Below are 115343 nucleotides of genomic sequence, written 5' to 3' on the forward strand. Positions count from 1 at the left end.
TCGTTATATCGAAGAAGTTTCAAAATCTCCATATATTTCGCCTTAAGCCCTCTAAAGCTATTGAGCTTTCGCTTTTCAGCATACACACCCTCAACTTTATCCATATATGGCTGTATATCTTTATCAGCTACATCGTGGAACTTAAAAGAGAATCTATACCAGCACGCCGAGTTTCCCAACTCATCTTCATTTAAAAGTCCTGTAAGCACTTTCACACCCGGGTCGAGAGCTATCGTTTCTTTTCCTTTGTATTCTTTATCGGCGATAGCATTGATATGTGAATACTCCTTATCCACCTGCATACGAGAAGCGATATAGTTCTCTATGAGTTTCACATTCACACATTGCTTCACATCAGCCCCTAATACTGTGCCTAAGGCACACAGCACACCAAACACAAGTTTTTTCATTGTTACTCCTTTTTATAAAATAAAATGTCTTACCACATCGGCGAGTATGTAAAAATTTTAAGATTCTCTTAAACTTAAACACTTTTACGCCAAGTAACGGGCAAACAAAAAACAATTTTTATTCCATAAAAATTTTACTTAATCTAATTTTTTTAGAATCAGGGCAATGATTTTTTCACTTTTATATATATTTTGAGATTTTTTGAGGTGTTTTTGCTAGGATAGGTGTGAGCAAATGTATCGCCTAGTTACGAAGAATCTTTGCAAAAAATCTAAAACACAATACATATTTAGATTTTTTTGTTATTATGTGCTTGCAAAAAATCTAAAACACAATATGAGTTTGGCGATTTTTACATATTTCATAAGCAATTCTTAAAGGAGAATCCAAATGGCGACAAAATCTTTTCTTTTCACAAGCGAGTCCGTTACAGAGGGGCACCCAGACAAAATGGCTGACCAAATCAGCGATGCGGTGCTAGACTACATAATAGCACGGGATAAAAAGGCGCGTGTGGCGTGCGAAACGCTACTAAGCAATGGCTTTTGCGTGATTGCAGGTGAGCTAAAAACGAGCATTTACGCACCTATGCAAGACATCGCGCGTGAAGTAGTGCAAGACATCGGCTACACAGACGCGCTATATGGCTTTGACTACAAGTCCTGTGCGGTGCTAAATGGCATAGGCGAGCAAAGCCCTGATATAAATCAAGGCGTGGATAGAGAAGATGGCGAAATCGGTGCTGGCGACCAAGGGCTTATGTTTGGCTATGCGTGTAGGGAGACACCTAGCCTTATGCCACTGCCTATTTGGCTCTCACACCGCTTGACAGAGGGTTTGGCAGCCAAGCGCAAGGATGGCACTCTGCCGTTCTTGCGCCCTGATGGCAAATCCCAAGTAACAGTGCGCTATGAAAATGGCGTCCCAAAGGCTATCGATACGATTGTCATCTCCACCCAACATAGCCCAGAAACTGCGCAAAGCCACCTAAAAGACGCTGTGATTGAGGAAATCGTCCAAAAAGTCCTACCACGCGAATATCTAAGCGATAATATCCGCTACTTTGTCAATCCCACAGGCAAATTTGTCATAGGCGGACCGCAAGGCGATGCGGGGCTTACAGGGCGAAAAATCATCGTAGATACTTATGGCGGGAGCTGTCCGCACGGAGGCGGTGCATTTAGCGGTAAAGACCCTAGCAAAGTCGATAGAAGCGCGGCGTATGCGGCGCGCTATGTGGCGAAAAATCTCGTGGCAAGTGGCGTGTGCGACAAAGCGGTGGTGCAGCTAGCCTACGCTATCGGCGTGGTAGAGCCTGTATCGATTTTGGTAGATACGCAAGGCACGGGCAAGGTGGAAGATTCTGTGCTAACAGAATGCGTGAAAAACACCTTTCGCCTCACGCCAAAAGGCATCATCGAATCGCTTGACTTGCTCCGACCAATCTATCGTAAAACTGCGGCGTATGGACACTTTGGACGCGAACTAAGCGAATTTAGCTGGGAAAAAACCGACAAAATCGAAGCAATAAGGGATTTTTGTAAGATTAAATAAGGATTTAACTAAAAATGGAGGCGTAAAAAATGGAAGCAAGACCTACGGATATTTTGGGATTTTTAGGTAAATCACAAAACTTTCAATTTGTAGTCCCTGTATATCAGCGAATGTATAGCTGGGATATTAGGCATTGCGAAAAGCTATGGGAAGATATATTGAGAGTGGGCGCAAATGATAATGTGCTTATGCACTTCATTGGCTCGATAATGTATATCGGTGATAAACACTCTCAAACCGCGATAAATCAGCTCTCTGTCATCGATGGACAACAACGGCTTACGACTTTGAGTTTGCTTCTTATCGCGCTTAGCAATGCTATTGGGGAAAATGATGAGATTTTAGAAAAATTTTCAAAAACAAAAATCCGCAATCGCTACCTAATAAATCCCGATGAGAGAGAGCAAAAACGCTACAAACTCATTCTCTCTCAAACTGATAAAGACACGCTAATTTCTCTCATAGATGATAAACCACAGCCAAAAGAAATCTCTATAAAAATATTAGAGAATTTTGAATTTTTTAAAGAGAAATTAGAGAATGAGAATTTAGAAATCGTATGCAAGGGCATAAACAAACTCTCCATTATTGATATTTCGCTAGATAGAGAAAAAGATGAGGCACAGCTTATCTTTGAGAGTATGAACTCCACAGGAAAAGATTTAACACAAACAGATTTGATGCGCAACTATATCTTAATGGATTTGCCACCACAAAAGCAATCTCATCTTTATGAAACGCATTGGCGAGAAATGGAGCGTGGATTTGGACAGCAATATTATGGAGAGAAGTTTGACTTTTTTGTGAGAGATTATTTGACAATTAAAAACAACGGCAAAGTGCCAAATTTAAAGAAAATCTATGATTCATTTAAGCAATATCACCAAGATAATAATTTAGAAGTGGAAAATCTACTTATTGAATTGCAAAAATACGCGAAATATTATTGCAATATGGCTCTTAAACAAGAAAACGACAAAGAGCTATTAAGCGTGTTTGATGAGCTATCCAAGCTAGAAGCTGATGTCGTATATCCATTTTTGCTTAGGCTGTATGATGATTATATAAACAAGATTTTGGAAAAAAGTGATTTTTTGCATATTGTCAAATTGACAGGGAGTTTTATTTTTAGACGCGCAGTGTGTGGGATTCCCACCAATGGACTAAATAAAATCTTTGCGACTTTTGGGAATTTTATCAACCCGCAAAAATATATTGAGAGTGTGTTGGCGAGATTTTGCCTAGTAGCCTTTCCAAGCGATGAATCTTTTAGGGAAAATCTAATAAGCAAAGAACTTTATAACAAGTTTAAGCGGACAAATTATCTACTCTCAAAGCTAGAAAACTTCGGTAGAAAAGAAAAAGTAGATATAAACGAATACACCATAGAACACATTATGCCTCAAAATATAGATACCAGCGTTGCTTGGCAAAAAGAGCTAGGGGATAACTATGTCGAGATTCACGAAAAATACTTGCATTGTTTAGGCAATCTCACTCTAACAGGCTATAACTCGGAGTATTCTAATAAATCCTTTAGAGAAAAGCGGGATATGAAAGGCGGATTCAAACAAAGTCCCTTGAAATTAAATGAGGGGTTAGGGAATTTAGAATCTTTTGGGGAACAAGAGGTTCTAAAAAGAGCTAATGCGTTGGCAGATATGGCGGTGCAGATTTGGGAGTATCCAAAAATCGATAAAGAGATTTTGCAAAACTATAAAAATAAAAAGGAAAAAAGATTAGAATCTTACACACTTGAAAATCATAAATACTTAAATCAAAATGGCAAAAGTAGGAAGCTATTTGATGAGTTACGAAGTGGGATTTTATCACTTGATGAGGGAGTGCAAGAGGAGATTTTAAAACTCTATATCGCTTATAAATTCGATACAAATTTTGTGGATATTATCCCACAAGCTGAACGACTAAAACTAAGCATAAATATCTATAAACAAGATTTAGATGACCCAAAAGATTTAGCAATAGACATAGCGAGTAATCCAAAAGGGCAATGGGGAAATGGCAAGGTGGAGGTAATTTTAGATTCTATGGAAAAATTGCCGTATTGTTTAGGGCTGATACGACAGGCATTAGAAGCGCAACAATAGATTTGATTTTGTTAGATTGGGCTTTTGAAAGCGAGTTAGAATTTTAAATTCTCAAAGACAAATTTTAAATACAATTTAACTTAATAATTTACAAAATTTTGTCAAAAAGTTATTCTAAAATGTATTATAATACATTTTTAAGTTTTTATAATTTAAGGGGACATAAATGCTAATTGAATTTAGAGTAAAAAATTTTCACTCTATACAAGATGAGCAAGTGTTTAGCCTTGTGGCAAGTAGTCAAAAGCAACACGCAAATAACACCTTTCAAATCAAAAATGAAAAATTAACTTTATTAAAAAGTGTTGCGATTTATGGGGCAAATGCAGCAGGTAAGTCTAATCTCATCAAGGCTTTTGCCGTAATGAATGAGATCGTGATAAAAAGTGCGATAGCCCAAAGAAATGAGAAGTTACCAATCTTGCCTTTTTTGCTCGGGCAAAATAAAAACGAGCCAACAGAATTTGAAATGTCTTTTTTGACACAGGGCGTTAGATACAGATATGGTTTTAGTGCCACAAATGATAGAGTGCTTAAAGAGTGGCTTTTTGCCTATCCAAATGGCAGAATGCAACAATTTTTTTTAAGAACCTATGATGAAAAAAGTGGCGAATACATTTATGAGGATAGAAATCTAACAGGCGAAAAAAAGCTGTGGGAAAAATCCACGCGCGAAAATGCCCTTTTTTTATCTACCGCCATTCAGCTCAATAATCAGCAGTTAAAGCCTATTTTTGATTGGTTTTTTTTCCTTAATATCAGCACAAATTCGGGCGATTTTGCAAATTCTTTTAACATTACCATTGATACCTTTCAAAAGCAACCAAAAGAGCTAATCGACTATCTAAAAGCCGTAGATTTAGATATTGAGAATTTAAAAATTGAAAAGCAAGATTTTGAGCAAGAAGCACCATCAAATATCCCAAAAGAAATGAGAGAACAATTTAAGCAATTTAGCAAGGTTACGCGATTTAGGGTTAAAACTACCCATACAAATCAGCAAGGCAAACATATTGATTTTAACATAGAGTTAGAATCAGAAGGCACGCAAAAGTTTTTTACTTTTTTGGGACCCGTTTTAGAAACTTTGCGTAGCGGGCGAATTTTAATTATCGATGAATTGCACAATCATTTACACCCATCAATGACACGCTTTATCATTGAGCTTTTTCATAATGACAAAATCAACACCAAAAACGCCCAGCTTATCTTTACCACGCACGAAACTTCTGTGTTAAATAAAGATATTTTTAGAAAAGACCAAATCTATTTTTGCGAAAAACAAAACAAAGCCACCAAAATTTACTCTATGAGCGATTTTAAGGGATTACGCGAACATATCGACTATGAAAAATCATATCTGTTAGGAAGATTTGGAGCTTTGCCACGACTAAAAAGCATTAATGGCTAAAATGGGAACAGATGATTTGCATAAAAAATCGCTTATCAAGCGACCACAGCGCAATTTAAAACCCAACAAAGTTATTTTAATCGTATGCGAGGGTGAAAAAACAGAGAAAAATTATTTTCAAAAATTAAAAGAATTTTTAAGTCTTATAAGCGTTAGTATTGAGATTTTGCCAAGCCCACACCCAACGCCTATGCAAGTCATAAACTATGCAGAACAAAAAGCAAAAGAAATAGGCGAATATGATGAAGTTTATTGCGTGATTGATAGAGATACACACAGCGATTTTGATGAGGCATTAGCCAAAGCAAAGAGCATAAAATTGCAAGACGCTATTTTTGAAATTATCGTTTCAGACCCTTGTTTTGAGTTTTGGATATTGTTACATTTTGCAAAAATCACGCCAAATTTTCGTGCAACTAAAAGCCCTTGCAAAGAATTACAAAAACACAAAGATTTTAAGAAAAACTTGCCACATTACACAAAAGACTATGATTTTAAAGACATTATCGCTAGTCATTTACCAACTGCGATTAAAAATGCAAACGAAATAAATAATGTAAATCTACCAACAAGACAAACGCCATATACCGAAGTTGTTAATCTTGTAGAGAGATTGCAAACATTGGCAAAGCAATGATGATAATTTCATAAAACAAAAACACCAAAAGGTATCATACAATCGCTTGACTTGCTCCGCCCAATCTATCGCAAAACCGCAGCGTATGGACACTTTGGACGCGAACTGGGCGAATTTAGCTGGGAAAAAACCGATAAAATCGAAGCAATAAGGGATTTTTGTAAGATTAAATAGCGCATTAGGGTAGGGCACAAGCCCTACAAAAATAATGATAAAACTTGTGTTGAGCTTAAGAATCTAAGTTATAAATTTCTAAGTGGCTTTTAAAGATTCTCATATCATTTGTCCCAAAGGCTTGCAATAGTTTGTTTGCAAGGAATTTCGCTCTGTCTTCGTAGAGATAAATTTTAAACACACCATATTCTTGTCTGCCACTGACTTGTTCTTGCGGGCTTTGGAGCATTAGTGTAGAGGCGTATTTAGAGGCTTGATGATAGTAGAAGTCATCAAAGCCGTCCTCTAGTAGCATATCCACGATAGAATCTTTTAAATTATCCTTAAAGTAAATTTCTAACATAATTTCCATATCTCACCTCATACGCCAAATTTTTTCACAAAGAATCGGAAAAGCGGAGGCAACATCACTAATGTCAAAAATGATGAGGTAACCAATCCACCTAAAACCACAATCGCTAGTGGCTTTTGCACCTCACTTCCCACACCGCTTGAGAGGAGCATTGGCACAAGTCCAAGCCCAGCAATGCACGCCGTCATAAGCACAGGGCGCAATCGCCTCTTTGCTCCAATCACCACAGCTTCATCTACGCTTAACCCTTGCTTGAGTAATTGTAAGAAATATCCCACCATTACCACGCCATTAAGCACGGCGATTCCAAATAGGGCGATAAATCCTACGCTTGCTGGCACAGAAATATATTCCCCAGAGATAAAGAGTGCCACAAGCCCACCTGTAACGGCAAATGGAATATTAAGCAAGATAAGTAATGCCAGCGGAATGGACTTAAAGGTGAAAAAGAGGATAAAGAAAATTGCTAAAATGCTCAATGGAATAACGGTTGAGAGACGCTTTGAGGCGCGTTGTTGATTCTCAAATTGCCCGCCATATACGATTGAGTAGCCATCTTGGAGCTGGACTTGCTCGGCAATTTTTTGCTGTGCCTCTTGCACGAATCCGCCTAAGTCCCTATCACGCACATTTGAACGCACGACATTATACCTTTGTGCCCCCTCTCGCTGTATCTGCACTGGACCATCGATTTCTTCAATCTCTGCAATCGAGCTAATTGGGGTTGGTGAGCCGTTAATAGAGCTCATTTCAAGGCTTTTTAACCGCGTAACATCAGTGGCAAGCTCTCTGTCTTGTCTAATGATAACGGGGATTCTCGCGTTGCCTTGTGGGATATACTCTACCATTACGCCCTCTAGCGCGCTTCTCATAAATTTTGCAAATTCATCGCTAGTAATCCCCATATTTGCCATAATAGCGTTATAAGGCGTGATATGGAGGTAATTTATGCCTTGATTGAAAGTTGTAAAAGTTTCTTCTGAGCCATCGATATTTTTAAGTATGTCTAGAATCTGCGCACTTAGTCTATTAAGCTCATCTATCTCATATCCAAAGATTTTAATCGCCAAATCCCCACGCACACCTGTGAGCATTTCAGAGATTCTCATATCGATAGGTTGCATAATCGCTAAATTCATACCCTTAATATCATCAAGCACTTCACGGATTTTATCGATATTTTCTTCCATATTTTTTGATTCCCATTCATCTTGGGGTTTAAAAGATATGAACGCATCGCTTTGATTTGGTCCTGCTGGGTCTAGCCCCACTTCATCTGCGCCAATCCTTGTAACCACACTCTTAATATCAGGCACACGCGAGAGGAGCTCTCTTTGTAGGATTAACATTAGCTTTTTGTTTTCTTCTAATGAGATAGATGGTGGTCCCTCGACATTGATAACTATATCGCCCTCATTTAGTGTAGGCATAAACGCACTCCCTATGAATGGGAATAAACTAAGACTAAGGAACAAAAATGCGATTGCGCTAAAAAATACGGTTTTAAAGCGAGTAAGCGAAAAATGCAAAATGGGGTCATACATTCTATGGAGGAATTGTGTGAGTTTGGTTTCTTTATGTTCGCTTACTTTAAGCACAAACGAGCTAATCACAGGGATAACCGTCATTGAAAGGATTAGACTTCCTAGCAGGGCAAAAACTATCGTTTGTGCTAGTGGGATAAAAAATTTCCCCTCCAAGCCCTCAAGTGTGAGAAGCGGGGTAAAAAATATGATAATGATTAAAATACCACTAAACACAGAGACAGAAATTTCACTACAAGAGCGATAAATGGTGTGGAGTTTGGGTGAATTTTTACTTAAGCTTAGTCGCTCAAAGGCATTTTCTACCACCACCACAGCGGAATCCACCAAGATTCCAATAGCAATGGCAAGTCCTCCTAGGCTCATAAGGTTTGCCGAGATTCCATACTCTTTCATCAGCACAAATGCCACAGAGATACTCAAAGGTAAGATGACACTCACAGCCACCGCTGCACGCACATCGCCGAGGAATAAAAATAGCGTAACGATAATAAGCACAATAGCTTCAGCCAAAACTTTTACGACATTATTTACCGCTTTTTGCGTAAGCTCCGAGCGGTCATAGAATATGCGTAGCTCCACACCATCTGGTAAATTTGGCTTTAAGGCTTCCATTTTTATTTTAATCTCATCAATCGCATCGCGCGCATTCGCACCTTTAAGCGAGAGCACAAGTCCCTGTGTGGTCTCGCCTACACCATCAATGACTACGAGCCCAAGTCGCGTAAGTGAAGATTCTATAACGCGACAAAAATTTCCAATTTTCACAAAGCCATATTTAGTAACAATGGGGATTTCTCGGATTTGTTCCACACTCAGTGAGGCAGTTTGGATTTTTACTAAAAATGTCTGTCCATCTCTATCCACGCGTCCCGCACCCTCATTTTTGAGGTTGGCACTTAGAGCGTCTTCGAGATTAGAAATACTCAAACCAAATCGAGCCATATCATCAAAGTCTGGCACTACGGCAATCGCACGCGCATATCCACCAAGTCTATTGACATCAGCTACGCCCTTTGTGTTGCGCAACATAGGGCGAATGGTGAAATCTAGGAGCTGTCGCTTCTCTATCTCGCTAATATCCCCCTCAATAGTAAACATAAACATATCGCTCAATGGCGTTACGATAGGGGCAAGCCCGCCACTTACTTCTTTTGGTAAATCAGCCATTGCCATTGTGAGCTTTTCATTTACCATATTACGCGCGAGGTAAATATCCGTCCCGTCATTAAAATCAATGGTAATATCCGCTATGCCGTATTTAGAGAGTGAGCGCAGGTTTTTTTGATTAGGTAATCCAAGTAGCTCTAATTCTAATGGGCGCACTACGCGGTTTTCCACCTCTTCTGGTGCCATACCGGGTGCTTTTAAGATGATTTTTACTTGTGTGGAGGAAATATCTGGGAACGCATCAATAGGAATGGTTACAAAGCTATATGAGCCAAAAAAAAGCAGTGCCAACGCACAAATGACGACCATTAGTCGCTGGCGCAATGAAAATTCTAATATTTTGGTAAGCATTGGTTAATCCGCGCTTCCAAGTCCGCTCATAATGCCTTGCAGGACAATGATTGAGCCTGTGGCAACTTGCGTGTTATTTTTTATCGCTCCCTTAGGGACTACAAAGGCACTATCGTGCTCTTCTTGGATTTTGATTTTTGTAGGTTGGAATCCATTTTTTGTCCTCACAAAGGTAACAAAATCATTCCCCACTTTAATCACCGCAGATGATGGGACAAGTATCGTGCCTTTAGGAAGTGCACCATCAATATAGACATTTATCATTTCCCCCACTTTGAAATCTTTTGCAGTGATTTTAGCGGTGGCTAAAATAGTGTTGGTATTTTTATCAATTACCACAGACATAGATTCAATATGTCCTATTTTTCGTCCCTTGTTATCAAAGAGATTGTCGCCCTTTGCCACGGTTTGAGCGAGGTGAGCTGGTATGCGAATGCGCCCTAAAAGTGTGCTTTGCTCTAGTGAAATTCTCACATAGGGCGTAAAGGCATTGATTTTTTGCCCGCTTTGATAAGGAGCGACAGAGAGCACACCACTTGCCTTTGCCACGATTGGGAATCCATACTCACCCTGCTTGCCAGATTTCATAAAAGATTCACTCACGCCTAATAAATCAAGTTTAGCAAAAGTTTCGTTGTATTTGAGTTGGAGTTCGTTCATTGTGAGGTAGCTTAGTTGATATTCGCGCTTAGAAATAACCCCACTTTTATACAGCATTTTGTCTTTTTGTTCGTTTTCTTGGGCGATTTTTAACCTCTCTCGTGTGTTGGTAAAGTCAAAAAATAGCGTGCTTAACTCATTTGAGCTAATATCACAAATCAAATCCCCCTTATTTACACGCTCCCCTTCGCGTTTATACACATTTACCACCACGGTTTCAAAGCTCGAACTCTGTGCGACAGAGGTCTTATCATCAAAATCAATAAGTGCGTTAAATGGAATCCCCTTATCTCCGTGCTCTCTATCTGTGAGCGTGATGAGTGATATGCCATTTGTTTTCATCGCTGATTCACTCATAACTACTTCATCATATCCCCACAAAGACACGACAAGCGCACACACAAAAACAATCTTTTTCATTTTTACTCCTTTGGCGTAAGGTTATATAGCGGTAGATTAAGCACTTGGGCTAACGATTCTTCAAGCATTGCCAAAGTGTTAATATACTCTTTTTTCATTTCGATAGTATAAATCATAGAATCCAAATGGTTGTTTCTAATGGTTAAATATTCAAATACGCTTGTTTTCCCAGCTTCATAGCCAATTTTGTTGATTTGAGAGAGTTCGCGTTTGTTATCTTCATCATTTTTTGCCAGCGTTATAGCCTTGCGTTTGGAATCTAACTGCTCAAGGTAGGAATATGCAGTGTTTTGCAATGTATTTTCTAAGATTTCGCGCTCACGCATTGAGCCACTTTGTAACGCAAGATACATTGATTTTTGATTACCATATCTAGTGGTAAGTGGGATAGGGATTTTTACTTTTACGCCTATGCCATTATTTGATTCCCCAACGATTGTCCCCACGCCTACTTCGATAGCATCTAGCCTTGAGCGCGAAGCTGCTTTTGCCATATTTTCAAAATCCTTAATATCAAGTGTTACTATATCCATATATAGAGAGTTTTGTATGCTGGATTCTATGTTTAAACTCGTGGAATCTAAATAATCAAAATTTAGCCCACTCACTTCAATATCCTCAACCTCACGGCTTAGTCCAAGTGCTACTCTAAGTGAGTTAAGCGAGTTTAAAACAAGTCTTTTGCTATTTTCAAACATTACTTGCACGCCTAGATAATCGCTCCTAAAAAATAGGTATTGCGATTTTGAGATTCTCCCTGCGTCATAGCGCACCTTAGCTATATCAAGTTGCTCTTTTGCATTATTTAACCTATTTTTATAGACATCAAACTGCTCTTTTTGCGCGAGGTATTCTAAATACATACGCTTAAGCCCGATAATAGTGAGTATTTTAGAGAGTTCATAACTTTTGCTTTGACGCTCATAGCGAGTTTTATACATTTGCCTTAAAATACTTGAGACCCAAGGAAGTCGCGGAGCAATCATCACATATATTTCGCTTTCTTGTTCTTTGCCACCAGCTGGAGATTTTGTTTGTTGTGAAGTGAAGTCAAGGTATGGTGAGTTCCACGACCTAGCGAACTTCCCCTCATATATGAGACTTTGTTTTTGTGCTTGGGATTTGGCAAGGATAGTGGAGTTGTGTTCGGCGGCTTGTATAAAGTCCTCAATGCTTAGTGTAACTCTATTTTTCTGCTCTTGTTTTTCTGCGCTTAGCACTAAGGTTTGGCTTGCTAACACGATACACCAAAATACGCCCCAAAGACATTTGCCTATCGACCCCACTCTCACCTCCGTTGATTTATAAAGATTTTCTAAAATCCCTAAAAATTTGCATTCCCTAAGAATCCTAGCATTTTATGAGCCAAAAAAGGTAAATGCAAACACACCTAAATAAATCCCTCGCTTCTAAAATAGGATAAAACTTCCTTATACACGCCTTTTTTGAAGTGTGTAATATAGGCAAAAAGTTCTTTGTATGAGACGAATTTGTATTCATTAAATTCTGGTTCTTGTGTTTGGAGATTGATTTTTGCTCCACTTTGTAAGCATACAAGGAAGTATTTTTGAATCTGTCCATCGTAAGGATACATTTTTTTGCTAATGCTTTCAGGGAAATCGTATTTCACCCAATCGTTGTGCTGGGCTAGGATTTTTACTTCATCTGTGCCAATTTCTTCTTTTAGCTCTCGTAATAATGCTTGTTCGGGTGTTTCTCCCTCATCAATTCCACCTTGTGGGAACTGCCACGCACCTTTTAAATCACTTCTATGGGCGATGAAAAATTCGCACTCACTTGGATATTTTGGCGAGAGAATGACTGCAGCGACATTTGGACGATATTTTTTTTCTTTGTTTTCTTGCATTGTTCCCCCTTGTTTTTAAGATATTATAATGTATTTTTATTTACAATTTGTTATTTTAACGCTTCTCGCTAAGCCATAGTGTAATTTCATCAGCAAGGAGGAAATCTCTGGCTACCGCCATATTTTTTATCCCATTTTTTTGTATATATATTTGATTAGATTCTACGAGGATTTGGAGATTTTGTGGATTGAGCATTTGGCAATCCACTCCCACCTCACAACGCAATCCAAGCATAATTTCTTCAAAGTCTAAATCCTGTTTGCTTAAAATTTCTTTTTCCCTAAAATGTGGATTGTTGATATATTCTTGGAGTGTGGTATTTGCTTTGTAACGCACATTTTCAATCCTCCCAACCGCTCCACACCCACAGCCTACATACTCTTTGCCCTGCCAATAAGCAAGATTGTGCTTGCAGGTGTAGCCATCTTTTGCGTAGTTTGAGACTTCATATTGTCTAAACCCTTGCGTAAAAAATCGCTCTTTGAGTATTTGTGCTTGAGTTACGCAATCTTGGCTAAGATTCTCTTTTGGTGGTGATTTAAGCGCAAATCGCGAGCCCTCATCAATGCTTAGGCAATATGCTGAAATATGCGTTAATGGGAGCTTTGCGAGATTATCACATTCGCTTTGTATGAGTGCTTCATCATCAAGTGGTGTGCCAAAGATAATATCGCAATTTATGTTTTTAAACCCGCTTTTTTGCGCATTTTCAAATGCTTGAAAAATATCTTTAATGCAATGTTCGCGCTCTAAAAATGCAAGTTTTTTTGCATTGAAACTTTGCACACCTATGCTTAAGCGATTTGCTCCCATTGCGATTAAATCCTCACACCAAGAACGCGTGATGAGATTGACATTCCCCTCTATGCTAATCTCGCATTGCGAATCTAAAAAATCCTTAAAGCAGGCAAAAACCTTTTGATAAAATGTGGAATCTAGCACATTTGGCGTGCCTCCACCGATAAAGACACTTTGAAGTGTTGTATTTGGCTCGCGCTCTTTAAGTGTATTGAGTGAGGCTGTGATGTCTTTGCAAAGCGCATTTATATAAGGCGTGTAAGATTCTTGTTTGCTGACAAAAGAATTAAACGCGCAGTAGCCACATTTAGAGTTACAAAATGGAATGTGAATGTAGAGTTGCAAGTTTCCCCTTTTTTGCTAAAATTTTGCTAATGAAATGTTGCGTAAGTTTTGCAAATCATCACAAAAAGTGTAGCATTTTAGAATCTATGAAGCATAAAGTAAGCCGATGAAAAAAATCTTTTGTTTTGTTGCGTGTGTGATTTCTTATACGGTTGGTGTAGATTCTACGCACGCTATCGCGCTTTTTGGCACGCCAAAATATCCAAAAAACTTCACCCATTTTGAATACGCTAATCCTAATGCAAAACAAGGTGGCACTTTGCGAAGTCATCAAGTGGGGAGTTTTAACTCGCTTAATCCATTTGTGCAAAAGGGCAACGCAGAGGGCAATATTTTAGCCTTAGTGTATGATACACTTGGCGTGGGTAGCCTTGATGAGGCGGCTACGGAGTATGGATTGATTGCAAAGGAGTTTATTATAGATTCTAAGGGATTTTACTTAGAATGCCATTTGAATGAAAACGCACGCTTTAGCGATGGTGTGAAAATAACCGCCCAAGATGTGAAATTTAGCTTTGAGACATTAACAACGCTTGGTAAAATCGAATATCAGCGGTATTACGCAGATGTAGAGCGTGTGGAGATTCTCTCTACTTTTAAAGTGCGCTTTTATTTTAAAAACAACCAAAACTCCGAATTACCCCTTATTTTAGCGCAACTTCCTATTTTGCCAAAGCATATTTTTATGCAGGGAGAGAAAAATACTTTTGGGGAAAATCCCTTGCAAAATCCTGTGGGAAGTGGAGCATACAGCGTGGAATCTTATGATGTAGGGCGCAAAATTGTTTTTAAAAAAAATCCACATTATTGGGCGAAAAATCACCCTGCACGAAAGGGATTTTTTAACTTTGAAAACATTATAATCGAGTATTACAAAGAGCCCGTAATCGCGCAACAAGCGTTTTTAGCTGGAGAGTATGATTGGCGCGTGGAGAGTAGCGCGAAAGTGTGGGCGAAAGATTATCAAAGCAACAAAGAGAATCTCCTCTCAAAAATAGTCATTCCAAACAAACTTCCAAGCACATTTCAAGGATTTTTCTTTAACACCAAAAATGAATTTTTTGCCAATCCCCTCGTGCGTGAGGCGATTTTTTATGCGTTTGACTTTGAGTGGAGTAATGTCAATTTGTTTTTTAATCAATATGAACGCACAATTAACATTTTTGATAATTCGCGTTTTGCTTCTAGTGGGATTCCTAAGGGATTAGAGCGACATATTTTAAGTCAATTAAAACTCAATGATACGCGCATTTTAGGACAGCATTTTATTGTCCCGCGCACGGATTTTGCCCTGCCTGCAAATATACAATCTGGCTGGATAAATTGGCTTGGGGTAAAGCATTTGGATAATGCAAAGGTTATGGGGCAAGACAAAAGAGAGAATCTTAAATACGCAAGCGCACTTTTAGCCAAAGCTGGATTTAGATTCCAAAATGGTTATCTTGTGGATTCTCAAGGCAAGCGGTTGGCGTTTGAGATTCTTATCAATTATGACGGGTTTGAGCGTATTTGTCTGCCATTTATGAAAAATCTCCAAAAACTTGGCATTGAAGTCAAACTTACCAAAGTCGATGATACGCAATACACTAATCGCTTGCGAAATTTTGAATATGATATGGTGGTTGAGCTTGTGGGGCAGAGCTTAAATCCGGGCAACGAGCAGAGGTTTTATTGGGGGAGTGAAGCAGCGCGAAATGCTGGAGGGCGAAACTACGCACGCATTGAGGATAACAATGTCGATAGACTTATCGAGGGGCTTATCAACGCAAAGAGCGAAGAAGAGAAAATAGCTTATGGCAGGGCGTTAGATAGAATCTTGTTATGGGGATTTTACACGATTCCGCATTTTCACGCTAAGGGCTATCGCGTGGCGTATTGGAATGACAAAATCGCTATGCCAGCAATCGCACCAATATACGGATTTGACCCATATTTATGGTGGGCGAAATGAATACAAACATCCATAAAAACGACAAAAACATCAATGCAAACGATATAAAAGCCCCACAAATAGCAATTTTTGGCGGGAGCTTTGACCCATTTCATAATGGGCATTTAGCGATAGTTGAGCAGTTTTTAGGACATTTTTGTGTCCAACATCTTTTTTTGCTTCCCACATTTTGCTCGCCTTTTAAGAATCAAAGTGCATTGAGCCCACAAACACGACTAGCGATGTGTGAGCGCATAGCCACGCACATTAACGCGCAAAACAACACACAGATTCTCAAAGTATGTGATTTTGAAATCACGCAAAACAGGGTAACTTATAGCATTGAGAGTGTGAAGTTTCTCTCTCAAACGCAAGGCGTGCAAAAGCTGTATTTTTTGCTCGGGTTTGATAGTTTTGTCTCTTTGGGGCAGTGGAGAGAGATTGATGAGCTTGCTAGGCGCGTAGAATTTGTGGTATTTGGCAGAGATGGTGCGAGTGAATCGGACTTTACACACGCTTTGGAGGAACTTTGTGTGCGATTAGATTCTCCAAATCCACAAAGCACGCAACCAAGTCCAAAGCATTCAAAGATTTTGCGCGCGCATTTTTTGCCTCTAAGCCACCATATCGCCTCCTCATCACTTAGGGAGGATTTGGTGCGATTTGGGGTGGAGCGCATTATGGGGCAAATTCCGCCACCACTGCATAGCTTACTACGAGAATCTGCTATAATAGCGCGATAATTTGATTACACAAGGATAAAAATTGGAAGTAAAAGATAAAGTGCAAGACATTATCACGCTCTTAGAGGAGAAAAAGGGCGAGGACATTTATGTCGGGGATATGCGCGAGAGGGAATACTTAGTAGAGTTTGTCATCATCGTTACGGCTATGGCTGGCAAGCATTCCTATGCGTTGCTTGATTATCTTAAAAGTGAGCTAAAGGAGAGGGGTGTGGTGTTTTACGCCACTGATGAGGAGAGTGAGGATTGGCTTATCGCGGATTTGGGCGATGTAATGGTGCATATCTTTACGCATAATCACCGCGCGAAGTTTAATTTAGAGGAATTTTTATCAACTTTACCAAAGCGCGTGTAATGTAACTGCTACTCCATCAAAAACTTGTATTCATAGATTTTTGGTTCGATTTTTTGGGCGAGGTTTGCAAGGGCTACATTTAGGCTAGACATAAGCGCGTTAAAATACTCATCTTTGCTTGTGGCGTTTAGCTTGCCTTTTTTGTTTTTGCCATTTTCGCCCTCTTTTTCGCTTATTTTGCGTCCTTTGAAAAACTCTTTTATATCATAGAGGCTTGCATTTGGATTGTAAGGTGCGTAGGGGTTTGCTAGGCTTTGTGGAGATTTTTTATCACTTGCAGTTGCGTGATAATATCGCCAAATCTCTCGCCCTGCGTTAAATACGGCTTGCGCTTCCTTGCTAAATGCTAGTGGCTTTGTGGGGATAAAGTCGCGCGATTGCTTATAAAGGTTTAAAGAATCTTGTGATTTTTGGGAATCTATTTTGATTTTGCCATTGATAAAGCGCACTATAAAGTCGCTAGCAAACGCGCTTTTTGCTCCGACTTCTTTTTCGCTAAATGGGATAAAATGGTTTATAAATCCGCTATTGTTGTCATACTGAGCTTGCGAAGCAAGCGAAGTATCTCTATTGTTTTTGTTTTGAGATATTTCGCTTCGCTCAATATGACAAGAAATGCGATTTTGGGAGTGAAAAAGCGCGAAAGCAAGGCAATCGTTGTGAAATTCTGTGTCCTGTTGCCATTTTTTATTTGGATACAAAAATTGGTCTCTGTCATTTATCCACGAGGCTTTTATCGCTTGACGCACCGCGAAATATACGCAACCAACAGCAAAATTTTTCGCGCTCATAACCCAAAAATTAAAATGCTCAATTCCCTTTTTCTGCGAAATATACATTTGGTTGTTGTGCTGAAAATCTGGTGATGGATTACATAAATATCCTAAAAATTTATCTTTATTAGATTCCGCGCTTTTATTGTCAAATTGTTTTATCCATTTATTGATGCTCTCCTTTGGATTTGCTTGCAATTTCTTTTTGCCTATTTTTTTATTGCTGTCATTAAAAATATCCACTTTTATTTTTTTGATTTCTTTTTTATCGCCTAGATTCCACACCAAAAAGCCGATAGGGAATTGCCCTTTGACATTATCAAACGAATAAGCAGGACAAATAAAACCTTTCAAAAATTTTGCTTGAAAGGTTTCTCTAAATTTTATAAAATTTGTAGAATTGACATATTTTAGCGTAGAAAAACTCCCCAAAATGCAGTTTGAAATCTCTTTATAAATTCGCATAAAAAACTGCGCGAAAAGCTCATTATTTGCCTTGCCTAGCTCATCTTTATATCGCTCGCAAATCATATTCTCTCGCGCAACTTTTGCTTTATTTTTTCCCGTTCCTGCGGGAGTTTTGCCCGAAGTTGCCTCCGCATACGGCGGATTGATAAAAATCACTAGCTTTTGTGGCGTATTTTTGATGATATGTTGCAGGGATTTTGGGAGTTTGGATTCTGCGATGATTTTGCCATTTTTATCCACCGTGTCAAACAACTCATCATTGAGAAAATCAAAAGCAAAAATATGCTCCTCGCAGAGATTTGCGCCATTTTGGATTCTCTCTTTCATTATGTCTATGTCGGCTTTATCTATCGTGCTTGCGTAAATTTTGTATTTATCGCTTAGATTTGCAAGCAGATTGCCAGTCCCTGCGGCACAATCCCAAATATAATACTCCTCCTGCCAATCCTCCCCTAAGGCTAACGCTAGATAATCTTGTGCTTTTTGCACCCATATTTGTGGCGTGAAAAATGCTCCCTTGCGCTCGCGTATGTCTTGAGGCACGAGCAAATCACGCCGCTTAATGATATAATCCCAAAACTCCTCTTTAGGCGGTCGCTCATAGATATTCCAAAACTTGCTATGCGCTTTTTGAGAATCTTTGAAAAACACTTCGCTAATATTTAGCCTGCCACTTTTTAGCTTCTCTAAGGCGATACGATAATGGTCTTTATCAAGCAAGATTCTAAGATTTTCATAGATGGCTTTGGTGGTATTATCATAGCTTAGCAAATCGGCTAGATAAAAATCGCTATCTAAAATCTCTGGCTTCTCTGCCTCCCAATCAATGCTAATGCTAGGCTTTACGCACGCTAGCCATTTGGTATAAATAGCAATAAAGTTGTTTTTGGTTATGGGGATTTTGGAGAGATTTTTGTTGCTTAGCGTGAAATTAGTGGCGATGAAATTTTCTAGCTCTGCCCTGTCTTGCCCAAAATCAAAAATAAGGCTTTTTGATTCTAGTAGGCTTTTGATTTTGGCGTGGAGTTGCTTAAATTCTTTGGTGGTGTAATCGCTTGGAGCTACATTCCAATTAAAATCATTTTGGCTAAAAATGCTCATTATTTCGTGGTATTGGATAAAAGCGATTTTCTCACAATCAAACGCACCCAAAAACGCAGGAGGTAGCATATCCTCATACAAATCGGCTTTGCCGATAGTCAAAATCAGCTGGACAAATGAGGCGTAAATATCGCTTTTGCCCTTTTTTGCTTCTGCCCAAAGAAAATGCAAAGATTCTGTGTCGTATCGGTAGCTTATACAAAAATCGATTTTGCCAAAAGGCTCGTAATCAAATGGTGCAAAAAACTCCTTTGCTACGCGCGCTTTGAGTGCTTCTTCGCTAATATCAAGTGGGAAATATGTTTGCATTTGCTAGCCTTTACATTTAAAATCTTGTCATTATAACGAAATTTTTAGCCTAGATTTGTCCTGCTAAATCGTGGCATTCATAGTCCCAAAAGTTTTGCCAAAAAGTCGTGTAAGGATTCTTTGCTTAATTCATCGCTTGCGACATTTACTACGACATCTTCTAGCTTGGCGTAAAAATCGCTTGGTAGATTTTGCGGTGCATTTAGCTTGATAAATGCTTTTGCTAGGTAAATCGCGCTTCGTTTGTTGCCATCTAAAAATGGGTGGAATTTCACACAGCAAAAGATTAAATGAGTGAGTTTATCTAAGAAGCTAGGGTAGAAATCATCATTTTGTATATGCTCTAGCGCGGATTCTAAATAGGCTACACGCGATTTATCAAAGCCATTTAGCCCGCCCATTGTATCCATAATATCATCGTGCAAAGCGATAACATCATCAAGTGAGAGGTATTTCATTTATCTTTTAGCCTCTCAAATACCGCGTAATTTTGAGGTTTTTTTAAATCCTCTAGCATTTCTTTTTGCAATGCTTTAAAATCAAAGCTTTCCTTTTTATCGATTGTGTTGCCCTCTTTTTGTGTGATTGTGGCATTTGCAGTTTTTGCCATTTTGACAAAATCTGGCAAAAATTCTTCTTTGACATTTTCTATAACTAAAGTCATTTGACACTCCTTTAAATTTTAAAATCTTGTCATTATAGCCAAATCTTTAGCCAACCTGCTTTTTAGCGCACTTTCCTACTCAAACTCCCTAAATACCGCGCCTATGTCAAGTCCGTTTATCACTTCGCTCCCGCGTTTTTCTAAGATTCCTTGTGCGCCATCGATTAAATCCCTGCTAGAAATCCCGTGCGTGATAGAAATCTTTGCCTCCAAATACGCGCTCAAATGGTCGCACGCTTTTAAAAATTCCCCGCAAATTGGCTCGTATTCATCAGCGTTAAATCGCGAAAAAAGCTCCTCGCTCGATTTTGCATAATGCGCAAAGCATTCGATTTTGTAGCGATTGGCAAATTCATTTTGCGTGAAATACACAATATCATCTTTGATATTTTCTGGCACTTTTGAGAGGATTTTCTCCTCCACCGCTTCAGCTTCGATTTGCTTTATATACTCATCTAGTCCTAGCACATTGTGCTTTATGGGCGAGATTATGTCGCGGGTTAGCACTTCTGGCAAATCGTGGAAAAGCCCGCAAAGAAAGTGATTTATCCGCATCGCTTTGCACGCGCCTAAATCTAGGCTTAGCAAATACGCACTTAGCGCGACTACGAGCGTGTGTCCTAGCACGGAGGTTTCGGGGATTCTAGGGGTTTGACTCCATCGCTTTTGAAATCGAAGCTGCCCTAGCATAGTGATGAGTTCGCGCACATCTTCATAGAGTGCGATTTGCTGCATTCCCGCTAGGTGATAATGCCCCTCGACTTGCTTGTCGATGATTTTTTTGATATTTTGCACATCATACATTTTGGTGTTAAAGTGATAAATAATGTCAAATTCCCATTTTGACGCGTAATAATGCGCCGCTTGCAAAATCTCACTCTCTAAAGATTTGCCACGACTAATGTGCGCGCTATGCTGGCTAGCAACTTCGCTTGAAATATGTTCGCTAGAAGTGAGATACTCGCCCATATTGTCAAAAAAATTATATGCTCCCAAATCAGATTCTAGATTTGCCAAAGTAAATTTCACTAGCTCTTTGTTGTGCCGAGTGATGAGCTTATGAAACACAGGGGGTTTAATGTCAGTCAAAATCACGCGCTCAAAAAACTCATAGCAAAACTGCAAAATAAGTCGCTCCCAATCGATTGTGGCATTGTGGAAATGCTCCTCATAGCGTGCAAGCAAGTAGGCAATCACCATTTTGTGTGCTTGCTTATCTAGCTCGACAAACTCCACAGGGCAGGCTTGGTCATTCCACCGCCGAATCGATGCGGCGGTAAAGATTTTGCGCAAGAGGGAGGTTTTAAGACGCGGGGATTTTAGGGATTTGGTATTCATTTGCGGGTTTTTATTTTTTATAGTAGTTGCCCTCAATCCCTACACAAGTTTGCTTACACTCGCCCTTTGTGCATTGAGTTTCACATTGCGCAGCTTGATATGAGCCTATGGGCTTTTTCTTCGCACACGCACTAAGGGAAATCCCCAACGCCACGACACCAAATAAAATCATTGCTTTTTTCATTTTGCACTCCTTAAAAGGTAATTTACCTTAGATTCTAGCAAATTTTATTCTTACTTTGTAGAATCTGTGTTTCAACATACCATAAAATCCATTCTAAAAGTAGTATCGTTTATCGTTTGCTTAGATATATATGATTTAATAGAGTAAATTTACACAATAAGGAGTTTGTATGGAAGTGATATATCCCTATCTTGTGATTGTGCATTTGTGTTGCGCTATCATTTTCGTAGGATTTTTATTTACTGATGTGGTCATTTTAGGATATGTGTTTAAGCGATTAGACGAGCAAAAGGCACGCGAGGTAAAAAGTCTTTTAGGAAGCATTGAGACAAAGATAATGCCACCTTGCTTGCTTTTGCTTATTTTAAGTGGTGGGGCTATGCTCTCTAGCTATATTGGCGGGGATAAGGGATATTTTGAAAGTCCATTCCAAACATTGCTTATTATAAAGGCAATTTTTGCGTTGAGTATTTTTGGCTTAGCGGCATTTTCGCTTTCAATGTATTATATCTTTAAGCGTCCAAATCCACTTGGCAAATATACACACCCCATTGTTTTTGGCATTGCTGTAATTGTCGTGTTGTTGGCGAAATTTATGTTTATAGTGTGAGTGAAGTTTAATTAAAAAATGTTAAGTAAGAGTGGAAGTTATTAAGCGCGTTTTACGCATTTAATGGATTTTTGGCTACTTTGTGCCCACGATTACCGAAGTTGCTTTGATGATTGCATAGGCTTCTTTGCCTACACTTAAGCCCAACTCGCTAATAGATTCTAGTGAAACGGTCGCACTAATAGTGTTGCCATCACTAATGTCGATTTTCACAATGGCATTTACTGAACCCTTTTGAATGTCTGTGATTTTGCCTTTAATTTGATTTCTTGCGCTGATATTCATTGCAATCTCCTTTTATGTTAAATTTGTTGCTTTTGTGGGGCAACTTGGAGATTGTAAATTAAGAAAGTTAAATATATTAAAAAACATAAATTGATTTTGCTTGGTTTTTGATGCAGTGTAGGAATCTCGCATTGCGATGATTTCTGCACGATAGATTTTTGCGGTTTGGAAGATTCTCTAAATTATGTGTAATTTAAGAGAATCTGTATTGTATTGTTTATCCAAGTGCTTTGAGTGCGTATTTCTCACCTAGCTCATACGCCTTTTTATTGACTTCTTGCACTTTAGCTGGGACTTTTTCTAGCATTGTGTGGAATACAAGGTCTCTATCCACGCATTTTGTCATTGTTACGGTGATTGCTAATGCCACGACTGATTGCGTTACGACATTTCCCACTTCTTCTTTAGCAATGCTAATGATTGGAATCTCATAGATTCTATATTTTTTCTTATCCTCATCACTTGGATGCACGAGGTTGGATTCTACCACGATGATTCCGCCTTCTTTGACACCACTTTTAAACTGCTCGTAGCTCACTTGTGCGGTTGAGAGCATAAAGTCAATTTCACCCTCATCGGCATAAGGATATAAAATCTCATCGCCATCAAGCAAAATATCCACCTTAGTAGGACCACCACGCACTTGAGAAGTATAAGTAGAAGCCTTCACGCCAAAGCCTTTATCTTTAATCTTTGCCTCCGCGAGAATCTCCCCCGCAAGTAGCACGCCTTGACCGCCCACACCTGTAAAACGAAGTTGATGTTCCATTTTAATGTCCTCCTTGAGCTTGCGCTTTTTTAATGACTTCATCATAAGCCTTGCAGTATTCCATTTTTCCTGTTTCGTGCTTTAACACACCTGTTGGAAATTTGTCTATTTTTTCCTCATCGCTAAGCGTGTCGTATTTATTTTTAGGGACAATGCGAGATTCTATCCACTCAAGCATTTTGGTTGCATCGCCCATTTTGTTTTTACGCCCAAGATTGATGTGGCAGTTACTATGCACTTCAAAGAAGCTAAAGCCCTCGTGTGCGAAGCCCTCAACAAAAAGTTTCTCTAACTTTTTAGGCGTTAAAATGCTCTCTCTCCCTACAAAAGTCGCACCAGCAGACATCGCAAGCTCGCAAGGATTAAACGAATTGTCAATGTTACCGTATTGCGCTGTAACCGTCCAAAAGCCTTTTGGCGTAGTTGGCGAGGTTTGTGAGTTTGTGAGCCCATAGATAAAGTTGTTAATCAACACGAGGTTAATGTCAATATTGCGCCTGCACGCGTGAATGGTGTGATTCCCACCAATCGCCATAGAATCGCCATCACCAGAGATGACAATGACCTTTTTATCAGGGTTTGCAAGTTTAATCCCCGTAGCATACGCTAGTGTCCTGCCGTGTGTAGTATGCACGGTGTTACAATTCACATAAGATGAGAATCTCCCGCTACAACCAATCCCACTGACGATACACACATCGTCCATTTTCCACCCAAGTGAATCAATCGCCCTAATCACAGACTTTAGCACTACTCCATCTCCACAGCCCCAGCACCATAGTGTGGGCATTTTGTCCATTCGTAAGTATTCTTCGTAATTAAATGCCATTTTACAACTCCTGTATTTTTTTGATGATTTCGCTAGGAGATATGCTCCTGCCGTTTGCTTTGCCTAAAAAGGCTACTTTGCGACATAAAATGCGCTCAATTTCTTCGAGGTATTGTCCTTTGTTTAACTCGACTACGAGGATTTTTTGCACTTTTTTACCTAGAGATTCTAGCTGTTTGCGTGGGCTAGGCCAAATTGTGATAGGGCGGAACATTCCCACTTTTTTGCCCTCTTTGCGAAGTTTGTTAATTGCTTCACGCACAGATAATGACACTGAGCCATACGCAATAATCGCTATTTCAGCGTCATTGAGTTCATATTCCTCGCATTCTACGATGTCATCGACATTGTTTTGAATCTTGCTAAAAAGTCTATCGATGAGGTTTTGTGAGAGTTTTTCATCTTCTGTTGGGAATCCTGTTGGTCCGTGATGAAGCCCCGTAATGTGGTAGCGATACCCCTTAAAGAACGGATTAAGCACCGCAGGCTTGCCATCTTGCACTCCATAAGGTTTGTAATCTTTAGGGTCGCCCTTGAATTGCTCTCTATTGACAACTATCTTTTTAACCTCTTCTAAATCAGGGATAAATGCCTTTCCGTGCATATGCCCGATAGTCTCATCAAGGAGTAAAAACACAGGCGTCATATATTTTTCTGCAAGGTTAAACGCCCGCACGGTTTGTGTATAAGCCTCGCTTAGATTCCCAACGGCAATGGCAATGGAGCAAAAATCTCCGTGGCTTGGAGCTTTTGCTTGATTTATATCACCTTGTGAAACGCGTGTAGGCAATCCTGTGGATGGACCACCGCGCATCACATCAACCACTACTAATGGAATCTCAGCCATAAAGCCATAGCCAATTTGCTCGGCTTTAAGTGAAATGCCCGGACCAGAAGTCGCTGTCATCGCCTTTTTACCACTCATCGCTGCTCCCAAAGCTACGGAAATACCAGCGATTTCATCTTCCATTTGGATAAACTTGCCTCCCCTTTTTGGTAAAAGCACACTCATTTCGTGTGCAATCTCTGATGAGGGCGTGATTGGATAGCCCCCAAAAAAACTACAACCCACATCTATTGCAGCTGTTGCTGCTAATTCATTTCCGCCTGTAATGACCTCTCGCATTCTTTCTCCTTACCTTTAATCTACAAGCATAAACTTGTTGTCTTTTACGCGTTGAGCGCGTTCCTTAGCTTCTGCGCTTGGTTTAGCGAATTTAAACTCACCTTTAGCCGCCACAAAAATTGCAAAATCAGGGCAATGCAACTCACATTCATAGCACCCGATACAACTCTCAGGGTGCGCTACCGTGATGATTTTACCTAAAATTCGCTCATCATCTTTACGCATTCCTAGCACACCACTTGGACACAAAGATACGCATATATCGCACGCCTTGCACCTTGTCTCATCTACCCAAACCGGAGTATTTTCCGGAGCTTGTTTTACACCCATTTTTTATCCTTTCCTTCTAAATGTATTTAACAATGTTTGTATATTATTGTATTTTCTTAAAATATAGGTTATTTTTACAAAAAAAGCTAAAAAGTTAAAAAAATAGTTACATTGTGTGTCATTTTTACGAGAGAAATTCGGCGATTTTAGAGAATCTTTGCTATTTTTACACAATCTTAAACAAAATTGCCCTATAATCCAAAATCTGTTTTTAAAATTTAAACTTAAAAAAGGAGATTGCAATGAGTTCTCAATCAAAATCAAACGCATTAAAGGTGTATTACGACAAGGATTGCGATTTAGCCCTTATCCAAAAGAAAAAAGTCGCAATCATCGGCTTTGGCTCGCAAGGACACGCTCACGCGGAAAATCTGCGCGATAGTGGCGTAGAGGTGATAATCGGGCTGTATAAAGGCGGCAAAAGCTGGGAAAAGGCTAAGGCAAAGGGCTTTACCGTGCTAGAAGTGCCTGAAGCGACCAAAAAAGCGGATATTATAATGATTTTAATCCCTGATGAGTTGCAAGCTGATGTCTTTGCCCGCGACATTGCGCCACATTTAAGCGAGGATAAAATCATCGCTTTTGGGCACGGATTTAACATTCACTTCGGGCAAATCACCGCACCAAAAGGCATAGGAATCATAATGGTAGCTCCAAAAGCTCCCGGGCACACGGTGCGAAGCGAATTTGTCGCTGGTGGGGGGATTCCTGATTTAATCGCGGTGGAGCAAGACACCTCAAAAGGCGATGCCAAAGCGATCGCGCTAAGCTATGCGTGCGCTATCGGTGGCGGACGAAGCGGAATCATTGAAACAACATTCAAAGACGAAACCGAGACAGATTTATTTGGCGAGCAAGCTGTGCTATGCGGGGGCGTAACGAGTCTTGTCAAAGCGGGATTTGAGACATTAGTAGAGGCTGGCTACCCTGAAGAAATGGCGTATTTTGAGTGCTTGCACGAGCTAAAACTCATTGTGGATTTAATCTATCAAGGCGGGCTAGCGGATATGCGCTACTCTATCTCAAACACCGCAGAGTATGGCGATATGGTAAGCGGACCACGCGTAATCAACGAGCAATCTAAGCAGGCGATGAAAGAGATTTTGAGCGAAATCCAAAACGGACGCTTTGCTAAAGACTTTATCTTAGAGCGCAAGGCTGGCTATGCGCGAATGAATGCAGAGCGCAAAAACTTGGCAAATCATAGAATCGAGCGTGTGGGTGAAAAACTCCGCGCAATGATGCCTTGGATTGGCAAAGGCAAGCTCATCAATAAAGAGAAAAATTAAGGGTTATTTTGGTTTATTTTGTCTCTTTGGTTTGTTTCTAAAAGCAAAAGAGACAAAAAGTTTATTTGCTCACTAAAGCGCAAGAGCAATGAAGATTTAGAATCTGTTTATCGTTCTTGTTGTAAATGACGCAAGACAAGAAAAATCCCTAAACACACAATACCTAAAATTATCGCATAAAAGCTTGCTTTGTGATATTCTGCGCCTAGCGTGGCATTATAAATTGCTAGTGAAATAGTCTCACTTCTGCCAATGATATTTCCCCGATTAGGAGTGTAATCCCCACTTCACCAATCGAGCGGGCAAACCCTAAAAATAATGAACTAATGAGTGTTTTATAAATACAGGGGAGACTTACAAAAATAAAAGTGTAGATTTTGCCTTTGCCAAGTGTGTAGGCAATGCTTTCTAAATCTCTAATCCTACCACCCAGCACAGATTCTATAGGTTTAACAACAAGCGGTAATCCAGCGATAAAACTCGCCAATACTACTGCTTCAAAACTAAAAAGTAAGTCTAAAAAGCCAAATATGCCATTTTGTCCAAGCAGTAAAAGCAAAAAATATCCAATCGCAATAGGAGGAAACACCAAAGGTAAGGTAACCACAATATCCACAACGCTAGCAATTACATCTTTTGTGTGACTTAAAAATAACCCAAGTCCCACCCCAAAGACAAGATAAAGTAGCACACAAATCGCGCCAACTTTGAGACTCAACCAAAATGGCGCATAGTCAATGCTCTCTAAAAGATTATAATCCATATTTTGCAAAAATTGCTTTTGCTTCTTCGTTTGTGCTTACAAACTCAATAAATGCGCCAAGCTCCTTATTTTTGGATTTTTTTAAAGTCGCAATGCTAATGTTGATAGGCGAATAGAGACCAGAATCTATCTCAATCATTGTGCCTAGCTTGTCTTTAGAAGCTAGATAATCACTAATGTTAATAAAGCCCACTTCCACGCTTCCATCGATAAGATATGTGCTTACTTGTGGCACGGTAGCAAGAAATAGAAGTTTAGATTCCAAATCCTCATAAAGTTTTGCATTTTGGAGAAACTCCACTGCGGCAATGCCATAAATCGCCTTTTTGGCATCAGGCAGAGCGATTTGCTTAAACTTGCTCAAATCCTCTAGCTTTTTTAATCTAGCCTTTTTGCTCCCCACCAGCACAAGTTTGCCCTTGCCTATGGGTGTTGGTGTATTGACTTTAAGTTTAGAGTGTTCAATAAACCGCTCATCACCCAAAATTGCATCAATTTTGCCACTTTGCTTTGCTTGCTCGATAACTTGCTGTAAGTTGCCATAAGTGTGCAAAACTTTTTTGCCACTTCTTCTAGTGGCTTTTTATATCCAGCACCTGCAGCGATAAGCACCTCTGCTTGCGCAACACTAAATCCCAATAAAAACACTAAAATTACCTTGAATTTCATTTGCACTCCTTAAATTATATTAAATTTCATATATTATATCTAAAAATACTATCGCATTCATAACTTTTAGCTAAAATTTGTAGCCTATCTCCATACAAAACTGCCTGCTAAGTTTATAAATAGGCACATTTAAAATATCATAATTTAGCGTGGCATCTTTAGTAAAAATTTAAATGAGATTTTGTGCGTATTGCCTCACCTCGTTATCGACATAAGCTATATCTTCATAACTCATAAGCCCCAATGAGCTTATATTGCTAAATTTTTGCAACGCAGATTCTATTATTTTGACAATGTTGCCAAAAGTGATTTTTTCTTGCAAGAACGCATTAACGGCGATTTCATTGCTTGCATTGAGCACTATGCCTAGCTTTGGTGAGCTTAATAACTCATCTTTTAAGTTCCATAGTGGATAACGCGCTGTGTCAATCCCTCTAAGCGCAATGTTGCAAAACTTCGTCATATCAAATGGTGCAATAAGCCCAAGATTGCGTGCTTTGGTAGAATCTAGCGCATACGCAATGGGGAGTTTCATATCAGCCACGCTTAAATGCGCGCTAAGAGAGCCATCGATAAACTCAACCAATGCGTGGATAAGTGAGCTTTGTTCAATGTAGGCGTCAATTTCTCGCACACCAAAAAGCCAAAATGTTTCAAGCACTTCAAAAAGTTTGTTTGCCATTGTCGCACTATCAATAGTTATCTTTTGCCCCATTTTCCAATTTGGGTGCTTGAGTGCAGATTGCAGGCTTGCATTTGGAAGTTCCATAAGAGGCATATCGCGCAATGCACCGCCACTTGCTGTGATAATAAGTCGTTTAAGTGTTTGAGAATCTTTATCACGCAATAAGTAACTAAGCCCAAAATGCTCGCTATCAATGGGCGTAATAGTATAATCACCAAAAAGCCAGCCCCCACTCACTAGACTTTCTTTATTGGCGAGGGCAAGTTTTTTGCCACATTGCTTTGTTTTAAGGCTTGGGGCTAGCCCAGCAAATCCCACAATGGCGTTTAGCACAAGGTTTGATTGGCTTGATTCTAACATTTCTATAATGCCACTTGTCCCATAAAAAACCTCAATATTATGTTGTTTTATAAGGGTTGTATCAAGTTTGTCCCTATCTTTGGAATCTGCTATACAGATTTTTTGTGGTGTGTATTCTTTGATTTGGGTGTTTAGTAGTGCGATATTACGCCCAGCACTTAGAGATTCTATCTTTATGTCAAAGGATTTTGCCACACTAAGCGCATTCACCCCAATAGAACCTGTGCTACCAAGAATGATAAGGGTTTGTGTAGTGTCGTTGGTTGTTGGCGTCATAGTATTAAGAGAATCTGTGCTCTATACTTCAAATAATGAGAGTAAAAAAAGCATCGTAATACCGCCAAACAGCACAGCATCAAGTCTATCAAGCACACCACCGTGTCCGGGGAATACATTGCCACTATCTTTCATCTCTGCTTCCCGCTTCAAATAACTCTCAAATAAATCACCAAACACACTGCTAATAGCGATAAGAAACGCATATAGCACAGAGAGGAAAAAATGTGGCGTGAATCCTATGAGTAAAAAACTCCCAATAATTCCACCTGTAAAAATACCAACGACTACGCCCTCAATGGTTTTTTTAGGAGAGGTTGGACAAAATGGCGTCTTGCCAAATGCCTTGCCTCCAAAATACGCCGCACTATCTGTGCAAGCCACAATGACAATGAGGGAAACAAGACCAAGCCTATCGTGCTGTGCATAAAGTGCTAAAAGTGCCAAAAATGGGAGTGTAGGGTAAATAAAAGGGCAAAAAACTTTTGGTGTAATACTTTTGGTATAAGCAAGGTAACCCGCATAAATCATTAGCACAATAAGTGCTGGGTAAAATACACCGCTTATATTATCACTTTGTTCAATGTAAAGATACGCTCCAATCCAAATTGCCACGCTAGCAAGGTAAAAATGCAACGCAGATTCTATTTTATATAAGCGAAGTGCCTCACAAATAGATGCGACAAAAAGCGCACCTAAAGTAAGCCAAACAATAAAAATGCTATTTATGGTAAAAATTATCACCAAAGCAAGAATCAAAATGCCAGCCGTAAGCACGCGAGTCTTGTGTTCGGGACTAAATAAAGTGTTAAGAAAGTTTTTTAGCATATTTTTCCTTATAGGCAAAACTACATTTATGTGAGTTATGTGGCGTTAATACCTCGTTAGATTATAGCAAAAAATTTTATGTTTGTAAAAAAGTAAGAAAATTTTGCTAGAATAAGGGATTTTTTAAAAAATACTTCAAATTTAAAGAGGTTGCAAATGGTAGAGAATAAGAAACCTATATCGTTTATGTTGATGTTAGGGTTGTTGCTTTGGGCGGTTTTTGGTTTAGGTGTAGGATTTGGTGCTACAAATAAGGAGCAAAATCGTCTTGATGCGTATAAAAAATTACGCAAGGTCATTAGTGAAATTGAAGATGAATATGTCGATGAAATGCGCATTGATGAAATCGTGGATAAAGCGATTGTAGGGTTATTAAAGAATCTTGATGCACATTCAAGTTTTCTTAACAAAAAGCAATTTGATGATTTAAAAACCCAAACAGATGGTGAGTTTGGCGGACTTGGAATCACACTTGGTATAAAAGATGGTGCGCTTACTATCATTGCTCCTATTGACAATACTCCAGCGTATAAAGCGGGGCTAAAAAGCGGAGATGTGATTTTAAAGATAAATGAAGAAAGCACTCTTGATATGACCATTGATGAGGCGGTGGCTCTAATGCGAGGCAAACCGCGAACAAAGATTGAGCTTACCATCGTGCGTAATGGAGAGAACAAACCACTTGTTTATAGCATTGTCCGCGATATTATCCGCGTAGATTCTGTGAAGGTTAAAAAAATACAAGGCACAAAATATGCCTATGTGCGTGTAAATTCGTTTGATAGAAATGTAACGATGAATGTGCGCAACGGGCTTAAAATGCTGGGTAAAGTTGATGGGATTGTGCTTGATTTACGCTCAAATCCCGGAGGGTTACTCAACCAAGCAGTAGATTTATCAAGGCTTTTTATCAAAAGCGGAGTGATTGTCTCTCAAAAAGGGCGTAAAAAAAGTGAAAATGTTGAGTTTAAAGCAAGCGGGAGCGCATTGTATGCTGATGTGCCACTTGTTGTGCTTATCAACGGAGGAAGTGCGAGCGCAAGTGAGATTGTCGCTGGAGCGTTGCAAGACCATAAAAGAGCTCTTTTAGTCGGCGAGCAGAGCTTTGGTAAAGGAAGCGTGCAGGCTGTGAAGCAAATTGACGCAGGGGAGGCTATTAAACTTACTATTGCAAAGTATTATCTTCCAAGCGGGCGCACGATACAGGCGACAGGATTAGAGCCTGATGTGGTCGTTTATCCGGGCAGTGTGCCAGAGAATGAAAACAACTTCTCTCTTAAAGAAGCAGACTTGAAGCGACATTTAAAGGGTGAATTAGAAAAAATCAAAGACGAAAAGCAAAATGCCAAAACAACAAACACAGAATCCAAAAATACCCAAGATTCAAAAGAAATAAGCAACAAAGATGTAACCCAAGAAGACATTTATAAAGACATTCAGTTAAAAACAGGTATTGATATGCTTCGTGCGTGGGCGGTGCTTAAAAAATAACAAGCAAAATGTAAGGAGTAAAGATGAATAAACAACAAATGCTGTATGAAGGAAAAGGGAAAAAGCTTTTTGCTACGGATAATCCAAATGAAGTCATCACGGAGTTTAAAGATGATTTAACTGCGTATAACGCACAAAAAAAGGGGAGTGAGAAAGGCAAGGGCGCACTAAATTGTAAAATCAGCACGGCACTTTTTGAGCTTTTAGAATCTAAAGGGATTCCCACACATTTTATCAAAATGATTGATGAGAGTAATATGTTATGCAAAAAGGCGCGGATTATCCCTATCGAAGTGGTTGTGCGCAATGTCGCGGCTGGTTCATTATCTAAGCGTTTGGGGATTTTAGAGGGGGAGTGTTTGCCATTTGCGCTTGTGGAGTTTTTTTACAAAGATGATGCGCTTGGCGACCCACTTATCAATGATGAGCATTGCAAACTTCTTAATATCAGCACAAGAGAGGAAAATGAATTTTTGCGAGAACAAGCACGCAAGATAAATGAGATTCTCAAAGATTTTTTTATCGCCAAAGATTTGCGTCTCATTGATTTTAAGCTTGAATTTGGTAGAGATAGTAGCGGAAATATTTTGCTTTGCGATGAGATAAGCCCTGATAATTGTCGATTTTGGGATAGGCAAAGCAACCAAAAACTTGATAAAGATAGATTCCGTGAGGGTATTGGAGAAGTCAAAGTCGCGTATGAGGAAGTTTTACGCCGTATTTTACGCTAGGGGAGAATATGCGTATAAAAGCTATTGTAACATTAAAAAGTGGTGTGTTAGACCCGCAGGCTAAGGCGATTTATCACGCGTTGCACGCACAGGGATTTGAAAGTGTGGAGGGTGTGAAACTCGCACGACAAATCATCCTTACTTTAAAAACCAACGATAAAACCCAAGCATTAAGCGAAGCAAAGCAAATGTGCGAGAGTTTGCTTGCAAATATGGTGATTGAAGAATATTGCGTGCAAGAATGCGATTCACAAGAATAGAACTCATAAAATACAATTTGGAGAATGAGCGATGAAAATGTATGCGGAGAGCAAAAAGAACAACACACATAAGGCATTATAAATGAGTGTGGCAATCTTGCAATTCCCCGGCACAAACTGCGAACAAGATGTCGCCTACGCGTATAAAAGCCTCAAAGAAAATGTAAAAATCATTTGGCATAAATGCGAGAATCTCCCAGATGAGACCACACTTGTAGTTGTTCCCGGTGGTTTTAGCTATGGAGATTATTTGCGTAGTGGCGCGATAGCACGATTTAGTCCTATAATGCGTGCGGTGGAGCGATTTGCTAAAGAAGGTGGTTATGTGCTTGGCATTTGTAATGGCTTTCAGATTCTCTGTGAAGCTGGGTTGTTGCCCGGTGCATTGAAACGCAACGAAAATTTACATTTTATCCATCAATGGCAAGATTTGCGTGTATGTGCTAATGACAATGCGTTTTTGTGTGATTACACGCTAGATAGCGTTATTTCGCTACCTATCGCCCACGCCGATGGCTCATATTATATTGATGAGGTGAGCGCACAGGCATTAGAGCAAAACAATCAAATTTTATTGCGCTATCAAAGCAATATAAATGGCTCTATTGGCTGCATCGCTGGAGTGTGCAATGAGAACAAAAATGTCTTTGGGCTGATGCCTCACCCTGAGCGTGCGATAGAATCTATGCTCGGTGGAGTAGATGGTTTAGCGATGTTAAAGGCATTGTGTGAAAATGCCAATACACTTCATCACATAGGCTAGAATCTAAAAGGGAGAATGCAAATGAGAGAGCAGTTTTTAAGGATTATGTGTTTTGTGCTACTTGTTTGTGGAGTGGCATTGAGTCAAGAAGACGAAGAGAATGAAGTATATGAGCGTCCAAAAATCGTGTATGTGAATGTGGTTTCTGCTCCACAAGAAGATGAAGAGTTTTATGTCGGGCAGGAAGTGCGGGTTACTTATGAGATTTCACTCCTTGCAGGAGCGAAGCTTAGAAGTGCGAAATTTAGTAGTGCATATAGCGGAAAGTTAGAGCTTAGAAATAAGCCAAATTGGGAAAATCTAGGCAACAATACTTTAAGCGCGACTTATGTTTTTAAGATTCTCTCGCGCAATGCTAGTATCCCAGCAATGCTTGTAAATGCCATTAGTGCTGATGAAAGCTATGAGGAGAGTGTGAGTGCAAATCAAATACAAATTAAAACTACTGACTTACGCTCAAACGCGAGATACACGGGCGTGCTTGGGAGTGATTTCAAAGTCTTATGGCATAAAGAAAAGGCAAGCACAAATGAAAATATTGTCATTTTTGAGTTTGAGGTCAAAAGCCCCAATGCAGAAGATTTGTATTTTAAAAATATTAAGAATCAAGGCTTTGATGAGCTAAATACTATTGATGGCGTAGCTCGCGGGATTTATTATGTGTTGTTACCAAAGGAGCAAAGCGAGCTTAACTTTGAATACTTTAACCTTAATACTGCGCGATTTGAGGCGGTGAGATTCCCTATCAATGCTACTGATGAAATAGTAACAACCCAAAGCGAACTCGCCCCAAAGATTGGCTCAGTATTTTTTAAGCGCATAGCACTTGGTTTAATGGCAGCGTTATTTATAGGGCTTTATTTTTGGCGTAATTATAAAGTTTTTGTGTTTCTTGGGGCGATTTTTATCGGTATGATAATTTATGATGTCGTGCTTAATAGCGATTTTGGCACGGTGGAATCAGGGGCGCAACTAAGCATTGTGCCAATGAAAAACTCCACTATTATAAGAGTTATAGAATCTTCCACTCCAGCACAGATATTAGGAGAGAGGGCAGCAGTGATTGATGGAGAAAGTGTGATGTTTTATAAAGTGCTTATCGATGATGAGCAAGTAGGTTGGGTGCGGGGTGAGTATGTCATCAAAAAATAACGACTTATCATTGCTTCAAAAAATATGGGCAACGATTAAAGGGATTTTTGCCACATTGATTATTTTAGGATATTTGCCATTTATTATCGTGCAAATTTACTTTTTGCGACACAAAGACAATGGTAAAAAAGCGCGTTTAAAATGTTGGGTATTTTTCACTCTAAATGGTTTTAAGGTTGAGCGGGTAGGGGAGTTTGATGAGAGTGCGCAACTCATTATGCTTAATCACCAAAGTGTGGGGGATATTATATTTTTAGAGAGTTCTCACCCTAAAAATATTTGTTGGATAGCAAAGAAACAGCTTGGTGAAGTTCCATTTTATGGTTACGCGCTTACGCTCCCTGAAATGATTTTAATAGATAGACAGGATAAAAGTGGCACATTGCATTTGCTCAAAGAAGTAAAGAGTCGTTTAGCACAGGGGCGACCTATTGTCATTTTCCCTGAGGGCACGCGTGGTAGAGGAAATGAAAAACTCTTGCCATTCAAACAGGGTGCGAAAATTATCGCGCAAAAATTCAAGCTAAAGATTCAGCCAATTTTACTCATTAACTCACGCAAAATGTATGATACCTCGCCTGTGCGCTCTTTGAGTGATACTGCTCGTATCGTTATGCTTGATGCTTTTATGCCTGATTTTACTGATGAGAAATGGTATGAGAATCTTGAAAAACTAATGAATGAGGAATATGCTAAACACTACGCACAAATGAACCCATAATATTTAAACCCACAAGCACAAAGCAAAAGCACGCCACGAGGATAATACTTGCTCCGCTTGATAGATTGAGCGCGTAGGATAGTGCCAAACCTATCAAACAAAATACCGCGCTTAAAATGCACGAGAGTAGCATTATCCCGCCCAAAGTCCGTGCAAATCGCTCCGCGATAAAGCAGGGAATCCCAAGCAATGCAAGCACCAAAATAAGCCCCACCACGCGCATAGCCACCACCACGCAAAGCGCGATAACACATACCAAGACTACATACAAAATCCCCGTTTTTACCCCCTTTAGCCCTGCAAACTCGCTATCAAAGCTCATCGATTCAAACTGCCGATAAAGCGCAATCGCAATGCCAACAAACAGCATATCACACACGCCCATAATCGCCAAATCTTCCCCACTAATCGCCAAAATATTGCCAAATAAATAGCTCATCAAATCCCCGCCAAAATCGCTACTTTTATCCACCAAAATAATCCCAAACGCCATACCAAACGCCCAAATCACCGCGATTACATTATCGCTTCTATGCGGATAGGCTTTGCTAAGATATGCCACGATAATGGCTAAAAATAGCGCGAACATCGCCGTGCTAGCAAACATAGCAACGCCACTAAGCCCTAGATAAAATCCAAGTCCGATTCCCCCAAATGCCCCGTGCGTAATGCCTCCTGCTAGTGAAAAGAGCCGATTTATCATTACTAATGAGCCGATAATCCCACACGCCACGCTTACCAAAATCGCGCCAAAAATGGCATTTTGCATAAAGCTAAAAGAGAGAATCTCAAACATTTGTGTCCCTTAAATGTTGCACCTTTTGCGGATTTTGTCGCCACTCTAGCGTGCGATTAAGCGTTGCGACTTTGTTTGCGTATTTACTTGCCAAATCCACATCGTGGCTAATGAGTAAAATCCCCACGCCATTTTTATGCAAGCACTCTAAAAGGCAGAAAATCGCCTCCGCGCTTTGCTTATCCACACTCGCACTTGGCTCATCTAAGATTAGTAGTTTGCACTCCCCCACCAAAGCCCGCGCGATAAAGACTCTCTGTCGTTGCCCTCCGCTTAAATCATTTAGATTTCTATCCCAAAGATTTGCGATTCCCACAAGTGAGAGAGCATTTTGTGCTTTGTCTTTGTCGCGTTTGGGGGCAAAGCCAAAGGTTCTGCTTCCCACAAGTCCCATAGTAATGCAGTCAATGGCGCGAATCGCAAAGTTTGGGTTTGCCTGCGTGATTTGGGGGACATAGCCCATTTGCGTAGTTTTGACATAGCGCGTTATGTGTGGATTTTGCGGGTGCAAAATACCTAAAATTAGCCTTATTAGCGTAGATTTTCCTCCGCCATTTGCCCCCGTAATCGCCAAAAAATCGCCACTAAAAAAGCGCAAGTTTATGTTTTCTAGCACGGGCGGTTGATTTGTGCCATAAGCAAAGTCCAAATTTTCTATCCTAAAAAGCTCCATAACATTACCTCAAAAATTGCGAAATCTCATACCCAAAATCGCGCCATTTTAAAATTTAAATTTTAAAACACGCCAGATTGTATCGCTAATGAATTGACAAACATAAAAATCCCCACACAAAGCATTCCACAAAGCGCGAGGTATTCTAAAAAGCGCGAGATTTTCGCGCTAGCACTTAACCGCACCTTATGCGCAAAAATCGCAGATACAAACACCACCGCACTCATTCCAATCGCAATGCAAAGCGCACTTAAAAGCGCACTAAAAAAGCTCACTTCAAAGCATAGCAACAGCACGAGAATCATACTAGGGCAAGGCACAATCCCCGCTGCGATTATCACACCCCATTTGGCAAAATCAATCTTTGGAAAACGCCTTTGCATAGCATTCAGCGCGTTTGCAAGCGTAGAGCGTGGATTTTGCGCGTTGTTCTTATAAAGCGCGTTTGAATCTAGCGCGTGATTTTGGCAGGACGCACACCCGCAAGTGTGCGCGTGTTTGCCACGCATTTTTCGCACGAGTAAAATTAACGCCACCGCGATGATTATCACACTAGAAATCTGCGTAATAATCGCATTTGCCTCATTTGCGAGGCTTTGCACCACGATTTTTAAGACAAAAAGCCCAAGCCCCACAAGCACAAACGCGCTTACAATATGCACTATCCCTACGCGCAGGGCAAACCCAAACGCCTTTGTATAAGAGCCTTTGTGCGCTAAAAAATACGAGCTAGTCAGCAACTTTGCGTGTCCGGGCGCAGCGGCGTGCAAAATGCCATAAAGCAAACTTAACGCCATTAAACCCAAAATCCCAAATACGCTTTTTTCGCCCGCATTTTCGCCCACTATGTGAGACTTTATGGCGGATAGCATTTTGGCATTGAGCGCGACTATGCCCTGCCACAAAGCACTTAAAAACGCCTTGCTAGAATCTGTAATATTTTGCAGACTAGAATTTGTGGGGAGATTTTGCATAGTTTCAGAATTTAAATCGCTAGATTTTGCTTTTTGAAAATCCTCTAAATCCTCGCTTAAATTCTCATTCAAATCCTCCTCATTTTTTGCCTCAAAAATGATAAGGTTTGCATTTGCATTGCCCACCAAAATCCGCTCCCCTAGCGCAATGTCGCGTGGCAAAAGTTTAAACGCAAAAAAATCCCCATCATCTTGGACTTGCACGGCAAGTCGCTTAGATATGTCAAAATCTAGTGCGACTTCATAGCGATAGATAAGCCTCTCATTGCGCATAAAGATTTCGTAGCGTTGCACGCGAAATTTGACACGCTCTAGATTCTCATTGTTTGGATTTTCTAGCAGGATTTGGGTTAGGTTATTTTTTGGCAGGGCATAGCTTGTAAGCGCGTCTTGTATGAATTTTAGCTCGCTTTTTTCAAGCACATTATTTGCGTTTGTATCATAAGTGTGCAGTAGCGTTTGGGTGAAATCCTCCTCAAATTCCCACTCAAGCGCGATAGAGCTTTGCGCGTTATGCTTGCTAATATTAAGCACGGTTACAAGCACATTTGGGATATAGGCTTGGCACAGCGCACAGGCATAGATTTGCGCTATGCTAAGCGCGACAAAAAGGCAAAATCCAAACAAAACTCGCATTTGCTAAAACCTTGCTAGCCTTACTCTACGCCTTATTTTTGCTCTGCGATTTTTTGTGCTATGTGGAGCATTTGCTTGTCCCACTCATCGCTTAGATGATTGATTTGTGCGACATTTGCGCCTAACTCTTTGGCAAGAGTTTTAGCGGATTTTTGGGCAAATCCAGATTGCACAAAAATCGTGCGGATTTGCTCTTTTTTAGCTAGATGTATTATGGCTTGCAAATCCTTTGCTTTAGGTTCTTTGCCGAGAATCTCCACAGGGATTTGAGTGAGATTATATCGCTTGGCAAAGTAGCTCAAACTTGGGTGATAAATGATAAATTTTTTGTGCTTGCTTTGGGAGAGAATGTTTGAAATTTGGGCGTGTAGCGTGTTTAGTTCTTTTTCAAAATCCGCTAGATTTGTGGCATAAAACTTCGCGTTTTGCGGGTAGAGTTTGCTTAAAGTTTTGGCGATATTTTGGGCGATTGTTTTTACCAAAATCGGGTCAAGCCAAATATGCGGGTCTTTGCGCAAATGCGTGTGCGAATCGTGAGAATGCGTATTAGATTTGTGCGCGTGAGAATCCCCGTGTGAATGCGCGTGCGCTTTGTCGCTAGATTTGTGCGAATCGTGCGCGTGATTATGCTCGTGCGTATCGCTCATCTTTGCTATGCCCTCGCTTATATCCACGATTTTTATGTCTTTAAATTTATCCGCTAAAATCGCTTCGATTTCTAGCCCAATAGTGAAATACACCGCGCTTTTTTGCAGGTTTGCCACCACACTAGGCTTAAAATCTAGCGTGTGCTCATCGCTATTTGGCGGGATTATGAGGTTTATATCCACGCTATTTTTAGCGATTTTTTGGACGAAATAGCCCACAGGCGCGATACTCACCGAGATTATGGGCTTTTGTGCGTTGAAGTCTTTTGCGCTTGCTACATTGAAGCACAATGCTAGCGTGCAAAACGCCACTATGCCTCCACGCAAGATTTTGCTAAATCTATATTTTTTCATCGTTGTTCCTTATGTTGATTTTGCGTTGAAATTTGCGTTTAAATTTTAAAATCTCCACTGCATATACGCTTTGCCAAAAGAGCGATTGAGCGTATGAGGGACTCCATCGTGTGCGTGTTTATCGAGCATATACACAGCCAAGCCACCGATTTCAAAGCCATAAGGAAATTCATATCGCAATCCTAGCGAAAACGCGCTCTGCGTCTTAGCACTGCTTGTGCTATCTCGCCCCATAATTTCTAAGCCAAATCGCCTCTTTGCGCCAAATCGCGCCCCCACAAAGCCATAGTAAGTGTTTGTATGCGCGTCATAAGCGTTTGTCGTGTGGCTACCGCTATGCAATGCACCCGGGCGTATCACGCCAAATCCCTGCCCCTCGTGCGCTTCAAAGCGCGAAGTGGTTTCGATATTTGCTAGCTCAAACACTTTGCTACCAATATGCTGAAATCCTAGCCCAAAGTAGAGCAAATCTTTGTAGAGAAACTCTTGCTCTAAGAGCGCGAAATAAGTATCGCCTCGATTATCCGTATCTAAGTGTCCGTGTCCGTCCTCGTGGTTGTGGTTATGCTCGCCACCTGCTTCGTTATGATTATGTCCTGCGTGGATTCGCGCATAATTTGAATACAAAAACGCTCCGTGTGCGATAGTCTTGCTCCGCCATTTTGTGCCACTTACATTGCCATTAAAATCCCCGCCAAAGCCAATATCTAGCACAAATTTGCTCCCATACACGCTAAAAAAATGCGTCAAATAATACGCGTAAGGCTCGATATGAAAGCGCGTATTTTGGCTTAAGGCGAGGGAGAGATTTACCCCGCCAGCGAAAAGATTTTCTTTTGGGTAGAGGTGTTTATAAAAGTCAAAATCCGAGCTAAATTCGCGTGTAATGTCTGCGTGCTCATTTACCCAGATTCCATAGATTTGGGCAGAATGTGGGGATTTGCCAAATGGGAGCGTTACGCGTCCAAACACGCCCTGCAATGAATGCCCCACCCACTCTAATTCCTGCTCAAATCGCCCCGCTAGCACTTCGACACTTGCGCGGTTAAAATCTTTGATATAGCCCAAATACGCGTTGTTTGCGACAAAATTTGAATTGATATAAGTGTAGGCGTTTGCCCTGTCGTTATAAAAAGGCGAATACGCCACCGCGCCTACGCCCACTTGCAAGCCACTTAAGCCATTATGTGCGTTTGCAAAGGGGGTTGCGCGAAGCAAAATGCGTGAGTAAAGCATTGCGTAGTTGTCTTTGTTTGCGTTGTCGCTTTTGCTCGCAAGGGCAGAGGATTTGCCAAAGATTCCCACTTTTGCGCTTAGATTTGCAAAATCGCTTTGCTTTGAATGCTCGTGCTCGTGGAGTTCGTAAGTATGCAAATAATCACGCTTGGTGGCGTGAGAATCCCCGTGATTTTCGTGCGTGGCGTGCGAATTTGTGTGGGAATTATGCGCGTGCGAATGGCTAGAATCTGCATTAAAATCGTGGGAGTGAGAATGTCCATCTTGCAAGTTATGTGCGTGCGAATACTCGCGTGAGTCGCTGTGAGAATGCGATTTGTGTTGATTATCGCGGATTTTGTCTGCGTTTTGTGCGTTGTTTTGCGTGGTTGGTGTATGTTGATTTTGCGCTGTTTTGTTTGCATTGTCTGCATACAGGGCATTTGCGCTAGTGAGAAACGCGCAAAGACAAAGTGCCTTTAGCGTCAGATTTTGTGTGCGTTGCATTTTGCTTTGTGATATGGTGTGTGTTTGTAAGTCATTAAATGGCGTATCATTACGCGTCTTTGTTTGTGGTTTGAAATCCTGCATTGTAAGTCCTTTTTCACCTTTTTGGTGGTTTTTTAAAATTTAAACGGCGGATTATAACACTTTTTTGCTTAAATGCAACTTAGTTGCTTTATAAAAATAAAGTTGCTTAAGAAATGATAAAATCACAATAGATACAAACAACAATTCTATATAATTGAAGTTTAAGAGAATATCTTGTATGATACGACAAATTTTTTTTAAGGCGGAATGGTATGCAGGAAATAAATTATGCACTTGTAGAAGATAAAAGACCACCTATTTATACTGCTATGAAATATTGGGGCAAAAAGCCTCATAACATTTGGAGAGAATATATTGATATTTACACGCCAAAAAATGGTGTATTTTTGGACGCATTTTGTGGTAGCGCAATGAGCGCGATTGAAAGCCTAAAAGTCAAGCGAAAAACCATAGCATTTGACATAAATCCTTTAAGTTCTTTTTTGCTTGAAATTTATACAAGTCCTTTTGATTTTAAGGCATTTAGAAAAGAAGCAACAACAATTATTGAGCGTGTAAAGAAAAATGAAATTTATCAAAAATTGTGGTGTTATGATGGTGAGTTGCATAATTTTAAATATGAAAATAACACCATTTATGAAATCTGCAAAAGTAATAAATCTATCCTTAAAAAAGTTAGAGATATAGATATTGAAGCCCTAGATTTTGCCAATAGCGTTGATTTAGAGAAATTGGGGATAAATTTTATTGATGAACCATTTTTAGATAGCCATTCTTTTAGTGCAAATTTTATAAAAAATATAGGTGGTGATAATTTTAGATTCATTTGGACAAAGCGTAATTTGATTGTGTTATCCTTAATTTTCAAGGAGATTTTAAAGGTTAGTGATGAAATTATCAAAAAGCAATTATTGTTTGGTTTTATTATGATTACGCATTTGTGTTGCAAGATGAATATTCCAAGACGAGATAGCGCAAATCGAAATTTTAGCACGAGTTGGGGGCGAAGTGCGTATGTATGTTCTAGTAGGCAAATGGAGCAAAATCCACTTTTGCTTTTTGAGAGAAATTGCTTTAATAAACAAAGCGTAAAAAGTGCCTTAAATGCTTCAAATGACTATATTGACAAAAATATCAAAATCAAAAAAGTTAGCAATGCAAGCAAACTAAAAGATAGCACAGCGTTTGACTTAAAATATGGCGTGGTAAATATCTTAAAACTAGATGATTATATCAATGAAAAAAGTATAGATTTTATCATTACAGACCCGCCTTATGGTGGGCTAGTGCAATATTTGGATTTAAGTTATTTGTGGCTTTTATGGCTTAAAAAATTTGACACGAGCTATGCAAGCGTAGATTTTGCTAGTGAAATTACCATAAACAAAAAATGCGATATTAAAGCGTATGAGAGCAGATTTACACAGGCATTAAAACAACTGCATAGAGTGCTAAAAGATAATGGCAAAATGGTGATTACTTTTCATAATAAAGACATAGCCATTTGGAATAGTTTTATGCGCTCATTGCGAAATGCAAATTTTATCATCGAAAAAGTCATACACCAAAAAAATCGTAGAAGCGGAGAGAGTGTAGTAGCAAATCCTTATGGCACTTCTGGGACAGATTTTTATTTGCGATGCGCAAAAAATACTCACACATATAGCAACGATAATTTAATAAATGGAAATTTGGAGCAAAGAATCGTAGATATTGCGATTAAAGCTATTGCTGAGCGAAGTGAGCCTACACCTTATGAGATTTTGTTTGATGCAATTTTAGCTGAAATCACTTCGCAAGGGCTTATATTTAGTGATGATTGCGATGGCGATATAAAAAATGCGCTAAATTCTCAAATCAATAAAATCTTTACCATAACCAAAGATAATGGCTCAAAAGCGGGGAATTTATGGTGGCTAAAAGAACCTAGAAAATATATAAATTACATAGAAATACCATTAAGTCAAAGAGTTGATAAACTTGTGCTATTTATGCTTAGAAACAATGCCTTGATTGCTCTAGATGATATTTTGGCAAGTGTTTATAGGCATTTTCCAAATGGTTTGACGCCCGATGAAAGTAGCATTTTAAAATCACTAAATAAATACGCCACAAAATCTAGCAACGCTTGGATTTATAATCCAAATAGTGATTTTTCCAAAGAAGCTACTACACATACGCTATATATAAGCTATCTGGCAACGATTGGTAAAAAACTAGGCTTTGATATTTTTATAGGCAAGCGCGAGCAACAAGAAACCATAGAAAATAAAAAGCTTATTGATTTTGCCACTTTAAAAACGCTAGATTTTATACACGATGAGTTTGAAAGAAAGCGAGTGTCTATGATAGATATTTTGTTTATAAAAAATAAGCAAATACACTATATTTTTGAAATTGAAAATTCTACAAGTATTATTTCTGCGTTGCATAGGGCAAGTGTTTTAGACAAAAATATTGCAAAATTTATCGTAATTCCAGATTCTAGGATAAACGAACTTTTAGCCAAACAAGAACCTTTAAGCAAGGAGGCATTTATCCAAAATAATTGGAAATATCTTTTGTATAGCGATATAGATAAGCTTACAAAAACTACTAACCCACAAATACAAACTTTTGCTAAAGATATAATATGAAAGATTTATTTACAGATTTAGAGGTAAAAACGCAAAAAGAGGGTAAATACGATAAAAGAAATACCCTTAATGACTTAACAGGCAAAGAGTGGCTAAAACTCACTTCTAGCTTTTGGATAAGTGAAAAATGCAAGCTAGACAAAGAGGCATTAAAACACCCCGCCCCATTTTTAGTAAAAGATATTGAAAAACTCATTAGGCTTTTTACTAAAAAAGATATGGTTGTGTTAGACCCATTTTGTGGTAGCGGAACAACTCTTATCGCAAGTTTTTTGCAAAATCGTTTTGGTATTGGATATGATTTAAGCAAAGAATATTACGAACTTGCGTTGTCGCGTCTAAAAAACCTCAATGCCAAAGAAAAGCAAGATTTTTGTTATGAAATTGGAAATAACATTGCCTTAATACAAAATTTACAAGAATCTAGTGTGGATTATATTGTAACTTCTCCGCCATATTTTAATATTCTTAAAAATAAATCACAAGGTTTAAGGGCGGATAAATCTTATAAAGGTTTTAGAAACGGTGCAAGAAGTGGTGTTGTAGCTTATGACACGGACACAAAAGAGAATTTAGAAAATTGTAAAAATTATGGGGATTTTTTGCTATCTTTGGAGCAAGTATTTATAGAATGCAAAAGAGTGCTAAAAGATAAAAAATATCTATCAATTATAATTAGTGATTTCACGGTTAATAAAATCGAAACAAATGTAACGGGTAATATTATTGATTTAATGATAAAAATAGGTTATGAGTTTGTGGGAAATATTGCGCTTTTGCAACCAAATAAACCACTTTATCCCTTTGGTTACCCTTATGCTTACAAAATAAACCACCATAATCAAAACATTTTAAATTTTAAAATAAATTAGTTTTAAATTCTGCGCCAAAGAGTTTGAGAGCAAACTCGCACCCATAACATTAAAGAATTTTATCGAGCTAGTAGAATCTAGCGCGACTTTTAGCGAGTTTAAGTGCAATTTTGATAGGCTTTTTGTAGATAGATTGCTATGCGAAAAAACGGATAGTTACATTGATAGCGTGAATGCTAGGGTGTAGATGATTTTAACGCAAAATTTATGCGAAATTCAATGTTAAAACAAAATGCGATAAATACAAAGTATATGAATCAAACACACTACAATATGCCATTAAGCGAGTTTTTTGTATAATTTTGCCATTTTATTTTACTTCAAAGAATGCGATAGTTATGTCAAATTTGGCGTATAGTTTTTCTAATCAACCCACGCTTTTTGAGGTGGATTCTAACGCGGATTTAAGCGAAAATATAGCGGAGCGAAAAGCGCGATTTTTTAGATTCACTCAAAGGTAAAATCTCGCGTATCAACGCTACACCAAATCCCGCTTTACGCTTTACCTTTTGTTTCATTGCCTTTTTGTTTGCGCGGTTTTTGCAGAAAATAAATGCGATTTTTTCGCGCTTAATTATTGTCCGCAAAAATTAGAAGTCAAAATCATAGAGATGAAAAATGTCAAAAATAAAGAGTGGTGTGATTTTGCGTGAGAGAAGTGCGGAGGCATTAGAATCGCAAGGCAAAGCAGGGAAATATGATTTAAAAGATAAAATCAAACATTTACACAGAAAGGATTTGTGATGGATAATTACGAAAAATCGCCTTATGGAGAAGTGATTTATGAATTTCAATACAAATTTCCAAAGAAGTTTGGGAATCGCATAGAAAGGATTTTAGATAGAGCCTTATTGGTTATAGTTGCGTTGGTGTTGCCATTCTTTATTGGTGTAATAAATGAATTGTGCCTCCATATATTGCAAACTCTGCAATATAAAGCTATGCACAATCCTCTTTTGTTGTTAAAATTTGATAACTTAATAAGAGTGTTTGTTTTGATTTTGGCGTATGGATTTATGTTGGTTTTAGTGTGTGCTATGTATAATACCATTATTATAATGCCACGAAGTAAAATTGTATTGTATGATAAGGGTATGTTTATAATGGCTACTCATCTGCTTGGATTATGGCACAAGAAAAGATTTTATCCCTATGGAAGTTTTGGGTTTTATTTTACAACGACTGGATATGTCTTTATAATATCTAGGGTGAAAATTTTTGACATTGATAAAAAATATAGTTTTTTTCACAAAAATTCTAGTGTATATGATTTTACAAAAAATGATGAAATCCAAGATATGGATAAAGTGCTAAAGATTTTACGAGAAAAAAGTGCGGAGGCATTAGAATCGCAAGGCAAAGCAGGAAAATATGATTTGTGTGATAAAATTCGATATTTGTAGATTTAAGGATTTGTGATGGATAATTACGACAAATCGCCTTATGGAGAAGTGATTTATGAGTTTAAATACGAGTTTCCAAAAAAGTTTGGGAATCGATTATTTGAATTTTGGGATATAACCATATTTACTATAATTGCGCTATGTTTGCCGTTATTTTTCAATATAATAAACGATGATTTTTGTATTCCCATATTACAAACTTTTCAATATAAAGCCATATATAATCCTCTTTTGTTATTAAAACTTGATAACTTAATAAGAGTGTTTGTTTTGATTTTGGCGTATGGATTTATGATTTTGTATGCTTTTGTCGCTGTTAATGCGCTATTTATGTGGCGGAATAATCGCATTATTCTCACAGATAAAGGCATTTTTATCAAAGCAAACGGACTTTTGCCACATAAAACAAATCGATTTTATCCCTATGGGACATTTTCATTTTTTGTGCATTCTTTTTCTAGTATAGTAACGCTTTGTGGTTTTTGGCAATTTCGCGTATGCGATGATATAGACAAAAAATTTAGTTTTTTTGATTTTAGACATTCGCGTTTTTATTGTATTGCCCAAAACAATGAAATCCAAGATATAAAAAAACTTTTATCAATTTTGCGTGAGAGAAGCGCGGAGGCGTTGGAATCGCAAGGCAAAGCAGGGCAATATGATTTAAAAGATAAAATCAAACATTTACACAGAAAGGATTTGTGATGGATAGAAATTGGGATAATTTACCTTATGCAAACGATGGAGCATATTTTACACAAGAAAAAGCAAAGATTGAGGCAGAAGCACAAAAGAGAATCTTTTTGCATAAGAATAGATATGCGGAGTTTTATAAAGTTGAGAATACGCTTGAGATACAGCTCAAAAATATTACTTTAGCAGATATTGGTATAAGCACTATTGGAGCTATATTTGCCTCAATAGCACAAGGGATAGAATGGCTATATAAAAATGCAAAAATTAGTGAAGTAGCAGGCAAATTTGCTAAATGGACTTTTATTGTTGAAGGTTGGTCGATAATGTTTGTTTATAACAAGGGGACAGAAGAGTTTTATAGTGGATTATCTAGTATTGTGTATGATTTATTTGTTTTGGGAATAACTGCAATCGTAATAGAACTTTTTATAACAACTTGGTGGATAGCTATCCTAGTAGCCGCCTTTATTGCCCTTATCGCAAGTATTTTTGCAAATACGCAATGGGGAAAAGACAACTTAGATTTATTAGCGCAAACCATAGAATCAAATGTCAAAAAAGCAAAGAATTTTTTTGAAAAAAATAAGGAAAGATTTTTTGAGTATTTCAATGACGGCGGGAATCTATTGCAAAAACTTAGCGAGATTCTCACAAAACCAGACTTTAGCGAGGGTGATTTAGAAAATATCCTTACGAAATGTGGCTATTGTAGGGCAAATGGTAATGCGTGGCTAGATTTTATACATAACTATTCGCGTAATGAACCAATTGAAAATATATGCAATCCCGATGGCACGATAAAACAAAGCTACAAAGATGCGCAAGATAGAGCATTTTTGCAGTCAGTGGAGTTTCGTAAAAGTCAAAAAAATACATAAGCGCGATTTTGATGCACTAATGCACGATTTGTAGAGAGACTTTTGCGCGAAAAAACGGATAGTTACATTGATAGCGTGAATGCTAGGGCGTAGATAATTTTTGCGCAAAATTTATGCGAAATTGCACGCTAAAATCGCATAAGCAAAATCCAAATTTGCTATAATGCGCTTAAAAAATGCCAAACGCGTAACGCTTAAAGCGCGAGAAATGCGCGAACGCACGAAACTATAATAAGGCAAAAGAGGCAAAAATGGATTCTATCTCATTGCTAAAACAAAACCATATCGCTATCACGGATTTGCGATTAGAAATGCTAGAGATTTTGCGTAAATCGGCTAAGCCACTTAGCTTTGATGAGTTTGACTTAGACGCGAATAAAACGACTTTTTATCGCAATATGGAGCTTTTTGAGGAAAGGGGCGTGGTGGTAAAGACCAATTTAGAGCGCAAAAGCTACTATGAGCTAGCACAAGATGCTAAAGCGCACTTTGTGTGTGATGTTTGCCACAAAATCACGGATTTTGACTTGCCTAAGGGTGCAAAAGCACAAGGCAGGGTAAAATCCGTAGTCGCACACGGAATCTGCAATGAGTGTGAGTAGTTAGATAACTCTCCTACCTACTCACGCACTTCTATCAAGCAACTTTTGATTTTTGCTTACGCAAGTTTTGGCAATTTTTTAGAGATTTTTACTCCTGATTTCTTTTTATCTTTTTTACCTATTTTGCCAAGTTTTTTCTTATGTTTTTTAATATGGCGTGAAATTGCCTCTTCGATAAAGGCTACTTTGCTCTGCGCCTTTTTGCCTAAGTTTTGGAGCAGTGTATCAACCTTTTCAATAAGTGCCTTATCAACACTAATAGAAACACCCTGCAATTTAGGCGTAGAAACCTTTTTAACTACAATAGGCTTACTTCTTGGTGTCCTAGTTGTAGTCTTTTTTGTGTTGCCTGTGCGGTTGCTCGCTTTAGAAACAATGCTTTTAGCTTTTTTGCTCCCCTCAATTTTTTCGATTTTGCTGATTTTGTCCATTCTGTTCTCCTTTTGTTTAGATTGGGCTAGTCTATTTGCCCTTTTTACTTGTCTTCTTTTCTTTGCTAGAAATTGGTAGCTCAGCGACTTTGGCAAATTCTGCAAAGAATTTTTCAAATTCATCGCGAGCTTTTGTGTCGTTAAACTCGCTAATTCCTAACCCCTCGCTTACCGCGCGTTTATACGCGATGCGCTCTTTTAGCACATTTTCAAGTAAGTAGAAGTCGTCCTTTACGCCTATTTCCTTGCAAATTTCTTCTATGTTTTTTCGATATTGTTCTAATTCTTTGCCTAAAAATACATTTGTGCTGATTTTATTCATTAAAATTGCCGTTTTGACATCTTCATTCACATCTTTAATTTCCGTGAGAGTGGCAAGCATCGAAGCAAGCACATCGGAGTCAAAAAGTGATGGCGTGGTTGGCAAAACAATAGAATCTGCATAAAGCATTGCTTTGCGCGATTCTTGGCTGTCAATCCCGCCCGTATCAATGATAATGAACTCATAGAGTTTAAGAAATTGCTTGAGTGATTCTGTGATATTGCCCGTGCGATTGGATAATGTAAAGTGTTTAAGGTTTCTTTGCGCGCTCGCTTCATTTTCTCGGACATTGGTGAAGCTTTCGATGCTCTTTTGTGGGTCAGTATCCATTACCAAAACTTTATCGGAAAATTCTAGGAGTTTTACGGCTAGATTTATTGAGACGGTGCTTTTGCCAGAGCCACCTTTTTGATTTGCTATGGTGATGATATTTGCGTGTTTTTCTTTGCCCATTTACGCCTCCTAACCTTGATTTCATAATACTAGCAACCACAAATCAAGTATATGTCCCAAAGTGTAGTATATTTAATCTTAAAATACAACTTAAAAATATACGATTAAGGTAATATGGTAACAAAAGGTAACAAAGGCAAATTATTGTGAGGATTAAGTATTGAGGATTTTTGTATTGCTTGAATGTATTAAAATCAATGGTGCGGAAGAGAGGACTTGAACCTCCACACCTTGCGGCGCCAGATCCTAAGTCTGGTGCGTCTGCCAATTCCGCCACTTCCGCATTTAAAATAATAAAGTGGCAATTATACAATGATTTTTTAGATTTTTGCAAGATTCTTTAATTTTTTATGGTGTATTTGGGCTACAATCCCCCAAGCATTTGGGTAAAATGTCGATTTATGAAGTAGATTCCATATTGTTAAAGGATTTTTTTGCGCCACATTCCTAATATTTTAAGTATCTCTCGCATATTTTTAAGTTTTATGCTCCTTTTTGTCGTGCTTCATCACACGCTTATTTTCCCAGAGTATGTAGATTTTTCGTGGGTGAATTACTTTGCCTGTCTTATTTTTTGTATTGCAAGTCTTACAGATTTTTTTGATGGATATATTGCGCGTGAATATCGTGTGAAATCCCTTTTTGGCGAGGTTTTTGACCCATTGGCAGATAAAATGCTTATTTTGTCTGGGTTTATCGCGCTTTTGGTGTTGGGGCGCGCGTCAGAGTGGGCGGTATTTTTGATTTTAAGCAGGGAATTTTTTATCACGGGATTGCGTGTGGTAGCTGCTGGGAGTGGGAAAAGTGTTGCTGCTTCTAGCATTGGCAAATACAAAACGGGCGCACAAATCGCTGCCATTGCTTTTTTGCTTGCAGATTTTTTCCCCGGTGGTGAAGTGTTATTGTGGATTGCGACATTTTTAACTTTGCATTCCGGGCTTACCTACACACTCGCATACTACAAGAGTCTAAAGGGCTAAAATGGGACTTTTAAGTGCATTTGCTATCCTTTGTTTTTTAATATTTTTCCACGAGCTTGGACATTTTATCGTTGCTCGAGCGTGTGGGGTAAAGGTAGAAGCCTTTAGTATTGGCTTTTGGAAAGAAATTATTGCTTTTGAATTTAGAGGCACGCGCTATAAATTCTGCATTATCCCGCTTGGTGGCTATGTGAAAATGAAAGGAGAAAATGCTGCAAGAACAGGCGAATATGAGCAATCTAGCGGGACCACGCAACGCACGGAAGAGAATCTCGATTCTGATAGCTTTGTGGCGAAGTCGCCTACACAAAAAATCGCTATTTTGCTCGGTGGTGTTGGATTTAATTTTTTGCTTGGATTTTTGTTGTATGTGGTGGTTTGTGCGGTTGGATTTAATGCTCTTTCTCCTGTGGTTGGCGAGGTAGTAGATTCTATGCCTGCAAAAGAAGTGGGATTACAAAAAGGTGATAGAATCTTAAGTGTCAATGGAGAGAGTATTCGCTCTTTTGAGGAGATTGGAGAGATTTTATCTCGCACCAATGGCGAAATCTCTCTTGTTTTAGAGCGAGATTCTGTAATTTTGCAAAAAACGCTTGTGCCTAGCATTTCATCAGCAAAAAATATATTTGGCGAGGATATTAGGCGTGCTTTTATTGGTATTCGTGCAAGTGGAGAGGTGCAAACGCTTAGATTTGAGGGTTTTGAGATTCTAAGCAAGGCATTTGATAGGACACTTTTTGCCACGCAAATTATCTTTCAAAGCATACAAAAACTCATCACAGGCGTGATTTCACACGACCAAATAAGCAGTGTGATTGGTATTACCGATGGACTTTCAAAAGCGAGTGAGAGTGGCATAGTCTTGCTTTTGAGTTTCAGCGCACTTATTTCGATAAATTTAGCAATCCTCAATCTTTTGCCTATTCCTCCGCTTGATGGTGGTGGGATAGTTTTTACTCTTTATGAGGCGATTTTCAAATCTCCCCCGCCAGAAAAAGCGATGTTTTTAATTAGTGCGCTTGGCATTAGTGTGCTTATATGTGTGATGTTACTTGGTGTGTATAATGATATAAATCGCTTAATTGGATAAAGAAATTTTTACTTTTATTAACTTTATCAAGGGCATAATTATAACAATCTTACAAAAAAGGGGAATCGTATGGAAGATATTTTTGATACGCGCTCACTCACAATGAGCGTTTTGGCAAGTCCTAGTATGGCGAATTTTAGTGGTGTTGTTCACGGCGGTGAGCTTATGAAGCTATTAGACCAAGTGGCGTATGCGTGCGCTACACGATATTGTGGGCACGGAGTGGTAACGATGAGTGTGGATAACCTCGTTTTTAAGCACCCCATTCCCATTGGTTCGCTTATTATTTTTTTGGCAAGTGTGAATTATGTGGGGAGCACGAGTTGTGAAGTTGGGATTAAAGTCATTAGCGAGGATATTAAAAACCACTTTGTAACGCATTGCAATACTTGCTATTTCACAATGGTGGCGATTGACACAAAGACAGGGGAGAAAAAGAAAATCCCACCATTTGAGCCAAAGACACCAGAGGAAATCAAGCGTTATGAAGGGGCATTATCACGCAAAAAAGCTCGCGCACAAAATGTGAAAAACTTCCAAACAATTAAAAATTCTTAGTTTAATTGTTTATGTGCGATGGAGATGGTGCGGTTTTTCGCAAATATTCCATAATACTTCCTAGCACATCATCAAAATCTTTGCTGGGAGACTTTATGGAAGTCTTTTCCCCGCTCTCTTGCGTAAATGTAATATTTTCGCCAAAACTCATAATTTGCTTTAAACGCAACTTATTGCCAAGTATGCGTATTTTGATAAGCTCCAAAAAGTTCAAACTCATAGAATCTAGCTTGCCAAAGCGATTTTCTATTTCTCCTTCAATCTCATAGACTTCGTTTAATTCCTTACATAGGCTTAATCTACGATACAACTCAAGGCGCAATTTATCGCTATTGACAAGTTCTGGCGAAATATATGCACTGATGTTAAGTTTTAAATCCACTTGTTGGGTATTCTCAATGCCCCTGCCGCTAAGATAATTGATACAATCCTCAAGCATTGAGAGATAAAGCGTATAGCCAATTTTTTTAATATGTCCGCTTTGTGCCTCGCCGAGTAGATTCCCACCACCGCGAATCTCCAAATCGTGGTAAGCGAGATTCTCCCCACTTCCTAGATAGGAGTTTTTCTCACACGCACTTAATCGCTCCTTTGCTTCTTTGGTAAGTGTATTAAAATCTTCAACCAATAAGTAGCAAAAGCCCTCTTTATCGCCTCTACCAACTCTCCCGCGTAATTGATGTAAGTCCGCGATTCCAAAAGTATTGGCATTTTGTATAATGATAGTATTAGCGTTTGGTAAGTGTAAGCCAGATTCTACAATGCTCGTGCAAAGGAGCACATCAATCGCACCTTTAGCAAACTCCATCATTGTATCCTCGCTTTGCACGGAATCAATCTGTGAATGCAAGATGGCAATTTTGCATTGTGGGAGAATCTGCGCAATCTCAGCTTTTTTACGCTCAATACTTGCGATATTGTTATGGATATAAAATACTTGCCCACCACGGCGCATTTCACGCATTATCACTTCACGCACAAGGTTGTGATTAAAGGCTTTAAGAAATGTCCGCACGCCCTTTCGCTCCAGCGGAGGTGTGCGAAGTGCGCTAAAGCCTTTGAGTGAAGAGAGTGCCATATTTAGCGTGCGTGGGATTGGTGTGGCACTCATTGTGAGGATATGCACATTGTGAGCAAGCGATTTAATTTTTTCTTTTTGCTTTACGCCAAATTTATGCTCTTCATCAATCACCACTAAACCAAGATTAGCAAACTCTACGCCCAAAAGTGCGTGTGTGCCAATGAGTATGTCAATCTCGCCTTGTTTGAGCGCATTGGCAGTTTTTGCCTTTTGCGTTGCACTTTGGAATCTATCAAGCCGTGCAACACTAATGGGTTTTCCATTTGCCTTTAGCACTTGAGAAAATCGCTTCGCAAGTGAGTGGAAATGCTGCTCGCATAAAAGGGTAGTGGGCGCAAGAAAGGCGCATTGATAGCCAGAGAGCACCAGCACACATATTGCGTTCATCGCTACTTCTGTTTTGCCAAATCCCACATCACCACTCAAAAGCCTATCCATTACGCGTCCAGATTCCAAATCATCTAAAATCTCTTTGATACTGCGCTCTTGGTCATCGGTGAGTGTAAAGGGACATTGTGCCTGAAACTGCATAAACGCCTTAGAATCTCTGCTTATCTTAATGCCTTGCAAAAGGGCTCTTTGAGCGGCAAGTTTAATGATACCATCAGCGATTTCTAAAAGTTTTTTACGCACGCTTTCTTTAAGCTTGGCAAAACTCCCCTTTCCAAGTTTATCAAGTATAGGGATAGTGCTAGAATCTGCCACATAACGAGAAATGAGACTAAGTTTATCCACAGGCAATAAGAGTTTATCCTCCCCAGCATACGCAATTTCAATAAAATCACTGACCACGCCAAGCACACTCACACTTTTGAGCCCTAAAAATATTCCAATGCCATAATCATTATGCACGACAAATTCACCTTGTGTGAGCTCATTTAGTTGGATTTTTGGACGCGTTTTTGGTCGTTTGGGTGCATTTTTGGGATTAAATGAAATGATAAGTTCATCATTGCTTCGCACATTGATACAATACGGCGCAATGATAGCGCGCAAGTGTTTGGCAGATATTTTTGTATCACTTATAATTGGATTTGTGTAGAGCGTTTGGGAATCTGTGTCCTTATCACTTTGGCTAAAGTCAAATCCATAGGACTTTAGCAATGCGTGATTTGGCGCGATGAGTGTGATAACCTTGTCTTTGTGTAAGGCTAATAGTGAGTGTAACATTTTAGGATTAAAGTCAATTTCTTGGACTTTGTCATTTGGCAAGCATTCATCAAGCGCAATGAAGTCCTTTTCGCTGGTTAAGTGCGCGTTTGATTCTAAACTTGTGATTTCTTGGAGTTCTTTTAGTCCCGCTTGACTAATAAATGCACAAAAAGATTTGCTTAAGTGCGCGCCATTATCGCCTAGATTCCATAAATCATTGGCATTTTGTGAATCTGCTTTGTCATTTGTTTGCGTGTATTCTTGCTTGAAAAATGCTGGTGGGATTTGCAAGTTTTGGAGTTCTTGTTTATCGCTTAGTTGCGTAGCACAATCAAAAACACGAATGCTCTCAACTTCATCACCAAAGAAACAGATTCTATATGGCTTGTCATTAGAGGGTAAAAATATGTCTATAATCTCGCCACGCACACTCATTTCGCCTTGCATTTCCACGACTTCTACATTCTCATACCCAAAGCCCAAAAGTTTTTGTGTAAGCTCATTTGGTGAGATACAATGAGATTTATCTACACAAAAACCCTCTAAAAGCTCTGGCTTTGGCAAAGGGTAGGCGATGCTAGAAATTGGCGCACACAGAACCTTAGGATTGCTAAAGGCGTAAAATTCGCGCAAGGTTTGCAAAAGTGTGAGTAAATCCTCTCGCCACGCACGCAAATCCTCACCATAATGTGCCCGCATTTCAGGGAGTAAAAATGGCTTTAGTGGAGAGAGCTTTGATGATTTGGAATCTTGTGTGTTTGAGCTGTGCGTAAGCTGTGGGAAGTCATCAAACAGCGCGAAAACCTCAAAAGCTCCTCTCGCCTCTCCAAAATCGCTAAGGGCTAGGATAAAGCCCTTAGCTAAATCGTGCGGAGTGCACTTTTTGCCAAAACCACTAACACTCTTAGCTAAAAGTGAATATAAATCAGCCTGTATCAAGCGTTAAATTTTTGTGGATTTTTTATCAAATGCTGGGATTTTGGGTTCTTTAATCTTAGATTCCCCAATGAATACACCTTTGCGCTCAATGGTAATCTCGTTTGCCGTGATAATACCCTCGATACGCCCTTGCGCCTTTAACTCAAGTAAATTTACAACGCAGTTCCCAAGAAACTTACCAGCCACAAGTAGCGCATCAGCAGTTATTTCACCTTTAATTACCCCGCTTTTGCCTATCATTACGGTATTTTTGGAGTTGATATTACCCTCAAACTCGCCATCAATGTGTAGCCTGCAATCAGTGTTTATATCGCCCTTAATCCTTGTGCCTTGCGCAATGATAGTGGCTCCTCCGTTGTTGTTTCCGCTTCCTGTTCCATTAGACTGTTTATCGTCATTAGCAAAGATTGCCATTGTATGCTCCTTTCTTTTTCAAAGATTGATGAGAAGTTTCTCATATTCCAGTTAATGAAGTGCCTTGGATTTAGCACATTGCCTAAAAACCTAATCTCATAATGTAAATGAGGACCCGTGCTTATACCACTACTTCCAGAATACGCAATTACTTGCCCCTTTTTGACAAAGCTACCGCGTGAAACGACAACTTTCTCCAAATGGGCATAGTAAGTGCGGAATCCAAAAGAGTGGTCAAGCTTCACCAAAATGCCATAACCTCCATAGGTCATCTCGGCAGATTCCACCACACCATCAGCCGTAGCATACACAGGTGTGCCTTTATCTGCAGCAAAATCAATGCCCGTATGGAGGTGTTGGGTAAAAAATACAGGATGTCTTCTATATCCATAATCTGCTGAAATAATTTTATAATTTGTGATGGGATAGCCATTTGGGATAAATTTCATTACAAAGGCTTTTTGCGCACCCGTATATGAAGCAATATCCACACGAGAAGTGAGGCTATCTGTATTTTTTTTGCTATCTACGCCAATCGTGCCCTCAAGGTCGCCTAGCTTTTTATCCAAAAGAGAGATTTCATCAACTTGTTCTTGAAGTTGAGCGTTGAGCTCTGCATTTTGACTTTGCATATCTTCGTATTGCGTGAGAATCGTCTCGTTGAGTGTAGAGATATTTTCAATTTCTTGTTTAAAAATTTGGATTGATGTTATAGAAAAAATAATAAGCACCAAGATAAGAATAAGCGCATATAAGGCTAACTGACGAAAAATGGCGTGAATATTTACATAGCGCGTGCCATTTTGGTCAGTTATCATCAATATAAGTCGTTTATTGTTTTTCATCTCTTGCCTAATCATTTTTACCTATGGGGTATTGTCTATTTTATCTGCACTTGCGTAAGATTGGAGTTGAGCAAGGTCATCTAACGCCCAAATAAGAGAATTCCAATTTACGGGGTCTTTATTGGTAAATAAATCATTAAACTCCTGCTTATTCCACATCGCATAATCAAGCGTGCGCAATGGAGAATCTAAAAACTTCAACTCATATAAAAGCTCTGCTTTTTTACTGCTCCCAGAATCTCCGCTATATCCTAGCAGTTGTCCTTTTGAGACAAATTCACCATTTTTTACTTCGATTTTATCTAATCTTGCATAAGTAGAAGTGAAACCAAATGGGTGGATAATTTTGACATACACTCCGTAATGTCCGCCTCTTTGTGTGCTCGTGCTATCTATGATTCCATTTGCTGTAGCATACACAGGCGTGCCTTTAGCGATTTGGTAGTAAATTGCTTCTGGCTTGCTTGGGGTTTTTGTGCCTTTAGAATCTTGACTTGTTTTTTGACTTGGAAACTCATAGTTTTGGATAGGATTTCCACTTGGGACGATTTTTAGCACGGTTTGCTTTTGAATGTCATTTAAGTCATTGATACTAAACTGCATATTTTGCTCATCAAGCGCGACTTTGTCTTTGTTAATGTTGATGATATGCTCAAGTTTGTGTATTTCGCTATTTGCCTTAGCAAGTTCGCTTGATTTGTATTCAATATCGCGCTCTAAGTTGCTGTTTTTTTCATATATTTCTTGGAATCTATCCCTTGCGTCATTTTTCTTTGCCACAAGTTCATCAAGCTGCTCTGTCAAAATATGTAACGCCACCAAATACAAAGCTAGCAACCCTAATATACCCGCTAACACATACAACCCAAAGCTTTTAATAGCATTATGCACGCTAAATTGTCTTGAGCCATTATCATCAATGATAGAAATCATCAACTTGTCGTTTTCCACTTGCCACTCCTTTAGTTTTTCTTCTCTACCCACTTTTTGTCAAAAACTCAGCCACCACGCTAAAAGAGCCAAAGACTACATAATTGTTGTCTTTGTGTAATTTAGCTGGAGTGAAATCGCTGTATTTTAACCCAAGATTATGCAATATTTCTTCCAACTCCGCTTTTTTTATTATGCGGTCATTTTTTACCTTAAGGATTAAAACCTCGCTAACAACGGGTTTTAAAATACTTAAGATTGCCGATATAGCCTTATCAAAGTAAGCATTATACACTAATATAATATTTTTTTTACCAAATTTTTGCACTATTGTGTGTTTTAATACTTTTGCGCACTCTATATTATGCCCCACATCAAGTAAAATATTTGGTGCGAGAATCTCGCATCTACCGCGTAAATCAAGTGTTTTTAGCGTTGTGAAATCAAAGCGCAGATTCCAAAACAATAACGCAAAAATTGCACAAAAAAGATTTTCTTGCAAAAATTGCGGGTAGGTATTTTTTGCGATATATTGAGCAAAATCACGCCAAAATATTGAATCTAAGGGTTGCATATTTTCACAATGAAAGGTTTTGGAGAATTTTTGCGCATATTGGTTGAATTTTTGCGCATTAGAATTATTGGATTGGTCGCTTATGATGATTTTATGGAGGTTTGGGATTGTGAAGAGATGAGCATTTTTTTCTTGTGCGATTTGTTTTGCGATTTTTTTGCATTGCGTGAATCTTTGCGGAGCAAGAAGCACATTTTTCCCCATTGCTCGAAGTTTGCTCCCAGCGATAGAGGCAATATCACTCCCTAAAAATTCCTCGTGGTCTAGGCCAATAGGCGTAAAAATGCTTAAATCCGCATTTAGCACGCTCGTGCTATCAAACTCCCCACCAAGCCCCGCTTCACACACGAAATAATCACAATCCTTTGCCAAATACAACGCCAAAAATGTCGCGTATTCAAAATAGCTTGATTCTCGCACGATAGGGAATCTTTGCAGCCACAAATGCGCGCTTTCTAGCTCGCTATGAGTGGCGATTCTATGTTGATTAGAATCTTGCGTGCGACAATCTGTAATTTTTGCCTCCGCGCTAGATTTTGCCCCACAATCCGCGCAATCCACCAAATCCGCGCAAGATTGCATATTTGCCATATAAAATCGCTCATTAAAATCAAATAAATGTGGCGAGGTAAAATGCAGGACTTTATAGCCATTTTGTGCTAGCCCAAGCGTGATAAATCGCCCCGTGCTACCCTTGCCATTTGTCCCTAAAATGTGGATAATAAAGGGGGAGTTTTGTTGAGATTCCCTGCTTTGCTTGTATAGCTTCTCTAAATGAGGCTCTAAGAGTGCATAGATTCTATGCACTCTTTGCGTGTCAAATGGCGCGTATTCTTTACCCTTTTGCGCCAAAAAGGCTTTTAAAGATTTCATTATTTATGCTAAAAATCTTACAAGTTCGTCCATTGCGTGAGCGAAGTCTTTTTCCTTGCCAAAGATTCTCCCCTCAAAGTCCATAACTCTGCGCTCCTCATCATACACAAACACTTGGGAGGCAAGCTCTTCTAAAAAGCAATCAAAGCACGATTCCACACGCTTTTTATCGCCGTGTGCGAGGAGATAAAACACACCTTGCTTTGGCTCAAAAATATCTTTTCCCTTACGCACGGAAGTGAGATGGCGCATAAAAGTCTGCCTCATCATCATAAAGGCACGAGAATGCCCCTCGCTACCAAAAGTCTCTAAAATTTCATCGTAATTAAAAATCCTTACCGCACACAAGCGTGCATCTTTTGTCTGTCTAAAGAGCAATTCGGTGTCTTTCCAATGCTGTGTTTTTTTCCATTCTTGTGAGCTTGGAGGTGGTGCTGTGGGTGCAGGGGTTGGTTCTTTTTGCTCGTCTTTTTGTTGGTTTTGAGTTTGTGATTCTTTAGATTCTTGCGCGCTTTGTTTGGCTTTTTCCTCCATTTTTTGTTTTTCTTCTTGTTCCTCTTTTGCCTTTTGTTCTTCAAGTTCTTTTGCTCTTTTAATTTCTTCTTCTTGCTCTATTTGCGCACGCGTTTTTTTCAGTGCGATTTCATTGCGCCACGCTTCACAGAGGTCATAGAGTGCTTGATAAATGTTTTTATCCTTGCCCTTTTCGCGCACAAGGTTAGTAAATGGATTTTTAGTGTCATTGAGTGTTTGCGTATCGCCCATATTCTTTGCATCAAATATATCAATGATAAATCGCCCCGCAAGTTTTGAATATCCTAAAATTTCTTTGTTTTCTCTACTTTTTTTGAGCGCAATCACAGAATCTATGCGTGAGAGAAATTCCACATCGCTTAGATTCTGTGGGTGGTTTTCCATATCCTTGATAAGGTCTAAAATTTCTTTATCATTAGCGACAAATTCTGAAATAAGTGATTTTGAGATATGTGTGGCGGCGTTTTTTAAAATTTCTAAATGCTCGCGCTTTTTGTAAAATTCAATCCAGCGGTTTTGTAGTTCTTTAAGTCCGTCCCTTGAGTTAATAAGTCCAATTTGAAGCAATGGCTCATACTTGCTTTTGGCACTAAAGGAGAATAAGTCTCTAATAATTTTCATAAGCACAATGTTAAGATTATTTGAGTAGCTTTTAATGTGGCGTAATTCATCGTTGTATCGTGCCTCTTCAAAGCGAGTAACGGCTTGAGTTATAAGCTCTGAAGTATTTTGGGCGTCTAGATTGCGCTTTTTTGCTTCTAGTAAAGATTCTAAGATGATGTCATCTAATTCTTTCATTTTGTCTCCTCCTTTGTAATTGTTTCTTTTGTTGCTTTGTTTTCATAGATTTCTCTTGCGCCCCCATACGCCATTTGCGAGACAAACTTATCAAGTGCTTGATTAGCGGCATTAGTAATGGCATTAAACTTTCCTTCTTCGATAAGAAGCACGGAAGTTGCATTTGCCGCGTAATCGTAGTATCCTGAATTTGTAGTGCGAAAGGTTTTACCATTTTTATTGACTACATTAAAGTCTAAAACCACATTCACGCGATAAAAGCTAATAAAACCTTTATCATCATAAGATATTGGGTAGCTTTCTGCCGAGACTACGCGCACATCAATAATGCTACTCGCATTTTGTTTAGAAGTAAGCGCATTGTGAAATCGTGTCAAAATCGCTAAATGTATGGAATCTTTCACACCAACGCTTGCTTCTGGCATTTTTGGGTCCATTGTAATCTCGACATACACACCACTTTCAAAAATTTTATTGGCATATCCGCTTACAGGTGCATACCCACACCCGACACATAAGCCACAAACTACAACCCAAAGCCCACAATGCCAAAAGTTTATGATGTTATAGATTCTATACAATTACTTGCTCCATAAATCGCCCAAATCTCTAGGGTTTCAATACAAAATTGACTAATTTTTTTGGCACAACAATTTGCTTTATAATTTCGCCATTAAGCCATTTTGCAACACTTTGTTTTGCAAGGATTAAAAGCTCATCTTCCCCAATATCGCTAGGCACTTCGATTTCGGCGCGTTTTTTGCCATTTATGGTGATTGCAAGAGTGATTTGACTCACTTCTAATGCCGTTTTATCAACAGCAATGGGTGCGAAATTTTTGCGATTAAATAGCTCCTCGCTAAGCTCCCACGCGATATGCGGGATAATTGGCTCTAAAATATTAAGCAATATAAAATACCCCTCTGTCCAAATGTCTTGCCAAATATCGCTATTTTGCGCCTTTTGCTCGCTTTGCGTGTTTTTATTTGCTTTGTTTGTATCGCTAGATTGCGCGTTAGATTCTGCCACACTTAGCGCGTTTAGTGCCTCCATACACGCCGCAATCACCGTGTTAAACGCATAGCCATTTGCGCGTTTTTCAAAGAGCGCATTGCTTTTTTGCAATGCTTCATAGACTTTTTTGCGCGCGTTTTTTTGCGCTTCATTGAGCGTGGGAGCATCAATTTTTGGCAATGCGCTACACTTTTTTGCATATTTTGCTCTCTCATAAAGCCTACGGATAAAGCGATATGAGCCCTCCACCGCGCTATCATTCCACTCTAGCTCACGCACAGGTGGCGCGGCAAATAACACAAAAAGCCTCGCAGAATCCGCGCCATATTTTTGTATAAGCGCGTTTGGATCGACTACATTGCCTTTAGATTTACTCATTTTTGCGCCGTCTTTTAGCACCATACCTTGCGTGAGTAAGTTTGCAAATGGTTCATCAATCTCCACATAGCCCAAATCACGCAAGACTTTAGTAAAAAACCGCGCATACAGCAAGTGCAAAATCGCGTGCTCAATCCCACCGATATACTCATCAATATTTAGCCAATAGCGCAAAGAATCGCTATCAAACGCAGCTTTTTCCCACAGCTCGCGTGGCGTGGTGTAGCGCAAAAAATACCAGCTAGATTCTACAAAAGTATCCATTGTATCGCTCTCTCGCAACGCCTTTGCACCGCATTTGGGGCAGGTGCAATGCTTCCATAAATCGTGCTTATCAAGCGGATTGCCCTCGCCATCTATGAGAATATCATCGGGTAGGGTTATGGGGAGATTTTCTAATCTCTCAGGCACGATTCCGCATTTCTTGCAATGCACCATAGGGATAGGCGCACCCCAATACCGCTGACGCGACACACCCCAATCGCGCAATTTGTAGTTCGTTACGCCTTTGCCTAGATTTTTGGATTCAAAATGCTTTATGATTTTGGCGCGTGCTTCCTCGCTACTAAGCCCGCTAAACTCGCCAGAATCTAGCAAAATCCCGTCATTTACAAAGGCTTGCGCGAGGTTTTCATTATCGTCTTGCTCGTTGGATTCCCCCTCCCTCAATGAATTTTTGGCGGAGTGGGTTAGGGGGCGGGTAGAATCCGCGACTTCCTCGCTCAAATCTGCTTTAAATTCTGAATCTTCCTTAGATTTTACTACGCGTTTTATTGGCAAGCCGTATTTTAACGCAAACTCAAAATCCCTCTCATCGTGCGCAGGCACAGCCATTACCGCACCGCTTCCATACTCGATTAGCACATAGTTTGCCACCCATAGTGGCAGTTTTTGCCCTGTGAGTGGGTGGAGTAGCTCTAATCCCAAATCAAAGCCCATTTTTTCTGCTACCGCCCTGTCGCGCTCGCTTGTATTTTGCATAGCCTGTATCGCGCTTGCCACACTAGAATCAAGCAAGCCTAGCTCTAAGACGCGCTTGACTATGGCGTGCTCGGGAGCTAGCGCGCAATAAGTTACGCCATAAATGGTATCAGGGCGCGTGGTAAAGACGCTAATTGTAGAATCTAGAGTATTTGATTGCGTTTTCTTCTCCCCTTGCGGGATGGGATTAAGGGGAGGGGTTTTAGATTTTGCATCCACCCCCAAACCCTCTTTGCAGGGGAGGGGGCTTTTTTGCGAGGGCAAACCCAATTTCTCACAAGACTTAGAATCTAGGCTAAAGCTAAACTCTAGCCCGCGAGATTTGCCTATCCAATTTCGTTGCATTGTGATGACTTGATTTGCCCAATGCCCCTCTAAGCCCTCTAAATCGCGCAACAATTCCTCCGCATACGCGGTGATTTTCATATAGTATTGACTCATTTCTTTTTGCACCACAGGGGTATCGCACCGCCAGCATTTGCCATCAATGACTTGCTCATTTGCAAGCACGGTTTTATCATTAGGACACCAATTCAAAAACGCTTCTTTGCGATAGATAAGCCCTTTTTGCCACATTTGGATAAAAAATTCCTGCTCAAAGCGCGTATAAATAGCATCACTCGTGGCAAACTCGCGTTGCCGTGAAAAGCTAAGCCCCAAAGATTCTAGCTCGGCTCTCATCGTATCGATGTTTTCATAAGTCCATTTTTTAGGGTGGATTTTGTGCTTTATGGCGGCGTTTTCCGCAGGCATACCAAAGCTATCCCAGCCCATAGGGTGCAAGACATTGTAGCCCATTTTGCGATAATGGCGAGCCAAAGCGTCCCCTATGCAGTAGTTTCGCACATGCCCCATATGGATTCTCCCGCTTGGGTAGGGGAGCATTGAGAGGATATATTTTTTGGGTAGAGTGAAATCGACTTTAGGTTGCGCGTTATTAGTGTTTGTGCTAGATTGCGTGTGGATTGGCTCAAAGCAGGCGTTTGCTTGCCAAAACTCCTGCCATTTTTTTTCGATTTCTCGCACAAGTGCTATTTCGTAGGTTTTTACATCCATTTACACTCCTTAAAATCCTTTTGTTATGTGATTTTACGAATCTAAACTTAAAGTAATTGCGGATTTAGGTGGAGATTGAGTTCGCCATAATGGTGCAACTACCAAAGTTGAATTTTTGCGCCATTATAGCCAAAGTAGTCTTTTATTTTGCTAAAACTTTTACTTTCTCACTTTTAGTTATCGCTTTATACGAGTTGTCATACATTGCTTCAGCATAGGCTGGTGGGAGTGTGTATTCACCCGGTGTTACGGTGTTAATCTTTACAAAGGCTTGCTGGAGCGCATTTGAATAACTCATATCAAAAAACCACATTACTCTATCATCGCGTATATCGGTGTATGTGATAGCTTTAGCGTTTGATTGTTGGATAAATTCTGGCAAGTTTTCCGCGTTGTTTAAGCGGAGATTCTCAATCTCCCAACCACTTGGCAACGCTTGAGTGAGAGCGATATTGCGCATATTGATATTTTTGTTATCAGCTACTACATTGAGCCTAATCCAAAAACTTTGCGCACTTTTTAGATTTTTTACATTCACTTCATTGCCATTTTCATCAAAAAATGCCCGTTCAATGCGGATTTTCTTAGCCATTGGCTTTAGGGAGTCTCCCATTGGGATACCCTCCCACGAGAAATTTGCATAGGCTTGAGATTTAGATTCTATAATGGCTTTGCCAAAGTCTAGCGGGATTTGCGCGCTATCATTACTTAGTTTTATATCGCTATTTGCGCCATTTGCGCTTACTTTTGCTTGTATTGTGCCATTTATATCCCCATTTTGTGTGTTTATAAGGCTTAGCAATCCATATCCTGTGCTTTGGGTTGAGAGCCAATCATTTGATTCTAACGCACGCAAGACATTATTAAACAATGCTTCATTGACTGCGCCATAAATGATTTGATGACTTTGTAAAATCATTGCTTCATCACGGAGTTTTGAGCCATAACTATATTCGTAGAAATTTTTTGTGCTATCAGGCACGATACTTATGTCTTTTACAATTTTTTTTGCCTGCTCTTCAAAGCCAGCGAGTTTATATGCTGCACCTAAAAGCCATTTATCAACGACATTTAAGCCTTTTAGTCCATTTTCATATAGTGCATTCATCACAGGGATTTCAGGCTCTCTAGCTAGGGCGAGCAAGAAAAGTGAATACGCTTTAGATTGGCTTGTGCTACGCACGAAGTTGCGCTCATAAGCCACCCACCCTCGCAAGATAGAATCTGGCACATAATATCCCAAGTCTTTAGCGAGGATTAAAAAATGTCCAGCATAGTGTGTGCCCCACTCATCAGGTTTGCTCTCTCCTTGCCAATATGCAAATCCACCGCTTGGCGTTACAAATCCACCTATGCGCGAGATTCCAGCGTTAATATTCTCGATAATGCGCTTTTTATCAATGCCCTTAAAAGTGCTTAATTTGTCTAAATAAAGTTGAGGCATTACGCTTGAAGTGGTCTGCTCAATGCAACCATAAGGATATTGCATAAGCCATTTTACGCGGTGGTTGATGTTTAGTATAGGATTTGGTGAGAGTGTGATAAAGCCCTTATTACTTCCTTTGATGAAGTCTTGTGGCGCGTTAATTTCAAGTTTTTTGCCCGCTTGCAAGACATAATTTGTGGAAGTATTGACATAAGGATTTATGGGTTTTATATCAATCTCTACGGAATCTTTAAAGCTCGCTCCATCGCCACTTAGGCTTAGTAAAATATTCTCTATGCCCACCTCGTTTTCTACCTTGCCCTCAAAGATGATATTTTGTGGTTGTTTATTTTTGAATTTCACGCTTTGGCTGTTTGTTTTAAATTTGATAATGCCATTTTGCGAGGCGACATTGACTTTTACATTTTTTACAGAATCTGTGGTAGGAAAAAGCTCAACAGGCAAACTAAATGTATCTCCAACCTTGAGCGTGCGCGGGATTGTTGGCATCATTACCACAGGCGCGCTTACTTTGATATTTTTCTCTGCCTTGCCATAGCGAGAGCCATTTGCTCCAGCGACCATTACGCGCACACTTCCTAGATAGCTTGGCATTTTAAATTTCAGTGTAGCGTTACCATTTTCATCAGTTTTTACAGGGGCGTTATACAGCACCACAGGCTTAAACCTCTGTGCTTGCTCATTATTTTTTTGTTTTCCCTCAAATTCCTCATCACCGCCAACTTTTAGCACCTTATGCACCTTGCCAAATGTTTTGCCAATAATTAAATCATAAGTATCAAACATTTTTAGCCCAAAGGCAATTTTGGAGTAGAAATATTTGTGTGGGTTTGGACTTTGAAAATCACTCAAATCAAGCAATCCCTCATCTACAATAGCAATAGTGTAAGTTGAGGGAATGTTTTCTTTGGTGGAGAGTTTGACTTCAAATTCAGTGTTTGGTAAGATAGAATCTGGTGCGCTAATTTCATAATTTAGCTTTGATTGCGTTTCTACCATTAGCGGCACTATACCATAAAGTCGCATTGAGCGGTCGATTTGAGTTTGTGTGTTATAATTTTGCAAAAATGCCACACTCACATACGCATTTGGCGTCATATTGCTAGAGATTGGGATAGAGAGTTCTGTTTTACTAGCATTTGTATTCACCCAATAGCGAGACAACACTTTATTTTCTTTGCTAATAAGCACTAACGCCCTGCCATTTGTCGTGCTCTCAAAGCTCACTTTTGCACTCTCGCCCACTTGGTATTTTTCTTTGTCGGTTTTGATTTTTAGTGCGGTGATTTTTTGCGCATCAAGCGCATCACCAAAGCCACCTGCATAGAGTGAAACTCCCGCTTTTGCGTCATTTTCTTCATCACTAAATTCAATGTAGATTTGTCCATTTTGTTTAGCGATATACTCAAACATAACAGGGACATTTTTTGTCTTTATGCTCCCTTGCGCGAGAATCTTTGTGTTGCTATCAGTTTTAATGGAGCGCAAAAATTCACTTTGGCTATCATAATCCCACCACCACGAGTATTGATTAGCATACACGGTATAGTGAATGTTTCTATTGGCTAGAAGTTTTTTATCATCGCTACTGCGCACTATTACAGGGATTTGGATTTTTTCATCAATCGCTATGGATTGGCTTTGTGGGGGTTTCACACCGACAAAGCTCTTATAAAGCTCAACATCAATATTTTTGCGGCGCACGGCAAATCGCCCATTGTTTTCGATGATTTTTGCTGTAAGGGCAATGTTAAGATTCCCATTGATTTTTTCAATATTTTCTAAAGGGATTTCTGTGCTTTCTTTGCCTTTTTCATCGAGCTTACCCTCGCCATATAGGTTATTATAGTAGCGTAATGACCCCGGTGTAGAGAATACAAAATCCTTGTAAGCCTTACTTTTAAACTCTTTAGAACTAAAAACCGCGTAATACTCAGAATCTAGCCCACTTGCTGGTGCGCCAAAGAGATAGGCAGCTTCTATATCAAGATCAAGGCCAGATTGGGTATTATCGCTTAAATCAATGCTATCAGGCGCATTGATAAGCACTTTTATGCGGTTTGGCACGACAGCTTCGATGCTTAATTGCTTTTTAAACACAGAATCTCCCACTTTAATAGTGGCTTCCCAAACTCCCGTATCGGCGTTTTTTGGAGTTTTTATCTCATAGTGATAAAATCCATCACTCGCACTTGTTAAAACCACTTTGTCTAAAAATGTCTTGCCTCGCGGAGTTTTAAGCGATAAAAACACAGGGTGCGCAGAATCTAGCACTTTATCATCATTGCGTGCGATGACATCAAGGAATATACTATCTCCCGGTCGATACACGCCTCTATCAGTATAAATATACGCTCGAATACCGCCAATGCTTGTCGTGCCATCTATGTCAAAGCCCTCTGTGCTTACAAGCGTAGAGTTTGGCTTGAGGATTGCCGTGTCATTGCCTCTTTGTGCGATGAAATAAAGGAGTTTTGATTCATCAATGTTATCAAAAATTGCTTCGCCATTGCTATTTGTCGTGCGTTTTTGTAGGGTTTGGTTTTTCTTATCTATCGCACTAATTGGGACTCCAGCAAGCGGAGTGCTTCTTGTAATATCAAGTGCTGTAAGGGTGAATTTCCGCTCGCTTTGGTGTGCCATAAGTGCGATGTTAGAAAAGACTAAATGCTTGGAGATTTTTGCATAATTTCTAAAGAAATTGCTTACGCGCCAATCGCTCATATCCTCAAAAGTATAATCAATGCTGTCTTTATCAAATTGTAATTCCACGATAAAAATCCCGCTTAAATCTCCAATAGAGCTTAAATCTATCTCATTTTGCACCCATGCATTTTGCTCATTTATCACGCTAAATTCTTTTTCTAAGATAGTATCCCCGATTTTATCGAGGTTTAGTCCATAATTGCACCGCTCATAATATTCGTCATATTCCTCATCGTATTCTCGCTCGCAACGATTTACTTTGGCGTTGTTGTTGGAGGCATTTCCTATGAGATTCTCCTCAGAGAAAAATTGCGTAAGGTTGTTTGCATATATTTTGCTAAGTATGAGTTTGACTTTTTTGACATTGCGCGTTTTAAAGGCAATTCGTTTTTGCGCGGAGCTTGGGAGAAATACCCCAGATTGCGAAAACATAATGCCCGGTGGCAATTCCTTAAAAAGCACTTCGGTGGTGAGGCTTTCCTCTGTTTTTATGCCATTTATCGAGCTTAGCCCGCTTTGGATATTGATGATATATGGCGTGGCGAAGTTAAAATCCCCGCTTAAAATAATGCTGTTGCCTACTTGAGAGGCGTTAAACTTGAACTTTCTTAGCGTTTGAGAATCTTTTGGGGTAATGGTGATAAAGCTATTAAGGTTTGGCACTTTGGCAAGCTCTTGAGAAAAATCAAGTGTAATGGTTTTTTCCTCCTCATTGGCGCGAGCGTCTATGAGGGCTAGGGTTGAATTTTTTAATAGCACGATAGGGTGGGTTTGTGTATCTTTACCGCCGAGATTTTGAGAATCTATGATAAGATTAAGCGTGAGGTCTTTCTCTGCGGAGGCGATAAGTGTGTTAGATTCTATACTGTATGCGCGTGGAGCTATGCGTGCGACATTGATAGGAAGCGTATCACCATCTTGATTTTGCAGTGTTATCGCGCTCGTTGTCCTTTGTAAATTTATATCTTGGGAGAGCTCTAAAGTCGCGTGTAGAGTATTTTTTACGCCATCGCTAGCGAGTTGCAAACCACTTAAATACACTTGTGTGGGTAGCGTTTTGAATTTCATTGTTACATTTTTGACACTTGATTCTTTTTCATAATGTTTTGCAATGGCAGCGAAATCTACCTCGATTTTGTAGCTTGTATTTGGCTCTAGCAGGTCATCTGGGATAATTTGAAAGGTGGTGTTGTTAAGAAAGCGATACTTTGCTTTTTGTTTTTCTCCGTTGATGCTGATTGCTTCAGCTCTATCGCGCAATGCACCAGAATCAAAAAGCCAATGTGTTTTATCATCTTTGAAAAATGGCTCTTTTAGCTCAATCTCTAGCTTGCTATCAGTAGAAAGTTCGCCCTCGCTCATTCGTAAGACGCCACTATCACCACAACCTGTAAAAAGACATAAAGCAAAAACAGCTAAACCCAATAAAAGTTTATGTAATACAATTTTCATAGTATCCCCTCCCCCCATAAACGAAACCTTACGGCAACGCCAAATCTCATTTATGGAGTTTGATTAAAGTTTAACAATGTTTAGTTTTGAAGTTTTTCACGCACTTTAACTTCGTTTATATTATACACACCTAACACGATTAACACATTATACGCAATAACACATATACCCATTACAAGCAGCAAGATTCCAAGCATTGCAAGACTTGCTATTCGTCCCAGCGCATATTCCTCAATGTAGTTTGCCAATTCTGATAATCTTGTATCGTTACTATAATATTGTTGGATAAAGTCTAAGACAAGATACCCAAACACAATGCTAAGAAGCACTATCCCAACAACAGAGATGAGATAAATCTTATAAGCGGTGATGAAGTGCTTAAGTCCTGTAATATTACTCATTTCATACGAAACTTTATAAGTCAAAAATACTTGAATTGCCATAGCACCAAGCGATACAACAATCATAAAAACACCTAAAGAAAGCCAAGGAAACCCCTCAATAGTGCTCTGCAATGTACTTGAAGCAATAGCCTCTTCAAAAGTCATATAAAGCCACAAAGCCACAGCCACAAAAATCACATAAAATGCTACAATCGCCACAATACTAAGTATGTAGTATTTAAATCTCGGCGAATTAGCCACTTTACTAAAGCAATACAGCCCATAACACCCTACAATCCACGCTCCTATTAAGAGGAGATTCCCAACAATTTCTAAAACAGGTATCAAGCCAATAAGATAACAACCAATGTAAGCAAAGGTTGCCCACAGCATTATATCTTTAGCGCGTTTTAGCTCTGTATTTGCATTGATATGTATCGTCTCCATAAGTCTCTCCTAAGGGTTTAAAATATAAAGGTTTGGAATATTACCATAAAAACATAGGTTTTTCATACAATCGTTGTTGTTCTTGCATTGTTGTTCTTGGGTTTCATTCTCCAAATTCCTTAAAAATATTCAACATTCTATCAAGCATATCAATAGGCGCAGTGAGAAAATCTTCTGCAAGTGTGGTATCCACTTTTGGCTTATCAAGTGCTCCCTTGATAGAAATCTTCGTAGAAATCTTGCCATCTCCACCCAAAATAATGTATCCCAAAACAGGAGTTTGATTTACTATTTTGCTTAATGTTTTGAGTGTGCTTGCTTGCAAGCGCAAATCGATAGTTTTTTTCTTTAAATCAATAACGCCCTTACCCTCAATGTCAATCGTGCTCCCAATAAGGTCGATTTTTTCAAAGCCAAGATTATCTTGACTAAGGGAAAATTCTATTTTGCCGTGTTTGATTTCATACCCATCTTTACTAAACCCGGGTTTTTTAAACGAAGCAAGATTGGGAAGTGTGTCGAGAACTGCAAAAAAGTTTTGCAAAAAAGCATATTCCATAAATGTGGCTTGTTGTATATCAATGTTTCCTTTGAATACTCTATTGTGTATGCGTCCATTAAGGCTAAATAAACTCCTTTCATTAAGCAGTTTTTTGCCCATTACCACATTGATAAACTGTGAGCTAAAATTATCTAATCTAATATTTGCCCAGCCGTGCAAAATTTCTGCTTCTAAAAATCCATTGCCATATTTGCCATTCGCGTCTATGCGCCCACTTCGCAGCGTGAGAGTGATTTCATCAGTGGGGATTACATAATCATATATAATGTTGCTGCGCGTTGCTTCAAGCTGGACGATGCTTGGGGGTATGCCATTTCTTCTTTCATATCGCTCTTTTTCTAAAGTAAATTGCCTTTCTCGTAAAAGTTTTTCTTCGCTTATTATTTTACTTTCATTGTTTTCTAGATTCTCACGCAGGACAGGTATATTTGAGTGAAACATTTCCTCGACATTGAGGTCATAATCTTTTATTTTAAATTGTAATAATCCTTTGTTTTTTATTATTTCTATTCCTGTAAGAGCGTTAAGAGGTGTGTTGGTTTTGTGGTTTTTTTGGTTAGCTACACTCCAATTTGGCGTGGCGAGCGTTAGCTTGTCGTTGTATATATTGCCACTTACCGAGAGAGAATCTACCCGCTTGCCATTTTTTGTGTAGATTGGGTATTCCAAGTTGGTGAGATTTACATTCATTCCAAAGATATTTTTATCAATCTCTGCGAGTTCTATACTTCCTGCCTTAAAGCCATAATACTGCAAGGCAGGAGAGTATGGATAGAGTGTGGCAAGGCTTGTAATGGTAATGGTGCTAAGAGAATCTTTGCTATTTTCTTTTGGTTTTTTATGTATAGTGAGCGCAAGTTTAGGGATACTGAGCTCAAAGCCTCCATTTGTCATCGTGCCATCAAGTGTGATTTCATCAAGTGGTGGGAAGTCGCTAAGATTGAGCGGTTGGATTTGTGGGCGTGGATTTGGATTCCCTGTGGTTTGTTTATCTTTGTTTTGGAGTTTGGAGAATTTTTCATCGGTTGCTTTTACTACATCGCTAGATGTTTTTTGCAGTAGGCTTGGCAAGTCTGGTTGTTGCTCCTTTATAATAGCGCGGATAATCCTCTTTGTAAATTCGTCTTTACCAGCGATTTGGAGGGCTTTTGGCAAAGGTTTTTGTGCAATTTTATTTATATCTATGTCAATTTTCTCTGGCTTGAGTGTGCCTTCAATCTTGCTTTGCAACGGATAAATATTAAGCAACAAACTCGTGGATACAATATCATTATAGTTGAGATGAGAGCTTGCCACAGCGACATTTTGCTCATCTGGTGTGATAGAGATTTTTACCCCCAAATCTTTGGCGAAAATCCCCTCGCCCAAAAAAAGCAACTTCACATCGCTTCCGCTAATAGTTCCTTTGACAAGTTGAGGTTGCACGATGTGATTTACCACGCGCAAATGCAAGTCAATCCCTGCACTTAGTGTGCTTTTATCTGTTTGGAGTGGAATATCAATGCCATAAAATTTGAGCAAATCCACAAGTGGTTGCTCTACACCAATTTTTGTCGAGCGAATTTTGACAAAGACTTCCACAGGATTATGAAAGGGTAACTTGATTCCCACATCAGAATCTTTAATGGAGTATGCGTTGAAAGTCGGCTCATCAAGGGTAATATTAAGGTATCCATCTTCGAGGGCTAAATGCGCGTTATCTGCCTTTATGGGCTCGACTTTTGGTGCGACTGCGACTTTGACATTTTTAATGGTGGCTTTGGCGCGCATTTGCTTGCTTAGATTATCTAAAAACTTATCATTAAGTTTGCCATTTAGTGTGAATGTATCAATTTGCACGCTCTCAAAAGTAATGCGATTAAAGAGCCATTCCTCAAGCGCATTATTTTTGAGAGGTTTGAGATATTGCTGTAAAAAGCGAATGGAATCAATCTTTGAGCTTTTGACTTCCACATCGATTTTTTTAAAGTTTGTGTTGCCAATGATTGAAAAAGTGGGTTTTGTAGCGTTGTGTATATCTTGGTATTGGCTTCGTTGCACTTGAGCGTGTGGCGGTGGCGGAGCAAGCAAATGTGGCGGTGGCGCAAATACCATATTTGAATCTTCTTGTTGGTTTGGTTGTGTATTTTCTTGCTGTGGTGCGGATTGTTGTGCGTTTGGTTGTGGTTTTAGGACACGCAGAGATTGCAAATCTTTTTCATAAGTGGCTAATATGTCAAAAAAGAAAGTTTTTTTCGCATATTCTAAGTTCCCATCAAGCTGAATGTTTAAGGGATAAATATTGAGCGTTTCAATCTCTAGTTTGATTTTTCCATTGTCATTTGTGGTGTTTAAAATCGCCTCAAAATCGGGGTCATAGATTTGATATAAATGCCCGTCATAGAGAATCTTTCGCGCTTGTTTATCAGGCAGGATAATGTTATGGACATTAAGCGTTTGAAAATATGAAAGCACCAAAAGCCCGTCTTTAATGTATCCTACAATGGAATCTACCGAAACAGGCTCATTAGATTCTAAGGTTTGTTGAGATTGTGCGTCTTCTTGTGTGGGCGATTCTTCATCGCTGGATTCTTGAGAGAGTTGGTGTGTGCTTTCTTGTGAATCTTCAAAAGCGTGAGAGAGGTCGAGTTTTTGAATGTCTAAAACAAGCTTATTTTCTAATTTAAGATACAATCCATCTACATTTATCCCAGCGATAGAGAAATGTTGTGCGTAGATTCCATCGCGCAAGATTCTATATCCTACATAGGAGAGCGTGCTTATGATAGCGACAAAAGTAAGCAAACTAATTAAAGTCTTTGGCTTGATTTTTGGCTTAAGTTTTGTGATGTGCTTTAGTCTTGCTTTGTATTTTTCCACGCCAATTCAACTCCCTAAAATCCTTGAAGTGCCTCAAGGTTCAATAAAGGGGATTATAGCACATTTAAACCAAATCACACCCAAGCAATTTAGTAGAATTGATGAGTTTTTTTTGCGTGCATTTGGGAATCCTCAAAGTGGATTTATCGAATTGCAATGCAGTGATTCTAGTGGATTTTTTGATGTTTCGTTTGGCTGTGATGCGCAATCACAAGAGGAGTTTATCACGCTCAATCGGCTTGATTTTTTGTTAAAACTCAGTAGTGCAAAGGCCGCTCAAAGACAAATTACCCTTATCCCCGGCGAGACCTTGTATTTTTTTATTCAAAATGCAAGCCAAAAATTCAACTTTGATTCTACAAAGCTCCAAAGCGCGTATAACAAATATTTTCATCTCCCTGATGGAATCATCGTCCCAGAGACTTATAGCCTACCCTTGCTTCAAAGTGAAGATGAATTTATGCAGTTGCTCTCAGAGATTTCATACAAATGGCACAAAGCGCGTGCAATAGAGCTTTTAGGCGAATATGATGAGGATAAATGGTTTTATTTTGTTTCAATGGCAGCAATCGTGCAAAAAGAAGCAGCAAACATTGATGAAATGCCAATCGTTGCTGGCGTGGTGCATAATCGCTTAAATAAAGATATGCCATTACAAATGGACGGCGCGCTTAATTATGGGGAGTTTTCACACACTAAAATCACACCAAAGCGCATTAAAGAGGATACAAACCCGTGTAACACTTACAAACATAAGGGAATCCCGCCTTATCCTTGCGCGAGTGCGAGCTTAGATTCCATTAAGGCGAGTATCAACCCAGCAAATGTGGAGTATCTCTATTTCGTGCGTAACAAAAACGGCACACACACTTTTAGCAAAACTTATGAGGAACATAGAAGCAATTTTTAGCATATTGGTGGCGTGTTTTTAATGCACTTTAGGAGCGAAGCAGGGAATCTAACTCCTCTTCGCTTATGATTTTAACCCCTAATTGGCGTGCTTTTTCTTCTTTGCTTCCAGCGTTTTCCCCGCATAGCACAAAATCTGTTTTTTTGCTTACGCTTGCACTCACGCATGCGCCATAGGATTCTAATTCTTGTTTTACTTCATCTCTGCTGCGTTTTAGTGTGCCTGTGATGACAAAGGTTTTGCCACTAATGGTAGATTCTTGAATGGCTAAAACTTGCACGCTTGGTTGAATGATTTGGCAAATTTGTGCGATAAGTGTCGCATTGGTAGCGTTAAACTCGCAAATTGAGCGTGCCATTTCCTCGCCAAAGCCATCAATATCTAAAATTTCTTCAAATGTCGCACTAAAGGCATTAAGTCCAAATTTTTGCGCGAGTTTTTTGCTCGCACCCTCGCCAATATGCTCAATCCCCAAAGCGTTAATAAGTCGCCACAATTCCACGCCTTTTGTCGATTGGATAGAATCGAGCAGGTTTTGTGCGCGCTTTTGCTTCCAGCCATCAAGTGCCAAAAGAGAATCTTTACGCAAGGAATACAAGTCCAAAATGCCTTTAATAAGGTTGTTTTCAAAAAGTTCATACACGATTTTTTCGCCCAAACCATCGATATTGAGAGCTTTTTTGCTTGCAAAATGCACGATAGATTCTTTTATGCGGGCATTGCAACTTAGATTTTGACATTTAATGAGAATCTCCTCAACCAAAAGCTCTCCTCCGCATTCTGGGCATACTTTTGGGCGTTGTATGATGCGCTCATCTCCCTTGCGTGCGTTATGTAGGGATTTTATGATTTTTGGTATCACATCACCACTGCGAATAATGACTACTTTATCCCCGATTCTTATGTCTTTTTTGGCGATTTCGCTGAAGTTATGCAAGCTCGCGCGTGTGATAGTCGCCCCCTCAATCTCTATCGCTTCAAGCTCGGCTACGGGAGTGATTACACCACTTCTACCCACTTGAAAGGTTACGCTTTTGAGGATTGAAGTTTTTTCAATCGCGGGGAATTTAAACGCACACGCAAAGCGTGGGGATTTAATCGTCCAGCCGAGTGCTTCTTGGCTTGCAATCTCATCGAGCATTACCACCATTCCATCAAGCATTATGGGATACGATTCTCTCGCGTGCAAAATTTCATTATAAATGGCAAGAATTTCTTCGTAGCTTCTCGCGTGCGTGAGGAATGGAATCTTTGCGAACTTAAACTCCTCAATTTTGCCTAGCATTGCATAAAAACTTGTTGCATTAAGCGGATTTTCTCCAACTCCCCACGGCATAAAACGCAAAGGTCTTTTTGCCGTAATTGCAGAATCAAGTTGGCGTAAAGAGCCAGCTGCTGCATTTCTGGGGTTAGCAAAAAGGGGGAGATTTTCTTGTGTGCGTGATTGGTTGAGTGCGTTAAAGTCATCTTTAGTGATGATGACTTCACCGCGAATTTCTATCGTTTCTAAAAGTGGAATGTGTAAGGGAATGGAAAAAATAGTTTTTGCGTTTTGCGTTACAAGCTCGCCTGTGATACCATCGCCTCGTGTAGTCGCGCTGATAAGATTCCCATTTTGGTATAAAAGATTAAGTGAGAGACCATCAAATTTTGGCGAGCAAGTGAAGGTTGCGTTTGGATAGGATTTATAAATGCGCTCAAGCCATTCTTTAAGCTCATTTGCGCTAAAGACATCATCTAAGCTCCACATTCGCTTCAAATGTGAGTGTTTCTCAAACTCTTGGAGTGGCGTATCGCCCACGCGTTGCGTTGGGGAATGTGGCAATATATCCTTAGGATTTGCCTCTTCATAGTCTTTCACCTGATGATAGAGTATGTCATATTCCTCATCGCTAGCGATAGGATTGTCTAGGACATAGTAGTGATATGCCATTTTGTTGAGCGTGTTGATAGCGTTTTTATAACTCGTGGAATCTAAAATATTCAAAATCTCTCCTTTTTAGTAATTTTTTGCTAAGAAGTTTGCTAGAATTATAACTTTAATTTTGCTCTAAACTTTAATCATTTGATAAGACTTATATAGAGATTTTGGATTCTTTTCTTTGGAGGGATACATTGGTAGAAAATGTTGATAAAATGACCACCCTACACCTTAAGAATGAAGCGCAGTTTTTGTGTTTCACATTAGAGACTGAGGTGGAGGGCACGACACAACTTTATGCTATGAATGTCTTTAAAATCCGTGAGATTATTTATTATAGCGATGAGCTAACTGAGACAGAGGGCGAAAACAGTGGCATAATGTTAGGATATTTGACCGTGCGCGAGGAGACAATCCCGCTGATAGATATGCGCAGGTGGTTATATTATAGCCAAGATGACCCTTATAGGGATTTGCGCCCATACTCTATCGAGGGAGAAAAGAATCTTGTGGTGATTTGTAGCTTTTCAAACTGCGTAGTTGGGCTAAAGATTCAGAGTGTGAAGCGCATTATCCAAAAAAGTTGGAACGAAATTGAGGCGGGAGGTGAGTTTGGCATTGATGGAAACTCAAAGGTTACTGCTACAATGAAGTATGATGATGGGAGTGTGGTGCAGATTCTCGATGTGGAGAAAATGGTGGCTGATACACTCCCCAATGGAAGCGCAGATGATGAGTTAGAGCTAGAAAATTTAAGCGCAATCCATAGCAATCGTATCGTGCTTTTGGCTGAAGATTCTAAAACAGCAGCGAAGTCATTGCAACACATCATTGAAAGGCTTGAGTTGAACTATTTTACCTTTCCAAATGGCAAGGCATTGCTTGATTACTTGCATAATGCAGGAGTGAGCAAAATGGTTGGTGCAGTTATCACAGACCTTGAAATGCCTCTAGTATCTGGCTTTGAGGTGTTAAAGCGAGTAAAAGAGGAGCAAAGCACGGCACATATCCCTGTGATTATCAACTCTTCAATGGATTCAGAATCTAATAGGCAAATGGCAGAAACGCTCAAAGCCGATGCGTTTGTAACAAAAGGGAATCCAACGCAAATAGAGCAGGCGTTGCGCCGATTACTTAAGTCATAAACACAAATAATTACAAACGCACTTTAGCGTATTTTTAAGGATACAAATGCTTAGAACACATTTATGCACAGAAGTTTCAAAAGATTTGATAGGCTCTGAAGTCGCCGTATGTGGCTGGTGTAATTCTTACCGCGACCACGGAGGTGTGGTGTTTATTGATTTGCGTGATAAAAGCGGAATCTTACAGCTTGTGTGCGATTCTCATTCTACGCCTAAGGCTTATGAGATAGCACAAAGCGTGCGTGATGAGTTTGTGCTTATCGCTAAGGGAAAGGTGCGCGCAAGAGGCGAAGGTTTAGAGAATCCAAAGCTAAAGACAGGCGCGATTGAAGTGATTTTAAGTGAGCTTATAATAGAGAACAAATCACTTACTCCACCCATTGCTATCGGTGATGAGAATACAAATGAAGAGTTGCGATTAAAGTATCGTTATTTGGATTTGCGCGCACCAAAGGCATATCAAATCTTCAAGATGCGCTCTGATGTGGCTATAAGTGCGCGTAATACGTTACAAAAAATGGGATTTTTAGAAGTTGAGACGCCGATTTTAACCGCTTCTACACCAGAGGGCGCACGGGACTATCTCCTCCCAAGTAGAATCCACGATGGGCAATTTTTCGCCCTGCCACAAAGCCCGCAACTTTTTAAACAGATTCTTATGATAAGTGGCTTTGAGCGGTATTTCCAAATTGCTAAATGCTTTAGAGATGAGGATTTGCGCTCGGATAGACAGCCAGAATTTACCCAAATTGATGTGGAAATGAGCTTTTGTAATCAAAATGATGTAATGGAAGTGGCTGAGAAATTGCTCTTTGAGATTTTTGCCACAGCAGGCAAGCCTATAAGCACACCGTTTAAAAGAATGCCATATTGCGAGGCAATGGAATCCTATGGCAGTGATAAACCAGATTTGCGCTTTGAAATGCCACTTGTAGAGGTAGGTGATTTGTTTGTCGATTCTAGTAATGAGATTTTTGCCTCCATCGCCAAAGATTCGCAAAAAAACCGCTTCAAAGCCCTGTGCGTGAAGGGCGGGGATAATTTCTATTCGCGCAAAATGCTAAGCGAGGCAGAAGAGTTTGTGCGAAAATTTGGCGCGCAAGGCCTTGCGTATATCCAGCTTAAAGAGGGAGAAATCAAAGGTCCTTTGGTAAAATTTATCACCCAAGAGAAGCTAGACGCACTGATAAGGCGTGTGGGCGCACAAATGGGGGATATTATCTTTTTTGGTGCAGGGGCTAAAAAGGTCGTGTGGGATTATATGGGGCGATTGCGTTGTAAGGTAGCGCAGGATTTAGGACTTATAGATTCTCAAAAGTTAGAATTTTTGTGGGTTGTGGATTTCCCAATGTTTGAGAAAAATGATGATGGCTCTATTTCGGCGTTACATCACCCATTTACAATGCCAAAAGATATTGACAAAAGCGATATTGAATCAATAGAATCTATAGCGTATGATGTAGTGTTAAATGGCGTGGAGCTTGGTGGTGGAAGCATTAGAATCCATAAAGATTCTATCCAAAATAAAGTGTTTGAAATTTTAGGTATTAGTAAGCAAGAGGCAAAGGAGCGATTTGGATTCTTGCTTGAAGCACTTAGCTTTGGTGCGCCACCACACGGCGGATTTGCCATTGGTTTTGATAGGCTTATTATGCTGCTTAGTAATTCGCATTCATTGCGCGATGTGATTGCATTCCCTAAAACTCAAAAAGCAACCTGTTTGCTTGCAAACGCGCCAAGTGAAGTGAGCGAGGAGCAACTAAGAGAGTTACACATTCGCTTGAGAAATCCCAAAAATTAACGCATTTACGCGAATTTGTGATAGAATGTGAGAATCTACATAAGCTAAATCTAAGGAGAAAAAATGAAAAAGCTGTTTTTAATCATTGGAGCACCGGGCAGTGGTAAGACGACTGATGCGCAAATTATCGCAAAGAATAATGCTGATAGCATTGTGCATTATTCCACAGGCGAACTATTGCGTGCAGAAGTGGCGAGTGGGAGCGAGCAGGGCAAACTTATCGATAGTTTTGTAAGCAAGGGAAATTTAGTGCCTCTTAGCATTGTGGTTGGCACGATTATTGAGGCACTTAAAAATGCCCCAAAAGATATTATTTTGATTGACGGGTATCCGCGTAGCGTGGAGCAAATGCACGCTTTGCAAGATGAGCTAGAGAGGCAAAATGATGTAGTTTTAGAGGCTGTCATCGAGGTGGAAGTGAGCGAGGAAGTCGCTAGGGAGAGAGTGTTAGGCAGGGCAAGAGGCGCAGATGATAATATCGAAGTATTTAATAACCGAATGGAAGTCTATCGCAAGCCACTTAAGGAGATTAGGACATTTTATGATGAAAAAAATGGATTACTCTACACAGTCAATGGCGAGCGAACTATCGAGGAAATCGTGGCAGATATGGAAGAATTTATCAAAAATCCACGAGCAAAATTATCTTAAAAAAGGAGTAAAAATGGACATTACAAAACTTGTCGCAGGTGAGAATCCAAACAAAATCAACGCAATTATTGAAATCCCTTATGGCTCAAATATCAAATACGAAGTGGATAAAGAAAGTGGTGTGGTAATGGTAGATAGGGTGCTTTATGGGGCGATGTTTTATCCTGCAAATTATGGCTTTGTGCCAAATACTTTGGCGGATGATGGCGACCCTGCGGACATTCTCGTGCTCAATGAATATCCACTACAAGCGGGTAGTGCGATAAAATGTCGTCTTATCGGTGTGCTAGTGATGGAAGATGAAAGCGGAATGGACGAGAAACTCCTAGCCGTGCCAATTAGCAAAATCGACCCTAGATATGACAATATCAAAAGTCTGCAAGATTTGCCACAAATCACCCTTGATAGAATTAAAAACTTTTTTGAAACTTACAAAACATTAGAGCCAAATAAGTGGGTAAAGGTCAAAGATTACAAAGGTGTAGCGCAAGCGCAAGAGATTTTGCAAAAAGCGATAGAAAACTATAAGTAGCAAGGAGATTTAGCGGGGCTTAAAAAGAGTAAAATTTATGCTAAGCCAAGCCCCACTTTTTGTCCATTGATTTCTATTATCACACATTCAATCTCTTTAGTGTCGCCTAAAACATCGCTTGGTTTTTTCCCTTTTTCGTCGGTAAGTTTGCTAATGTGTAATAACCCATCGCCACCATTTGGAAGCTCGACAAACACACCAAAATCACAAATTTTTTTAATCACACCCTTAAATTTTAAGCCAACTTCATAACTCTCAAACCCTTTCACTAATCCTAAAATATATTCTTTCGCATTTTTTAGATTCTTTGCATTTTGTGCGCTTATGGTTACCGCGCCATTTTCTCTGTCTAAGTCAATGCTTACTTCAAATTTTTCAATAATCCCTTTTATAGTCTTGCCACCTTGCCCGATAATATCCACCATTTTATTACTTGGCACACAAAAGATCTCAGTCTTTGGCAAAATATCATAATTGATTGTAAGGTTACTTAATGATTGCTTCATAATACCTAAAATATGCACTCTTGCAGCTTTTGCCTGCATAAGTGCAGCATTTAGAATCTCGCTTGAAATCCCACCAAGTTTTATATCCATTTGTAACGCGCTAATGCCATTTTCATCACCCGCAACCTTAAAATCCATATCGCCATCGTGGTCTTCTAAGCCTGTAATATCACTCAAAATAGCATATTTCTCTCCCTCGCTTACAAGCCCCATTGCCACGCCAGCGATGAGTGAGTGCATTGCCACATTGCTTGCTTGTAGTGCTAAACTTCCACCGCACACGCTTGCCATTGAGCTTGAGCCATTGGATTCTAAAATTTCTGAAACAATGCGAATGACGGCATTGTTTTGCACAATGCTTGATTTGAGGGCTTTTTTTGCAAGATTGCCGTGTCCTAGCTCTCTACGCCCCACAGAGCCTATCATATCCGTTTCACCAACGCTAAAACTTGGAAAGTTGTAATGAAATAAAAACTTATCTTTCGCGCCCACACTTCCTAAAGGCTCTATGCCTTGCGCATCAGATTCTGTGCCTAAGGTGCAAGCGACCAATGCCTGTGTTTGCCCGCGTGTAAAAAGTGCGCTCCCGTGTGCGTGTGGCAAAATATTTGTCTCAATGCTAATTTTACGCACTTCATCTAATGCCCTACCATCAGCACGCACGCTATCTTGCAAAATCATCTCGCGCACTAAGGATTTTTTGAATATGCCTAAGCAATGCTTGACATCTTCTTCTTCAAATCCTTGAGCGATTACTTCTTTAATGATTTCATCAAATGCCCCCGCTCTTTCGCTTTTTGAGGCTTGTTGTATGGCAAGTTTTATAGAATCTACACAATGTTGTTGCAAAAACTCCAAAGAATGGGTTTGTTTAATTTTTAGGGAAAATGGTATGGTGGGTTGTTTTTGGTGGGATTTTAGGAATTTTTCATATTCTTTGCAATCATTTGCTATATGTTTTTTTGCGAGTTCAAGTGCTTCTATGGTGAGATTCTCGCTTAAGAGATTTGGCTTATCATTTTGTTGTTGTGTGTTCATTTCTATCATTAGGAGTTCATCGCCCTTACCACTTACAAACAAATCCAATTCACTCTCTTTAAGTGTGTGAGAATCTGGGTTGATGATAAACTTGCCATTTATGCGTCCGATTCTCAGTGCGCTTAATGGCGATTTTTCTTGCCCTTCAATGATGATGTTTGAAGTATATAGGGCGATGCTCGCTGCTTTTAGCGCGCATAGGGCTAAGTCATTTAGTCCATCATAGCTTACGACCATTGCTACAATGTGTGTTGGATATGCAAAACCTTTGGGAAAAAGTGGGCGCAAAGTCCTATCTATAAGCCTTGAAGTGAGAATCTCAAATTCACTTGGCTTGCCCTCACGCTTGATAAAGCCCGCTGGAAACTTTCCAACGGCATAGGTTTTTTGAATGTATTGCACGCTTAGTGGCACGAAATCTGCCTCTATTGGTGTATTTCCCACGCACACAGTGGCGATAATGCTTGTCCCACCACATTCATAAAGCACTGCGCCATTTGCTTGATTAGCAATATCAAAGCGACAAGATTCTATTCTCTCCCCAAGTGTAATATTCACCTTACTCATTTATGCTTCCTCCTTAGTTTTTTTGTGTAAATGTGTATTTAAAATCGCCTCAATAGTCTTTGGCTCAATGGGTTCAAAGTTTTTGTAATAATGTCCAATGCTTACGAAATTATCCAATGCTTGCACGCACAGCACTTCATCGCAAATTTCACTCAAAGCATTTTTGACTACTAATGGCAAAATAGGCGTGGCAATTTTAATACTTTTGGCGTGCCTGCTTATACAGGTTTTTATCGCGCACATTGCTGTAAGCCCTGTATCAATGCCTTGATCTACGATAAGCACATCGCGCCCATTAAGTGAGGAGAGTAACTCGCCCTTGCGAAACTTATAACGCATAGGGATAATGCTGTCTTCATATTGTCGCTTTGATTCACCATAGACATAATCAAGGCTTATATCAAACGCATTGATAAGATTCTCATTCATCACAATATCAAGTTCCTCACTTACAATAGCGATTTTACATTCATTATTAAGTGGCGCGGTAATAACTTCAGCAAAGAGATAATCAAGGGGGACTTTTAGCTTGCTCGCTAAGACATCTGCGAAAAACACTCCCTCAAAGCTCGTAGCCAAAATCACGGTTTGTGAGACATCGAGATTTTTGAGCGCGAAAACTCCTAGTAGCTGCTCTAATGCGTGTGCTCTATCGGTGAATATATAAGATTGTTTTGTCTGCATTCCTTTTATTCCTCACAAAGAGTAGATTGTAGCAAAAGGAGAGTATTTTACTTCCCCCGAAACCTTAAGAGAACAGGGGAAAACCAAACTAAGGACACACTAAAAAGACATAGTCGCAACAAGCGTCCATTGAGAGCATTATATCTTAAATTTTGACATTTTCGTGCTTAAATGTGAGATTTTGCTTAAATGGTAATGCTTTAAAAATATCATAATCAAAAAAATATCGGGCGATAGACAGCGATGTAAAAAGGGTTTTGGAAAATTATTAAAAAAGAGTAAAAGCGACTTAGCAGTAAGTATAAACTGCGTAGCGGATGGAAAAATAACAACAACAAGGGTTGCGAATTTAAGAGAGATTAAAATAAAAAATATATTGTGTTATAATTTCATATTCTATGACTTAAAGGAAATTTCCAATGACTTCAAAAGATAAAAAACTTTTAGCCCATTTTGTCCATTATGTTTGGTGGGAGAAAAAAGATGAAATTATTGCTAATAATCCTTTGCGAGTTATAGCTAGTGCAATGAAAGACGCCAACAATATCAGTAGCTTTAAGAAAGTGTGCGAATTTAGCGATAAGATTCTAAAAGAAACACTTAAAAATGCTCAAGCAGGTTGGTTTGATAAAAAGTCTTGGCATTTTTGGCATATTCGATTGTATGGGATAAACTGCAAGATTCCACCATTACCAAAACGAGGATATTTGCGATGAAACTGCACTTTGAAATATTGCCAAAAGAGCAAAAAGAAATTTATCCATATCTTAAAGTGCTAAAAGATATGGATTTTACGCTTTTTGGCGGGACAGCATTAGCCTTGCAATTAGGGCATAGGGAATCGGTAGATTTTGATTTTTTTACGCATAAAGATATATCAAAACTTCAATATTCTTTTAAGTCTAAATGGCATTAAAGTAGGCGAAATAATGCTACAAATAGATAATATGCTATCTTTTATGACTACAAATAATGTCAAAATCTCTTTCTTTGGCAATATAGAATTTGTCAAATTTGTAGATACGATTCAAAGTGATGATGGCATTTTGCAACTTGCAAGTTTAAAATCTTTACTCATCACAAAACTAAAAGTTACTTGTGATAGAGCAGAATATAAAGACTACAAAGACATAGCAGAGATATTAAAGACAAATCAAGTATCTCTAGAGCAAGGATTAAGTGAGTTTGGGCGATATTTTGGTAATGATTTTCCTATTATGCAAGTTGTAAGGGGATTAGCTTATTTTGAAGATGGAGATTTATATAGATTAAGCAAAGATGACAAAATATCTTACTTAATGCGGTAAAAAATATAGATATAGCACAAATAGAAAATACAATACAAAGCAATATCAAACCAACCAAAACTCCCACTATTACCAAAAAACCCAAACCAAAGACGCTCTCTACAAGGTAGAGAGAGACAATTTCCTTTTTTATATAAATACCAACAAAAAAGTCCTTAATTTTGCAATTTTTGTGTGAATCCAATTGGTGTAAGTGGAGAAAATCGAAATTCGATTTTGATGTATTGGTTGCTTAGCGTATCAATACCGCTATTGGTAAATATAGGACGCACATCAGTGGCGAACTTCAACCCAATGCCAAAACACGCAATATCGCGTGAAAATACTATCGACCAATCTTTTAGTCTCGCATTTGCTTCATCATAGCCTATATTTGCATCTAGCGTGAAGTAACCAAAGTCATAGCGCATATTCGCGCGTAAAAATGCCGAGCTATAAATGTTGTTATACGCACTACTTTTTAGCATAGTGTCTTCATCGAGTTTGAAAAAGTAATTTGCATTCGCTCTTAAACCAAATTTATTAAAATTCAATGTCAATGAGGCTTCATTAAAGTGATTCGTCCTATGGGAGAAAAAAAGATTGCTTGTAAGCGTAAGCCCACTAAAAATATTTATCCCGACTTCTTGGCGCAGTGGTTGATTTGCATTGAGTGTAGAGTCGTTAGTAAAAATTCGCTGATAGATTCTATAAAAGCCAATTTCCTTGCCACTTGTGCTATAAAAGTAATTTGAGAGTTTTATATCCACCTTTGGCTTGTTTGCGCCAATGTCTATAATGTCGTTTGGATTCCAATATTGTGCGAGATTTTCTGCATTGAGAGTTTTTGCTAGCTCACTATATGCTTCATAACGCGTAGAATCTAATCCATATTGGGCATAATAATACAGCGGTGCACTAAATTGAGAATCAAAATGCGCAGTGTGAAAGAAATTTTTATAAGGTTTGGCTATATCGCTATTAAAGGCTATTTGATAGTTTGCGTAAGTGTAGTTCATTGAGGGTTGCACGGCTTGTTTGGTAAATGGGTCGTTGATGTTTTGTGCGTTGCCAAGACTCACATTGCTTGCAAACCCATCAATCCTCCCGCTTAAGTTAGCGAAGTTTTTAAACACCGACACACTTACTCCAAGTGGTAGAGAAAGGGAATTTTGCGTGTAAGTATAACCGCTTTGGCGCGTGATATTTTTACTCTCTATATTAAGCGAATAAAAGAGATTATTCAATAATATCGGGCTAATGTAGTGGTGGTATTGCACGCTTGGTAAGACTTGGGGTGTATTTGTGTTGCTAGGATTTGATAAGTCTAAAAAGTATTTTCCATAAATGCCAATATAGTGGTTGGAGATTTGTCCAAAATAATTGAGTCTAGAAGTGCTTAGGCGTGTATTGAAGCGACCATTTACACTTTGAAGTCGCTTATAATCCAAATCATTCATATAATGCAAGTCAGCAAAGAGATTGTCGTTGTAGTTGCTAAAGAGTGCCCCAAAGATTCCCTCTCTTTTGTATATAAAGTCAAATCCATAAATTTCCTTATTTTTTAAGTCATAAGTTTGCATATAATTTTCATATTGCTTGAAATACCCGACATTGAGCGTGGCTACACTATTTTTATTATCAGCGATTCTTAGCTCATAATGTAGCCCATTACCTCGTTGTGTGCGGAATTGCGGAGTGAGCGTCATATCCCACGAGTTAAAGGGCGCGATGTAAAAGGGCGTTAAAAAGACATATCCCTCACGGCTTGTCGAGCCAAACTCTAGTGGCATAAACCCACTCTTTCGTGTAGTGCCTGTGGAAAAGGTAAAATACGGCACATAAAGCAACGGCAATGAACCAAGATAAAGCCTTGTATTCCACGCGCTTACATACTGCTTTTGTGTGTTATAAGAGCCAGAAGTCGCAGCAATATGCCATATAGGAAACTGCACATCGCACGAGCTTATAATAGCCTTTTTAAAGCTATAAGTGTTTTCATTGCTTGATAATTGTGTGCTTGTGACCCACAATCCACCCTCTCCAAGTAAAAATGCTGGGTTAATAGAGGCTTGTTTGGTTTGCAAGTTTATATTCACATTTCCTGCATCGACAAAAAGTGTATCGCCATAATACACGCGCACATTTCCACGCAAAGCTATATCTTTGCTCTCTCTATCATAAGTAATCATATCAGCATACATATAAATGTCTTCACTTAGTAAAAACGCATTTTCTTGTGCTGTGATGATATTACCTTGCGAGGTTACACTATTAGCTGAGAGTTCAAAAAGTTGTGCTTTCGTATCTTTTGGCTCATTTGCGATTGCTATGCTTGCTAATAGCATAAGACATAACGCCACCACCCGCATTTGCATTTTACCTAAACCACTAAAGTTTTTGACACTTTGTCGTGCAATGCGCGGTTAAACTGCCCATCAAAAGCCATTATGAAGCCCACATATAAAAATATCGCCCCTAAGCATTTACAAAATGCCCTTACAACAGCTCTTGCAATGCTTGGTTTATCCACAAACTCCACACTCACAATGCGAATTTTAAGAATCATTTTGCCTAAAGTCGCTCCATACAGGCTTACTAAAAGCACTTCATAGCAAAAAAATGCAAGCGTATAAAGCAATGCAATACGCCACAAAGCAGTTTTTAAAAGGGCAATGGCATTTTGCAAATCTTCTTCGTTAAAAACTGCGCTAAAACTACTCCACAAAGCAATCACACACACAAATAGCACCAAAAAACAATCAAACAAATACGCCAAAAATCGCACATTTAATGGTGCAAGCTCGAGATTCTCGCGTTCTAAAAGTTTTTGTATTTTTTCTTTCATTGCGTGTTTGTGTGCCTTAGTTTTTGGATTGTAAGAATGCAATGCCTCGATGGGCGATGTCTTTTCGGTATTGCATTCCGCTAAAATTCACATTTTGTAAAATCGCATACGCATTGCGTTGCGCTTCTTGCAAGGATTTGCCAAGCCCTATGCTTAAAAGCACGCGCCCACCGCTTGCAAGCAAGTGAGAATCACTGCCTTGTGGTGGCAAATGAGAATCTTTGCTACAAGAGCGCGTAAAATCTCGTGGCAAACTGCGAAGATTCTCTCCTGCGCTCACTCCCGCAAAGACTAAATGCCCTAAATTGTTATCAAATGGGCGTATATGGATATTTTGTGGGATTGAGCTTTTATAAGGATACTCTTTGCTAGCCACGACCACGCCACAGCTATAAATATCCTTAAACTCCACTTCAAACGCGCTAAAGTCCTCACAAAGTAAAATATCAAGCAATGGCGTTTTGAGCGTGGGTAAAAGCACTTCGCATTCTGGGTCGCCAAAGCGCACATTAAATTCTAACAAATATGGTTGTAGCTCGCCTTTTTGCTCCACTACCATAATGCCACCAAAAAGCACACCACAAAACTCCATACTATCATCTCTTGCGCCTTTAATCGCTGGGAGCATAATTTTCTCCTTAATGCGCTTAAAGAGATTTTCATCACACATTGGTGTGGGCGTGTATGCGCCCATTCCACCTGTATTCACTCCCTCATCATTGTCTAAAAGTCGCTTGTGGTCTTGGGCTGGAGGGAGGATAATGCAATCCTTGCCATTGCTAAGCGCAAAGACAGAGAGCTCAAATCCTTGCAAAAATTCCTCGATTACGACTTTTTTGCCCGCTTCCCCAAACGATTCTCCGCTTAGCATTTTTTGCGCTTCTTGCAGGGCAGTTGTGGAATCTGGCGCGATTATCACGCCTTTGCCCGCGCACAATCCATCAGCTTTGACTACGATTGGTGGGTTAAGCGTGGCGATAAATGCGCGGATTTGCTCGATGTCATCGCTTTGTAAATATCTTGCTGTGGGTATTTTGTGCCTTGTGGCGAAGTCTTTCATAAAGGCTTTTGAGCCCTCTAATCGCGCCGCTTTAGCACTTGGGCCAAACACTTTAATATTGTGTGATGACAAAAAATCGCTTACACCTTTAGTAAGTGGCTCTTCAGGTCCAACTACCACGAGATTGATAGCGAGATTCTCACAATGGGTTAAAAGTTCTTCGTTATTTGCATAAGTGATATTGTTGCCAAGCAGGGCAGTGCCAGCGTTGCCCGGTGTGAAGTATAAGCCACTCACACGAGAATCTTGCCATAAAGATAATCCAATAGCGTATTCTCTCCCGCCACTACCGATAATAAGGATATTATAAGTTTGCATTTTATGCCTTTGTTTGTGAAGTTAAACCCCAGATAACCGTTACTCTACATTTGAGGCAAAGCCTAAAAAAGTAAAAAACAGGGTTTAAGGCACTCATTAGGGGGCAGATTCTCACCTTTTAGAGCTCCAAACGAAAATACCCGCACACCGAGCGCACCACGCAACCCAAAGACTTCTTAAGCTAACAGACTTGCGCATTTTATAAAGAAAGGCGTGTTATCTAGGAAGTGGAATTATACCCTACATTTTTGGCGAAATGTGTAATGTGCCACATTTGTAATGTAAGAAATTTTCCTAAATTTTAAATCTTTTTCCTTGAAAAACTTTAAGAATTTTTGTATTATGTCGATTTAGAATAAAGCGTTTTTTTTTTTTTTGTATCGTTGGGAGTTGATTTCTAAAGATTCTTTTAGGGTTACAAAGGTGGAGATTCGCTTTATTATCACTTTATTTGGAGGTATTACTATGAGTAATAGAGCATTGAGGGGGGGGGTCTTTTATACACTCCTTGTAGCGGTGGCGATGGCAGTTGCACTTTTTAGCACACAGGCAAAAGCAGAGGAAAGTGGCGTGTTTGTCGGTGGACAGATTATGTATGGGGATTTGCGGTATAGCGAGAATTTCACGGAATCTGTAACAGGTGGTAATGCGGTTATGGGGTATTATAGCTCTAATAACACCGCTCCGGGTTATGGTGTATTGGCTGGGTATAAGCATTTCTTTAATCCATTTTTTGGATTTAGAGCGTATGGAAACTTTTATTACAACACCTTTAGCTTTCAAGGTCGCTCCGCAAACTATGGGGCACAAGGGAATCTAGAGGGTGGAAAAGAATCGCTCTACCAATTCAACCTTACAGCAAACGCAGACGCACTCTTTAATGTCATCGCGGGAGAGAATTTTAATTTGGGTGTATTTGGTGGGGTTGGCATAGGATTCCAATATTGGAAAAGCAACAGATTGGATAAAGTCTATCAACTTCATAATACTTTTATCAAGCAAAACCAACCCTTTGAGCGACAAGAAGATAGACGCTTTGGTGTGGCACTAAATTGGAATGCAGGCGTGCGAATGAACTTCTTAAAGGTTAATTCTTTAGAAATTGGTGCTGTGATTCCTATGTTTGAGACTACGATTATGGATTATAAGGGGTATTGGTATGGAACTGCTATGGTGCCACAAGGTATCGAACATAAGGTTGGTGCGCGTCAAAGCTATAATGCTTATGTGCGCTACACATTTGGATTTTAATCCACTAAGAGTAAAGGACTTGATGTAAGGACTTTAGAGGATTAAAATAAGGGGCTTAAAGCCCCTCAACTTCAATATCTCTCGCTTCATTCTCACGCAACGCGATATGCACGCCATTAGCAAGCACACAAAGACTAGATTTGCTTAAGGTATGGTTGCATAGGCTCATTTCTACACCATTGTAGATTCCCATTGAGAGGAGTCGCTCTTTTAGGGCGTTATCACAAGTTTTAAGCCCCACTACTTTACATTTAGAGTCTTTTTTGCATTCATAGAGATTCATAGTATATCCTTTAGCTAAAGTAAAAATTACACACATTATAGTGTAATAAATATAAGAAACCCTAAAAATATAAGAAATTTTCTTAATTTTGTTATAATGCGGGGTAAAATGAAAATACAATTTGAAATGTTATGGAGAATTATGCAATGACAAAGGCACTAAGCGGGCTTTCACAGAGAATCTTAGACACGCGCCAAAGCGACTTTAGAGTGAAGTTTGATGAAATTTTGGCACGCGGGAATATGGATTTAGACAACGCTACGACTATCGTGCAAGGAATCCTAAAAGAGATCAAACAAGATGGAAGCTCCGCGCTCTTGCGCCACATTAAGCAATTTGATAATTGGAATCCAAAGGATTTTAGCGACATTATGATTTCAAAAGCGCAGTGCGAGCGTGCGTATAATGCGCTAGATTCCCAAACTAAGCAATCTTTGCATATCGCGTATGAGCGTATTTTCGCCTTTCATAGTAAGCAAAAGGAAAAAACTTGGCTTGATATGGAATCAAATGGCAATATTTTGGGACAAAAAGTAACACCACTTGCACGCGCAGGACTCTACATACCCGGTGGCAAGGCAGCCTATCCCAGCTCACTCCTAATGAATGCGATTCCAGCGATTGTCGCGGGTGTGAAAGAAATCATCGTCTGCACGCCCACTCCGCACAATGAGCCAAATGAACTTTTGCTTGCAAGCCTGCATTTGTGTGGAATCACACAGGCATATAAAGTCGGCGGTGCGAGTGCCATTGGACTTATGGCATTTGGGTGTGAGGAGTGTAAAAAAGTCGATGTCATCACAGGACCGGGCAATATCTTTGTCGCAACGGCAAAAAAGCTCGTCTTTGGCGATGTGCAAATCGATATGATAGCTGGACCTAGTGAGATTGGCATTATCGCAAGCAGTGGGGCAAATGCGGAATATATCGCGTGGGATTTACTCTCACAAGCCGAGCACGATGAGCTTGCGAGCGCGATTTTAATAAGTGATGATAGGGCATTGATTGAATCTGTGATTACCCATATACAAGATATTCTCCCCACACTTAAGCGCGCGCAAATCACGCAAAAAAGTATCCAAAATCGCTCTGTATTTATCCATACGCAAAATTTAGAACAAAGCGTGGAGCTAATGAATGAAATCGCCCCCGAGCATTTAGAAGTGCTTGTAAGTGAGCCTTTTTCGCTACTACCACATATTAGTAATGCTGGGGCAATCTTTTTGGGACAATATGCGAGCGAGCCTATCGGGGATTATCTCGCTGGACCCAATCATACTTTGCCAACGGGAGGAAGCGCGAGATTCTTTTCTCCGCTTGGCGTAGAGCATTTTATGAAAAAAAGTTCAGTTATTTACTTTAGTAAAGAGGCGATGAGAGAGCTTGGCGAGCCTTGCGCTAATTTAGCCGATATTGAGGGATTAGAAGCACATAAAAATGCGGTTTTAAGCCGTGTGAGAGACTTAAAACATAAGGGAGAGTAATGCAACTTGATGATTTAGAACTTTTTGGCAAACCGCCATTAGAGAAGTGGAAAGAAATTATGCAAAATGCTTCGCCGACACTTGTGGGCTTGGAGTTAGAGCGATTGTTAGAGGAAGTGGCAATTTTAGAGCTTTTTATAGAATCTAAGGGGCTAGATTCTAATGAAGTGGGGCTTTTTTCTCGTGGATTTGATGAGGAGCAAAAGGAAAATTTGCGAGCTATGAAAGACTCTCTTGCCATTGAATCTATGGGCAACATTTTAGGAAACCACGAGTAGTGAGGAGTAAGGATAGGGCGATGAGGCAAAAAATGCGGTATTTAGTCTTTTTAGTGTGTGTCGTTAGCGTGAGTGTTATGCTTGGCGCGACACCGCAGTGGAGCTGGCAAAGGGAGCTAGAACTTCAAAAAGAGCAAAATTATCGCGCAAGTTTTTTGCTCGATTCTGTTGAGAAGCCATTTGTTATGCGTTGGACGCTGTATAAAAATTATGGGTTGTTGCTTCACATTCGTTATGATAGCTTTAATCATCAAGTTATTTTGTATAAGGACTATCAACGCAGTGATTTCACTCTCCCATTAGGGGAGAATCCAAAGCGACCGCCAATACTTCATATTTTTTTTAAAGACTTTGCTGATAAAAAAGCCCATCTCAAACTCTACATTGAGGGTGTGGGCGCGAGTTTGGGAAGTGAAGAGCTCGGGCAAGAAGAAACATTATAAGGAAAGAGATAATGCAAACAAGTGTGATACAAAGTGATTTTGCCATAAGCAGACAAAAAATCGCTACGCTTATGCAAGAATTTATAAAAGATTCCCACAATGCAATTTTGCTCGCTCAGTTTGATAAACTAAGCACGGGCAAAATGTTGCGCTCTAAACTTTTGCTTACTATTAGTGGAGAGAGTGATGAGGCATTGAAACTTTGTGCGATTATTGAGCTTATCCAAAGTGCGAGTTTATTGCACGATGATGTCATCGATAATGCCAAAGTTAGGCGTGCTAAGCCCTCTATAAACGCACTTTTTGGGAATAAAAATGCCATAATGCTAGGCGATGCGCTTTACTCTAAGGCTTTTTTTGAGCTCGCTAGCTTTGGACCAAAAATCGCACAAAGCATTGCAGATTCTGTGTTTCGTCTCTCTATTGGTGAGATTGAAGATGTGGCGATGAGTGAGTGCTTCAATGACAATAAGGAGCGATACATTCAAATGTGTGCGGACAAAACGGCGAGTTTGATTGCTTCAAGTGCCGAATGTGGCGCGATTTTATGCGGATTAGATAGTCAAAAGTATAGAATCTATGGGCTTAATCTTGGCATTGCCTTTCAAATTGTTGATGATATTTTGGATATTACCCAAAGCGCAGAGGTGCTAGGCAAGCCTGCGATGAGTGATTTTAGCGAGGGGAAAGCGACTTTGCCTTATATTTTGTTTTCACAAAGAGCTGATAAAAAAGAATTTGACACACTTCTAAGCCTTTATAGGCGTGAATTAAACACGAAAGAGCAACAATGGATACGAGATGCTTTTTTACGCTATAATTGTGTGAATGATTGCATTGCTTTGGCAAAAGAGTATGCTAACAAAGCCATAGCGTGTATCCAATCCGTGCAAGACCCCCGAGCAAAGGAAGTGAATGTGAGGTTAGAGGGCATTGTAACAAATATGATACAAAGAGAGTTTTAAGATGATACAGCACGCACAACAGACAAATGCACAATATATGGTGGTGAGCTTTTCACACAAAAATGTGGATTTAGCATTGCGCGAGAAACTTGCATTTAACGATGAGGAGCGATATAGATTCTTAGAGAATCTTTGCGCAAATGATATGATTAAAGAAGTCGTGCTCCTCTCAACTTGCAATCGTGTGGAAATTTATAGCAGTGTGGTTGATATAAAACTTGCGCGAGAGTTTATTTTTACCGCATTAGAGCAATGCAAAAATATCTCCGCTCAAGAACTCAAGCAATGTGCTGACATACGCTACAATCAATACGCGGTGTATCATATTTTTAGCGTGGCTTCAAGTCTTGATTCTCTAGTGGTGGGTGAGACACAAATCGCAGGACAACTTAAAGATGCGTATCGATTCTCTTATGAGAATCTCTTTTGCGCTAAGGATATGACGCGTCTTATCCACCACGCGTTTAAATGTGCTGCAAGTGTGCGTAATGCCACAGATATTTCAAGTAGTCATACTTCTGTGGCTGGCGCAGCAGTGGATATGATAGAATCTATTCTCACGCAAAAAGGACAGAATTTAGATTCCAAAAAAGTAGCGATTTTAGGCACGGGGGAAATGGGTATTTTAGCCCTTAAGCATTTACTTAAGCACAATGTCTTTATCACACTCCTTAATCGCAATATGCAAAACGCAAGAAAGACGCTTGATGAGTTAAAAGAGCAACTAAGTGCAGAGCCAAATATTATTATCACACCTTTTAGCGAGCTAAAAGAAGTTTTGGCAAGTGCAGATATTTTCATCTCTGCCACAGGTGCGCCTCATACGGTGGTTACCAAAGATATGATTGCTGATGCCACACATTATAGAATCTGGTTTGATTTAGCCGTGCCGCGCGATATTGAGGATATTACGATTCCCAATTTGGATATATATTGTGTCGATGACTTGCAAGAAATTGTCAATGCAAATCTCACCAAGCGTGAAAAAAGTGCCAAGCAAGCCTACAACATCATCGAGCAATACACACAAGACTTTTTTAAGTGGTTGCAAAGTTTAGGCGCAGACCCAATCATCAAGCATATCCGTGATTTGGCACGACAAGCAAGCCAAAAAGAACTCACACGCGCAATTAAAAAAGGCTACATACCAAAAGAGTATGAAAAAAATGTAGAGAAAATCTTGCACGGCGCGTTTAATACATTCCTACACGCTCCCACTATGCGTATCAAACAAGCAGGAGAGAGTATTAACGCAGACCCTATTATCGAGGCTTTAAAAGTAACTTTTGATATAAATGATGAAATTGTGCTTTTAAACAAATACAAATGTGAGGAGTTTATCCAAAAGGCAAATGCGATGAGCGGAGGACTATCTCAAGTGGCAAATGCAAAGCAATGCCCGCTCACTTGGAGAAAAAATAACGCCAAAGATTCCCAAAAAGCCAATATTTCTCAACAACCACATAAAGACAAAACATTCTAAGGCTGGGCAATGAAATTCTCACAACTTTTTATCCCCACTTTAAAGGAATCTCCAAAAGATGCTGTGCTAAAATCTCATCAATACCTTGTGCGTGCGGGCTATATCCAGCAAGTGGGGGCAGGGATTTATAATTTTTTGCCATTAGGCAAAAAAATGCTTGATACAATCCGCACTATCATCAAAGAAGAAATGGATAACGCGGGCGCACAAGAATTGCTCTTTGGCTTTGTAACGCCTGCGGAAATGTGGGAGGAGAGCGGGCGATTTGGCAAGTATGGCAAGGAATTGCTCCGCTTTAGCGATAGGAAAGAAAATGCTTTTGTGCTTGGACCTACTTATGAGGAAGTAGCCACGCATATTGCACGAAGTTTTGTTAAAAGCTATAAACAACTTCCGCTTAATATCTATCAGATTCACACCAAATTCCGCGATGAAGCGCGTCCGAGATTTGGGCTTATGCGTGCGAGGGAATTTGTAATGAAAGATGCTTACAGCTTCCACGGCACAAAAGAGGATTTAGATAGAGAGTTTGACACTATGGAGCGCACATATAGGAGAATCCTTGATAGGCTAGGGCTGGAATATAAAGTCGTAGAAGCTGATAGTGGCGCGATTGGCGGAAGTGGAAGTAAGGAATTTATGGTGCTCGCTCCTTGTGGCGAGGATACATTGGCGATTTGTAAGAGTTGTGGCTATGCGGCAAATCTCGAGGCAGCAAAAAGAGCATTGCGAACAAGTATAGATTCTACTCAAAGTCAATCTTCCTATCCCATAGAGCCACCAAAGGCGGATTTTTCAAAGTTTCTCACTCCAAGCACCACAACTATACAATCATTATGCGAGTTTTTTAAAGTTAATCCATTCTACACGATAAAAGCAGTGGCAAAAAAGGCTATATACGAGGAGATAAAGTCAAATAAAGAATCAAGCGCGCAAAAAAGTGAGTGGGTAGTCTTTTTCACGCGTGGCGATGATGAATGTGAGGAGACAAAAGCACTTAACGCGCTTAATACAATGCAAGATTGTAAAAATTATCTTTTCTTTGAGGAATGTGAGATTGATGAGAAAAGTGGCATTGTAGCGGGCTTTATCGGTGGGATTGGCTTGCAATGCCCGCATATTTTTGATATAAGTCTCAAAGGTGCGAGCAATCTTATAATGGGCGCAAACGAGCGAGACTATCACTTCGTGGGCGTGGATATGAATAGTGCGGAGCTAGCGCATAAGCATTACGCAGATATTGCTAAAGTTCGCGAGGGTGATTTATGTGAGCGTTGTGGTAAGCCATTAAGCCATACTAAAGGCATTGAGATTGGACATATATTTAAACTTGGAGATAGATATTCTAAATCTATGAATGCTACATTTTTGGATTCTAATGGTAAGGCACAACACTTCATTATGGGTTGTTATGGGATTGGTGTTACGCGATTATTGCCTGCGATTTTAGAGCAAAAGGCTGATGAGTTTGGCTGTGTGTGGGGCAGTGGAGTGAAAATCTTTGATGTGGTGATTATTGTGTCAAATACCAAAGATTGCGTGCAAATGGACTACGCACTTCAACTTTATAAGAATCTCCGCACTAAAAATGTCGATGTCGTGCTTGATGATAGAGATGAGCGGTTTGGTTTTAAAATGAGTGATTTTGAGCTTATTGGTTTTGATAGGGCTATTGTGGTCGGCAAACTTTTAAGCGACAATAAAGTGGAGATTATCACGCGCGAGGGCAGAATCAAACGCGAGATTGATAAAGATTTAGTTTTGGCGGAGTTTAGCGCGCAATGAAACCAATTATCATCGGCACACGCGGGAGTTTGCTTGCACTTTGGCAAGCCAAACACATTCAATCTCGGCTAAAAAATGAACTCAATAGAGATTCTACACTAGAGATTATTAAGACAAAGGGTGATAAAATCCTTGATACGCCGTTATCAAAAATCGGTGGCAAGGGACTTTTTACCAAAGAATTAGAGGAAGCCTTGCTTGAGAATCGCATTGATATTGCCGTGCATAGTCTTAAGGATGTCCCCGTGAATCTCCCAAATGGACTTATGCTGTGTGCGATTACCAAAAGAGCGCAATGGCAAGATTGCCTTTTAAGCGTGAAATATGAGAATCTACAATCTCTGCCATTTAATGCTAAGGTTGGCACGACTTCTTTGCGCCGTTCTTTGCAGTTAAAAATATTGCGAAGTGATTTAGATACACTCTCTTTGCGTGGCAATGTGCAAACACGATTACAAAAGCTAAAAAATGGTGAGTTTGATGCTATTGTGCTTGCAAAGGCTGCGCTTGATAGATTAGAGATTGATTTGCACGCAGAGGGGTTGAAAGTTGAGGTGTTAGATTCTCTTATTCCTGCTATGGGGCAGGGTGCTTTAGGGATTGAATGTGCGGAGAATTGCGCCTTTTTAGAATCACTCCAAAAGCTAGAAGATTCCCAAACAAGCATTTGTTGCTTAGCTGAGAGAGAGTTTATTACTTTGCTTGATGGCGGTTGTCAAGTGCCTATCGGTGTTTTTGCCAACATTGATGGCGATTCGCTTCGCCTTCGTGCGATTGTGGGGCTACCTGATGGGAGTGCAAGTATGCGTGATGAGGAGCAATGCACGCTAGAATCCAGTGCAAGTGTGGTAGAGCAAAAATTACACGCACAAGAGATCGCAAGAATTGTAGCTCAAAGAATGATTGCAAATGGTGCAAAGGAGCTTTTAGCAAAGGCGTATGATATGGCGCAAAACTCTTAAGCCATTTTTTAAGTCTTTTTTACTATAATTGCACGATATATTGTGTTAGATTCTAATCCTAAACAACGGAGAGACAAATGGAAAACCTGCTAGAGAATGGAAATATCGCAGATATTCAAATTGATGATAGCATTAAAGAGAGTTACTTAGATTACTCGATGAGTGTGATTGTAGGGCGTGCGCTCCCTGATGCAAAAGATGGGCTAAAGCCCGTGCATCGTAGGATTCTCTATGCTATGCACGAGCTTGGCGTAACTTCGCGTAAGCCTTATAAAAAAAGCGCGAGAATTGTGGGCGATGTGATTGGTAAGTATCACCCACACGGCGATATAGCCGTATATAATGCACTCGTGCGAATGGCGCAAGATTTCTCAATGCGCTTGGAGCTTGTCGATGGGCAGGGGAACTTTGGCTCAATCGATGGCGATGGCGCGGCAGCTATGCGTTATACAGAAGCGAGAATGACGCAAGCAAGCGAGGAAATGCTCCGCGACATTGAAAAAGAAACCGTGGAGTTTGTAAGCAACTATGATGATACGCTCACCGAGCCAGCAGTGCTTCCTACACGCTTGCCAAATTTGCTTTTAAATGGTTCAAGCGGTATCGCCGTTGGTATGGCGACTTCAATCCCACCACATAGATTAGATGAAATCATTGATGCGTTGATTTATTTGCTTAATACTCCTAATGCGGAAGTTGATGAGATTCTCAACATTGTGCAAGGACCAGATTTCCCAACAGGCGGGATAATCTATGGCAAGCAAGGAATCACAGAAGCCTACCGCACAGGGCGTGGGCGTGTGAAAGTGCGTGCAAAAACACATATTGAGCATACCAAGACTAAAGAAGTTATTGTCATTGATGAAGTCCCCTACCAAGTCAATAAAGCAAAGCTAGTTGAACAAATTAGCGAGCTTGCCAAAGAGAAAATTATCGAGGGCATTAGTGAAGTGCGCGATGAATCTGATAGAGAGGGAATCCGCGTGGTAATTGAGCTTAAAAGAGAGGCGATGAGCGAAATTGTGCTTAATCATTTGTTTAAATCAACCACAATGGAGAGCACTTTTGGCATTATTTTGCTAGCAATTAACAACAAAGAGCCTAAAATTTTTACACTTTTAGAGTTGTTACATATTTTTATAACCCACCGCAAAAGCGTGATAATCCGCCGAAGTATCTTTGAATTAGAGAAAGCAAAAGCTAGAGCACATATTTTAGAGGGCTTAAAAATCGCGCTTGATAAGATCGATGAAATTATCGCGCTTATCCGTGCAAGTGCCGATGGCGAGGAAGCAAAAAATGCTCTTGTGAAAAAGTTTAAACTCACAGAGCTCCAAGCTAAAGCAATCCTTGAAATGCGCCTCCAACGCCTTACAGGCTTAGAGCGCGATAAAATTGAGAAAGAATATGCCGAGCTTCTTGCTGAAATCGCGCGTTTAGAATCTATCCTTAGAAGTGAGGAAAAGCTCAAAGAAATCATCAAACAAGAACTTTTAGAGATTAAAGAGAAGTTTAGCTCTCCGCGTAAAACCCAAATTGAAGATGACTATGATGCTATCGATATAGAGGATTTAATCCCTAATGAAAAAGTGGTCGTTACGATGAGTCATAGAGGCTATGTCAAGCGTGTCCCGCTAAAAACTTATGAAAAGCAAAATCGTGGCGGTAAAGGCAAGATTAGTGGTAACACCCACGATGATGACTTTATCGAATCGTTTTTTATCGCTAACGCACACGACACCATACTTTTTGTAACCAATCGCGGACAACTTTATTGGTTGAAAGTTTATAAGATTCCCGAAGCGGGCAGGACAGCCATTGGTAAGGCGGTGGTAAATCTCATCAATCTCCAAGCAAATGAAAAAATTATGGCGACAATCACTACAAGTGATTTTAACACCGATAAATCGCTTGTCTTTTTCACCAAAAATGGACTTGTCAAGCGCACAAATTTAAGCGAATATGGCAATGTGCGAAGCGTGGGAATCCGTGCTATAAACTTAGATGAGGACGATGAGCTCGTAACCGCACATATCATTAACGCCAATGTTAAACAACTCTTTATCGCTACTTATCAAGGAATGTGTATCCGCTTTAGCGTTGATGATGTGCGTGAGATTGGGCGCGTGGCGCGTGGCGTAACGGGCTTAAAGTTTAAAGTTAATAAAGATTTTGTCGTGGGTGCGACTACCATTGATAACGACACAGATAAACTCCTAACCGTGAGTGAGCGTGGCATTGGCAAGCAAACTACGGCTGGCGAATATCGCTTGCAATCGCGTGCGGGCAAGGGTGTAATCGTAATGAAGCTCACACCAAAAACAGGAAATCTCGTAAGCGTGATAAGTCTCAATGATGAGGATATGGACTTAATGGTGCTCACAAGCTCGGGCAAAATGATACGCGTAGATGCTGAAGCTATACGCGAAGCGGGACGCAACACAAGCGGGGTGAAAATCGTAAATGTCGGCAATGATAAAGTCGCCTATGCCAACAAATGCCCTAAAGAAAAGCAAGATGATGAGGAATATGACGAGGAGGGAGATGGGTTAGTGTAGCCCAAACCCGCTTATTTCTCCTAAGCCTTAAAAACTTGGTAATGAAGTTTTTTTTAAATCTGCCTTATTTTTGCGCGTTGCTGTATTCGTGCGATTATCGCGAGTGCCTGCCCTAAGCTAATGCACTCATCGCCACTTGGATATTTTGTAGCAAATATTGCCCTAAAACCATTTTGTTTGTAAATCTTAGTGATTTGCTCGCACAAGACTTTATTGGCAAACACCCCACCGCTAAAGAATACTTCATTTGTATCTGTGTGAGATTTGTGCTTTTGTGCGATGAGTAGGGCAATTTGCGCGAGTGAGTTAAAAAATTTGCTTACAATGTTTGTAGTTTTGAGATGAGATTTTTTGTCCGCACAGATTCCGCTTATGAGTGGTGCTAAATCAATGCGCAAATCATCTACAAAGCGTGGCGGATAGAATCGCACTTCATTTTTGTCATAAAAAGATTCTAACATTGCTCCGCATTGTCCCTCGTAACTCTCACTCTCCGCAATGCCAAGAATGTGTGCTACCGCACTAAAAAGCCTACCAACCGAGCTTGTGGCAATGGAGTTTAAGTTTTTCTCATACATTTGCTCTAAGAGCGTGAGTTCTTGTGTGTTAAAATGCGGGATAATTATGTCTCTATGCGTTGGGGCGAATGCTAAAATGAGTGCTAGGCTTAAACGGCGAATATCTTTAATCGCGCTCTCCCCACCCAGCAATCTAAATTCTTGCAAGCTCGCTACACGCCTTGCGCTGTGGAGATTACCCACAAAGGCTTCTCCACCCCAAATATGAGAATCTACCCCAAATCCCGTCCCGTCCCAAACAATGCCTAAATATTGTTTTTTGTCATATTTGTCATTCTCTCCCAAAATAGCGCAAAAATGCGCGTAATGGTGCTGGATTGCAAAGTGATTGTCCTGCTTTTTGACAAATTCACATTGTGTGATTTGGAGGTTGTGTGAGTTTGTGGCGATTGTAGAATCTAGTGTGTTTTTTGCCTTACTTGCAAGCTCTTTAACCAACGCGCTTGTCGCATATTGTGGATGCATATCGCACACAAAGATTCGTGGGGTAAAGCGATAGAGCGCAAGGATATTGGCAAGTGTGTCTTGGTAGCGAGCAAGTGTATTAAGATTGTTTAAATCCCCGATATAAGGCGAAGTGAGTGTATGCGTGCCATCACTAAGAGAAAAACTTGCTTTTTGATTCGCTCCTAGCGCGAGAATCTGTGCCTGAGGTGCTTTGGGCTTACATACGCTCTTTAGTGTGAGTGGCGCATAACCACGAGCAGAGCGCAAGATTCTCACATTTCTATCAATCAAGCGCACCACAGAATCATCAATGCCATTAACAATGGCACGATTGTAAGTAAGCACACAATCAAACACACCGCAAAACTGCTGGAGTTCTTGTGTGTTTGTAGCGATTGGCGAGCCATTGGCGTTAGCACTTGTGAAAATAAGCGGACTATCAAGGAAACCAAAAAGCAAGTGTAAAATGCCACTAAATGGAAGGAGGATTCCTATGGTGTCGATATGTGGCGCGATTAAATCTAAGCATTCTTGGCTTAGAGGAGCGTGAGAATCTAATCGTTTCTTTTTAGTTAAAAGCACGATAGGAGATTGTTTGCTTTGCAGGATTTGCTCCTCTTTTTTGGTACATTTGGCGATTTGGCGCACTTGGGTTAAGTCTTTGCACACAATGGCAAATGGCTTGTGTGGGCGATTTTTTCTCGCTCGTAATTGCGCTATATTTTGCGTGTTGTTTGCTTTGGTAACGAGTGCAAAGCCACCAATGCCTTTGATTGCTACAATTTTGTTGTTTGTAAGTGCGTTTATACACGCTTGCATTGCATTTGTCTTTACTCCATTAAAGGAAAATTCTATGGCGCAATGGTTGCACGAGATTGGTTGAGCGTGAAAGCGTCTGCTAGTAGGATTTTCATAATCTTTTTGACATTTCTCACACATCATAAAGTCGCGCATAGCGGTATTTGCTCGTTCATAAGGCAAGGAGTAGAGCATACTATATCGTGCGCCACACTGCGTGCAAGCGGTGAAAGCATACGAGTGAAATCGTGTGGGATTATAGAAGTCTTCTAAGCATTCTTGGCATATCGCATAATCTTTTGGGATTTGTAATGAAAGGTTTTGTGTGTGCGTGTTTGTATTATTTGTGTGAATAATGCGAAAGTCCTTTGCCAAGTGAGAATCTACAAAACTTTTATAAGTGATTGTAGTGATTTTGGCATTTTTGGGTGCGTTACTTTTTAAAAGTGCTATAAAGTGCTTTAGCGTGCTTAAAGAGAGATGATAAAGCGTGATTATTACGCAATGGGCGTGGTTTTGGATTGTGCCTTTGAGTTTTAAGCGCGTGGCGAGATTATACACAAATGGTCGAAACCCAACGCCTTGCACAACTCCACTCACAATAAGACGATAATTTTGCGCTTTCATTACACAATTATAATCCTTATAAAAAGATTTTTGCGTAAAAAATGTAAAAATTTGATATACTTACGGAAGTCAGGCTCTAGGATAGGGCGCAGACAAGTATTCTTAAGACTTCAAATATTTTTTAGCTTTTGTTATGTCTGTTGAGCAATCCGTGTGATTGAATTACAAAATTATATTTAAGGAACAACAATGCTAGAATTATCAAATGTGCAATCAAAGGCACAACAAATCGCACAAGAAGTGGTCGCGCCAATTACACAAAGCGTGGATAAAGAGGGGAGATTCCCAAAAGAGGCGTATAATACGCTTAAAAAAGAGGGCTTTATGGGGCTTTTAGTGCCTAAAGAGTTTGGTGGTGTGGGCGGAAGTATCATAGAGCACACACAAGTGTGCTATGAGCTCGCACAAAAAGACGCCACCACAGGGCTATGCTATATGATGCACAATACTGCTAGTGCGTGTTTAGTGGGATTTGCAAATGATAGTATGAAAAAGGAATTTTTGCCAAAAATCGCAAAAGGCGAAATTGCTCTCGCTTTGGCATATAGTGAAAGTGGTTCGGGCACGCATTTTAATGCGCCAGATATTACAGAAAAAATCGATGGCAACAATAGAATCCTCACAGGGCGAAAGAGTTTCGTTACTTCGGCTTTGAATGCGGATTATTATCTCACTAACACAAATTCGTGCAAAGTGCAAGGCGCACAAAATAATTGGCTCGTGGATAGGACACTGCCAAATATCATACACGAAGAATCTGCGTGGGACGGCTTAGGAATGCGTGGAAACTCATCAATGCCTGTGAAATATAATGGCGTGCAAGTAAATGAGAGTTTTCTCATTGGGGAGGAAGGGAAGTTTGAGGAACAAGCTCCATTGGAACTTGCGTATTTTGTAAGTGGGCTTGCGGCAGTTTATACAGGGCTAGCAAGTGCGGCATATCAATGTGCGCTTGATTATACAAAAAGTCGCAAATACACGAGCGGACAAGCATTATCAGACATTGAAATGGTTAAGGTGCATTTAGCTGAAATTTATACTAAGGTGCAAAGTTCTCTCGCGCTTGTGTATGAAGCGGCTAGAAGCTTTAAGGCAGGGGAGGCTGATTGTGCGGCTAAAATCTTTGCAAGTAGGATTAACGCAACTAATAATGTTATGGAGGTTTGCTCTCTTGCAATGAGATTAGGTGGTGGAAATGCGTATGCCAAACGACTGCCATTAGAGCGATATATGCGTGATTGTCTCGCTTCGCAAGTAATGGCACCAAGCCTTGATGTGCTTAAAATTTGGCTAGGCGATGCGTTGGTGAAATGATTGTATTTTAAAGGAGAATGAATGAAAACGATTTTATTAGGGGCGGTCGCTTATGACCCAAAGGTTGTGCCTATTTGGGATATTATCCGTGATTATGCTAATGCTGGGGATTTTGGATTCCGCTTGGATTATGTGCTTTTTAGTAATTATGAAAGACAGGTAGATTCTCTCCTTAAAGGACATATCGATATAGCGTGGAATACTAATGTCGCGTGGATACGCACACTGCACGCCACACAAGATAAAGCAAAAGCTCTTATTATGCGTGATACAGATATTGGTTTTACTACGAAGTTTGTAGCACGCAAAGATAGCGGGATAAAGTCTTTAGAGGACTTAAAGGGTAAAAGATTTGGCTTAGGCAGTAGAGATAGCGCGCAGGCTGCAATTATGGCGTTATATTATCTGCAAAAGGCAAGGACCGCTCCGCAAATTACGGAGTTTAACTCTCCTGATGAGTGTGGGCGAGGAAAGAGCGATGAAATAAAAGCCACAGGATTAGGCATAGTGCGCCATAATAGCGATATGGGTAAGCACGGCGATACGGGGAGAAGTGAGTTTGATGTATTAGAGTCAATCAAAAATGGCTCACTAGATGCAGGGAGCATTGGTTCGAGCACTTGGGTGAGAATCCTCCAAGAGGGCACATACCCAGAGATTGAGAGCTTTTGGAGCTCGCCGGGGTATTGTCATTGTAATTTTAGCGTGTTGCCAAAATATGATAGCGCACTTGGCGAGGCATTTTCACAAATGCTCCTAAGTCAAAATGCACGCAAAAGCAACCCTGTAATCGCTAAAATGATGGCAATGGAGGGCTTGAATGAATGGCGCAGAGTGGATAAAGAGGCGTTGAGCGGATATGATGAGATTTATACCGCAATGAAAGAGCAAAATTTACTTGAGAATAAATAGGCTCTTATAGGTAGTTGATAAATCGTTATAGAATCGAGATTCTATAACGAGAGTTTTTGTGGGTTCTATATAATATAAATGCTTGTTTCTTAAAATGCTTTAGTGGTGAGGCACTTCATAAAGCATTTGTTGAAATTTTTGTGCGATAGCGCGGGCTTTAAAGAGAATCTCTTGGGCTACTTCTTTGGTATGCACTTTATTTAGAGAGGTTTCAAAAAGACTAAGCCAATCGCCAAATCTCTCGCGTGGGAAAGGTGGCAATTCCAAGTGCTTTTTCATTGGTTGCCCTTCAAAGCCCATTTCTCCTAAGAGCATTTGTTTCCAAAATTTTCCAATATGCTCTTTATGTGTCTCCCAACGAGAATCTTCATTGCCAAGCTGTGCTTTAAAAATTGGTCCTAGATTCTCATCGTTGCGCACTTTATCATAAAAAATATCCATAAGCTCTTTTATGCTTTGATGCGTGATAGTATCGTGTTTGTTCATTATGTCTCCTTTATTTAAAATACAGAACTCTATTATATATATTTAAATAAATATTAAAACCTTAAAGAAATTTTGTGATTTACTTTTTGTTTAGGTTTGTTTTTTACAATTTCAACCAAAGCTTACCAATAGCGAGTAGATAGGCTTTGAATACAACTTACTTTAGCGTTTCTCGCAGGGTCCCCTCCAACTCCAACCTAGAAAAAACGCTATCGCAACTTTTTATTTAAGTAGCCTAGTAAGCAATCCTTCTTAAAGAAAGACTAGGCTACCCTCTCTATCTTACCTCCTTTTAAATTCTTTAAATATCATAAACAGGATTTTTAAGAATCTTTGACTATTTTACGCAATTTGACATAAAACTTCATCCACGCATCGAGTTCCATTAGCGGGTGTCCGCCCCATTTGGTGTTTGGCGGGAGATTTTTGCCAACTGCGCCTCTCCCTGCGATTTGGACAAAATCGCCGATATGGATATGCCCTCCTGTGCCAGCTTGCCCACCCATTACGACATTGCGTCCTGTGGTGGTGCTCCCTGCCAAGCCCACTTGTGAGACCAGCAGGCTATGCTCGCCGATTACGCAGTTATGCCCGATTTGCACGAGGTTATCGATTTTTGCGCCTTGTTTGATAAGCGTTTTGCCAAACACTGCTCTATCAATAGTGTTGTTCGCGCCAATTTCGACATTGTCTTGTATTTCTACACACCCGTTGTGCTCGATTTTGATATGCTCGCCAAGATTTGTATGTGCATAGCCAAAGCCATCACTTCCAATGACGCTCCCCGCGTGTAAAATGACATTGTTACCAATAATACTATCGCGGTAAATTACCACATTGGGATATATAATGCAGTTTTCACCAATTTTGACATTATCGCTAATTACGACATTTGGCATAATCACACTTCCTTTTCCAATGCTTACATTTTTTCCAATGAATGCGTTTGGAGCAATTTGAGCGTTTGTGTGCTCTATTGCGTAGTTGGTGTTTGGGTCGCTAAATTCTGGTTTTTTAAACAAATGTGAGAGATAGGCAAAAGCTAAATGTGGATTTGCAACTTCAAGCACTTGGATATTTTGTGGCACTTGATTTGTGAGATTCTCACGCACGAGCACAGCACCAGCTTTGGAGTCTTGCAAGTCTTTAGCATATTTATCTTGGTCGATATAGCTAAGTTGCGATGGTGTCGCTTCATCAAGTGGAGCGATTGCGCTAAGCTCAAAGTCTTGCGCTGTTTGCAGATGTTTAATTTGTATGTCTTTTGATTGTAAAAATGCTATTGCTTCACTTAGGCGCATAGTGTCTCCTTAGGAATGGTTTGTAGTTTGCATTGTAGCATATTATTTTTATATGAAGTTTTTTAATCTGTGGGGAAATTCTGCAAAAGCGTTATGCCTTTAGATTCTACGATTGGGCTAAATGCGGGGGCAACGCGGGCGAAAAACTCGCCAAAGGTAGCAAAATCGCTTGTTTTTATGGCGATGCTTACGCGCTCATTTGTGCCTAAAATCTCGCGTAAAGCACAACTTTGAAGCCCTTGATTGTGGGTTGTCTCGCTATTTAATGCCACGCATTCTTGCAACTCTTTGCGCGTATAGATTTCCTCTCGCAATGGCGTTATGGAGGGATTTTTAGCCCTAAGCGCGTCATTTTTAGCGTGGGTATAAAACTCCGCAGAATAAGACGGAGCAAACCCGATAAAAGCAAGGCGAGAGTCCCCGCTAAAGCGCGTAAAAATATCTTTGTGATGATAGGGGGAGAGCAGGTTTTGCGCACTTTGCGTAAGCACAAAGCCACCAAACCCACCCACAAGCACCAAAGGCAAAATCCAAATGTATGTCGCAAACGCCTTTGTGTGCGTAGAAAAAATCCACTGCGCGAGCAATATACTAAATGGAATCGCGCAGGGCAGGACATAAGTCCAAAGCACATTGCGCGAGAGGGTAAAAAATGCTAGCGGGGTAAGAATCCAAAGCGTGAGGTAGAGAGTTTTTGCATTATGCGTGAGGAGATTTTGCGCGATTTGCCCCGCCAAATCCCGTGTGGCATTGAAAAAAGAGGCTTTCATAAAAGGGATTTTTGCGGAGATTGTAAAATGTGCAAAGAGCGTGGCGATGTGGCGGGCAAAAAATCCTACAAAAATAATGCTCCAGGGCAAAAACGCCACGAGGAAAAATATCCAAATGCTCCCAAGCGTGCGTGAATGCGCACTCCCATACAAATCCCCCTCCCAGCCACTGACTAAAAATCGCTTAAAATGCTCGCCGATGATAAAATACTCCAAAAATCCCTCGCTTTTCATCTCGCACAAAATATACCACGGAAACGCGATAAGCAGGGCGAGGAGAGTCCCGCTCACAAGGGGCAAATTGCTGTAACGCAGTGTGAGATTTTGGCTTGCGTTTGTGGTGGTTTGTGCGGGTGTGTTTTGTGGATTTTGGGTGAGATTTTGGGTTATTTGGCGAGATTGACAAATGCGATGAAAAATCCACATAAGCACGGCAAATCCCACAATCGGCACGAGTGAAAGCACAAAAATAAGCGGTCCTTTTGCAAGCAATCCTAGCCCAATCCCCACAAAAAACACATATCCCCAAAATCGTGCTTTTTGCGTGCTTTGGCTCGCGCTTTGGCTTGCTTTATCGCTCGTATTTGTGTCGTTTTTGGCTTTAAATTCTGAATCTTGTATGTGTGAATTCGGGCTTGCCACGCAATTCCAAAACCCCACCATACACAGCCCAACGCAGAAGAGCAAAAACTCATCAGTCATCACAGCCCCACACGCGACAAGCCCAAGAGCCGTGCTAAGCATAATAATGCTACTCGCTAAAGCAAGCGTGTATCGGGAGCGTGTGAGATTTTGCAGTTGCCATTTTTTGTGAGATTGTCTAAGATTTTGCGTTTCTTTAGGGCTTTGTAAGGGGGCAAAATCGCGCATATCATAACGCCACGCAAAAAACAGCGCACATACGAGCAATCCCGCGACAAAAGGCGCGATTCTCGCGCCAAATTCATTGACTCCAAACAGGCTCATTCCTAGCGCACTCCCCCAAAAGCTAAGCGGAGGCTTGCCCCAAAAGGGCGACTCATAGGTGTAGTGTAGCACAACAAAATCGCCTAACTCGAGCATTTTGCGAGCCATTTCGGCATATCGCGCCTCTGTGGGGTCCATAAGCGGATATAGCGCAAGGCTAACAAGGCGAATAAGCACGATAAAAACAAACAATGTCAAAAGCGCGTAAAATAGCAAATTTGTGGTTTTTGCATTCGATGTTGGCATAGTGGGCTTTATTGTATTTGGCATTTTAAATTCCTTGCAAAATTTATACAATTTTATACGAAGTTTTATAACTAGAGGATTTTTGACAAAATAAACACATAAAAATTGCCCCTAAAAAGAATCTTATTTACTTTTCTTTATTAAAACACTTTACACAACAACTTCATACACAATAAGGATTGATTATGCAGACAAAAGAACAAATACTTAAAGCATTAAGTGGTGTTATTTACCCAAATTTCCAAAAAGACATTGTGAGTTTTGGCTTTGTCAAAGAGATAAATGAGGGAGCAAATCCACCAGAGATTCACTTAAGCATTCCCTCAAGTTCTAATGAAATTGTGGCAAAGGTCGGTGGCGATGTGCAAATGGCATTAAAAAAAATTGGTATACAAAACCCGCGCATAAACATTTCTACCCCAGAGATTCCCAAACAAGAAAAACCAACTCCCAAAACGAAGAATCTCGCACCGCATATTAAGCATTTTGTGATGATTAGCTCAGGTAAAGGCGGTGTGGGGAAATCTACCACAAGTGTGAATCTTGCCATAGCACTCGCTCAAGCGGGCAAAAAGGTGGGATTGCTTGATGCGGACATTTATGGTCCAAATATCCCGCGAATGCTCGGTCTTAATGCCAATAAGGCAATGGTAAATGATGAACTCAAAAAGCTCATTCCGCTTAAAGCGTATGGAATCGAGATGATGAGTATTGGTGTGCTTTATGAGGAGGGACAGAGTCTTATTTGGCGTGGTCCTATGGTGATGAGGGCGATTGAGCAAATGCTTACTGATGTGCTGTGGAGTGAGTTAGATATATTAGTCATTGATATGCCACCGGGCACAGGCGATGCGCAACTCACGCTCGCTCAAAGTGTGCCTGTGAGTGCGGGAGTAGTCGTAAGCACACCACAAAAAGTAAGCCTTGATGATAGTGCGCGAAGTTTAAATATGTTTGAATCTCTGCATATCCCAATCGCTGGAATCATCGAGAATATGAGTGGATTTATTTGTCCAAATTGTGGGGAAGAGTATGATATTTTTGGCAAAGGTGGCACGCAAGAGCTCGCGAGCAAGTATAATACGCACACCATAGCGCAGATTCCATTAGAACCAAAGGTGCGTGAAGGTGGCGATAGTGGCAAACCCATCGTGTTTTTTGAACCTACAAGCAAAAGTGCGCAAAGCTATATGAAAGCTAGCGAGTTTATTATCACATTTTTACAAAATGTGGCAGATAATAACCTAGCTGATAACAAACAAATACAACCTGTATGAGAATCTCAAAGCAATAAATGTGAAAAAAATAATTTTTGTCGTGGAATTTTACTCAAATAAGGCGCGTTTGGCTTATTTAGATTCTATAATTGCATTGAAGTTAATGCAGTAAGTGGAGATTGTTGCGAAGTGGAGGTGTGAAGTGAATGTATTTTTTAAAAAAGATGGGTTTGTGAGCAAGGAGAATGTTGAGGTTACGCCAGATTTGCGCTTAAGCAAGCAGATATTATGGATTGACTTATTAAAGCCCACAAGTGCGGAGATAAACTACATCGCCAATGCGTATAACCTCGATATTCCTACTAAAGAAGAGCGAGAGGAAATCGAGGAATCTGCGCGTTATTGGGAAGATAGCCGAAGTATCGTATCTAACACTTACTTTTTAGTGCGTGATAATGAAGGAGGGCTAGTCAATGAGACGGTTACCTTTATTTTACATAAACAAACACTTTTTACCATTCGCTATAATGAATTTCGTGTGTTTGATGAGTTACAACAAGTGGTGCTTGCAAGCCCTAAAATTTTTGAAGATGGCTTTGATTTGCTGGCTAAAATGTTTGAAGCGCGAGTGGAGAAAGACGCCGACTTGCTAGAATCTGCAGCGAAAGATACGCGCGTGTTGCGTAAAAGTGTGCTTAGCAGTGAGGAAGTTACAGATTATAATGGCACGCTTGGTGGGATTTCAAATCTTCAAGAGCTTAATATGAGCGTGCGGGATTCTTTGTTTGATAAACGGCGCGCTATTACAGCGATTTTAAAAAGCAATAAGCCAGACCCTGATGTCAAAAAAACGCTCTCTATCGTGCTAAAAGACTTAAATTCGCTAGTGGATTTTACTACGGCAAATATGAACGCGCTTGATAATATCCAAACTATTCTTACAAACCAAATCAACATCGAGCAAAATAAGACTATTAAGCTATTTACGGTAGTAACGGTGGCGATGATGCCTCCTACACTTATCGGCACGATTTATGGTATGAATTTTACAAATATGCCAGAATTAGAGTGGGAATATGCCTATCCTGTGGTGCTTATTATTATGGTGCTTTCTACCATTTTCCCAATTGTGTATTTTAAGAAAAAGGGTTGGTTATAGCAGATTTATTTGTATGGATTTTTGACCCAAGCGCGTGGATGGCATTAGCGACCTTAAGCATTATGGAAATTGTGCTGGGGATTGATAATATCATTTTTTTAGCCATTTTAGTGTCGCGTTTGCCCGCACATTTACACCAAAGAGCGAGAATCTTGGGGCTTAGCTTGGCGTGCATTACGCGCATTGCATTGCTTTGCTTTGTCTTTGTGCTCGCACATTTAAGTAAGCCTTTTATCACTATTGGTGATTTTGCGCTTAGCGGGAGAGATTTGGTGCTTTTTTTTGGTGGGGTGTTTTTGATTTATAAAGCCACGAGTGAAATACACCAAATGGCGCAGGGCGAGGAAGATAAAAAGCCCACAAAAGTAAGCGCGGTATTTGGTTTGGTTTTAGTGCAAATCGCGCTTTTGGATATTGTATTTTCGTTAGATTCTGTGATTACGGCGGTTGGTATGGCGGAAAATCTCGTTGTGATGATGTTAGCCATAGTCATCGCCATTGCTGTGATGATGTTTGCTTCTAAGGGTATTAGTGAGTTTATCGAGGCAAATCCCTCTATTAAGATTCTCGCGCTTAGCTTTCTTATTTTAATTGGTGTGGCGTTAGTAGCTGATGGGGCGCATTTCCATATCCCAAAGGGATATTTATATTTTGCCATTGCATTTTCTTTAGGCGTGGAAATGCTTAATATTTGGCTAAGAAAAAGACCAAATGCTTAAATTTTTTTTAAATTCTAGTAAAAATGCAAGAAAAACTTTCATTTTGGAATTATTTTTGTTTTTATTGCACTTCAATCACTTAGTGCGAAAGTTTATCAAAATCTAACTTTTTCCCTTGAAAAAGATTAAAAATTTTTGTATTATGTCGATTTAGCTTAAAGCGTTTTTTTTTTTTTTGTATCATTTGGCTTCAAGTTTGCTTAAGGTTTAAGATTCAAAAGACAGTGGTGCTTGAATAGCAAACGCTTAATTTCATTTTTCGGAGGTATTGTATGGTTAAGGCATTTGATAACGCAATGTTATCTAAGATTAGGGGGGGGGTCTTTATTATAGGCTTCTTCTAGGATTTGTGTGTGCGATTGTGCTTGCTAGCACACAGGTTAAGGCAGAAGAGAGCGGTGTGTTTGTCGGTGCACAGCTTATGTATGGGGATTTGGTGTATAATGAAAATATGGCAGATACAGTGGGAAGAAGAGTGGAGCAAACGCGCTGGAACTCAACCAACACAGGTCCGGGCTATGGTGTGGTAGGTGGATATAAGCATTTCTTTACTCCATTTTTTGGATTTAGAGCGTATGGGAGCTTTTATTACAACCAATTTACCTTGCAAGGGAAATCAGCAAGTTTTGGAGTATATAATCCTATCCAAGCTCCGCAGTTTCCTTTGACATTAGAAGGTGGTAAAAGCAATATTTATCAATTCAACTTGACAGCTAATGCTGAAGCACTCTTTAATGTTATCGCGGGAGAGAATTTTAATTTGGGTGTATTTGGTGGTCTTGGCATAGGATTCCAATATTGGAAAAGCAATAGATTGGATAAAATGTATCAATTCCATAATATCCTTAATACCAATAGCAATGTGCCTCAAACAAGAGCAGAGGATAGACGCTTTGGGATTGCACTAAATTGGAATGTAGGCGTAAGGACAAATATCTTAAAGTATCATAGTATCGAAGTTGGTGCGATGATACCTATGTTTAATACCGTAGTTTTTGACTACGAGTCAACATATCAAAATGTGCAACCAATCGCGCATAAAGTCGATACTCGCCAAAGCTATAACGCCTTTGTGCGCTATACTTTTGGATTCTAGTATTCTTGGATTCTGTATTTGCTTATTAAGGAGTGAATGCAGAATCTCCCCCTTTTTCTTCATATAATTATTAAATTTTTTATACAATATTTCGCTAAAAATCATTATTGAGGAGTTTGTATGTTGTTTTATGCAAATAGTGGCGATGTAGGCAGGCTTATATTGCGTTTGAGTGTGGGAGGGTTGATGTTCTTGCACGGGATAAATAAGATTGAAAATGGCATAGGTGGCATAGAGGGAGCGATGCAAGGCATAGGACTTCCTAGCTTTATAGCGTATGGCGTGTATGTAGGAGAGGTGCTTGCGCCGATTTTGCTTATACTTGGTGTGTGTGTGCGATTGAACGCACTAATGATAATTGGGACGATGATAGTCGCCGCGCTCGTGGTAACGGGTGGGGAGATTTTCGCGCTTAATCAGCACGGCGGGTGGATTGTCGAATTACAGGGATTGTATTTGTTTGGTGCGCTTGCTATCGTATTTTTAGGAAGTGGTAAGTTTGGGTTATATAAGAGATTTTAGAATCTATTGGGAGAATAGAGAAAGAATCTAGCGACAAATGCGCTAGATTCTCATTTGGTTAAGATTTAGTCTTTTTTGCCAACTGCTACCATTTTGCGGCGCAAGTAGGCGATTTTGCTTTGCAATGGAAGCTCTTTAGGGCAGACATCGTGGCAAGCGATAAGGCTCATACAGCCAAACACGCCATCATCATTCCCAACGAGTTCGTAATAATCCTCGTCAGTGCGCTCATCGTGTGGGTCAATCATAAAACGAGCCACGCGATTCATACCAGCTGCACCTAAAAAGTCATCTCTCATTACCTTTGTGGCACAGCTTGCGATACAGCACCCACACTCGATACATCTATCAAGCTCAAAGACTTCATCAGCGACTTGTGGCTCGATAGGGGCTTCGAGTTTAGAAATATCAGGTGTATGCTGTGTGTGAATCCAGCTCTCCACACGCTTCGTCATACCTGCAAACCAATCACCTGTATTGACACTCAAGTCTTTAATGAGTTTAAACGCAGGCAATGGCATAAGTGTAATCACGCTTGGCAAATCTTTTGTCAGTGTGCGACAAGCCAGACGCGGACGCCCGTTAATCATCATCGAGCAACTCCCACAGATTCCAGCACGACACACAAAGTCAAAGCTTAAATCTGGGTCTTGATTCTCGCGTATCATATTTAGCACGATAAAAATCGTCATAGAATCTGTTTCCTCTATCTTGTATTCCCTAAAATGTGGCTTAGAAACCGCGCTTTGAGGGTCAAACTTTAACGCTCTTATGGTAAGTGTTCTTCCTTTTTGTTGTGTGCTCATTACTTATCTCCTAATCGTTGATTTCTACCTTTGAATTTCTCTTGGAGTTCAAAGGGCATTAGGGCTTGTTGAAGCTCATATCTATCACCACCTCTAGCTTGCACTTCGGCAGTGATTTTCTCTATCTCGCTTTGTCGAATCGCACTTTTTGGATTCTCAATAATCATTCCCTTAGCACCATATCCACGGAATCCCGGAGCTATTTCCATTTTAGAAATATCAAGGTCTTCATAAGTTACGGTTGGCATAGTTTGATTTGGGTCTTCCCAGCTTGTGAGTGTGCGCTTAAGCCAATTTAAGTCATCACGCTTTGGATAATCCTCTCGTGTATGTGCGCCACGAGATTCTGTCCTATCAAGCGCACCTTTTGCTACACAAAGTGCGAGCTTGAGCATTTTTGGCACGCGATAGGCGTCTTCTAGTTCTGGATTATCGTGGAGTTTTTTGTTTTTGACTTGGATATTTTTACTTCGTTTATACAACTCCTCTAATCGCTTCACAGCGTCTTCTAATCCCTTGCCATCACGGAAGATTCCTACATCTTCTTCCATAACTTCTTTCATCGCATTTTTAATCACATAGACATCTTCGTTACCTGCGTTGTTAAGTAGGCTTGAGAGATAGTTATGTTGGTCATTTACAAACTTTTCTGCAAGGTTTGTAGGAATGTCAATTTGAGCCTTTTCGCAATATTGCGCGAAGTAATCACCAATAATCATACCAGAGACCACTGCTTCGCTCACAGAGTTTCCGCCAAGTCGGTTAAACCCGTGCATATCCCAGCACGCTGCTTCACCAGCGGCAAAAAGTCCTTTTAAGTAG

General features: G+C 39.9%; 101 protein-coding genes, 1 tRNA gene and 2 pseudogenes (2 of these 104 running past the window's edge). 51 read left to right on the top strand and 53 right to left on the bottom strand.

Annotated elements, in window-relative coordinates; all coding sequences use genetic code 11:
* Positions 1-410, bottom strand: partial view of a hypothetical protein gene (locus ACWIUJ_RS01915; RefSeq protein ID WP_454168627.1) — the 5' portion only. Its footprint begins 556 nt before the window's first position; the window shows 410 of its 966 coding nt (coding positions 1-410); it begins with the start codon at positions 408-410; its stop codon lies beyond the left edge, outside the window.
* Between the two features lie 391 nt (positions 411-801).
* Here ACWIUJ_RS01915 and metK point away from each other — a divergent pair, with 391 nt between their 5' ends.
* The 5 genes and pseudogenes from metK to ACWIUJ_RS01940 form a co-directional block, all read left to right on the top strand.
* A complete protein-coding gene (gene metK / locus ACWIUJ_RS01920; protein ID WP_454168629.1) occupies positions 802-1965 on the top strand; it encodes a methionine adenosyltransferase in 1164 nt (387 codons plus the stop codon).
* Between the two features lie 29 nt (positions 1966-1994).
* Entirely contained in the window at positions 1995-4073 is a 2079-nt protein-coding gene (locus tag ACWIUJ_RS01925) for a GmrSD restriction endonuclease domain-containing protein (protein WP_454168631.1), read from the top strand.
* 166 nt (positions 4074-4239) lie between these two features.
* Complete coding sequence (locus ACWIUJ_RS01930; RefSeq protein ID WP_454168633.1) at positions 4240-5484, top strand: AAA family ATPase; 1245 nt, start codon at positions 4240-4242, stop codon at positions 5482-5484.
* Positions 5477-6121, top strand: a complete 645-nt coding sequence (locus tag ACWIUJ_RS01935; RefSeq protein ID WP_454168635.1) for an RloB family protein — start codon at positions 5477-5479, stop codon at positions 6119-6121. The genes ACWIUJ_RS01930 and ACWIUJ_RS01935 overlap by 8 nt, the downstream gene beginning before the upstream one ends.
* A 21-nt stretch (positions 6122-6142) precedes the next feature.
* A pseudogene (locus tag ACWIUJ_RS01940) lies at positions 6143-6295 on the top strand (methionine adenosyltransferase domain-containing protein); the annotation flags it as partial.
* 55 nt (positions 6296-6350) lie between these two features.
* Here ACWIUJ_RS01940 and ACWIUJ_RS01945 read toward each other — a convergent pair.
* The 6 genes from ACWIUJ_RS01945 to hemW form a co-directional block, all read right to left on the bottom strand.
* Positions 6351-6647, bottom strand: coding sequence for a DUF3240 family protein (locus ACWIUJ_RS01945; protein WP_454152161.1), 297 nt, complete (start codon positions 6645-6647; stop codon positions 6351-6353).
* 8 nt (positions 6648-6655) lie between these two features.
* Positions 6656-9712 (bottom strand): efflux RND transporter permease subunit, encoded by a 3057-nt coding sequence (locus tag ACWIUJ_RS01950; protein WP_454168637.1) that lies wholly within the window; start codon positions 9710-9712, stop codon positions 6656-6658.
* Positions 9713-9715: 3 nt separating this feature from the next.
* Complete coding sequence (locus tag ACWIUJ_RS01955) at positions 9716-10792, bottom strand: efflux RND transporter periplasmic adaptor subunit (RefSeq protein ID WP_454168639.1); 1077 nt, start codon at positions 10790-10792, stop codon at positions 9716-9718.
* Between the two features lie 2 nt (positions 10793-10794).
* Positions 10795-12078 carry a TolC family protein gene (locus ACWIUJ_RS01960; RefSeq protein WP_454152164.1) on the bottom strand — a complete coding sequence of 428 codons (1284 nt, stop codon included), beginning with the start codon at positions 12076-12078 and terminating at the stop codon, positions 10795-10797.
* Between the two features lie 104 nt (positions 12079-12182).
* The gene (locus ACWIUJ_RS01965) at positions 12183-12659 is read right to left on the bottom strand and encodes an RNA pyrophosphohydrolase (RefSeq protein WP_454152165.1); all 477 of its coding nucleotides are present in this window, start codon (positions 12657-12659) and stop codon (positions 12183-12185) included.
* Between the two features lie 55 nt (positions 12660-12714).
* Positions 12715-13803 (bottom strand): radical SAM family heme chaperone HemW, encoded by a 1089-nt coding sequence (hemW, locus tag ACWIUJ_RS01970; RefSeq protein WP_454152166.1) that lies wholly within the window; start codon positions 13801-13803, stop codon positions 12715-12717.
* A gap of 106 nt (positions 13804-13909) precedes the next feature.
* On the opposite strand from hemW, the gene ACWIUJ_RS01975 reads away from it, so the two are divergent.
* From ACWIUJ_RS01975 to rsfS, 3 genes are read left to right on the top strand one after another with little or no spacing between them, the layout of a single operon-like run.
* Complete coding sequence (locus ACWIUJ_RS01975; RefSeq protein WP_454168641.1) at positions 13910-15754, top strand: extracellular solute-binding protein; 1845 nt, start codon at positions 13910-13912, stop codon at positions 15752-15754.
* Positions 15751-16476 (top strand): nicotinate (nicotinamide) nucleotide adenylyltransferase, encoded by a 726-nt coding sequence (gene nadD, locus ACWIUJ_RS01980; protein WP_454168643.1) that lies wholly within the window; start codon positions 15751-15753, stop codon positions 16474-16476. Before ACWIUJ_RS01975 ends, nadD begins: the two co-directional genes overlap by 4 nt.
* 22 nt (positions 16477-16498) lie before the next feature.
* Positions 16499-16831: a ribosome silencing factor gene (gene rsfS, locus ACWIUJ_RS01985; RefSeq protein ID WP_454152169.1), complete on the top strand. Its 333-nt coding sequence runs from the start codon at positions 16499-16501 to the stop codon at positions 16829-16831.
* Between the two features lie 8 nt (positions 16832-16839).
* Here rsfS and ACWIUJ_RS01990 read toward each other — a convergent pair whose 3' ends face one another.
* The 5 genes from ACWIUJ_RS01990 to ACWIUJ_RS02010 all read right to left on the bottom strand — a co-directional run bounded on the left by ACWIUJ_RS01990 (position 16840) and on the right by ACWIUJ_RS02010 (position 21668).
* Positions 16840-19482: a hypothetical protein gene (locus ACWIUJ_RS01990; RefSeq protein ID WP_454168644.1), complete on the bottom strand. Its 2643-nt coding sequence runs from the start codon at positions 19480-19482 to the stop codon at positions 16840-16842.
* Between the two features lie 77 nt (positions 19483-19559).
* Positions 19560-19940, bottom strand: a complete 381-nt coding sequence (locus tag ACWIUJ_RS01995; RefSeq protein WP_454168645.1) for a type II toxin-antitoxin system death-on-curing family toxin — start codon at positions 19938-19940, stop codon at positions 19560-19562.
* Positions 19937-20146, bottom strand: coding sequence for a hypothetical protein (locus tag ACWIUJ_RS02000; RefSeq protein WP_454152172.1), 210 nt, complete (start codon positions 20144-20146; stop codon positions 19937-19939). The genes ACWIUJ_RS01995 and ACWIUJ_RS02000 overlap by 4 nt, the downstream gene beginning before the upstream one ends.
* Before the next feature lie 75 nt (positions 20147-20221).
* Positions 20222-21484, bottom strand: coding sequence for an HD domain-containing protein (locus ACWIUJ_RS02005; RefSeq protein WP_454168647.1), 1263 nt, complete (start codon positions 21482-21484; stop codon positions 20222-20224).
* A 10-nt stretch (positions 21485-21494) separates the two neighbouring features.
* On the bottom strand, positions 21495-21668 hold the full coding sequence (locus tag ACWIUJ_RS02010) for a hypothetical protein (RefSeq protein WP_454152174.1): 174 nt from the start codon (positions 21666-21668) through the stop codon (positions 21495-21497).
* Between the two features lie 169 nt (positions 21669-21837).
* Between ACWIUJ_RS02010 and ACWIUJ_RS02015 the strand changes: the two genes are divergently transcribed.
* Positions 21838-22278, top strand: coding sequence for a copper resistance protein CopD (locus ACWIUJ_RS02015; RefSeq protein WP_454152175.1), 441 nt, complete (start codon positions 21838-21840; stop codon positions 22276-22278).
* A 75-nt stretch (positions 22279-22353) separates the two neighbouring features.
* Here the strand turns inward: ACWIUJ_RS02015 and ACWIUJ_RS02020 are convergent, their stop codons facing one another.
* The 5 genes from ACWIUJ_RS02020 to ACWIUJ_RS02040 all read right to left on the bottom strand — a co-directional run bounded on the left by ACWIUJ_RS02020 (position 22354) and on the right by ACWIUJ_RS02040 (position 25617).
* On the bottom strand, positions 22354-22563 hold the full coding sequence (locus ACWIUJ_RS02020; protein ID WP_454168648.1) for a TOBE domain-containing protein: 210 nt from the start codon (positions 22561-22563) through the stop codon (positions 22354-22356).
* Positions 22564-22780: 217 nt separating this feature from the next.
* A complete protein-coding gene (locus ACWIUJ_RS02025; RefSeq protein ID WP_454152177.1) occupies positions 22781-23332 on the bottom strand; it encodes a 2-oxoacid:acceptor oxidoreductase family protein in 552 nt (183 codons plus the stop codon).
* 1 nt (position 23333) lies between these two features.
* The gene (locus ACWIUJ_RS02030; RefSeq protein ID WP_454152178.1) at positions 23334-24161 is read right to left on the bottom strand and encodes a 2-oxoglutarate ferredoxin oxidoreductase subunit beta; all 828 of its coding nucleotides are present in this window, start codon (positions 24159-24161) and stop codon (positions 23334-23336) included.
* 1 nt (position 24162) lies between these two features.
* Complete coding sequence (locus ACWIUJ_RS02035; protein ID WP_454152179.1) at positions 24163-25287, bottom strand: 2-oxoglutarate synthase subunit alpha; 1125 nt, start codon at positions 25285-25287, stop codon at positions 24163-24165.
* A 15-nt stretch (positions 25288-25302) separates the two neighbouring features.
* On the bottom strand, positions 25303-25617 hold the full coding sequence (locus ACWIUJ_RS02040) for a 4Fe-4S binding protein (RefSeq protein WP_454152180.1): 315 nt from the start codon (positions 25615-25617) through the stop codon (positions 25303-25305).
* Positions 25618-25859: 242 nt separating this feature from the next.
* Here ACWIUJ_RS02040 and ilvC point away from each other — a divergent pair, with 242 nt between their 5' ends.
* On the top strand, positions 25860-26906 hold the full coding sequence (gene ilvC / locus ACWIUJ_RS02045; RefSeq protein WP_454152181.1) for a ketol-acid reductoisomerase: 1047 nt from the start codon (positions 25860-25862) through the stop codon (positions 26904-26906).
* Between the two features lie 226 nt (positions 26907-27132).
* Here the strand turns inward: ilvC and ACWIUJ_RS02050 are convergent, their stop codons facing one another.
* From ACWIUJ_RS02050 to ACWIUJ_RS02065, 4 genes are all read right to left on the bottom strand, one after another.
* Positions 27133-27669 (bottom strand): molybdate ABC transporter permease subunit, encoded by a 537-nt coding sequence (locus ACWIUJ_RS02050; protein WP_454168650.1) that lies wholly within the window; start codon positions 27667-27669, stop codon positions 27133-27135.
* Entirely contained in the window at positions 27659-28222 is a 564-nt protein-coding gene (modA, locus tag ACWIUJ_RS02055; protein ID WP_454168652.1) for a molybdate ABC transporter substrate-binding protein, read from the bottom strand. The genes ACWIUJ_RS02050 and modA overlap by 11 nt, the downstream gene beginning before the upstream one ends.
* A gap of 285 nt (positions 28223-28507) precedes the next feature.
* A complete protein-coding gene (dxr, locus tag ACWIUJ_RS02060; protein ID WP_454168653.1) occupies positions 28508-29659 on the bottom strand; it encodes a 1-deoxy-D-xylulose-5-phosphate reductoisomerase in 1152 nt (383 codons plus the stop codon).
* 21 nt (positions 29660-29680) lie between these two features.
* The gene (locus ACWIUJ_RS02065; protein WP_454168654.1) at positions 29681-30487 is read right to left on the bottom strand and encodes a phosphatidate cytidylyltransferase; all 807 of its coding nucleotides are present in this window, start codon (positions 30485-30487) and stop codon (positions 29681-29683) included.
* Between the two features lie 264 nt (positions 30488-30751).
* On the opposite strand from ACWIUJ_RS02065, the pseudogene ACWIUJ_RS02070 reads away from it, so the two are divergent.
* The 6 genes and pseudogenes from ACWIUJ_RS02070 to ACWIUJ_RS02095 form a co-directional block, all read left to right on the top strand.
* Positions 30752-31978 (top strand): annotated as a pseudogene (locus ACWIUJ_RS02070) (S41 family peptidase); the annotation flags it as partial.
* Positions 31979-32001: 23 nt separating this feature from the next.
* On the top strand, positions 32002-32709 hold the full coding sequence (gene purC, locus ACWIUJ_RS02075) for a phosphoribosylaminoimidazolesuccinocarboxamide synthase (protein WP_454152187.1): 708 nt from the start codon (positions 32002-32004) through the stop codon (positions 32707-32709).
* Positions 32710-32717: 8 nt separating this feature from the next.
* Entirely contained in the window at positions 32718-32969 is a 252-nt protein-coding gene (gene purS, locus ACWIUJ_RS02080; protein WP_454168655.1) for a phosphoribosylformylglycinamidine synthase subunit PurS, read from the top strand.
* 82 nt (positions 32970-33051) lie between these two features.
* On the top strand, positions 33052-33732 hold the full coding sequence (gene purQ, locus ACWIUJ_RS02085) for a phosphoribosylformylglycinamidine synthase subunit PurQ (protein ID WP_454168656.1): 681 nt from the start codon (positions 33052-33054) through the stop codon (positions 33730-33732).
* A gap of 21 nt (positions 33733-33753) precedes the next feature.
* On the top strand, positions 33754-34884 hold the full coding sequence (locus ACWIUJ_RS02090; RefSeq protein WP_454152190.1) for an SH3 domain-containing protein: 1131 nt from the start codon (positions 33754-33756) through the stop codon (positions 34882-34884).
* Positions 34868-35605, top strand: a complete 738-nt coding sequence (locus ACWIUJ_RS02095; RefSeq protein ID WP_454152191.1) for a 1-acylglycerol-3-phosphate O-acyltransferase — start codon at positions 34868-34870, stop codon at positions 35603-35605. The genes ACWIUJ_RS02090 and ACWIUJ_RS02095 overlap by 17 nt, the downstream gene beginning before the upstream one ends.
* Here the strand turns inward: ACWIUJ_RS02095 and ACWIUJ_RS02100 are convergent.
* From ACWIUJ_RS02100 to ACWIUJ_RS02120, 5 genes are all read right to left on the bottom strand, one after another.
* The gene (locus ACWIUJ_RS02100; RefSeq protein ID WP_454168657.1) at positions 35577-36401 is read right to left on the bottom strand and encodes a metal ABC transporter permease; all 825 of its coding nucleotides are present in this window, start codon (positions 36399-36401) and stop codon (positions 35577-35579) included. The two genes, ACWIUJ_RS02095 and ACWIUJ_RS02100, sit on opposite strands and share 29 nt — an antisense overlap.
* Positions 36394-37074, bottom strand: a complete 681-nt coding sequence (locus tag ACWIUJ_RS02105; RefSeq protein ID WP_454168659.1) for a metal ABC transporter ATP-binding protein — start codon at positions 37072-37074, stop codon at positions 36394-36396. Before ACWIUJ_RS02105 ends, ACWIUJ_RS02100 begins: the two co-directional genes overlap by 8 nt.
* A gap of 62 nt (positions 37075-37136) precedes the next feature.
* Positions 37137-38684, bottom strand: coding sequence for a nickel/cobalt transporter (locus ACWIUJ_RS02110; RefSeq protein ID WP_454168661.1), 1548 nt, complete (start codon positions 38682-38684; stop codon positions 37137-37139).
* Positions 38685-38716: 32 nt separating this feature from the next.
* Positions 38717-39685: a metal ABC transporter solute-binding protein, Zn/Mn family gene (locus tag ACWIUJ_RS02115; RefSeq protein ID WP_454168663.1), complete on the bottom strand. Its 969-nt coding sequence runs from the start codon at positions 39683-39685 to the stop codon at positions 38717-38719.
* 45 nt (positions 39686-39730) lie between these two features.
* The gene (locus ACWIUJ_RS02120) at positions 39731-41491 is read right to left on the bottom strand and encodes a hypothetical protein (RefSeq protein ID WP_454168664.1); all 1761 of its coding nucleotides are present in this window, start codon (positions 41489-41491) and stop codon (positions 39731-39733) included.
* A 212-nt stretch (positions 41492-41703) separates the two neighbouring features.
* Between ACWIUJ_RS02120 and ACWIUJ_RS02125 the strand changes: the two genes are divergently transcribed.
* The 8 genes from ACWIUJ_RS02125 (at position 41704) to ACWIUJ_RS02160 (ending at position 48539) form a co-directional block, all read left to right on the top strand.
* Positions 41704-44088 carry a DNA methyltransferase gene (locus tag ACWIUJ_RS02125; RefSeq protein ID WP_454168666.1) on the top strand — a complete coding sequence of 795 codons (2385 nt, stop codon included), beginning with the start codon at positions 41704-41706 and terminating at the stop codon, positions 44086-44088.
* Positions 44085-44960 carry a DNA methyltransferase gene (locus tag ACWIUJ_RS02130; RefSeq protein WP_454168668.1) on the top strand — a complete coding sequence of 292 codons (876 nt, stop codon included), beginning with the start codon at positions 44085-44087 and terminating at the stop codon, positions 44958-44960. The genes ACWIUJ_RS02125 and ACWIUJ_RS02130 overlap by 4 nt, the downstream gene beginning before the upstream one ends.
* 338 nt (positions 44961-45298) lie before the next feature.
* Positions 45299-45421: a hypothetical protein gene (locus tag ACWIUJ_RS02135; RefSeq protein ID WP_454168670.1), complete on the top strand. Its 123-nt coding sequence runs from the start codon at positions 45299-45301 to the stop codon at positions 45419-45421.
* A gap of 157 nt (positions 45422-45578) precedes the next feature.
* Entirely contained in the window at positions 45579-45704 is a 126-nt protein-coding gene (locus ACWIUJ_RS02140; RefSeq protein ID WP_454168672.1) for a hypothetical protein, read from the top strand.
* A complete protein-coding gene (locus tag ACWIUJ_RS02145) occupies positions 45704-46363 on the top strand; it encodes a hypothetical protein (protein WP_454168674.1) in 660 nt (219 codons plus the stop codon). Before ACWIUJ_RS02140 ends, ACWIUJ_RS02145 begins: the two co-directional genes overlap by 1 nt.
* Positions 46364-46378: 15 nt before the next feature.
* A complete protein-coding gene (locus tag ACWIUJ_RS02150; RefSeq protein ID WP_454168676.1) occupies positions 46379-47068 on the top strand; it encodes a hypothetical protein in 690 nt (229 codons plus the stop codon).
* Entirely contained in the window at positions 47068-47937 is an 870-nt protein-coding gene (locus ACWIUJ_RS02155; RefSeq protein WP_454168678.1) for a hypothetical protein, read from the top strand. The genes ACWIUJ_RS02150 and ACWIUJ_RS02155 overlap by 1 nt, the downstream gene beginning before the upstream one ends.
* Positions 47938-48188: 251 nt before the next feature.
* Positions 48189-48539: a Fur family transcriptional regulator gene (locus ACWIUJ_RS02160; protein ID WP_454152201.1), complete on the top strand. Its 351-nt coding sequence runs from the start codon at positions 48189-48191 to the stop codon at positions 48537-48539.
* Positions 48540-48595: 56 nt separating this feature from the next.
* Here the strand turns inward: ACWIUJ_RS02160 and ACWIUJ_RS02165 are convergent, their stop codons facing one another.
* The 3 genes from ACWIUJ_RS02165 to ACWIUJ_RS02175 form a co-directional block, all read right to left on the bottom strand.
* Complete coding sequence (locus ACWIUJ_RS02165) at positions 48596-48970, bottom strand: hypothetical protein (RefSeq protein WP_454168680.1); 375 nt, start codon at positions 48968-48970, stop codon at positions 48596-48598.
* Between the two features lie 31 nt (positions 48971-49001).
* Positions 49002-49745, bottom strand: coding sequence for an AAA family ATPase (locus tag ACWIUJ_RS02170; protein ID WP_454152203.1), 744 nt, complete (start codon positions 49743-49745; stop codon positions 49002-49004).
* Positions 49746-49943: 198 nt separating this feature from the next.
* Positions 49944-50028 (bottom strand) — tRNA-Leu (locus ACWIUJ_RS02175).
* A gap of 151 nt (positions 50029-50179) precedes the next feature.
* On the opposite strand from ACWIUJ_RS02175, the gene pgsA reads away from it, so the two are divergent.
* The 3 genes from pgsA to ACWIUJ_RS02190 all read left to right on the top strand — a co-directional run bounded on the left by pgsA (position 50180) and on the right by ACWIUJ_RS02190 (position 52373).
* Positions 50180-50725, top strand: a complete 546-nt coding sequence (gene pgsA / locus ACWIUJ_RS02180; protein ID WP_454168682.1) for a CDP-diacylglycerol--glycerol-3-phosphate 3-phosphatidyltransferase — start codon at positions 50180-50182, stop codon at positions 50723-50725.
* Position 50726: 1 nt separating this feature from the next.
* A complete protein-coding gene (gene rseP, locus ACWIUJ_RS02185; RefSeq protein ID WP_454168684.1) occupies positions 50727-51815 on the top strand; it encodes an RIP metalloprotease RseP in 1089 nt (362 codons plus the stop codon).
* A gap of 69 nt (positions 51816-51884) precedes the next feature.
* A complete protein-coding gene (locus ACWIUJ_RS02190; protein WP_454152206.1) occupies positions 51885-52373 on the top strand; it encodes an acyl-CoA thioesterase in 489 nt (162 codons plus the stop codon).
* Position 52374: 1 nt separating this feature from the next.
* On the opposite strand, the gene mfd is transcribed toward ACWIUJ_RS02190, so the two are convergent.
* The 11 genes from mfd to ACWIUJ_RS02245 form a co-directional block, all read right to left on the bottom strand.
* Positions 52375-55545 (bottom strand): transcription-repair coupling factor, encoded by a 3171-nt coding sequence (gene mfd / locus ACWIUJ_RS02195; protein ID WP_454168686.1) that lies wholly within the window; start codon positions 55543-55545, stop codon positions 52375-52377.
* 3 nt (positions 55546-55548) lie between these two features.
* A complete protein-coding gene (locus ACWIUJ_RS02200; RefSeq protein WP_454152208.1) occupies positions 55549-55959 on the bottom strand; it encodes a bactofilin family protein in 411 nt (136 codons plus the stop codon).
* On the bottom strand, positions 55851-56804 hold the full coding sequence (locus ACWIUJ_RS02205; RefSeq protein ID WP_454152209.1) for a M23 family metallopeptidase: 954 nt from the start codon (positions 56802-56804) through the stop codon (positions 55851-55853). Before ACWIUJ_RS02205 ends, ACWIUJ_RS02200 begins: the two co-directional genes overlap by 109 nt.
* A gap of 21 nt (positions 56805-56825) precedes the next feature.
* A complete protein-coding gene (locus ACWIUJ_RS02210) occupies positions 56826-57755 on the bottom strand; it encodes a M23 family metallopeptidase (RefSeq protein WP_454152210.1) in 930 nt (309 codons plus the stop codon).
* 25 nt (positions 57756-57780) lie between these two features.
* Positions 57781-59181 (bottom strand): bifunctional folylpolyglutamate synthase/dihydrofolate synthase, encoded by a 1401-nt coding sequence (locus ACWIUJ_RS02215; RefSeq protein ID WP_454168688.1) that lies wholly within the window; start codon positions 59179-59181, stop codon positions 57781-57783.
* 3 nt (positions 59182-59184) lie between these two features.
* The gene (locus tag ACWIUJ_RS02220; RefSeq protein WP_454168690.1) at positions 59185-60513 is read right to left on the bottom strand and encodes a hypothetical protein; all 1329 of its coding nucleotides are present in this window, start codon (positions 60511-60513) and stop codon (positions 59185-59187) included.
* Positions 60510-61094, bottom strand: a complete 585-nt coding sequence (gene lptE, locus ACWIUJ_RS02225) for an LPS assembly lipoprotein LptE (protein ID WP_454168692.1) — start codon at positions 61092-61094, stop codon at positions 60510-60512. Before lptE ends, ACWIUJ_RS02220 begins: the two co-directional genes overlap by 4 nt.
* A 28-nt stretch (positions 61095-61122) precedes the next feature.
* Positions 61123-63942 (bottom strand): leucine--tRNA ligase, encoded by a 2820-nt coding sequence (locus ACWIUJ_RS02230; protein ID WP_454168694.1) that lies wholly within the window; start codon positions 63940-63942, stop codon positions 61123-61125.
* Positions 63943-64084: 142 nt separating this feature from the next.
* A complete protein-coding gene (locus ACWIUJ_RS02235) occupies positions 64085-69547 on the bottom strand; it encodes an alpha-2-macroglobulin family protein (RefSeq protein WP_454168695.1) in 5463 nt (1820 codons plus the stop codon).
* Positions 69548-69627: 80 nt separating this feature from the next.
* Positions 69628-70377: a hypothetical protein gene (locus ACWIUJ_RS02240; protein WP_454168697.1), complete on the bottom strand. Its 750-nt coding sequence runs from the start codon at positions 70375-70377 to the stop codon at positions 69628-69630.
* A gap of 103 nt (positions 70378-70480) precedes the next feature.
* The gene (locus tag ACWIUJ_RS02245) at positions 70481-73723 is read right to left on the bottom strand and encodes a YhdP family protein (RefSeq protein WP_454168699.1); all 3243 of its coding nucleotides are present in this window, start codon (positions 73721-73723) and stop codon (positions 70481-70483) included.
* Between ACWIUJ_RS02245 and mltG the strand changes: the two genes are divergently transcribed.
* Positions 73701-74708 (top strand): endolytic transglycosylase MltG, encoded by a 1008-nt coding sequence (mltG, locus tag ACWIUJ_RS02250; protein ID WP_454152218.1) that lies wholly within the window; start codon positions 73701-73703, stop codon positions 74706-74708. The genes ACWIUJ_RS02245 and mltG overlap by 23 nt on opposite strands.
* Positions 74709-74736: 28 nt before the next feature.
* Here mltG and ligA read toward each other — a convergent pair whose 3' ends face one another.
* Positions 74737-76689 carry an NAD-dependent DNA ligase LigA gene (gene ligA / locus ACWIUJ_RS02255; RefSeq protein WP_454169710.1) on the bottom strand — a complete coding sequence of 651 codons (1953 nt, stop codon included), beginning with the start codon at positions 76687-76689 and terminating at the stop codon, positions 74737-74739.
* Between the two features lie 134 nt (positions 76690-76823).
* Between ligA and ACWIUJ_RS02260 the strand changes: the two genes are divergently transcribed.
* The 4 genes from ACWIUJ_RS02260 to ppa all read left to right on the top strand — a co-directional run bounded on the left by ACWIUJ_RS02260 (position 76824) and on the right by ppa (position 80758).
* Positions 76824-77774: a chemotaxis protein CheW gene (locus ACWIUJ_RS02260; RefSeq protein ID WP_454152220.1), complete on the top strand. Its 951-nt coding sequence runs from the start codon at positions 76824-76826 to the stop codon at positions 77772-77774.
* Positions 77775-77820: 46 nt separating this feature from the next.
* Positions 77821-79575 carry an aspartate--tRNA ligase gene (aspS, locus tag ACWIUJ_RS02265; RefSeq protein ID WP_454168701.1) on the top strand — a complete coding sequence of 585 codons (1755 nt, stop codon included), beginning with the start codon at positions 77821-77823 and terminating at the stop codon, positions 79573-79575.
* A gap of 63 nt (positions 79576-79638) precedes the next feature.
* Positions 79639-80226: an adenylate kinase gene (locus ACWIUJ_RS02270; RefSeq protein WP_454152222.1), complete on the top strand. Its 588-nt coding sequence runs from the start codon at positions 79639-79641 to the stop codon at positions 80224-80226.
* 13 nt (positions 80227-80239) lie between these two features.
* Positions 80240-80758 carry an inorganic diphosphatase gene (gene ppa, locus ACWIUJ_RS02275; RefSeq protein ID WP_454168703.1) on the top strand — a complete coding sequence of 173 codons (519 nt, stop codon included), beginning with the start codon at positions 80240-80242 and terminating at the stop codon, positions 80756-80758.
* A gap of 35 nt (positions 80759-80793) precedes the next feature.
* On the opposite strand, the gene ACWIUJ_RS02280 is transcribed toward ppa, so the two are convergent.
* The gene (locus ACWIUJ_RS02280; RefSeq protein WP_454168705.1) at positions 80794-82869 is read right to left on the bottom strand and encodes a polyribonucleotide nucleotidyltransferase; all 2076 of its coding nucleotides are present in this window, start codon (positions 82867-82869) and stop codon (positions 80794-80796) included.
* A complete protein-coding gene (locus tag ACWIUJ_RS02285; protein ID WP_454152225.1) occupies positions 82870-83553 on the bottom strand; it encodes a phosphoribosyltransferase in 684 nt (227 codons plus the stop codon).
* A gap of 419 nt (positions 83554-83972) precedes the next feature.
* Between ACWIUJ_RS02285 and ACWIUJ_RS02290 the strand changes: the two genes are divergently transcribed.
* Genes ACWIUJ_RS02290 through ACWIUJ_RS02300 form a run of 3 tightly spaced genes read left to right on the top strand, consistent with a single transcriptional unit; the run spans position 83973 to position 84860 of the window.
* Entirely contained in the window at positions 83973-84269 is a 297-nt protein-coding gene (locus tag ACWIUJ_RS02290; protein ID WP_454152226.1) for a hypothetical protein, read from the top strand.
* Positions 84266-84469, top strand: coding sequence for a nucleotidyl transferase AbiEii/AbiGii toxin family protein (locus ACWIUJ_RS02295; protein ID WP_454168707.1), 204 nt, complete (start codon positions 84266-84268; stop codon positions 84467-84469). Before ACWIUJ_RS02290 ends, ACWIUJ_RS02295 begins: the two co-directional genes overlap by 4 nt.
* A gap of 13 nt (positions 84470-84482) precedes the next feature.
* Positions 84483-84860, top strand: coding sequence for a hypothetical protein (locus ACWIUJ_RS02300; protein WP_454168709.1), 378 nt, complete (start codon positions 84483-84485; stop codon positions 84858-84860).
* 155 nt (positions 84861-85015) lie between these two features.
* Here the strand turns inward: ACWIUJ_RS02300 and ACWIUJ_RS02305 are convergent, their stop codons facing one another.
* From ACWIUJ_RS02305 to purD, 3 genes are read right to left on the bottom strand one after another with little or no spacing between them, the layout of a single operon-like run.
* A complete protein-coding gene (locus tag ACWIUJ_RS02305; RefSeq protein ID WP_454168711.1) occupies positions 85016-87217 on the bottom strand; it encodes an LPS-assembly protein LptD in 2202 nt (733 codons plus the stop codon).
* Positions 87218-87222: 5 nt separating this feature from the next.
* A complete protein-coding gene (locus tag ACWIUJ_RS02310) occupies positions 87223-87687 on the bottom strand; it encodes an RDD family protein (protein WP_454168713.1) in 465 nt (154 codons plus the stop codon).
* 16 nt (positions 87688-87703) lie between these two features.
* Positions 87704-89065: a phosphoribosylamine--glycine ligase gene (gene purD, locus ACWIUJ_RS02315; protein ID WP_454168714.1), complete on the bottom strand. Its 1362-nt coding sequence runs from the start codon at positions 89063-89065 to the stop codon at positions 87704-87706.
* Between the two features lie 465 nt (positions 89066-89530).
* Here purD and ACWIUJ_RS02320 point away from each other — a divergent pair, with 465 nt between their 5' ends.
* A complete protein-coding gene (locus ACWIUJ_RS02320; RefSeq protein ID WP_454168716.1) occupies positions 89531-90316 on the top strand; it encodes an outer membrane beta-barrel protein in 786 nt (261 codons plus the stop codon).
* A gap of 55 nt (positions 90317-90371) precedes the next feature.
* On the opposite strand, the gene ACWIUJ_RS02325 is transcribed toward ACWIUJ_RS02320, so the two are convergent.
* Positions 90372-90599, bottom strand: coding sequence for a FeoA family protein (locus tag ACWIUJ_RS02325; RefSeq protein ID WP_454152233.1), 228 nt, complete (start codon positions 90597-90599; stop codon positions 90372-90374).
* A gap of 146 nt (positions 90600-90745) precedes the next feature.
* Here ACWIUJ_RS02325 and hisD point away from each other — a divergent pair, with 146 nt between their 5' ends.
* The 8 genes from hisD to gyrA all read left to right on the top strand — a co-directional run bounded on the left by hisD (position 90746) and on the right by gyrA (position 100557).
* Positions 90746-92083 (top strand): histidinol dehydrogenase, encoded by a 1338-nt coding sequence (gene hisD / locus ACWIUJ_RS02330; RefSeq protein WP_454168718.1) that lies wholly within the window; start codon positions 90746-90748, stop codon positions 92081-92083.
* The gene (locus ACWIUJ_RS02335) at positions 92083-92361 is read left to right on the top strand and encodes a DUF2018 family protein (RefSeq protein ID WP_454152235.1); all 279 of its coding nucleotides are present in this window, start codon (positions 92083-92085) and stop codon (positions 92359-92361) included. The genes hisD and ACWIUJ_RS02335 overlap by 1 nt, the downstream gene beginning before the upstream one ends.
* Positions 92362-92381: 20 nt before the next feature.
* Entirely contained in the window at positions 92382-92804 is a 423-nt protein-coding gene (locus tag ACWIUJ_RS02340) for a hypothetical protein (protein WP_454168719.1), read from the top strand.
* Positions 92805-92815: 11 nt separating this feature from the next.
* Positions 92816-93769 carry a polyprenyl synthetase family protein gene (locus tag ACWIUJ_RS02345; RefSeq protein WP_454152237.1) on the top strand — a complete coding sequence of 318 codons (954 nt, stop codon included), beginning with the start codon at positions 92816-92818 and terminating at the stop codon, positions 93767-93769.
* Between the two features lies 1 nt (position 93770).
* A complete protein-coding gene (hemA, locus tag ACWIUJ_RS02350; protein ID WP_454168721.1) occupies positions 93771-95252 on the top strand; it encodes a glutamyl-tRNA reductase in 1482 nt (493 codons plus the stop codon).
* 9 nt (positions 95253-95261) lie between these two features.
* Positions 95262-97037 carry a proline--tRNA ligase gene (locus ACWIUJ_RS02355; RefSeq protein ID WP_454168723.1) on the top strand — a complete coding sequence of 592 codons (1776 nt, stop codon included), beginning with the start codon at positions 95262-95264 and terminating at the stop codon, positions 97035-97037.
* Positions 97034-97999 (top strand): hydroxymethylbilane synthase, encoded by a 966-nt coding sequence (gene hemC, locus ACWIUJ_RS02360; protein ID WP_454168725.1) that lies wholly within the window; start codon positions 97034-97036, stop codon positions 97997-97999. The genes ACWIUJ_RS02355 and hemC overlap by 4 nt, the downstream gene beginning before the upstream one ends.
* A 77-nt stretch (positions 98000-98076) precedes the next feature.
* Positions 98077-100557: a DNA gyrase subunit A gene (gene gyrA, locus ACWIUJ_RS02365; protein ID WP_454168727.1), complete on the top strand. Its 2481-nt coding sequence runs from the start codon at positions 98077-98079 to the stop codon at positions 100555-100557.
* A gap of 53 nt (positions 100558-100610) precedes the next feature.
* Here gyrA and hypF read toward each other — a convergent pair whose 3' ends face one another.
* Complete coding sequence (gene hypF / locus ACWIUJ_RS02370; RefSeq protein WP_454168729.1) at positions 100611-103007, bottom strand: carbamoyltransferase HypF; 2397 nt, start codon at positions 103005-103007, stop codon at positions 100611-100613.
* A gap of 189 nt (positions 103008-103196) precedes the next feature.
* On the opposite strand from hypF, the gene ACWIUJ_RS02375 reads away from it, so the two are divergent.
* Positions 103197-104321: an acyl-CoA dehydrogenase family protein gene (locus tag ACWIUJ_RS02375; RefSeq protein ID WP_454168731.1), complete on the top strand. Its 1125-nt coding sequence runs from the start codon at positions 103197-103199 to the stop codon at positions 104319-104321.
* A 21-nt stretch (positions 104322-104342) separates the two neighbouring features.
* On the top strand, positions 104343-105233 hold the full coding sequence (locus ACWIUJ_RS02380; protein WP_454168733.1) for a phosphate/phosphite/phosphonate ABC transporter substrate-binding protein: 891 nt from the start codon (positions 104343-104345) through the stop codon (positions 105231-105233).
* Positions 105234-105332: 99 nt separating this feature from the next.
* Here the strand turns inward: ACWIUJ_RS02380 and ACWIUJ_RS02385 are convergent, their stop codons facing one another.
* From ACWIUJ_RS02385 to ACWIUJ_RS02395, 3 genes are all read right to left on the bottom strand, one after another.
* Positions 105333-105719: a group III truncated hemoglobin gene (locus tag ACWIUJ_RS02385; protein ID WP_454152245.1), complete on the bottom strand. Its 387-nt coding sequence runs from the start codon at positions 105717-105719 to the stop codon at positions 105333-105335.
* A gap of 323 nt (positions 105720-106042) precedes the next feature.
* On the bottom strand, positions 106043-107020 hold the full coding sequence (gene lpxD / locus ACWIUJ_RS02390; RefSeq protein ID WP_454168734.1) for a UDP-3-O-(3-hydroxymyristoyl)glucosamine N-acyltransferase: 978 nt from the start codon (positions 107018-107020) through the stop codon (positions 106043-106045).
* A 62-nt stretch (positions 107021-107082) separates the two neighbouring features.
* A complete protein-coding gene (locus tag ACWIUJ_RS02395) occupies positions 107083-109026 on the bottom strand; it encodes an ArnT family glycosyltransferase (protein ID WP_454168736.1) in 1944 nt (647 codons plus the stop codon).
* A 161-nt stretch (positions 109027-109187) separates the two neighbouring features.
* On the opposite strand from ACWIUJ_RS02395, the gene ACWIUJ_RS02400 reads away from it, so the two are divergent.
* The 5 genes from ACWIUJ_RS02400 to ACWIUJ_RS02420 all read left to right on the top strand — a co-directional run bounded on the left by ACWIUJ_RS02400 (position 109188) and on the right by ACWIUJ_RS02420 (position 113715).
* Positions 109188-110279, top strand: a complete 1092-nt coding sequence (locus tag ACWIUJ_RS02400; protein ID WP_454168738.1) for an Mrp/NBP35 family ATP-binding protein — start codon at positions 109188-109190, stop codon at positions 110277-110279.
* A 172-nt stretch (positions 110280-110451) separates the two neighbouring features.
* On the top strand, positions 110452-111378 hold the full coding sequence (corA, locus tag ACWIUJ_RS02405) for a magnesium/cobalt transporter CorA (protein WP_454152304.1): 927 nt from the start codon (positions 110452-110454) through the stop codon (positions 111376-111378).
* A gap of 38 nt (positions 111379-111416) precedes the next feature.
* The gene (locus ACWIUJ_RS02410; RefSeq protein WP_454169711.1) at positions 111417-112097 is read left to right on the top strand and encodes a TerC family protein; all 681 of its coding nucleotides are present in this window, start codon (positions 111417-111419) and stop codon (positions 112095-112097) included.
* Between the two features lie 349 nt (positions 112098-112446).
* The gene (locus tag ACWIUJ_RS02415; protein WP_454168740.1) at positions 112447-113193 is read left to right on the top strand and encodes an outer membrane beta-barrel protein; all 747 of its coding nucleotides are present in this window, start codon (positions 112447-112449) and stop codon (positions 113191-113193) included.
* 120 nt (positions 113194-113313) lie between these two features.
* Positions 113314-113715 carry a DoxX family protein gene (locus tag ACWIUJ_RS02420; RefSeq protein ID WP_454152250.1) on the top strand — a complete coding sequence of 134 codons (402 nt, stop codon included), beginning with the start codon at positions 113314-113316 and terminating at the stop codon, positions 113713-113715.
* Between the two features lie 65 nt (positions 113716-113780).
* On the opposite strand, the gene ACWIUJ_RS02425 is transcribed toward ACWIUJ_RS02420, so the two are convergent.
* Positions 113781-114521: a fumarate reductase iron-sulfur subunit gene (locus tag ACWIUJ_RS02425; RefSeq protein WP_454152251.1), complete on the bottom strand. Its 741-nt coding sequence runs from the start codon at positions 114519-114521 to the stop codon at positions 113781-113783.
* Positions 114521-115343 carry the 3' end of a fumarate reductase flavoprotein subunit gene (locus tag ACWIUJ_RS02430; protein ID WP_454168742.1) on the bottom strand. It continues 1160 nt past the right edge of the window, so 823 of the gene's 1983 nt are visible here — the last part of the coding sequence; its start codon lies off the right edge, out of view; it ends in the stop codon at positions 114521-114523. Before ACWIUJ_RS02430 ends, ACWIUJ_RS02425 begins: the two co-directional genes overlap by 1 nt.

Source organism: Helicobacter sp. 23-1046, assembly GCF_053654635.1.

Bases quoted from the DNA above. Each gene is read 5' to 3' on its own strand.
- metK (WP_454168629.1), top strand. From the start codon at position 802: ATGGCGACAAAATCTTTTCTTTTCACAAGCGAGTCCGTTACAGAGGGG.
- ACWIUJ_RS01925 (WP_454168631.1), top strand. From the start codon at position 1,995: ATGGAAGCAAGACCTACGGATATTTTGGGATTTTTAGGTAAATCACAA.
- ACWIUJ_RS01930 (WP_454168633.1), top strand. From the start codon at position 4,240: ATGCTAATTGAATTTAGAGTAAAAAATTTTCACTCTATACAAGATGAG.
- ACWIUJ_RS01935 (WP_454168635.1), top strand. From the start codon at position 5,477: ATGGCTAAAATGGGAACAGATGATTTGCATAAAAAATCGCTTATCAAG.
- ACWIUJ_RS01945 (WP_454152161.1), bottom strand. From the start codon at position 6,647: ATGGAAATTATGTTAGAAATTTACTTTAAGGATAATTTAAAAGATTCT.
- ACWIUJ_RS01950 (WP_454168637.1), bottom strand. From the start codon at position 9,712: ATGCTTACCAAAATATTAGAATTTTCATTGCGCCAGCGACTAATGGTC.
- ACWIUJ_RS01955 (WP_454168639.1), bottom strand. From the start codon at position 10,792: ATGAAAAAGATTGTTTTTGTGTGTGCGCTTGTCGTGTCTTTGTGGGGA.
- ACWIUJ_RS01965 (WP_454152165.1), bottom strand. From the start codon at position 12,659: ATGCAAGAAAACAAAGAAAAAAAATATCGTCCAAATGTCGCTGCAGTC.
- ACWIUJ_RS01975 (WP_454168641.1), top strand. From the start codon at position 13,910: ATGAAAAAAATCTTTTGTTTTGTTGCGTGTGTGATTTCTTATACGGTT.
- nadD (WP_454168643.1), top strand. From the start codon at position 15,751: ATGAATACAAACATCCATAAAAACGACAAAAACATCAATGCAAACGAT.
- ACWIUJ_RS01990 (WP_454168644.1), bottom strand. From the start codon at position 19,482: ATGCAAACATATTTCCCACTTGATATTAGCGAAGAAGCACTCAAAGCG.
- ACWIUJ_RS01995 (WP_454168645.1), bottom strand. From the start codon at position 19,940: ATGAAATACCTCTCACTTGATGATGTTATCGCTTTGCACGATGATATT.
- ACWIUJ_RS02000 (WP_454152172.1), bottom strand. From the start codon at position 20,146: ATGACTTTAGTTATAGAAAATGTCAAAGAAGAATTTTTGCCAGATTTT.
- ACWIUJ_RS02005 (WP_454168647.1), bottom strand. From the start codon at position 21,484: ATGAATACCAAATCCCTAAAATCCCCGCGTCTTAAAACCTCCCTCTTG.
- ACWIUJ_RS02010 (WP_454152174.1), bottom strand. From the start codon at position 21,668: ATGAAAAAAGCAATGATTTTATTTGGTGTCGTGGCGTTGGGGATTTCC.
- ACWIUJ_RS02015 (WP_454152175.1), top strand. From the start codon at position 21,838: ATGGAAGTGATATATCCCTATCTTGTGATTGTGCATTTGTGTTGCGCT.
- ACWIUJ_RS02020 (WP_454168648.1), bottom strand. From the start codon at position 22,563: ATGAATATCAGCGCAAGAAATCAAATTAAAGGCAAAATCACAGACATT.
- ACWIUJ_RS02025 (WP_454152177.1), bottom strand. From the start codon at position 23,332: ATGGAACATCAACTTCGTTTTACAGGTGTGGGCGGTCAAGGCGTGCTA.
- ACWIUJ_RS02030 (WP_454152178.1), bottom strand. From the start codon at position 24,161: ATGGCATTTAATTACGAAGAATACTTACGAATGGACAAAATGCCCACA.
- ACWIUJ_RS02035 (WP_454152179.1), bottom strand. From the start codon at position 25,287: ATGCGAGAGGTCATTACAGGCGGAAATGAATTAGCAGCAACAGCTGCA.
- ACWIUJ_RS02040 (WP_454152180.1), bottom strand. From the start codon at position 25,617: ATGGGTGTAAAACAAGCTCCGGAAAATACTCCGGTTTGGGTAGATGAG.
- ilvC (WP_454152181.1), top strand. From the start codon at position 25,860: ATGAGTTCTCAATCAAAATCAAACGCATTAAAGGTGTATTACGACAAG.
- ACWIUJ_RS02050 (WP_454168650.1), bottom strand. From the start codon at position 27,669: ATGGATTATAATCTTTTAGAGAGCATTGACTATGCGCCATTTTGGTTG.
- dxr (WP_454168653.1), bottom strand. From the start codon at position 29,659: ATGACGCCAACAACCAACGACACTACACAAACCCTTATCATTCTTGGT.
- ACWIUJ_RS02065 (WP_454168654.1), bottom strand. From the start codon at position 30,487: ATGCTAAAAAACTTTCTTAACACTTTATTTAGTCCCGAACACAAGACT.
- purC (WP_454152187.1), top strand. From the start codon at position 32,002: ATGAATAAACAACAAATGCTGTATGAAGGAAAAGGGAAAAAGCTTTTT.
- purS (WP_454168655.1), top strand. From the start codon at position 32,718: ATGCGTATAAAAGCTATTGTAACATTAAAAAGTGGTGTGTTAGACCCG.
- purQ (WP_454168656.1), top strand. From the start codon at position 33,052: ATGAGTGTGGCAATCTTGCAATTCCCCGGCACAAACTGCGAACAAGAT.
- ACWIUJ_RS02090 (WP_454152190.1), top strand. From the start codon at position 33,754: ATGAGAGAGCAGTTTTTAAGGATTATGTGTTTTGTGCTACTTGTTTGT.
- ACWIUJ_RS02095 (WP_454152191.1), top strand. From the start codon at position 34,868: ATGTCATCAAAAAATAACGACTTATCATTGCTTCAAAAAATATGGGCA.
- ACWIUJ_RS02100 (WP_454168657.1), bottom strand. From the start codon at position 36,401: ATGTTTGAGATTCTCTCTTTTAGCTTTATGCAAAATGCCATTTTTGGC.
- ACWIUJ_RS02105 (WP_454168659.1), bottom strand. From the start codon at position 37,074: ATGGAGCTTTTTAGGATAGAAAATTTGGACTTTGCTTATGGCACAAAT.
- ACWIUJ_RS02110 (WP_454168661.1), bottom strand. From the start codon at position 38,684: ATGCGAGTTTTGTTTGGATTTTGCCTTTTTGTCGCGCTTAGCATAGCG.
- ACWIUJ_RS02115 (WP_454168663.1), bottom strand. From the start codon at position 39,685: ATGAAAAAATATAGATTTAGCAAAATCTTGCGTGGAGGCATAGTGGCG.
- ACWIUJ_RS02120 (WP_454168664.1), bottom strand. From the start codon at position 41,491: ATGCAGGATTTCAAACCACAAACAAAGACGCGTAATGATACGCCATTT.
- ACWIUJ_RS02125 (WP_454168666.1), top strand. From the start codon at position 41,704: ATGCAGGAAATAAATTATGCACTTGTAGAAGATAAAAGACCACCTATT.
- ACWIUJ_RS02130 (WP_454168668.1), top strand. From the start codon at position 44,085: ATGAAAGATTTATTTACAGATTTAGAGGTAAAAACGCAAAAAGAGGGT.
- ACWIUJ_RS02135 (WP_454168670.1), top strand. From the start codon at position 45,299: ATGTCAAATTTGGCGTATAGTTTTTCTAATCAACCCACGCTTTTTGAG.
- ACWIUJ_RS02140 (WP_454168672.1), top strand. From the start codon at position 45,579: ATGTCAAAAATAAAGAGTGGTGTGATTTTGCGTGAGAGAAGTGCGGAG.
- ACWIUJ_RS02145 (WP_454168674.1), top strand. From the start codon at position 45,704: ATGGATAATTACGAAAAATCGCCTTATGGAGAAGTGATTTATGAATTT.
- ACWIUJ_RS02150 (WP_454168676.1), top strand. From the start codon at position 46,379: ATGGATAATTACGACAAATCGCCTTATGGAGAAGTGATTTATGAGTTT.
- ACWIUJ_RS02155 (WP_454168678.1), top strand. From the start codon at position 47,068: ATGGATAGAAATTGGGATAATTTACCTTATGCAAACGATGGAGCATAT.
- ACWIUJ_RS02160 (WP_454152201.1), top strand. From the start codon at position 48,189: ATGGATTCTATCTCATTGCTAAAACAAAACCATATCGCTATCACGGAT.
- ACWIUJ_RS02165 (WP_454168680.1), bottom strand. From the start codon at position 48,970: ATGGACAAAATCAGCAAAATCGAAAAAATTGAGGGGAGCAAAAAAGCT.
- ACWIUJ_RS02170 (WP_454152203.1), bottom strand. From the start codon at position 49,745: ATGGGCAAAGAAAAACACGCAAATATCATCACCATAGCAAATCAAAAA.
- rseP (WP_454168684.1), top strand. From the start codon at position 50,727: ATGGGACTTTTAAGTGCATTTGCTATCCTTTGTTTTTTAATATTTTTC.
- ACWIUJ_RS02190 (WP_454152206.1), top strand. From the start codon at position 51,885: ATGGAAGATATTTTTGATACGCGCTCACTCACAATGAGCGTTTTGGCA.
- ACWIUJ_RS02200 (WP_454152208.1), bottom strand. From the start codon at position 55,959: ATGGCAATCTTTGCTAATGACGATAAACAGTCTAATGGAACAGGAAGC.
- ACWIUJ_RS02205 (WP_454152209.1), bottom strand. From the start codon at position 56,804: ATGAAAAACAATAAACGACTTATATTGATGATAACTGACCAAAATGGC.
- ACWIUJ_RS02215 (WP_454168688.1), bottom strand. From the start codon at position 59,181: ATGAAATCTTTAAAAGCCTTTTTGGCGCAAAAGGGTAAAGAATACGCG.
- ACWIUJ_RS02220 (WP_454168690.1), bottom strand. From the start codon at position 60,513: ATGAAAGAATTAGATGACATCATCTTAGAATCTTTACTAGAAGCAAAA.
- ACWIUJ_RS02230 (WP_454168694.1), bottom strand. From the start codon at position 63,942: ATGGATGTAAAAACCTACGAAATAGCACTTGTGCGAGAAATCGAAAAA.
- ACWIUJ_RS02235 (WP_454168695.1), bottom strand. From the start codon at position 69,547: ATGAAAATTGTATTACATAAACTTTTATTGGGTTTAGCTGTTTTTGCT.
- ACWIUJ_RS02240 (WP_454168697.1), bottom strand. From the start codon at position 70,377: ATGGAGACGATACATATCAATGCAAATACAGAGCTAAAACGCGCTAAA.
- mltG (WP_454152218.1), top strand. From the start codon at position 73,701: ATGATAGCGACAAAAGTAAGCAAACTAATTAAAGTCTTTGGCTTGATT.
- aspS (WP_454168701.1), top strand. From the start codon at position 77,821: ATGCTTAGAACACATTTATGCACAGAAGTTTCAAAAGATTTGATAGGC.
- ACWIUJ_RS02270 (WP_454152222.1), top strand. From the start codon at position 79,639: ATGAAAAAGCTGTTTTTAATCATTGGAGCACCGGGCAGTGGTAAGACG.
- ppa (WP_454168703.1), top strand. From the start codon at position 80,240: ATGGACATTACAAAACTTGTCGCAGGTGAGAATCCAAACAAAATCAAC.
- ACWIUJ_RS02280 (WP_454168705.1), bottom strand. From the start codon at position 82,869: ATGAGTAAGGTGAATATTACACTTGGGGAGAGAATAGAATCTTGTCGC.
- ACWIUJ_RS02285 (WP_454152225.1), bottom strand. From the start codon at position 83,553: ATGCAGACAAAACAATCTTATATATTCACCGATAGAGCACACGCATTA.
- ACWIUJ_RS02290 (WP_454152226.1), top strand. From the start codon at position 83,973: ATGACTTCAAAAGATAAAAAACTTTTAGCCCATTTTGTCCATTATGTT.
- ACWIUJ_RS02295 (WP_454168707.1), top strand. From the start codon at position 84,266: ATGAAACTGCACTTTGAAATATTGCCAAAAGAGCAAAAAGAAATTTAT.
- ACWIUJ_RS02300 (WP_454168709.1), top strand. From the start codon at position 84,483: ATGCTACAAATAGATAATATGCTATCTTTTATGACTACAAATAATGTC.
- ACWIUJ_RS02305 (WP_454168711.1), bottom strand. From the start codon at position 87,217: ATGCAAATGCGGGTGGTGGCGTTATGTCTTATGCTATTAGCAAGCATA.
- ACWIUJ_RS02310 (WP_454168713.1), bottom strand. From the start codon at position 87,687: ATGAAAGAAAAAATACAAAAACTTTTAGAACGCGAGAATCTCGAGCTT.
- purD (WP_454168714.1), bottom strand. From the start codon at position 89,065: ATGCAAACTTATAATATCCTTATTATCGGTAGTGGCGGGAGAGAATAC.
- ACWIUJ_RS02320 (WP_454168716.1), top strand. From the start codon at position 89,531: ATGAGTAATAGAGCATTGAGGGGGGGGGTCTTTTATACACTCCTTGTA.
- ACWIUJ_RS02325 (WP_454152233.1), bottom strand. From the start codon at position 90,599: ATGAATCTCTATGAATGCAAAAAAGACTCTAAATGTAAAGTAGTGGGG.
- hisD (WP_454168718.1), top strand. From the start codon at position 90,746: ATGACAAAGGCACTAAGCGGGCTTTCACAGAGAATCTTAGACACGCGC.
- ACWIUJ_RS02335 (WP_454152235.1), top strand. From the start codon at position 92,083: ATGCAACTTGATGATTTAGAACTTTTTGGCAAACCGCCATTAGAGAAG.
- ACWIUJ_RS02340 (WP_454168719.1), top strand. From the start codon at position 92,382: ATGAGGCAAAAAATGCGGTATTTAGTCTTTTTAGTGTGTGTCGTTAGC.
- ACWIUJ_RS02345 (WP_454152237.1), top strand. From the start codon at position 92,816: ATGCAAACAAGTGTGATACAAAGTGATTTTGCCATAAGCAGACAAAAA.
- hemA (WP_454168721.1), top strand. From the start codon at position 93,771: ATGATACAGCACGCACAACAGACAAATGCACAATATATGGTGGTGAGC.
- ACWIUJ_RS02355 (WP_454168723.1), top strand. From the start codon at position 95,262: ATGAAATTCTCACAACTTTTTATCCCCACTTTAAAGGAATCTCCAAAA.
- hemC (WP_454168725.1), top strand. From the start codon at position 97,034: ATGAAACCAATTATCATCGGCACACGCGGGAGTTTGCTTGCACTTTGG.
- gyrA (WP_454168727.1), top strand. From the start codon at position 98,077: ATGGAAAACCTGCTAGAGAATGGAAATATCGCAGATATTCAAATTGAT.
- hypF (WP_454168729.1), bottom strand. From the start codon at position 103,007: ATGAAAGCGCAAAATTATCGTCTTATTGTGAGTGGAGTTGTGCAAGGC.
- ACWIUJ_RS02375 (WP_454168731.1), top strand. From the start codon at position 103,197: ATGCTAGAATTATCAAATGTGCAATCAAAGGCACAACAAATCGCACAA.
- ACWIUJ_RS02380 (WP_454168733.1), top strand. From the start codon at position 104,343: ATGAAAACGATTTTATTAGGGGCGGTCGCTTATGACCCAAAGGTTGTG.
- ACWIUJ_RS02385 (WP_454152245.1), bottom strand. From the start codon at position 105,719: ATGAACAAACACGATACTATCACGCATCAAAGCATAAAAGAGCTTATG.
- lpxD (WP_454168734.1), bottom strand. From the start codon at position 107,020: ATGCGCCTAAGTGAAGCAATAGCATTTTTACAATCAAAAGACATACAA.
- ACWIUJ_RS02395 (WP_454168736.1), bottom strand. From the start codon at position 109,026: ATGCCAAATACAATAAAGCCCACTATGCCAACATCGAATGCAAAAACC.
- ACWIUJ_RS02400 (WP_454168738.1), top strand. From the start codon at position 109,188: ATGCAGACAAAAGAACAAATACTTAAAGCATTAAGTGGTGTTATTTAC.
- ACWIUJ_RS02410 (WP_454169711.1), top strand. From the start codon at position 111,417: ATGGCATTAGCGACCTTAAGCATTATGGAAATTGTGCTGGGGATTGAT.
- ACWIUJ_RS02420 (WP_454152250.1), top strand. From the start codon at position 113,314: ATGTTGTTTTATGCAAATAGTGGCGATGTAGGCAGGCTTATATTGCGT.
- ACWIUJ_RS02425 (WP_454152251.1), bottom strand. From the start codon at position 114,521: ATGAGCACACAACAAAAAGGAAGAACACTTACCATAAGAGCGTTAAAG.